This is a genomic window from Mucilaginibacter sp. P4_E8, assembly GCF_056401495.1.
Map to the genome: position 1 here is coordinate 1 of NZ_JBFUJG010000004.1, position 115,343 is coordinate 115,343.

General features: G+C 42.5%; 87 protein-coding genes and 1 pseudogene (1 of these 88 running past the window's edge). 33 read left to right on the forward strand and 55 right to left on the reverse strand.

Annotated elements, in window-relative coordinates:
- Positions 1-346: 346 nt before the first annotated feature.
- The 15 genes from AC1DRQ_RS02855 to AC1DRQ_RS02925 all read right to left on the reverse strand — a co-directional run bounded on the left by AC1DRQ_RS02855 (position 347) and on the right by AC1DRQ_RS02925 (position 24,806).
- Positions 347-1,060: a LytR/AlgR family response regulator transcription factor gene (locus tag AC1DRQ_RS02855; protein WP_477422106.1), complete on the reverse strand. Its 714-nt coding sequence runs from the start codon at positions 1,058-1,060 to the stop codon at positions 347-349.
- A complete protein-coding gene (locus AC1DRQ_RS02860) occupies positions 1,057-2,082 on the reverse strand; it encodes a sensor histidine kinase (RefSeq protein WP_477422107.1) in 1,026 nt (341 codons plus the stop codon). The genes AC1DRQ_RS02855 and AC1DRQ_RS02860 overlap by 4 nt, the downstream gene beginning before the upstream one ends.
- Before the next feature lie 15 nt (positions 2,083-2,097).
- Positions 2,098-2,817, reverse strand: a complete 720-nt coding sequence (locus tag AC1DRQ_RS02865; protein ID WP_477422108.1) for a DUF2306 domain-containing protein — start codon at positions 2,815-2,817, stop codon at positions 2,098-2,100.
- A gap of 139 nt (positions 2,818-2,956) precedes the next feature.
- A complete protein-coding gene (locus AC1DRQ_RS02870) occupies positions 2,957-3,430 on the reverse strand; it encodes a RidA family protein (protein WP_477422110.1) in 474 nt (157 codons plus the stop codon).
- A gap of 276 nt (positions 3,431-3,706) precedes the next feature.
- Entirely contained in the window at positions 3,707-5,593 is a 1,887-nt protein-coding gene (locus AC1DRQ_RS02875; RefSeq protein ID WP_477422111.1) for an outer membrane protein assembly factor BamB family protein, read from the reverse strand.
- Positions 5,594-5,596: 3 nt separating this feature from the next.
- On the reverse strand, positions 5,597-7,114 hold the full coding sequence (locus AC1DRQ_RS02880; RefSeq protein ID WP_477422112.1) for a glycoside hydrolase family 10-like protein: 1,518 nt from the start codon (positions 7,112-7,114) through the stop codon (positions 5,597-5,599).
- Positions 7,115-7,177: 63 nt separating this feature from the next.
- Positions 7,178-8,899, reverse strand: a complete 1,722-nt coding sequence (locus AC1DRQ_RS02885) for a RagB/SusD family nutrient uptake outer membrane protein (RefSeq protein ID WP_477422113.1) — start codon at positions 8,897-8,899, stop codon at positions 7,178-7,180.
- Positions 8,900-8,918: 19 nt separating this feature from the next.
- Positions 8,919-12,200: a SusC/RagA family TonB-linked outer membrane protein gene (locus tag AC1DRQ_RS02890; protein ID WP_477422114.1), complete on the reverse strand. Its 3,282-nt coding sequence runs from the start codon at positions 12,198-12,200 to the stop codon at positions 8,919-8,921.
- Positions 12,201-12,273: 73 nt separating this feature from the next.
- The gene (locus AC1DRQ_RS02895) at positions 12,274-13,503 is read right to left on the reverse strand and encodes an exo-beta-N-acetylmuramidase NamZ family protein (RefSeq protein ID WP_477422115.1); all 1,230 of its coding nucleotides are present in this window, start codon (positions 13,501-13,503) and stop codon (positions 12,274-12,276) included.
- A gap of 19 nt (positions 13,504-13,522) precedes the next feature.
- On the reverse strand, positions 13,523-14,371 hold the full coding sequence (locus AC1DRQ_RS02900; RefSeq protein WP_477422116.1) for a phosphodiester glycosidase family protein: 849 nt from the start codon (positions 14,369-14,371) through the stop codon (positions 13,523-13,525).
- Positions 14,372-14,639: 268 nt separating this feature from the next.
- Complete coding sequence (locus AC1DRQ_RS02905) at positions 14,640-15,383, reverse strand: DeoR/GlpR family DNA-binding transcription regulator (protein WP_477422117.1); 744 nt, start codon at positions 15,381-15,383, stop codon at positions 14,640-14,642.
- A 202-nt stretch (positions 15,384-15,585) separates the two neighbouring features.
- The gene (locus AC1DRQ_RS02910) at positions 15,586-18,444 is read right to left on the reverse strand and encodes a sugar-binding domain-containing protein (protein WP_477422118.1); all 2,859 of its coding nucleotides are present in this window, start codon (positions 18,442-18,444) and stop codon (positions 15,586-15,588) included.
- Between the two features lie 143 nt (positions 18,445-18,587).
- Positions 18,588-20,108 (reverse strand): RagB/SusD family nutrient uptake outer membrane protein, encoded by a 1,521-nt coding sequence (locus AC1DRQ_RS02915; RefSeq protein ID WP_477422119.1) that lies wholly within the window; start codon positions 20,106-20,108, stop codon positions 18,588-18,590.
- Positions 20,109-20,136: 28 nt separating this feature from the next.
- Positions 20,137-23,442: a TonB-dependent receptor gene (locus AC1DRQ_RS02920; protein ID WP_477422120.1), complete on the reverse strand. Its 3,306-nt coding sequence runs from the start codon at positions 23,440-23,442 to the stop codon at positions 20,137-20,139.
- Positions 23,443-23,657: 215 nt separating this feature from the next.
- A complete protein-coding gene (locus AC1DRQ_RS02925) occupies positions 23,658-24,806 on the reverse strand; it encodes a FecR family protein (RefSeq protein WP_477422121.1) in 1,149 nt (382 codons plus the stop codon).
- Between the two features lie 205 nt (positions 24,807-25,011).
- Between AC1DRQ_RS02925 and AC1DRQ_RS02930 the strand changes: the two genes are divergently transcribed.
- A complete protein-coding gene (locus AC1DRQ_RS02930) occupies positions 25,012-25,560 on the forward strand; it encodes an RNA polymerase sigma factor (protein WP_477422122.1) in 549 nt (182 codons plus the stop codon).
- A 139-nt stretch (positions 25,561-25,699) separates the two neighbouring features.
- On the opposite strand, the gene AC1DRQ_RS02935 is transcribed toward AC1DRQ_RS02930, so the two are convergent.
- From AC1DRQ_RS02935 to AC1DRQ_RS02980, 10 genes are all read right to left on the reverse strand, one after another.
- Positions 25,700-26,737, reverse strand: a complete 1,038-nt coding sequence (locus tag AC1DRQ_RS02935) for a DUF1735 domain-containing protein (protein ID WP_477422123.1) — start codon at positions 26,735-26,737, stop codon at positions 25,700-25,702.
- Positions 26,738-26,813: 76 nt separating this feature from the next.
- Positions 26,814-28,502, reverse strand: coding sequence for a RagB/SusD family nutrient uptake outer membrane protein (locus AC1DRQ_RS02940; protein WP_477422124.1), 1,689 nt, complete (start codon positions 28,500-28,502; stop codon positions 26,814-26,816).
- 27 nt (positions 28,503-28,529) lie between these two features.
- Positions 28,530-31,394: a SusC/RagA family TonB-linked outer membrane protein gene (locus tag AC1DRQ_RS02945; protein WP_477422125.1), complete on the reverse strand. Its 2,865-nt coding sequence runs from the start codon at positions 31,392-31,394 to the stop codon at positions 28,530-28,532.
- A gap of 33 nt (positions 31,395-31,427) precedes the next feature.
- Positions 31,428-33,287, reverse strand: coding sequence for a RagB/SusD family nutrient uptake outer membrane protein (locus AC1DRQ_RS02950; protein WP_477422126.1), 1,860 nt, complete (start codon positions 33,285-33,287; stop codon positions 31,428-31,430).
- A gap of 15 nt (positions 33,288-33,302) precedes the next feature.
- Complete coding sequence (locus tag AC1DRQ_RS02955) at positions 33,303-36,848, reverse strand: TonB-dependent receptor (RefSeq protein WP_477422127.1); 3,546 nt, start codon at positions 36,846-36,848, stop codon at positions 33,303-33,305.
- 217 nt (positions 36,849-37,065) lie between these two features.
- Positions 37,066-38,280: a FecR family protein gene (locus AC1DRQ_RS02960; RefSeq protein ID WP_477422128.1), complete on the reverse strand. Its 1,215-nt coding sequence runs from the start codon at positions 38,278-38,280 to the stop codon at positions 37,066-37,068.
- A gap of 141 nt (positions 38,281-38,421) precedes the next feature.
- Positions 38,422-38,883 (reverse strand): nuclear transport factor 2 family protein, encoded by a 462-nt coding sequence (locus AC1DRQ_RS02965; protein ID WP_429397819.1) that lies wholly within the window; start codon positions 38,881-38,883, stop codon positions 38,422-38,424.
- A gap of 184 nt (positions 38,884-39,067) precedes the next feature.
- Positions 39,068-39,646, reverse strand: coding sequence for an RNA polymerase sigma factor (locus AC1DRQ_RS02970; RefSeq protein ID WP_477422129.1), 579 nt, complete (start codon positions 39,644-39,646; stop codon positions 39,068-39,070).
- Between the two features lie 224 nt (positions 39,647-39,870).
- Positions 39,871-41,196 (reverse strand): SGNH/GDSL hydrolase family protein, encoded by a 1,326-nt coding sequence (locus AC1DRQ_RS02975; protein ID WP_477422130.1) that lies wholly within the window; start codon positions 41,194-41,196, stop codon positions 39,871-39,873.
- Between the two features lie 18 nt (positions 41,197-41,214).
- The gene (locus AC1DRQ_RS02980; protein WP_477422131.1) at positions 41,215-42,438 is read right to left on the reverse strand and encodes an OmpP1/FadL family transporter; all 1,224 of its coding nucleotides are present in this window, start codon (positions 42,436-42,438) and stop codon (positions 41,215-41,217) included.
- A gap of 237 nt (positions 42,439-42,675) precedes the next feature.
- On the opposite strand from AC1DRQ_RS02980, the gene AC1DRQ_RS02985 reads away from it, so the two are divergent.
- The 14 genes from AC1DRQ_RS02985 to AC1DRQ_RS03050 all read left to right on the forward strand — a co-directional run bounded on the left by AC1DRQ_RS02985 (position 42,676) and on the right by AC1DRQ_RS03050 (position 59,118).
- Positions 42,676-43,584: a helix-turn-helix domain-containing protein gene (locus AC1DRQ_RS02985; protein ID WP_477422132.1), complete on the forward strand. Its 909-nt coding sequence runs from the start codon at positions 42,676-42,678 to the stop codon at positions 43,582-43,584.
- A 514-nt stretch (positions 43,585-44,098) separates the two neighbouring features.
- The gene (locus AC1DRQ_RS02990) at positions 44,099-45,895 is read left to right on the forward strand and encodes an acyl-CoA dehydrogenase family protein (RefSeq protein WP_477422133.1); all 1,797 of its coding nucleotides are present in this window, start codon (positions 44,099-44,101) and stop codon (positions 45,893-45,895) included.
- A gap of 165 nt (positions 45,896-46,060) precedes the next feature.
- Entirely contained in the window at positions 46,061-46,804 is a 744-nt protein-coding gene (locus tag AC1DRQ_RS02995; RefSeq protein WP_477422134.1) for an electron transfer flavoprotein subunit beta/FixA family protein, read from the forward strand.
- 33 nt (positions 46,805-46,837) lie between these two features.
- Positions 46,838-47,815, forward strand: a complete 978-nt coding sequence (locus AC1DRQ_RS03000) for an electron transfer flavoprotein subunit alpha/FixB family protein (protein WP_477422136.1) — start codon at positions 46,838-46,840, stop codon at positions 47,813-47,815.
- 7 nt (positions 47,816-47,822) lie between these two features.
- Positions 47,823-48,272, forward strand: coding sequence for an acyl-CoA thioesterase (locus AC1DRQ_RS03005; protein ID WP_477422137.1), 450 nt, complete (start codon positions 47,823-47,825; stop codon positions 48,270-48,272).
- 14 nt (positions 48,273-48,286) lie between these two features.
- A complete protein-coding gene (locus AC1DRQ_RS03010) occupies positions 48,287-48,550 on the forward strand; it encodes an acyl-CoA-binding protein (protein WP_477422138.1) in 264 nt (87 codons plus the stop codon).
- A gap of 278 nt (positions 48,551-48,828) precedes the next feature.
- Positions 48,829-49,281: a DUF2147 domain-containing protein gene (locus tag AC1DRQ_RS03015; protein ID WP_477422139.1), complete on the forward strand. Its 453-nt coding sequence runs from the start codon at positions 48,829-48,831 to the stop codon at positions 49,279-49,281.
- Between the two features lie 97 nt (positions 49,282-49,378).
- Positions 49,379-51,760: a 3-hydroxyacyl-CoA dehydrogenase/enoyl-CoA hydratase family protein gene (locus AC1DRQ_RS03020; protein WP_477422140.1), complete on the forward strand. Its 2,382-nt coding sequence runs from the start codon at positions 49,379-49,381 to the stop codon at positions 51,758-51,760.
- Between the two features lie 113 nt (positions 51,761-51,873).
- Positions 51,874-53,049, forward strand: a complete 1,176-nt coding sequence (locus AC1DRQ_RS03025) for an acetyl-CoA C-acyltransferase (protein WP_477422141.1) — start codon at positions 51,874-51,876, stop codon at positions 53,047-53,049.
- Positions 53,050-53,076: 27 nt separating this feature from the next.
- Complete coding sequence (locus AC1DRQ_RS03030; RefSeq protein WP_477422142.1) at positions 53,077-54,891, forward strand: AMP-dependent synthetase/ligase; 1,815 nt, start codon at positions 53,077-53,079, stop codon at positions 54,889-54,891.
- Between the two features lie 107 nt (positions 54,892-54,998).
- Entirely contained in the window at positions 54,999-55,775 is a 777-nt protein-coding gene (locus tag AC1DRQ_RS03035; protein WP_477422143.1) for an enoyl-CoA hydratase/isomerase family protein, read from the forward strand.
- 11 nt (positions 55,776-55,786) lie between these two features.
- A complete protein-coding gene (locus tag AC1DRQ_RS03040; protein WP_477422144.1) occupies positions 55,787-56,671 on the forward strand; it encodes an SDR family oxidoreductase in 885 nt (294 codons plus the stop codon).
- Between the two features lie 169 nt (positions 56,672-56,840).
- Positions 56,841-57,443 carry a TetR/AcrR family transcriptional regulator gene (locus AC1DRQ_RS03045; RefSeq protein WP_429397851.1) on the forward strand — a complete coding sequence of 201 codons (603 nt, stop codon included), beginning with the start codon at positions 56,841-56,843 and terminating at the stop codon, positions 57,441-57,443.
- A gap of 124 nt (positions 57,444-57,567) precedes the next feature.
- A complete protein-coding gene (locus AC1DRQ_RS03050; RefSeq protein ID WP_429397853.1) occupies positions 57,568-59,118 on the forward strand; it encodes a DHA2 family efflux MFS transporter permease subunit in 1,551 nt (516 codons plus the stop codon).
- A gap of 37 nt (positions 59,119-59,155) precedes the next feature.
- On the opposite strand, the gene AC1DRQ_RS03055 is transcribed toward AC1DRQ_RS03050, so the two are convergent.
- The 3 genes from AC1DRQ_RS03055 to AC1DRQ_RS03065 all read right to left on the reverse strand — a co-directional run bounded on the left by AC1DRQ_RS03055 (position 59,156) and on the right by AC1DRQ_RS03065 (position 62,493).
- The gene (locus AC1DRQ_RS03055; protein ID WP_477422145.1) at positions 59,156-60,001 is read right to left on the reverse strand and encodes a glycoside hydrolase family 16 protein; all 846 of its coding nucleotides are present in this window, start codon (positions 59,999-60,001) and stop codon (positions 59,156-59,158) included.
- A 49-nt stretch (positions 60,002-60,050) separates the two neighbouring features.
- On the reverse strand, positions 60,051-61,373 hold the full coding sequence (locus AC1DRQ_RS03060) for a BNR repeat-containing protein (protein ID WP_477422146.1): 1,323 nt from the start codon (positions 61,371-61,373) through the stop codon (positions 60,051-60,053).
- 64 nt (positions 61,374-61,437) lie between these two features.
- On the reverse strand, positions 61,438-62,493 hold the full coding sequence (locus AC1DRQ_RS03065) for a HAMP domain-containing protein (protein WP_477422147.1): 1,056 nt from the start codon (positions 62,491-62,493) through the stop codon (positions 61,438-61,440).
- A gap of 430 nt (positions 62,494-62,923) precedes the next feature.
- Here AC1DRQ_RS03065 and AC1DRQ_RS03070 point away from each other — a divergent pair, with 430 nt between their 5' ends.
- Entirely contained in the window at positions 62,924-64,255 is a 1,332-nt protein-coding gene (locus AC1DRQ_RS03070; RefSeq protein WP_477422148.1) for a ligand-binding sensor domain-containing protein, read from the forward strand.
- A gap of 29 nt (positions 64,256-64,284) precedes the next feature.
- Here the strand turns inward: AC1DRQ_RS03070 and AC1DRQ_RS03075 are convergent, their stop codons facing one another.
- Positions 64,285-67,071, reverse strand: coding sequence for a substrate-binding domain-containing protein (locus AC1DRQ_RS03075; protein WP_477422149.1), 2,787 nt, complete (start codon positions 67,069-67,071; stop codon positions 64,285-64,287).
- Positions 67,072-67,419: 348 nt separating this feature from the next.
- Here AC1DRQ_RS03075 and AC1DRQ_RS03080 point away from each other — a divergent pair, with 348 nt between their 5' ends.
- From AC1DRQ_RS03080 to AC1DRQ_RS03100, 5 genes are all read left to right on the forward strand, one after another.
- Positions 67,420-68,745 carry a sugar porter family MFS transporter gene (locus AC1DRQ_RS03080; protein WP_477422150.1) on the forward strand — a complete coding sequence of 442 codons (1,326 nt, stop codon included), beginning with the start codon at positions 67,420-67,422 and terminating at the stop codon, positions 68,743-68,745.
- Between the two features lie 12 nt (positions 68,746-68,757).
- Positions 68,758-69,666, forward strand: a complete 909-nt coding sequence (locus AC1DRQ_RS03085; protein ID WP_477422151.1) for a PfkB family carbohydrate kinase — start codon at positions 68,758-68,760, stop codon at positions 69,664-69,666.
- Positions 69,667-69,695: 29 nt separating this feature from the next.
- Positions 69,696-72,836 (forward strand): SusC/RagA family TonB-linked outer membrane protein, encoded by a 3,141-nt coding sequence (locus AC1DRQ_RS03090; protein WP_477422152.1) that lies wholly within the window; start codon positions 69,696-69,698, stop codon positions 72,834-72,836.
- Between the two features lie 18 nt (positions 72,837-72,854).
- A complete protein-coding gene (locus AC1DRQ_RS03095; RefSeq protein ID WP_477422153.1) occupies positions 72,855-74,561 on the forward strand; it encodes a RagB/SusD family nutrient uptake outer membrane protein in 1,707 nt (568 codons plus the stop codon).
- 138 nt (positions 74,562-74,699) lie between these two features.
- A complete protein-coding gene (locus tag AC1DRQ_RS03100; RefSeq protein ID WP_477422154.1) occupies positions 74,700-76,229 on the forward strand; it encodes a glycoside hydrolase family 32 protein in 1,530 nt (509 codons plus the stop codon).
- A gap of 172 nt (positions 76,230-76,401) precedes the next feature.
- Here the strand turns inward: AC1DRQ_RS03100 and AC1DRQ_RS03105 are convergent, their stop codons facing one another.
- Positions 76,402-76,935: a PPC domain-containing DNA-binding protein gene (locus AC1DRQ_RS03105; RefSeq protein ID WP_477422155.1), complete on the reverse strand. Its 534-nt coding sequence runs from the start codon at positions 76,933-76,935 to the stop codon at positions 76,402-76,404.
- 9 nt (positions 76,936-76,944) lie between these two features.
- Positions 76,945-77,814, reverse strand: coding sequence for a 3-keto-disaccharide hydrolase (locus tag AC1DRQ_RS03110; protein WP_477422156.1), 870 nt, complete (start codon positions 77,812-77,814; stop codon positions 76,945-76,947).
- A 205-nt stretch (positions 77,815-78,019) separates the two neighbouring features.
- Between AC1DRQ_RS03110 and AC1DRQ_RS03115 the strand changes: the two genes are divergently transcribed.
- The 6 genes and pseudogenes from AC1DRQ_RS03115 to AC1DRQ_RS03140 all read left to right on the forward strand — a co-directional run bounded on the left by AC1DRQ_RS03115 (position 78,020) and on the right by AC1DRQ_RS03140 (position 83,861).
- Positions 78,020-79,807 (forward strand): MOSC domain-containing protein, encoded by a 1,788-nt coding sequence (locus tag AC1DRQ_RS03115; protein WP_477422157.1) that lies wholly within the window; start codon positions 78,020-78,022, stop codon positions 79,805-79,807.
- Between the two features lie 68 nt (positions 79,808-79,875).
- Positions 79,876-79,971, forward strand: a complete 96-nt coding sequence (locus tag AC1DRQ_RS03120; RefSeq protein ID WP_429397883.1) for a TMEM175 family protein — start codon at positions 79,876-79,878, stop codon at positions 79,969-79,971.
- A 13-nt stretch (positions 79,972-79,984) separates the two neighbouring features.
- Positions 79,985-80,086 (forward strand): annotated as a pseudogene (locus tag AC1DRQ_RS03125) (hypothetical protein); the annotation flags it as partial.
- Between the two features lie 1,283 nt (positions 80,087-81,369).
- Positions 81,370-81,939 carry a Crp/Fnr family transcriptional regulator gene (locus tag AC1DRQ_RS03130; RefSeq protein WP_477422158.1) on the forward strand — a complete coding sequence of 190 codons (570 nt, stop codon included), beginning with the start codon at positions 81,370-81,372 and terminating at the stop codon, positions 81,937-81,939.
- A gap of 23 nt (positions 81,940-81,962) precedes the next feature.
- Positions 81,963-82,880: an SDR family oxidoreductase gene (locus AC1DRQ_RS03135; RefSeq protein WP_477422159.1), complete on the forward strand. Its 918-nt coding sequence runs from the start codon at positions 81,963-81,965 to the stop codon at positions 82,878-82,880.
- Positions 82,881-83,276: 396 nt separating this feature from the next.
- Positions 83,277-83,861 (forward strand): NADPH-dependent F420 reductase, encoded by a 585-nt coding sequence (locus tag AC1DRQ_RS03140; protein ID WP_477422160.1) that lies wholly within the window; start codon positions 83,277-83,279, stop codon positions 83,859-83,861.
- 170 nt (positions 83,862-84,031) lie between these two features.
- On the opposite strand, the gene AC1DRQ_RS03145 is transcribed toward AC1DRQ_RS03140, so the two are convergent.
- From AC1DRQ_RS03145 to AC1DRQ_RS03220, 16 genes are all read right to left on the reverse strand, one after another.
- A complete protein-coding gene (locus AC1DRQ_RS03145; RefSeq protein WP_477422161.1) occupies positions 84,032-84,613 on the reverse strand; it encodes a Crp/Fnr family transcriptional regulator in 582 nt (193 codons plus the stop codon).
- Positions 84,614-84,726: 113 nt separating this feature from the next.
- Positions 84,727-85,632, reverse strand: a complete 906-nt coding sequence (locus tag AC1DRQ_RS03150; protein WP_477422162.1) for a zinc-binding dehydrogenase — start codon at positions 85,630-85,632, stop codon at positions 84,727-84,729.
- A gap of 100 nt (positions 85,633-85,732) precedes the next feature.
- Positions 85,733-86,038, reverse strand: a complete 306-nt coding sequence (locus tag AC1DRQ_RS03155; protein WP_477422163.1) for an ArsR/SmtB family transcription factor — start codon at positions 86,036-86,038, stop codon at positions 85,733-85,735.
- Between the two features lie 191 nt (positions 86,039-86,229).
- A complete protein-coding gene (locus AC1DRQ_RS03160) occupies positions 86,230-88,035 on the reverse strand; it encodes an amidohydrolase (RefSeq protein ID WP_477422164.1) in 1,806 nt (601 codons plus the stop codon).
- Positions 88,036-88,286: 251 nt separating this feature from the next.
- Positions 88,287-89,018: a hypothetical protein gene (locus AC1DRQ_RS03165; RefSeq protein WP_477422165.1), complete on the reverse strand. Its 732-nt coding sequence runs from the start codon at positions 89,016-89,018 to the stop codon at positions 88,287-88,289.
- 160 nt (positions 89,019-89,178) lie between these two features.
- A complete protein-coding gene (locus AC1DRQ_RS03170) occupies positions 89,179-89,916 on the reverse strand; it encodes a LytR/AlgR family response regulator transcription factor (protein WP_477422166.1) in 738 nt (245 codons plus the stop codon).
- Positions 89,913-90,983 carry a sensor histidine kinase gene (locus AC1DRQ_RS03175; protein ID WP_477422167.1) on the reverse strand — a complete coding sequence of 357 codons (1,071 nt, stop codon included), beginning with the start codon at positions 90,981-90,983 and terminating at the stop codon, positions 89,913-89,915. Before AC1DRQ_RS03175 ends, AC1DRQ_RS03170 begins: the two co-directional genes overlap by 4 nt.
- A 40-nt stretch (positions 90,984-91,023) precedes the next feature.
- Positions 91,024-91,431 (reverse strand): hypothetical protein, encoded by a 408-nt coding sequence (locus AC1DRQ_RS03180; protein WP_477422168.1) that lies wholly within the window; start codon positions 91,429-91,431, stop codon positions 91,024-91,026.
- 418 nt (positions 91,432-91,849) lie between these two features.
- The gene (locus AC1DRQ_RS03185; protein WP_477422169.1) at positions 91,850-92,803 is read right to left on the reverse strand and encodes a hypothetical protein; all 954 of its coding nucleotides are present in this window, start codon (positions 92,801-92,803) and stop codon (positions 91,850-91,852) included.
- A 48-nt stretch (positions 92,804-92,851) separates the two neighbouring features.
- Entirely contained in the window at positions 92,852-94,519 is a 1,668-nt protein-coding gene (locus AC1DRQ_RS03190) for an NAD(P)/FAD-dependent oxidoreductase (RefSeq protein ID WP_477422170.1), read from the reverse strand.
- A gap of 25 nt (positions 94,520-94,544) precedes the next feature.
- The gene (locus AC1DRQ_RS03195; RefSeq protein ID WP_477422171.1) at positions 94,545-95,945 is read right to left on the reverse strand and encodes an ATP-binding protein; all 1,401 of its coding nucleotides are present in this window, start codon (positions 95,943-95,945) and stop codon (positions 94,545-94,547) included.
- A gap of 38 nt (positions 95,946-95,983) precedes the next feature.
- Entirely contained in the window at positions 95,984-96,964 is a 981-nt protein-coding gene (locus AC1DRQ_RS03200; protein ID WP_477422172.1) for a zinc-dependent alcohol dehydrogenase family protein, read from the reverse strand.
- 184 nt (positions 96,965-97,148) lie between these two features.
- Positions 97,149-98,051: a pirin family protein gene (locus AC1DRQ_RS03205; protein WP_477422173.1), complete on the reverse strand. Its 903-nt coding sequence runs from the start codon at positions 98,049-98,051 to the stop codon at positions 97,149-97,151.
- A 50-nt stretch (positions 98,052-98,101) separates the two neighbouring features.
- Positions 98,102-99,133, reverse strand: a complete 1,032-nt coding sequence (locus AC1DRQ_RS03210; RefSeq protein WP_477422174.1) for an Atu2307/SP_0267 family LLM class monooxygenase — start codon at positions 99,131-99,133, stop codon at positions 98,102-98,104.
- 55 nt (positions 99,134-99,188) lie between these two features.
- The gene (locus AC1DRQ_RS03215) at positions 99,189-100,103 is read right to left on the reverse strand and encodes a pirin family protein (RefSeq protein ID WP_477422175.1); all 915 of its coding nucleotides are present in this window, start codon (positions 100,101-100,103) and stop codon (positions 99,189-99,191) included.
- Positions 100,104-100,186: 83 nt separating this feature from the next.
- Positions 100,187-100,840, reverse strand: a complete 654-nt coding sequence (locus tag AC1DRQ_RS03220; RefSeq protein ID WP_477422176.1) for a hydrolase — start codon at positions 100,838-100,840, stop codon at positions 100,187-100,189.
- A gap of 312 nt (positions 100,841-101,152) precedes the next feature.
- On the opposite strand from AC1DRQ_RS03220, the gene AC1DRQ_RS03225 reads away from it, so the two are divergent.
- From AC1DRQ_RS03225 to AC1DRQ_RS03250, 6 genes are all read left to right on the forward strand, one after another.
- On the forward strand, positions 101,153-101,737 hold the full coding sequence (locus tag AC1DRQ_RS03225; RefSeq protein ID WP_477422177.1) for a Crp/Fnr family transcriptional regulator: 585 nt from the start codon (positions 101,153-101,155) through the stop codon (positions 101,735-101,737).
- 97 nt (positions 101,738-101,834) lie between these two features.
- Positions 101,835-102,230 (forward strand): GNAT family N-acetyltransferase, encoded by a 396-nt coding sequence (locus AC1DRQ_RS03230; RefSeq protein WP_477422178.1) that lies wholly within the window; start codon positions 101,835-101,837, stop codon positions 102,228-102,230.
- Positions 102,227-102,670: an OsmC family protein gene (locus tag AC1DRQ_RS03235; RefSeq protein WP_477422179.1), complete on the forward strand. Its 444-nt coding sequence runs from the start codon at positions 102,227-102,229 to the stop codon at positions 102,668-102,670. Before AC1DRQ_RS03230 ends, AC1DRQ_RS03235 begins: the two co-directional genes overlap by 4 nt.
- 48 nt (positions 102,671-102,718) lie before the next feature.
- Positions 102,719-104,086 carry an alginate export family protein gene (locus AC1DRQ_RS03240; protein ID WP_477422180.1) on the forward strand — a complete coding sequence of 456 codons (1,368 nt, stop codon included), beginning with the start codon at positions 102,719-102,721 and terminating at the stop codon, positions 104,084-104,086.
- Positions 104,087-104,092: 6 nt separating this feature from the next.
- Positions 104,093-105,691 (forward strand): Na+/H+ antiporter, encoded by a 1,599-nt coding sequence (locus tag AC1DRQ_RS03245; RefSeq protein ID WP_477422181.1) that lies wholly within the window; start codon positions 104,093-104,095, stop codon positions 105,689-105,691.
- Between the two features lie 55 nt (positions 105,692-105,746).
- Entirely contained in the window at positions 105,747-106,010 is a 264-nt protein-coding gene (locus tag AC1DRQ_RS03250; protein WP_477422182.1) for a hypothetical protein, read from the forward strand.
- Positions 106,011-106,278: 268 nt separating this feature from the next.
- Here AC1DRQ_RS03250 and AC1DRQ_RS03255 read toward each other — a convergent pair whose 3' ends face one another.
- From AC1DRQ_RS03255 to AC1DRQ_RS03290, 8 genes are all read right to left on the reverse strand, one after another.
- Positions 106,279-106,866 (reverse strand): SRPBCC domain-containing protein, encoded by a 588-nt coding sequence (locus AC1DRQ_RS03255; RefSeq protein WP_477422183.1) that lies wholly within the window; start codon positions 106,864-106,866, stop codon positions 106,279-106,281.
- 27 nt (positions 106,867-106,893) lie between these two features.
- Positions 106,894-107,670 carry an SDR family NAD(P)-dependent oxidoreductase gene (locus AC1DRQ_RS03260; protein ID WP_429397908.1) on the reverse strand — a complete coding sequence of 259 codons (777 nt, stop codon included), beginning with the start codon at positions 107,668-107,670 and terminating at the stop codon, positions 106,894-106,896.
- 62 nt (positions 107,671-107,732) lie between these two features.
- Positions 107,733-108,629 (reverse strand): 3-hydroxyacyl-CoA dehydrogenase, encoded by an 897-nt coding sequence (locus tag AC1DRQ_RS03265; protein ID WP_477422184.1) that lies wholly within the window; start codon positions 108,627-108,629, stop codon positions 107,733-107,735.
- Between the two features lie 102 nt (positions 108,630-108,731).
- The gene (locus tag AC1DRQ_RS03270) at positions 108,732-111,785 is read right to left on the reverse strand and encodes an efflux RND transporter permease subunit (protein WP_477422185.1); all 3,054 of its coding nucleotides are present in this window, start codon (positions 111,783-111,785) and stop codon (positions 108,732-108,734) included.
- Positions 111,786-111,789: 4 nt separating this feature from the next.
- Positions 111,790-112,842: an efflux RND transporter periplasmic adaptor subunit gene (locus AC1DRQ_RS03275; RefSeq protein ID WP_477422186.1), complete on the reverse strand. Its 1,053-nt coding sequence runs from the start codon at positions 112,840-112,842 to the stop codon at positions 111,790-111,792.
- 9 nt (positions 112,843-112,851) lie between these two features.
- Positions 112,852-114,213: a TolC family protein gene (locus tag AC1DRQ_RS03280; protein ID WP_429397916.1), complete on the reverse strand. Its 1,362-nt coding sequence runs from the start codon at positions 114,211-114,213 to the stop codon at positions 112,852-112,854.
- Positions 114,214-114,264: 51 nt separating this feature from the next.
- Positions 114,265-114,873, reverse strand: coding sequence for a TetR/AcrR family transcriptional regulator (locus AC1DRQ_RS03285; RefSeq protein WP_429397918.1), 609 nt, complete (start codon positions 114,871-114,873; stop codon positions 114,265-114,267).
- A gap of 326 nt (positions 114,874-115,199) precedes the next feature.
- Positions 115,200-115,343 carry the end of a site-specific integrase gene (locus AC1DRQ_RS03290; protein WP_477422187.1) on the reverse strand. The gene runs 354 nt beyond the window's last position, so 144 of the gene's 498 nt are visible here — the last part of the coding sequence; its start codon lies beyond the right edge, outside the window; the stop codon is at positions 115,200-115,202.

The window sequence follows — 115,343 nt, forward strand, 5'->3', positions numbered from 1 at the left end:
CCTTTGTTATGGTAGCTAACGCAGGCTTTTTTGAAAACCCGCCAAAAATGTAACCGATTATAAATACCATACAGGTAACAAACAGTACCCGTATGATGATGATGAATCCAAATCCCATGATTATAAAATTTAATGGTTAAAAATTATTTGTATTTACTTAAAAGTTCCTGATCCTCTGTGATATCAGTAAAAACAGAAAAGCGGCTACACTTTATGAGGCTGTTTTTCATGGCCTGTTAGTTTTTTTAATACTATTTACAGGCAAAACTATAAGGCAGGATATTACCTTTTTTGGAGAGTAGACAAAGGCGGGAAGTGTAGCGACAAAAGGGGGAAGTATGGAAACTTAATGCTCGGGGCGATTCAGTATTTGAGCGATATTCTCCTTATATGATTCACTTACAGGGATTTCTTTTTCGCCTATGCAAACAAAATCGCGTTTTACGGTGGTAATTTTACGGGCGGCCACCAAAAAGGATTTATGGGTACGGATAAAGGCAGGCGCGGGAAGCTTCTCTTCGGCGGCTTTGATGGTCATGCGGGTAAGCACCGGCTTGGGCGATGATGACAGGTGGATCTTGATATAATCTTTTAGCCCCTCAATATAATCAATATCGGCTACTACAATTTTCACGAGGGTATACTCTACGTTCACGAAGAAATCTTCCTGCCCTTCGCTTATAGCCGACTTACTGTTTTGCTGCAGTTTAAATAGATCATTAGCACGGTTACAGGCCTTTAAAAAACGATCAAAGCCAAAGGGTTTCAATATGTAGTCAATCACGTTCAGGTTAAAACCTTCCAGCGCGTATTTTTCATAAGCGGTAACCAAAATTACCAGTGGTGGGTTATTTAGCGATTCCAGAAACTGCAGTCCGTTTAACCGGGGCATCTGTATATCCAGGAATATCAGGTCAACCTGTTCTGTTTGCAAAATCTCAATAGCTTCCAGTGGATTCTTACAGGCTTTCACCAAATGCAAAAAGGGTATCTGCCGGATGTTATCTTCCAGCAATTCCCTAACCAACTGTTCATCATCAACTATAATACAACGCATCATACAAGCTTCAAAGTTAAAGTAATGCTAAACAAATTGTTCTGATCATTTATGGTTAGCGTATAGCTGTCTTTATACAACAGGTTTAACCGCGACCGCACATTGCTCAACCCGATGCCAGAGCTTTCATCTTTGTTAACCAAAGGCTCATCCTCAAACTTATTCCGTACTTCAAATATCATCAGGCCTTGGTGTACTGATAATTCAATGTCAATCTGGGGTTGTTTATTATAACCTACCCCGTGTTTAAATGCATTTTCTACAAATGGGATCAACAGCATTGGTTCAATGGTATATTGATCATCCTCATTATCCAGCTCAATCCTGCTATTAACCTGCACATCGCTGCCAAAGCGGAGTTTCTGCAGTTCGATATAACTGCTCAGGTATTCAATTTCTTTTTGAAGGGCCACCTTTTTACCCTGGGCATCATAAAGCATATAGCGCATCAGATCTGACAGCATAATGAGGGATTGCTCCAGTTTATCTGACTTTTTGCGGGCCAGGGATACCAGGTTAGTCAACACATTAAACAAAAAATGCGGACTGATCTGTGAACGAAGGAATTTCAGTTCAGTTAATAGCTGCGCTGCCTGTTTTTCCTTTTGCTCCCGTTCGGAGCGAATGCTGTCGACTATTCTGCAATAAATGATACTGATGATAAAAACAGCAATGGACGGGGGGAAAACAAACTTATATACCGATGCATCCCTCATAATTTCTGGAAACCAGGCAGCCATGATATGATATTTTAACCAAAAAGACCCAAATACAAGCAGGGTACAACTTAAAATATAAAGGAACCAAAAACGCCTGTTATAAAATCTGGGGTACAGGTAAAAAACATTTATATAAAAAATGGCCATGTGGATAATGCCGGCCTCTGTAAAGAACAAACCGGGGATTGAACCTATTTTAAACCCACTTGCAGCAGTCGAAACAAAGTAGGGCAATAACAGTAGTACACCCCAAATAAGTACATGAAGTGTGATGCTGATATGCCGGGGCTTTATAATTACTTTCATTTAATGGTTTAAATACTATCGGTACATAAATTTAATAAAAGGATCTTTGGTTAGTGTGTTTACAGGTTTTTTAGTTTTTACCAGCCGGGTTTTACTGATCCAAAACTCCGCAAAGACAAGATGAATTACAAAGCCTATCCAAAAGCCAATACCAAAAAATTCATGAGGTGTTAAGCCTGTAAAACGACTGGTGGCGAAGAAAACACCATTGATGATCCTGATGGTTGCTACAGCCAGTCCTATGCTGTAAGCCCGGATTGCCCACTCGCGGTGTGTTGCAATTTTGCGTTGCAGTATTTGTTGAAAAGCCTTGAATAACGCGTATAGAAAGAACAAGGAAAAAAACACAGTTGCTGCGGCCTGGTTAAGCCCACCAATTGCCGGCATGGCAAAACTCATCACTAAACCGGTTATTCCTATCATGATGCCGCTTATCAAAAACAAACGGCCACCAATACGGTGCCACCAGGGATAACGGACACGAATATTTTGGGTAAACTGAAACGGCCCTGTAATAACAAAGATAGGGCCCGGAATAATGTGGATAAGCGTTAATACAGGATGATGCGCAAAAATATCATCCATCTGTGTAAACTTTGAAACTATAGCAGGTGCATGGTAGCCATTTATAAGCACCGGCACCAAAAGCAGCGTTCTGCGCACTACAATAACAAGCCCGATGAGTGATAAAAAGGCAACTGAGCCGTACAATGTTCTAATGTTTGATCTGGTCATTTCACACTAAATTAACTTGCATGCTTAAACATTCACGGTAAAACTACCTAAGCAAATGTTTATCACAGGGAAGAGTAGACCAAACAGGAAATTGTGTAGACCAAATGTGAGATCACGAAGATTTAATAATACTTAAGTCTTATTGTTTTTTCCGAATAACGGCCGTGGCTTCAATTTCAACTAAAATATCATTTCTGAAAAGTTTACTTACTTGTACAAGCGTACTGGCCGGCGGATGGCTGACATTTACAAATTTGTCCCTGATGTTGCGAATTACCTGCACCTGCGAAGCATCCAACATATAATAGTTGAGTTTTACCACATCATTCATAGAGCCACCTGCACTTTCAGCTATATTTTTGATGTTGGTGAACACTTGCTGAACTTGCTGGGCAAGGTCATTCTTACCTACCAGGTTTCCCTCTTTGTCAAACGCTACCTGGCCGGACATAATAACCATGATACTTTTGCCCAGATCAATAGTAACAGCCTGCGAATATCCTTTGGGTGTGCTTACTGAAGGTGGATTTATAAACGCTACATCCGGTGGGCTACTTTGTGCAAAACATGCTGAAGAAATGCATAAAAGGATCAAATAAAGGTGCTTTTTCATAATTGGTATGTTGTAATACAATTATAACAAATCATCCTTTCAGAATTGTATCGCCTTAGAAAAATCAATAAAACGGATTGATGCTTGTGTTTCAGTTACAACAATTAACAAATATGTCATTGCGAGCGTAGCGTGGCAACCGACCATAGGGAGCTCATTAATACAATAAAAACAAACACAAGATTAATAATCTCACCATACAGGTTGCACAAGCAAAGTTCGTTACTTGTCCTTTGAGATTGCTACGCTCGCAATGACATGCTTTATAAATCCAACCTATTTACCTTTTATGCTTTGCAGGCAGTTTACTTTGCCATCCATAGTGCTTGCGTAAACAGCATTATTAAAAGGCAATATACTGTTCATTAAACAGTTGGATACCTTGTATTTCCATAGAACACTGCCGCTTTTACGATCGACAGCATAGGCTGTACCCGAATGGATTGGTACGTAAATTACTCCCCGATCTTCTACTATAGCAGAAGGATCAAGCTCATAAGGTAACTGTAATGACGATTTCCAGGCAATTTGCAGGGTGTCGGCTTTTGTTGATATACCCAATAATTGACCATCCATCGTTTTGGCATATACCAATGCGCTATCTGTTGATAAACCCATTGATTCCCTTACCCTATTATGTGCTACCCGCGCACGCCACAGCACTTTGCCTGTTGATGCATCCAAAGAGGTCATATACTGATCTGGGGCTACAATAAATACCCGGCCATTGGTGGCAACGGGATAACATGCCGCAGGCGAAAACATCCGGTTGGATGAACCATTGCTCCATTTCCATACCAGTTTACCGGTGGCGAGGTCAAGCGCATAAAAATCATTGGCCCAGCAACCAAAATATATTTTATCCTGGTAGATCAAAGGTTTGGTTACCACAAAACCCTTTACCTGATCAAAATCCCACAATAATTTACCCGTAGCTAAATGCAGGGCACGAAAATGCCCGTCAGATGCACCTATGTAAACGATATCATTTTTTATTATTGGCGAAGCTATAACAGCTTTCTCAGCAGCCGCTTTCCAGATGAGTTTACCCGTAACTGCCGAAAGGCAATAGATATAATTGTCGGATGAACCGGCAACCACATAATTACCAGACACAAACGGGGTGGAATATATTTTACCACCAGTGGCATATGACCATACCTGCTTCCCATTGTTCCTGTTTAAAGCATATATCAAACCTTTTGTATCGGTCAAAACAAGTTTGTCCTTAGCTATGGCCATACCCGCTCCTATATCGCTTTGATCCTGATAGCTCCATAAGGCCTTTACCCCTGCCGGCTTTTTATTAACGGCATAGGAAGGGCGGTAATACTGTGCGGTATCTTTGTTAAAATGATGATCAAACAGCGCTGTTTCGGCCCATTTGCGGTTGGTTTGTATAACCGGTTTACGCTCTTCAAATGTGGCCTTACCATTTTCAAAAGTTACTATATTATATCCCCCAATGCTATCTTTGGCCCTTAAGTTGGAGCGCCCCATTACACCGGGGATGCCATCAAAAGCATAGGTATGGTTATTATGCCCATGGCCACATAAAATGAGCTGGATATTTTTCTGCTTCAGTTTATTAATTACGGTATACCAGTTATTTTGTGCGGAATCCTGCGGATAATGGTTCAAATACACAACCGGAGTTRCCGGTGGCGTATGATTTAATACCGAATCAAGCCAAACAATATTCTCTCGCGGAACCTGCCCCGGGCCCATCCGCATATTAGGGCCGGAGCTGGTGGCCGCGAAAAGATATCCGCCATAATTAAAAGCGAAGGTTTCTCCTCCAAAAACCTTTTTAAAGGTATTGCTCCCACTTTCAGACCAATTGGAATCATGGTTACCCGGAATAATGTACCACTTTTTATTCAGGCTATCCAGAATTTGCTTAGCCAGCTTTAGCTCATCATCTGCACCAAACTCTGTTATATCACCGGTAATTACAACAAATTTCAGTTCATTGTTAGCATTAATGTCTTTCACTGTTCTGCGCAGGTCCTCCGCCGCTGTTGCATTGCCTATATTGATATGGGTATCAGAAACAAACGCGAATTTGAACGACTGGGCTTTAGCAATGCCTATTGTTAATAATAGTGCTAATAAAAAGGAGGTTAATTTTTTATTATTAATGGAGATAGGCGATGTTGACATATATTATTTTTTTAGATCAATTAGGGCTGCTTTTGATGGCCAGCCTTCGTTTTTAAGCCTGTCAATAGCGGTAATTAAATATCTGTAGCGTGTTCCGCTTATTGCGGTAGTATCGGTGTAAGATCTCAGGGTTTTATCAAAACTTATCTTGATGATATGTTGAGGCCGATCAAGATCAACCTTTTCGCCTTTCTTAAACCTGTAAATAACATATCCATAAACACCCACCGGTCGTTTCCTTAAATATGACCACGTTAGCTGTACCTTGTTGTTCTGAGATAAAACATTTAAGCGTGCCGGAGCCTGTGGCACAGATTCGCCAAGCCATATCATTTGGGGCGGTAATGCCGGATACTGGTAAAATTCCATACGGAGAGAATCCTGAAACCCGGCTAAATTATCGGTAAGTGACTTCGAGCTGAAAAACACGCTGCCCTGTACCCGTGCATTTTTTCGTAGTTCGCGCATCTGGTTGGATAATTGTCTTTTATCGCGCCAACCCTCGCGGTTTTCCATAGCCCTGTACACTCCCTGACCAATGTATAAATGCTTGTTAAAAGTATTTTTACTCCACCAGTCTAACAGCTTTTCATATGGGGCCGCGGCATAATAAAAAGGAAAATAGATCTGCGGGTTTACATAATCTATCCAGCCGGAGCGTGTCCAGTTGCGGGCATCAGCAAACAATTTACTATATCCCGAAAACCCGGTTGACTGTGACCCGTTGGGATCGTCTTTAAGGTTACGCCATATACCAAACGGACTTATGCCAAATTTTACATATTTTTTTGCAGCATGGATACTATCAGACAGCACATGGATCAGGGTATCAACATTATGCCTGCGCCAGTTATCAATATCATCAAAGCCTTTGCCATATTGCGCATAGGTTGTAGTATCGGGCAGTTTATCCTTTCCGGGATACGGATAAAAATAATCATCAAAGTGTACGCCATCAATATCGTAATTGCGTACTACATCCATAATTACACTAATGATGTAACTGCGCACTTCGGGCAAGCCTGGATTAAAATACTTTTTACCGCCATAGGTAAAAAACCATTCAGGATGTGTGCGTGTAATGTGAGTTGCGCTGATGTTTGAATCGATCAGGTCGTTAGTTGCCCGGTACGGGTTAAACCAGGCGTGCAGCTCCATGGCGCGTTTGTGAGCCTCGTCAATTGCAAATTTAAGCGGATCATAAAAAAGCTGCGGTGCAAGCCCCTGTTTGCCGGCCAGGAACATGCTCCAGGGTTCGCGGCTTTTGGCATATAATGCATCGGCCGATGGTCTGATCTGTAACATAATGGCATTTACACCACTTTTTTGATGCTCATTTAAAATGTTTATGAGCTCTTGTTTTTGCACATCAGAACCTAAACCACGCTTTGAAGGCCAGTCGATATTTTGAACCGTAGCCACCCAAACTCCCCTAAACTCACGTTTAGGGTTAGTTTGTGCATTTACCAGCTGTGCAGCTATGCAAAAAAGACACAGAAAATAATAGTATAACCTCTTCATGCTCATGACCAATTTATAAAAGCCCCTTCCTGATAGAACAGGAAGGGGCTTTATGCTTCTTTGTTATTGCCAACCCGGATTTTGTTTCAGATCCACACCCTGATCCTTATACAATTTTATTTGATCTAAAGGTAAGGGACTTAAATAAACTTTAGGGTCATTAAATATCCTTTGTGTCTCGGCTTTTGTAGCGGGTACTACGTAACCCTGAGCCGCATTGTTTTGTGTGGCCACTGATAAAGTAGCGGGATAATCGGCCCTGTTGATCCATGCGCCTAAGTTAATATCAGGATTTCCCTGTGTATCCAGATACTGGTATTTTTTCCATTTTTTAAGGTCATCATTCCTGAAACCTTCCATCATCAGTTCGGTACGGCGCTCGCGGCGTATTTCCCATAATAAAGAGGAAACAGAAGGATCTCTTTTAGGATCATCATAAACTGCACCATTTACGGCCGGCAACCCACCCATTACCTGCAGATCGGGCAAGTTGATACCTGTACGCTTCCTTAGTTTGTTAATGGATACATCAAGGTCATTTTGTGTTAAAGTTCCCAGTTCGGCACTTGCTTCTGCGTAGTTTATCAGCACTTCGCCATAACGTATTACAGGGGCCTGGGTATCATTCAAATTACTGTTTCCATTGGTTAGGTCCTTAATATCCGCATTAAAGAATTTTAATACCGCATAACCTGATGATGAATAATTTGATACCACACCGTTAAGCCTTATTGCAGGTACAAAGGTAGCGCTAATGCGGGGGTCTCTGTCTGCCATAACATCGGCGATGGCCTTATCTCCTTTATAAAGCGGAGATATGCTAATAGGCAGCCCGTCTTTACATAAATAGGCTTCAAGGGCGTTTTTTGAAGCGCCGGTTTGCGGCTCTTTATTCACATAACTTTGCAGGCTATGCGTAAGTAACCCGGTTTGATATTTTCGGTATAAAATTATTTCGGGATTGGTTGAAAGGTCAAGTGAGTTGAATAGTTTTCTGTAATCAGGTGCAACCGAATAGCCTCCTTTGGTAATCACCTCATTAGCTGCCCATTTTGCTGCTGTAAGGTACTCCGTAGCTTTTGCAGCATTGTTAGCCTGGTATTTTTCCCAGTTGCCCTCAAACAAAAACACCCTCGACATAAATGCCAGCACAACATATCTGTTTACTAAAAGCCCCGGTGTTCCTGCTGTAGCATCAACAGGACGAACGTTGGCAGCCGCATAATTAAAATCAGCCAGTACGCTGTCCATTACTGTAGTACGCGGATCGCGCGTACGGTAAAGCTCTTTAGTGTCAGTTTCTGCAAGTACTTTGCCATACCATGGAAAATCGCCATATTTTTTCACTTTATTGGCAAATTCCAGTGCACGGAAAAAACGGCCAATACCTGTCCAATGTTTAATAGCTTCGTCAGGCATGGGTACTCTTTTAATACGGTCAATAAAAAGATTTTCCCGCCGAATATTTTTAAATGACCAGGCAGCATCTCCTGCATCAGTTGCGGGTACGTTTTTGGTAAAAGTTGTTGGGGTTGTAGGTGCAAAATCATCGTTTAAACTTTCGCCCGAAAAATATCCCCCCCAGCTTAGGTCAAAACCAGAAGCATAACCAGGAAAATAAGTAGGATAAAAGCCATAAGCAAAAGTTCTTACATTATTTTCGCTTGTCCAATACGTATCATCGGTTAGTTTATCGAGAGGTAATTTAGTTAGAAAATCATCGGTCTTTTTACATCCCCAAGAGATAAGGACTAAACCGAGCATTAAATATTTTAGCGTTTTCATAATTTCTTCTTTAATAAAATTAAAATGTCACCTGTAATCCTGCGGAATATGTTTTTCTGTACGGATAAACACGTCCGAAACCCGCACGGTCATTATCAATCTGTGTTTGCGAAAAATCAGTTTCCGGATCAATTGCAAGGTTTCCTAAATGGTCAAATGTTAATATATTTTCGCCGCTGAAGAAAACACGCAGTCTTTCAATCCCCAGTCGTCGGGTGACGCTCTTTGAGAATGAATAACCAAAGTTCAGATTCTTTAAGCGTAGGTAGGCCATATTCAGCAGGTACCTGGTTTGAGGCTGAAAGTCCCATTTGTCGGCAACTGCACCATAATCAGTTGGCCTTGGGTAATAGGCATTAGGATTAGCTTCTGTCCAGTAATCCATCTGATTGGAATACCAGCCTTCTGCTCCCCTGAACCCGGGGATAAAGACTGAGCCGCTTGCCCACAGATCGCGCTTGCCTACTCCTTGAAAATACACATTCAGATCAAAGCCCTTCCAATCGGCCCCCAATCTTAAACCGTATTGATAACGCGGAGTTGAGTTACCAATAATCTTTTTATCACCATGGTCATCAACAGTATTGCTGCCCTGATAAACTACACCATCGCCATTAAGATCTTTATATTTAACATCGCCCGGGCCAAAAAAGAATGAACCACTTTCCAGTTGACTTTGTGAAGCCACACCCTGCGCATATATATAATGCCCTGCAGCGTCCTTACCCGCAAAATCACTCGCTGTGAATAAACGATCTGTCTGATAACCCCATATTTCGCCCAATTTCATGCCTTCATAATACTTTGAATTCAGAGCAGCTATCGGGTCTGGAAGCTGCCTGTTTGTTTGAGCAAACTTGGTGATTGTTTCCTGCGCATCAGACATTGTTGCTGTTGCACTAAAATGAAACCCGCCAGAAAAAGTATGGTTATAATCAATGGCTAACTCCCATCCTTTACCCTGCAATTCGCCAAAATTACGTAATGGAGCGGCAGTACCAAATGAGCTTGGAAGTGTTACACCCTGACTGATCATATTGCTGGTGGTTCTGTTATAAACATCAAATGTTAATCCAAGCTCATCATTCAAAAAACGCGCATCTAAGCCGATATCCGCCGTTCTGATAGTTTCCCAGGTTAAAATAGGAGAAAGTGCACCTGGTGTACCTATAGTAACAGCATTACCTGATGGCAATAGCCAGTTTGAATTTTGCCCTAAATAATTTATTAAGAATAAACTTGTACCTGCCGGTGAATTACCTACTATAGACTGATTACCTACCGAGCCATAAGACCCTCTTATTTTCAAGAATGACAGAAACCCTTTACTCCAGTCCATATATGATTCTTTGGTAAGCACATAACCTGCCGAAGCTGATGGAAAGAAACCATACAAATCGTTAACCGGAAAGCGTGATGAACCATCAATACGTCCATTCAATTCTAACAGATACTTGTCTTTGTAGGCATAGTTAATACGGCCAAAATAACCCAGAGTTGAATAATGAGCATCGGATCCGGTTACAAATTGATCGCCGGTAGCCAACGGAATTTCGCCAAAATCAGGATCAAGTAAATTCCTCCTCTCCGACGACTGACTTGTGTTTTGATTAAGTTCTATATCACCACCCAAAATAAATTTAAGCGAATGATCGCCTATATTTTTATTATAGGTAGCAAATAATTTACCTGTGTTTACTGTCGACCAATAAGAGTAATACCGCGCCTTATTGTAAGAAGCACTTTGATAACCGGTATAATTTAACGCGGTTCCGTTAAATGACCAGAAATCATAAGCCATAGTGTTGCCACCGGTTTGGTGTAAATGCTCATTAGTGCCTGAGTAAGTATAATCAGCATCAAGGGTTAAGCCCGGAATTATTTTAATGGTACCCCCTACCGAAATTCTCGACAGGTTATTTTTATCCTGATCCATTTTTGCCTGCTGAACCTCGGTTACAGCACTGCGGAATGGCAATCCGTTGAAAGTACCATACGGATAGTTGGCCGGCCAGCGATACAAGTAATAATAAGGACCGTACTGTGTACCCGAGAAAATGAAAGGGGTAGACGTTAACGTATTGGAGAATATAACCTTAGCGCGTGCATCCAGCCATTTAGTTGGGCTTGCACCTACACCTAATGAAAAGTTATAACGATCAAATTTATCCGGATTTACTTTTAGTACACCGTCCTGGTTAAGGTAACCTAACCCTACGTTGTAATTTATTTTTTCGCTGCCACCACTTATACCAACATTGTGTGATTGCTGCGGGGTCCAGTCTTTCAAATACATTTTGCCGGCATCCCATGAACGGTAAAAGTATAATTTACCACCAAGGATGTCAAAATCACGGCCCTGTACCATTTCGGGACTTAGGTTTTGACCGCCGTATTGGGTTTCCCAGTCGCGCATTTTTTGTATGGATGCAGCATCAACAGAATAACCGATAATACTGAAACTGGATGTGTTGGGGTTAAATCGCTGCAGTGCCAGTAATGAAGCCTGTGAGTTATCTGCCGCGGGTGCCAATTTTATCTGGTTTGTTGGGGATGACCATGCAAAATTGTTAGAATAGGTTATTCTGTTGGTACCGTTACGTTTACCTGTTTTGGTGGTAACTAATATTACCCCAAAGGCCGCTCTTGTACCATATATAGAAGCCGAAGCCGCATCTTTCAACACCGATATAGATTCAATATCATCAGGGTTAAGCAATTGCAAACTGGGGATCTCTACGTTATCAACCAATATTAAAGGTGCCGCTCCGGCTGCACCTGTATTAATTGAACCAACTAATCCCCGCAACCTTATTTTAGGGTCAGTTCCCAGGTCGCCTGTAGCGGTGGTAATGGTTAAACCCGGAACAACGCCCTGCAATCCCCGCGCAACATCGGTAATGGGCCGCGACTGCAAAACTTTGGTGTCCACCGTGGCAACCGCACCGGTTAAGTTGGCCCGCTTTTGCGTTCCGTAACCAACCACCACTACTTCATTTAATGATTTGGTATCGGCACCAAGTTTAACGTTAATGGTGCTGGCGTTTACAGATACTTCTTGTGTAGCAAAACTTATAAAACTAAATACAAGTACCTGGCCATTAGCGGCGCTAATTGAATAAGAACCGTTCACATCGGTAACAGTACCATCAGAAGTTCCTTTTATTTTAATTGAAACCCCTGGTAATACACTTCCATCATCTGCAGAAGTCACTTTTCCGCTAATTGTTTTTTGCTGGGCCATTACCTGTACCGACAAAAACAAAAAAGCCAGAAACGTTTTAAGTAGCTTTTTTTCCATAATTGTTCATTTAAATGTTCAGTTAAACCTTATTAGTTTGATATTATATAGTATGTTGAGCGTGCTGGTATGATTAAGGATAAAGCAGATATTGTTGACGCATTTTTTTTAATTGAGATAGTTTGGGCTCCCAGCTTTTTCTTATCTCGCGTTCGGTTTTACCGGCTATAATTTGTTCTTTTAACTCGGTTGTGCCGGCCAGCTTATCAAAATTCCCTATCTGCTTGCTTTGCTTAAAGTCGAAAAAACGGTCTTCGTATGGGTAGGCCTTATACATTTCAATTAACCAACCGAGGTTTACGCGTTTGCTTTTGACCAATTTTTGGATATCGTAATTCCTCAGATCGAGGCCGTAACAAGCTTCATTTTGAAACAGAGGTGTTTCGCTCATGCCCTTAATGCCTATGGGCGTAAACGTGAAATCGTATTTTCCTTTCAGATCGGGATTGCCCAGTACACAGAACGGAAAATAAGTACCCCGGCCCTGGCTTATAATAGTGCCTTCAAACAGGCATAAGGAAGGATATAGTAAAATGGATTGCTGGGTGTTTAAATTAGGAGAGGGATGTACCGGGAGCGTGTAAAGCATACTGTGCTTATAATTGGCTACCGGGATAATTTTAAGCCGGCATTTTACGCCTCCGGCCAGCCAGCCTTCGCCATTGATCATTCGGGCGTATTCACCTACCGTCATGCCGTGAGCAATAGGCACCGGATGAAAACCGATGCCCGATTTTAGTTTCATATCAAGCACAGGCCCATCAACCATATACCCGTTGGGGTTAGGCCTGTCAAGAATTAATAATTCTTTATCATTTTCGGCACAGGCTTCCATAACCCGGTGCAGGGTAGCCAGGTAAGTGTAATACCTTGCTCCTACGTCCTGCAGATCGTAGATCATCAGATCAATATCGGCAAGGTCCTGGGGACTTGGTTTGCCGGTTTTTCCGTATAATGACACTACCTGTATTCCGGTTTTTGGATCAACACTATCGTCAACCTTTGCACCATTACTTGCGTCGCCTCTAAAGCCATGTTCAGGTCCAAATATCTTTACTATGTTAACCCCTAAAGCTTTAAGACTGTCAACACTTGCATTATTGCCAATTCGAGATGATGGATTAACCACCATACCTATCCGTTTTCCTTTTAAATAAGGAAGGTATTTTTCGGTTTGATCAGCCCCGGTAACGATCTCTTTTTTGTGAGATGCAGGTAAGTTCGAGGAATGACCGGGTTGATGCCGAACCCCTACCCATCCGGCCAGGATCAGCATAAGTAAGGAAAGCATTGCTATTTTCATTTTGATATAACTTTATGTCTTAGTTTCTTTTAACCAATACCACGTTCGCTACTTTTCGCTGCCCCTTGTGATCCCACTTTCCATTATCAGAGGGATAGTTCACCACACCCTGATCTTTTACCCATAATGTTGTTGAGCCCCCACCGTCCATATTTACACCATCACGGCAATGCAGCCAGTGCAGGATCTTACTGAGTTCAAACAGGCTCACTCCTTTTGAATTTGCATCCCTGCCATCTACCGTGATCAATAAAATCCTGTTATTATCAGTAATAGCTATAGCCGATCGCGGGTGGCGGGTGATACTAAAACTGTTTGAATCAACCTTAACCTGCAGGTCGTTATGCAACAGCAGCGGACCGGTTAACATTACATCCTGACCATCCAGTTTTTTCTCCCAATCCTGGCTGCCATCCCACTGATCAATGTGCAGCTCACCATCTTTTATAACTAAAGCTGCCTGCTGATGCCTTGCCCTGGTATTATTTTTTTCCAGATGATTTTCGTTTATAATTTGGCCTCCTGCACGGATAAAATCCACAGAACCGCCGTTTTTCACATCAAAAAAAGTCCCATTAATGGCAGCAAGTGCTTGATTTTGGCTACCAAAATCGCTGGTAACCCTTTTTATTTTGGCCTCATAAGCTATGCTTAGTTTATTGCTACGCCTGGTCTTAACTTCCAGGATGGATATAAACTGGTTGGATTTAAATAATGAATTGCCCCTGAACCACGCTTGCTTTAAATGGATGCCGGGAGCTATGCGCTTTGTTTCCCACTCGGCCCTTTTGAAATTTATAGAATCTGTTTGTGCAAACACTACACCTGCGTTAAGCATGAATACCAGCAATAGTGTGATTAAACGCATACGGTTATTTTGAAGGCTTAGAGTAATAAATTCAATCTGCTTAAAAACGCACAAACATGCAAACGCCTGAACGCCTGTGCTCAAATATATGCAATAACAAAATTAAAATATCAAACTTATGCGTTATTTAATTTAATACCGCATAAAACCGCATAAAATAACATAGCAAAATGCGGCCTTTCCCTTATGGTTTTCAAAGAAAAGAGCTATTGTAACATTCTTGTTAACACAAAAAACTTAGGGAAGCAGGTTGCTGATCAGGGCAATATCAAAGGACATTTAAAACATTAGCATAAGGAGATAACATTTGTTCGATGGGGTCAATGTCGGTAATTAAATAGTTGATGGCGTTTACATTGCAAACCTTCATTTTCTCATCAGAATTCAGCTTTTCGGCAATACTTACAATGGCCGTTTTATTAGCAGATTTGATCATGGCCTTTTTAACCTGTACAACCTCCCAAACAGAATCGGTAATACCGTTCTCCAGCGAAATAGCATTGGTGCCTAAAAAACAAAGATCAACTTTAATATCAGCCAATTGATTGATCACCATTGAACCGGTAACTATATAAGAGTCATGCAATAAACTCCCTCCAAGTAATATCACCTCGCAATCTGAGTATTCAATAAGTTCCATGGCTACCACCGGACTTACTGTAAAAAAAGTACAACGCCGATCTTTAGGCACCAGCCGGGCCATTTCAATTATAGTTGTACCACCACCTAAAAGCACAATCATCCCATCATTAATAAGCGTTAGCGCTTTTTTGGCTATTTGCTTTTTAGCTTCCTGGGCATAGGTTTCTTTTATACCCGTGGTATGCGAAAATGATTTTGACATAGCTCCCCCATATACCTTCTTTATCTTCGCACTACTTGCCAGATCATTCAGATCGCGCCTGATGGTATCTTCCGATACATTTAGTTTAACACATAGGTCTGAGGATAATACCTTATTATGCAGGTTTATCTGCTTCATGATAAAGTTTTGTCTTTCTTCTTTTAACATAGCCTATTAATTGGAGGAGTCAGTCGGGGTTAATTTATTGTAATTATATTAAAATGTAATGGATAACGAATATTTTGATGTAAAAGACATCCATGTATATAAAATAGTTGCATGAAGCATTCCAAAGAAAAGCTGCCATAACAAATCCGGGGCATAGCCCAATGACTATACCCCGGATAAATAGGTAATACCTGCGATTATACTATTGGTATAAAGCGCTTATTTTTTGAATATCGATCTTTTTATTTGGAGAGAATTTGTCGCCATCCATATAACTTTTAAGACTGTATAATAGCTGTCGTGCTTCGGGGCGCTTGTCCAGATCAGACTGCAGGTCGATACCCGATACGATCAGCTTACCGTTTCCGGCCTGGCATTCAAAAATTAAACCCAGAGGCCTTGCGGTAACCCAATCATCAATAACCCTTACAATTGGCTGCAAATCATTTGCCACCGAATCAAGCCGAATAGCGTTGGAATGCGACATGGCATCCCACCATTGCCAGTTACTATAGCTTTGTGTAGGAAACTCTTTTAAAGCCGGATGCTGAGGATTGCATAAAATACCTAATGTTACCGGTGGCTGGCTTTTAGTCCAGGCCGTGTTCCAGAATATACTTGAAAATCCGATAGCGATATCGCCTCCCTTATCTTTTTTAAGCTGCCCTTTTTCAAGCGTTAGCAGCACCTTTCCGCCTTTGTTTAACAATTCAATAGCTTTGTTATCAAGCGTATTAGTAACCATGATCTCCTGGCTAACCTGGGGCAAGGTAGCCGGATATACAAATATATCCCACGAGTTTTCATGACCGGCAACCGAAACTGTTAATGTGAGTTTAGAAGGCTTTGTTACCAAAGTTAAGGGTTGATTAATTACGCCCAGCTTTATTCCGTTACCAAAGGATATTTTAGTGCGCTCCAATTCGCCTTTAAATAAAACATCACCGGCGTCATTCTTTATATTCCAATTCGGTGTTACGTCTATTAACTCCCGCGGACCAAATTGTGCCATTTCAATTGGAGCTGTTAGTACTTCATTATTAAGATAAACCATTTTTGACAAACGGGCCAATGGAACAACCGCGTTGCAAAATTTGCTATATTCTTTTCCTGTGATATACCCTTTATCGCCCCAAAACGGATTAAGTACCCCTACTAAAGCTGTGCCTTGCCCCGGAAAATCATTTAAGCCCAATAATTGAAAACCACCAAAACCCGGTGTGCGTAAAGCGGCTTCTATATCGGCCTTATAACACAAAGCCTGCAGTTTTCCTGATGCAGACAAGAAGTCTTCGGCCAAATTGCCCATGCCATGCTTTACCAGTATATCCTTAAAAATCTCGAAATTCTTTGCTTTTAATACGCCATCATATTGGGCTATCTCTTTAAAATCAGGGTAAACACACCATTGGCCAATTTCGTGGCTTACGGTTGGGTGCTGCCACTTTTTAATAATATCGGCCCAATCATAACTTGCACTTGGCGCCTTGCTGTTTATGATACTTTTTAGTCCCTCTTCCCATTGCTGGATACGCGGGGCTGGGGTACTGTTATAATCACTTTCGCTAACAATGGGCCAGCCCGAGCCTGTTGTATACAACCGCCGGGGGTCTTTCTTTTTCCAATAGTTCACAAAATCTGTGAGGTATTTAACCTGATTTTTACCGGCAGGCTCATTGCCATAGTCCATCAGGCAAAAAGATGGGTGGTTCCCGTATGCTTTTACAATCCTGTTACTTTCGTCATAAATGTACTGATCCAGTGGTTTTCCATCGCCAATGGTGGCGCCCTGGTTGGCCCAAGAGGCACATTCAATCTGGAAATAAAAGCCTGAACGGTCGGCCGCTTCAAAAGCAGCATCAGGCGGGCACCAGGAATGAAAACGTAAGTGATTTAATCCGTATGATTTGCAAATATTTAAGATCCGCATCCATGATGCTACATCAGTTGGTGGAAAACCTGTTTTAGGATAAGCCGCACATTCCAGCGTTCCCCTAAGAAACGTAAGTTGACCATTAATGGTAAATTGTGTACCGCGGGTCGAAAAATCACGCATCCCAAACGTTACAGATCGCTCGTCCCGGCCACTTTTGTCAGTAGCCAGACTGATCTTCATTTTATAAATATCAGGCGTAAATTCGCTCCATAACAATGGGGTTTTTCCCATTGGATAGGTCATTTCGATAATTGTACTTTTTGCTATGGCAAGCTTTTTAGCTACGGTTTTTAGCCCCTGGGGAGATTTTGATGTGGCTAACAAATTCACCGTAACGTTGGCTGCCTTACCTGTGGTATTGTTGATCTGTATGCGGGCTACAACCTGTTTGTTCTTTATATCAGGGTACAGTTGCACATCGTCAATATATACAAGTGGTTTGGTCTCCAAAAACAGTTGCCCTATCATGCCATTCCAATTGCTTTGAGTGTGATCAGAAATGCTGTGCGAATTTTGCCCCACATTGAAATCCTTAACCCGGTTATCAACCCGGATAGTTATTTGGTGCTGCCCCGGTGATAATGTGTTGGAGAGGTCAAAAACCTGAGCGGTTGAAAGGCTGTTTTGCATTCCAATTTGTTTACCATCCACCCAAACGGTTGTTTCCCAATGGCTTCTTTCAATATATAGCTCAACGTGTTTTTTATACCATGATGCCGGCACATCAACTTTTTTTTGATACCAGGCCGCCCCTTTGTAATATTTAACCGGCTGGAGCCAGAACGGTACCTTGACGTTCCCTGGCTTGCGGTATTGTGCATACTCCGGACTACGAAACCAGGTGGAATCTTCGATGCTGCCCGTCCAGGGGGTATGCACGGTAATATCATTTCCCTTGCCATTGGTAGTCATCGAACCCGGAAGAGTAACTTTATCCTTTAAGGTGTTTGCATACCACTTTTGCGTTACTCCTTCATCCAGCGAGTCGGTTTGAAACGCCCAATCACCTGAAAGATCTATCTTTTTACCTGCGCTTACCGGTGTTTTTTTTGACTGCGCATTGGCAATGGTTATACATGTAAACTGCAAAAATGCAATTAACAAAAGCGAGCTTAATTTTTTCATATAAATAGCGAAATTAGCATAGATCAGTGATCTGTTTAAGTGCTTACAGATATTAGCCAACCGGTTAAATTAACAGGATGATCTGATTGCTGTTCGTAAAACAACAGCAATCAGATCATAAAAATGAAAAGCAATTCAGGCTTTTACCAATTGGAATTTTGTTTCATTTGTGGGTTACTGTTGATCTCATTTTGCGGGATCGGGAAATAATCATACTTGCCGGCCACAAAAAATTGCTTACCTATTTTATCACTATTGGCGATCTCCTGTGCCAGTTTACCCCAGCGTTTCAGATCATAAAAGCGTTGGTTTTCACGGGCAAATTCAATCATCCGCTGGTGCATAATCTCGGCCATCATCTGGTCAGGGCTATAGCCACCGGGCAGGTTGGCAAGTTTTGCCCTGTCCCTTATTTGTTTTACGTAAGGATATGCGTCCTGCACTTTTCCCTGCATGGTTAAAGACTCGGCCAGCAGTAATAGCACATCCGCATAGCGTAAGGCCCTTTCATTATTGCTTGAGGCATAATTAGATGCACCGCTTGATCCTGTGAGCTCGTTAACCTGGTCGTAATTCTGATATTTTTTGAACATGGAATGGTAACCAAACACCAGTGCAAAACTGCTAAACGGTTTCCTGTAAAAAGTAGCTCCGGGGTAATCCCAAATTAAGGTAGCATACATCCTTGGATCAAAATCATTGGCGGTTGTTTTTTCCTTCTTAAACTCGTTAAAAAGTTTATCTGTAGGGCTCACCTCAAACCATCCGCTTACTTCAGATGGTGCAAACTCTTGCGCTGTAGTAACTCCTAAAGCCTGATTCGCGTTTTCACCTGCCCACGGATTGGTTCCGCCAACATCTGCCAGCTGAATTTCAAAAACAGATTCCTGGTTGTTCTTTTTAGCGGCGACAAAATTATCACCATAATCAGGCATCAACTGGTATGACATGGTTGTTACCTGTTTCAGAGCAGTTTCAGCGTTGGCCCAGGCTTTGGTGTAAACGTAGGCTTTGCCAAGATATGCCAGTGCAGCGCCTTTGGTTGCCCTGCCTATCCATTGGGATGGGTAAGAAGCCGGCAGATCGGCGCCAGCCGCGGTAAAATCTATAATTACCTGCTTCCAGATATCGGCTTCGGGAGATTTGGCTGTAAAATATTGCTCGGTATTTGCCGGAACAGTTAGAATTAAGGGCGCATCGCCAAAGTTTATGGCCAGGATAAAATAGTTTAGGCCGCGTAAAAACTTTGCTTCGGCTATATAAGCCTTTTTAGCGTTTGCATCTAAAGTAGTAACCTTATCAATATTGGTCAATATTTGATTTGCCCTGAAAATAGCCCGGTACGATGTGTTCCACAAGTCATTGGCAGGCCCATTATCGGCTGTATTGGTAAATGTCGACAGTTTGTATAAGTCGGCAACATCATTCCTGATAAAAAAGTCATCACCACGACCATTACCCAGCTCAATACCTCTTACGCCATAAAAACCGCCGTTTACATCCCTCAGTAAGCCATAAGTAGCAGCAAAGGCGCTTTGCACATCGGTTTCGGTTTTCCAGAAAGTTGCTGTAGTTATCTGATTGGGATTTTGAAGTTCTAATGTGCTTTTTTTACAGCTGCAAACCATAGCAGCTATACAAAATATGATTATTAAATTTTTCATAATTTAAATTTTAATAGCGCTCTGTTAATTATAAGGTTAATTGAAGACCAAGAGAGATGGTTCGGGCCAGTGGGTAAGCCACATGCCCAAAATCAACGCCACGGTCAAGTATGTTCAATGGATTAGTCCCAGCCCTGCCCAAATCAGGGTTAAAGCCAGTATAGTTTGTTATAGTAAACAGATTATCGGCGCTTGCATAAACGCGCAGCGAGGTTATTTTTATCCTTTTTGCTAATGCATTGTTTAAAGTATATCCAATTTGCAATGTCTTCATCCTTAAATAAGAGCCACTTTCCAGAAAACGAGTTGATGTGCGGTTATTAAAGTTTGGATCATTGGTAACTACTCTTGGCACGTCGGAATGATTGGTTGGTGTCCAGGCATTGAGCATGGATTGGGCATAGTTAAAATCCAGGTTTGTACTTTCCAGATCCTGCCTTAAACCATTGTAGATCTTATTACCTTGTGATCCCTGAAAGAACATGTTGATATCAAAGTTATACATGGAGGCATTTATACCAAAACCATACTCAAAGTTAGGGAATGGGCTGCCCGAGTTAACTTTATCATTATCGTTTATCTGTCCGTCATTATTGGTGTCCTGGAATTTAACATCACCAGGCGCGGCATTTGGCTGTATCAGTTTGCCGTTTTTAGAATAGGCATCAATTTCGGCTTGCGAATTAAATATGCCAATATCCTTTATCAGGTAAAAAGAACCTATGGAACCACCAGCCTCGGTTAGGGTGCTTGAAGCACCATGGTGGGTAGGCTGCCCTCCAAAAATTTGCTGTGTGCCTGTACCAAGTGCTATTACTTTATTTTTCACAGCGCTTATTGTACCAAAAATGCCATAGTTTAATTTGCCTATACGATCATTAAAATTAACACCAACCTCAATGCCTTTATTACGCAGATCTCCGGCGTTTACCACAGGATATGATACTGATCCAACAGAGCCGGGTATAGGGACGTTTAACAAAAGATCGGTGGTTTTTTTAATAAAATAATCGGCTGTTATATTCAGTTTATCTTGTAAAAAACCTATATCTAAACCAACATTTGAAGTTTTGGTACTTTCCCATTTAATGTCAGGATTGGCTAAAGCTGTTTGAATTGCCCCGAACCATTTTTGCTGATCGGCACCAATAACATAATTTATATTTGATGCTATGGCAGCACTGTACTGATAATTATCTATTTCCTGGTTACCCAGCACACCATAACTTGCCCTTAATTTTAAAGTTGAAAGTGTATTTTTTAAAGACTCAAAAAAACGCTCATTTGAAATATTCCATCCCAATGCAATAGAAGGATAATCGCCATAACGGTGTGCGCTACCAAACCTTGACGAGCCATCATGCCTGAAAGTAGCAGTTAACAGATATCGGTTATCATATGAATAAATAGCCCTTCCAAATATCGATACCAAATTGTTTACCTTCTTGTTACCACCGCTGGTAGATATGCCGGCACCGGCATCTATCTGGTCAATGCCATCAGGCAGGTCTGTTCTGCCTGCTGCGGTATAATTATCAGTTGTGCTTTGATAAGCATAACCTGCCAATGCCTGTATACTATGTTTGCCAATATGCTTATCATAGTTCAGGGTATTTTCTAACAGCACCATTACATTTTGGCCCTTGCTCAAACTAATATCATTGGTTGGATGTGAGAACAGGGTACCTACTGCATATCTTTTAGCATAATCATAATTACTGGTAAAACCATTAGTATAACCAAGGTTCAATTTATAATTTAAACCGGGCAAAAGGTTCACCTGTGCGTATGCATTAGTTATAATACTGGTAAACTCTCGGTTGATGTTTTCCAGATTGAGCTGAGCTACCGGGTTGGCAACATTAACCACAGGGCCATAGGCCCCGGCAAAACCACCTACAGCTGTGGGATCATAAATTTGAAATACCGGGATCATTTTTGCAGCCGAGCCCACCGGGTTACCACCCTGACCACCCCAGCCACCCGGCATGGTGATAAATTTTTCTCTTGACAGTAATACTGTTTCGCCAAATTTCAGGCGTCCTTTAGTAGTTTCTGTTTTAACGCGTAAATTATAACGTTTATAACCGGTTACATCCACAATTCCCTGCTGATCATTATAACCACCTGAAACACTGTATTTGGTTGATTCGCTGCCACCACTTACGAGCATATTATACTGTTGAACAGGGGCTGTTCTGTATATGGCATCCTGCCAATCGGTACCGACGCCTAACGTTTGTGGATTTTTGGCAATATCAAGCCTTGGTAAGCCCGCATTATCATGAGCCGCATTACTAACATTTGCCCATTCCTGTGCATTTAAAACGTCAACCTCCTTAGCTATTTTTTGCTTACCGTAATTTGCAGTAAACTGTACTACAGGTGCACCATTTTTGCCGGCTTTAGTGGTAACCAATACCACACCGTTTGCCGCCCTTGAACCGTATATGGCCGCGGCAGAGGCGTCTTTTAATACATCAATAGATTCAATATCAACCTGGTTCAGGTTGTTGATACTGGCCGTTGGCACACCATCAACAATATATAACGGAGCTCCATTTCCTAATGTACCAACCCCCCGGATCATAATCCGGGTTCCGGCTCCCGGATCGCCACCGGCAGACTCTATAGTAACTCCCGGCATTTTACCCTGTAATGATCTTGTAATATCGCTTACACCCTGAGCCTTTATATCAGAGCCTTTAACCGAAGCGGTAGCACCTGTAAGGTCAGACCGCTTAACAGTTCCGTAGCCAATAACAACTACTTCATTTAAAGCAGTTTGAGCTTCCTTTAAAACAACGTTAATTTCGGCACGGCCATTAATGGCAACTTCCTGCTTGGTAAATCCTAAAAAAGTAAATTCCAGAACCCCGCTGGCATTATCAACGGTTAAGGTGTATTTGCCACCACCATCGGTAATTATACCATTATTTGTGCCCTTTACCTTTACGCTTACACCCGGCAGGGGCTGCCCCCTTTCATCAGTTACTTTACCAGTAACTTTCACTGCTTGTTTCGGGCTGTTATCTGCCAGGGTCTTTCGCCTTAAAACAACCGTGTTTTGCACAACGGTATAGGTTATGGGTTGACCGGCAAAGCATTTTTCAAGAACCTCTAAAAACGGTTCATTACTTACCGAAAGGTTAACCTGCTTAGTTTCATTAAGCATCTGCGTTTTATACAGAAAATGGTAGCCCGTTTGTTGTCTTAATTCTTCAATAACTTCTTTTAGCGAAGCGTTTTTTAAATTTAAGCTTACGGTTTGGGCATTCGAGGTGGCATTCACCTGCATAATAGTGGTAATTAATAAAATTAACACAAGTTTCATCACCCTAAGTATTTTAATTGACACACAGGAAATCCTCCTGCATGGAAATGCAATATTATCTTTATACATTTGAAAAAGGTTTAATTAAAATTGGTTGTAGAAGCAATTGATCGTTACCCTTTTAACTGCTTAACAAAGCAGATTGATTAACCGGGAGCGCTGCAATCGCTCCTGGTTTTTACGGTAACTTATTTTATAATTATATATAAGTAAGTTTATGGCATTACCGTGATCCTCCTTCCTTCCATTTTAAAGTGAACTGTACCTGTTAACTCCAATAATTTTAATACTTCTGTAACACTGCCAAAGCGCGATGCTGTACCGCCAAAGTCCCTTTCGTCAACTTTTCCCTCATAAACAACTTCCACATCATACCAGCGCGAAATTTTTTTCATGATACTTTGGATATTTTCATTGTTAAATACAAAGTATCCATTTTTCCATGCTACTGCATCCTCGGTATTAACCGGGCGAATATTAAACATTTGTTGCTGGCCCAGTGTAGCTTGTTGCCCCGGCTTTAAATATGCCTGCTGATTACCGGTCTTTAATTTTACCGACCCTTCTAAAAGAGTGGTTTTTATAGCATTTTCGTCATTATATGCATTTACATTGAAGTGGGTTCCCAATACCTCAATGTTCATATTATTAACAGCAACCTTAAAAGGTTTATCCTTATTTTTTGCCACTTCAAAATATGCTTCACCCGTGAGTTCTACATTTCTTTCGTTACCGGTAAAAATTGCGGGGAACTTTAATGAGGATGCGGCATTGAGCCATACTTTTGTCCCGTCAGATAATACTACCTGGTACTGACCTCCCCTTGGTGTAGTAATAGTATTATATAATACTACAGCTTTTTTTGTTTTAGCTCCATTTATATCATAAACCAATTTCCCATCCCCTAATTTGCCAACTGATACCCCACCTTGTTTGGAGAGTGTTCCATTTTTTGAGTCATTAAGATCAATGCTTGAGCCATCAGAAAGTGTTAAGATTGCTTTATTAAAGCCAGGTACCACCGGACCTTTACCTGTGGACAATGAGTTTTTAACCAGTTTATCTGGTGATAGCTGAACTTTCTGCTCCAGCATCAGTACCAAACCGATAGTGAAGATAGCAATTGCCGCAGCCGCCGCGATCCAATAATTTTTATAGGTTTTTTTTCCAGGAGGTGTAATGCCTGTATCTAATTTGTTTAATATTTCCTGTTTAACTTCTTGCTTATCACCCATCTCCGCACTCCATGGCAAATCCCTCAACTGAAAGCTATCCCGATATGCTTCCAGCTGCTTTATTTCATCTGGCGTACAATCACCGGATATATATTTCTCGTATAAATCGATAAAATCTTGTTGGGTCATGGAAAGAATATAATCTGGTTGTTTAGGTGTAGAGACTTTTTGTGACCCCAACACACATAAAATAAAAAAAATAATTTCCTGATGGTGCGCGGATAAAATATTAATTGTAACAATTACACTTCATTACAGATAAAATCCCTAATTTTATTTAACCAATTATATGCTCTTGAATAAATACTCTGATTCTGAATTGTGGGAGGCGATAATGCTTAACGATACAAAAGCTTTTGAAACGCTTTTTGAACGTTATTGGAGCATTATATATGGCACTGCTTTTTCGTATTTAAAGGATAAGGAAGCTTGTACCGAAATTGTACAGGATATATTTTTAAATATCTGGCAAAAAAGGAATGAGTTTAAAATTACCTGCTTTAAAAACTACCTCACATCGGCAGCAAGGTATCATGTTTATAAACAATTAAAAGCAAAAAGATCATCTGCTATTTTATATATAGAAGATTATGATCGTTTTTCAACCTATTACCAGGATATTAATCAGGGCGATGAAAACATCACTTACCTGGAATTAGAGCATTCCGTTGAAACATCATTGAATAATTTGCCCAAGCGTTGCCGTGAAATTTTTAAACTAAGCCGCATGGATAATTTAACCAATGACGAAATAGCCCAACAACTCGGAATATCAAAACGTACGGTAGAGAATCAAATTACACATGCGCTTAAATTCCTCAGATCTTTATTAAAGAATACTGCTATTATAATATTTGTGATAACACAACTCTTGTTTCCCTGAGTTGTGGCATACCAATGCTGCTTAAAGATTAAAAATATTGACACTAAAAAGCGCCCCGTATCTCACCCCGGGACGCTTCACAGTATTAATTATACTATTCAACTACATCTCAAACTAAAGATCTTTAGTTGGTATAACCTTAATTTACCCTCCTGAAATCAATATTAGTAAGTTTTATACCTCCATTGCCCAGGTTACTACCGCCCGACTTAATAACAAGCCATACAGTACCGGCGGCAGGAAATGTAACAACATTACCGCTTCCCGCACATTTCACGGCCGACAATAAGCCGTTAAAAGGTGTTTTTCCGCAACCGGTCCAGGTATTTAAGGCCATACGTATACCGCCATTACTATAATCACTACCCTGTGTTGGCGCCAAAGTACCTATGTAAACTTCAAACCAGGTATCTGTTGCCCCCTGTCCCTGCACATTAAAGTCTATTTTATATTGTTTATTAGCCCTTACCACCAATGGCTGATAAACGCCCTGATGTCCTCCGTTACCACCTGATGCAAGTATGCTTCCATCGTCATTAACTTTAAAGGTTACATTATCATTAGCGGCAATCTTCAAAACCTGCCACTTTGCTTTGTCGACCATGTTGGTTTTAGGAGTAACAGCATCCAGTAACTGATCAACATCAAAATAAATGATCTGCCTATTCATGTTTGTATTCACTTCCTGTTTTGATGAATTAGCAATTTTGATACCTAAAGCAGCTATTTTACCGCCATATTTACTCATGGCGTCGATCTTTATTTTAGGGATGATGTTACCCTTCATGATGTTATTATCAAGAGCAACCGAATCTTTTGCCGCAAGTGTATAGTCGGCCGGATCTAAAACTATGGTATTAACCGGTAAGGCTCCTGATGTTATTAAACCTGCAATAGCAGTATTATCTACACTTACATCTACGGTTAAAGGATCAAAACCAGATTCGCCACCCCGGTAAACCGGAACAGAAAAATTAGCCGTATGGGCTATACTATCTACCACCAGCTTATTATCGGCAAGGGCATCTACAAGCCCATTTGGGTTTTCGGACTGGGGTAAATAAACCTTTACTGCCGGGCTTGATTTAACTCCTTCCAGATATTCCTGCTTACAGGATACTATTGCCAGCAATAAACAAGCAGACAATTTCAATATTGATGATGCATGAATTTTCATAAAATATTTTCTATATTAATAATTTAAATCATGATGGATCATCACACCTTTTACGGGTGCGATGATCCATTTATTATTACCAACCCGGATTTTGCGCCCAATGAGTTTTTGCTATTTCACTTTGTGGAATTGGATACCAGTTCATCCTATCCTCAAACACCCTGTTTTCCAATTGCTTAACACCATAGGTATAAGACCCGCCTGTATTGGTGATGCTTATACGGTTTACAGGAGTTTTAAAATATACCCCGCCTTTTTTCCATCGGCGAACATCCCAAAAACGCTGATCTTCAAAACTCATTTCTACATTGCGCTCATGCTCAATAGTCTGCTGATTTAAGGCAGTTAGGGTCGGCATTTTAACACGCAGCCTTACTTTATTTATAGCTTGCAAAGCTGTCATTCCATATCCTTGCGGATCGGCATCAGCACCATACGCGTTAAACATGGCTTCGGCATAATCCAGCAGAATTTCGCCGTATCTGAAATAACTCCATGCATGGTTCGCCGTAGTATTATTTACAAGATCAATAGATTGGTTAACCCATTTTGACAGGTAATAGCCTGTTTTAGTCGCGTTTTGTTTTGGCAAGCCGCTGTTGCCGCCTGTAAATGTTTCAATAACTGTTGATTTAAAGGTTGCGCCGTTATATACTACTGTAGCTGCAAAACGCGGATCGCGGTTTTGGTAAGGGTTTGCCGAATGGGCAGGGTTGTTCCAATCAAACGGAACCGATCCTGTAATATTACCACCCCCATCTTTTTGAAGTACTTCAAAACTATTTACCAAATTCTCGGTTGGTGAATAACTATTACCAAAACTGCTTGGAAATACAATAGGAAAATTGTTAAACTCCAGGGTATTTACAGCGCCATAACGACGATAGAAAATAAACTCAGGCGATGTAGTATTATTAGCTCCAAATAAATTTGAATAATTAGCATCCAGAGAATATAAGTGCAAAGCAATTACATCATTTAAAGCAGCCGCGGCCTGGGCCCAGGTTACTGTAGAGCCATTATCCTTATAAAGCGGGCTTGCTCCGTACAATAGAGTTTTTGCCTTTAAAGCCCTTATGGCGCCTTGTGTAACCCTGCCCGCGTCATACCAGGTGTAAGGCGTAAGACTTGCAGGGATTATAGCAGCGGCTTTATCACACAACGAAACTATATACTTTAAACATTCATCTAATGTTTTTCTTTGTACAGTTTTCCAGGTGTTAGGGTCATTGTAGTCAAGCGGCTCTTCAAAAATGGGTACTCCACCATACCGTTTAACCAGTTCAAAGTAAAAGAATGCCTTTAAAAAGAGCGTTTCGCCCTGCATAAACTTCACATTGTCGCGGGCGTTAAAATAGGTTGTTGAGTCTGACGAGGTGATCTTATCCTTGATATATGAAATATCAACCCTATCCTTATTTTTCAGGTAAAGATTTGCCTGCCTTATCCCGGCAAAATTAGTGGCCCATGCACTATCAGGGTTATTATACTGATTCCATGTTCCGTTGTTAAAGGTTTGCGATTTGTCAAGCGCATAGGTAACTTCCGCATTATCCGTAGCAGCCTCCATATCAAGATAGTTGAATCCGTTTGGAAGATAGCTGTAGGTATTCCAAACCTGCTGCTGCACATAGGTATAGTTGCTGTAAAGCTTGTCAACAGTAACACCAGCTTGTAAAGTTTGCACGTCCAGGTAATCACGTTTACAGGAGTAAAGCAGCGTACCCAGAACTATCAATGTTGTTATATATCGATTTTTTTTCATTTCCTTGTAATTACAAATGGTTTATTACTACAATTTAACTTTCAATCCAAAACTTACAGCTTTCATTAATGGATATCCCATTGAAAGTCGTTCGGCCTCCAGGTCGTCAATTTTGTCCCAGGTAAACAGGTTGGTTCCATTTACAAAGATCCTGATGGCATCAAGCTTCTTTAAAAATCCTTTTTGAGGCAAAGTATAGCCCAGTTCAACACTGCGCAGCTTTAAGAAATCGCCATTACGCATCCAAAAGTCAGAAGCCTGGTCATTATTAGCGTTGCTTTGTGTAGAAAGACGCGGAGTAGTAGCCGTACCTGCCGTTTGTGGTGTCCAGCTGTTGGCCGAAAATGCAGTGATGTTATTGTTGTTTACAAATGGATGGGTATAATAATAAGCATCATCGAGCAGGCTCACGGTGCGGTGCAGTACACCTTCCAGATAGGCATCAAAATCAAACCCTTTAAATTTAAAACCTAAGTTAAACCCTAAAGTAATTTGGGGCAGTTTAGCATAGTTTAACGGTACTTTATCATAACCATTAATAATGCCATTGCCATCCTGATCGGCAAATTTTAAATCGCCGGGCTTAACATTGGTATATGATGATGATACTACTCCCGCTTTTAAATTACCATTGGCATCAAAATCTGATTGCTGATAAAACCCTTTGTAAACCAGTCCCCGCATTTGGCCAAGCTGGTAACCTTGTGTATACAAATAATTATAAGGTTCGGGGCTTTCTGATCTTTTTGTAATTTTATTACGGGCAAAAGCTGCTGAACCTCCAAAATAGTATTCAAAAGAATTGATCTTGTCTTTAAAATTAAGTGAGGCTTCAAATCCTTTATTACTTACTTCTCCGGTGTTTGCATATTGTAAAGAGAACCCTGTATAATCGGGCACATCAGCTGATGGGATCTCCAGGATACCGGTACGTTTTTCGCTAAATACATCTACAGTTGCCGAAAGCTTTTTCCATAGTTTGAGGTCAATGCCAACATTCAAAGTGGTTTTCTTTTCCCAGGCGGCATCCGGGTTGGTAATTCGCCCTTCGGTTCTGCCTGGTTGGGTTGTATTAGCAGTTCCTGTTATCCATCCGGGGGCGCTTATGGCAAATTGCTGATATAAAAAACGGTAAGCTTCGTTAATATTGCCGGTAGTACCATATGATGCTCTTACTTTCAGGAAGCTGATCACTGAATTATCTTTAAGGAAATCTTCCTGGGAAGCTATCCATCCTAATCCCGCTGCCGGGAAAAAACCATACCGATGTCCAGGCGAAAAATCAGCAGAGCCGTTATACGCGGCAGTCAGATCAATAATATATTTTTTATCATAATCATAGGTAACATCACCCGAAAGGCCTTGTGTACGAACTGCGTAAGTTATGCCGTTGTGGCTGTAACCTTGCCTGCGCGCCATTACCATACCGGTAAAAGTATGCTTGCCGAAGCTGCGATCATAATCAAACCCAACTTGTACCGCGGTCCTGTTCCAGAGCGCGCCACCACCATCAGGGTTCGACTGACTGATACTACCTATTGTTTTGTAAACAACATTCCCGCTTGCGTCACGCACGGGCATATCATTAGCGTCCTTCGATATCTCATAAGAAAGCACAGAGAAAAGCTTTTGATAAGTACCTACATACTGGTTACTAAATGATACTGCACCTCTTAAGTCTAATCCTTTTGTTAAGGCATCTAACTTTTGTGTAAAGCCAAAGTTTGTTTGCAGTGTTCTGGTATGCGAGCTATATACTCCATTTTGTTGTAAAAGCTGCACCGGATTATAACCATTAGGGCCGTAAATAGAACTATTGCCCCAGGTACCATTAGGGTTTTTTACAGGAAAGGCCGCGGCCGGAATTTCCAGCAGGGCATTAAATACATCAAATGCGGCAAAGCCCGAAGGGGTGTTTCTATCCTCCGTTATGCCGCTGATATTGGCCACCACTGCCAGGTTTTTATTCAATTGCAGTTCAATATTGGCCCTAAGGTTTAATTTGGTGTATTTGGCATTTGTACCAAAATCCTTATCAATTATATCAGCGTTTTTATATAAACCTTCAAAGTTAGTGTAGTTCATTAACACGAAATACTTAGCAGTCTTGTTTCCGCCGCGAAAGGAGAAGTTATAATCCTGAATAGTCGAAGTTTTTTTAAGCAGCTCATCATACCAGTTTACGTTGGGGTGAAACGGATCATTTGCTGCTTTATATAACTCGGGATTAGGGTACTTGATAGGCAGGCCATCATTTTGCAATGCCTGGTTATAAGCTGTTGTATAACCGTAAGCATCCATCAGCTTAGGCAAATCAATAGCGCTTAGTATCCCATATTTTCCGTTAACGGTTATTTGGGTTTTTGGCATAACCTCGCCCCGCTTTGTTCTGATGCTTAATACACCAGCACCGCCCTGTAAGCCATATACCGCCAAGGCAGCTGCATCTTTTAGCAGTGTTACTGATTCTATTTCATACGCCGAAAGACCGCTTATGGCTCCCAGATCAACCTGAAAACCATCCAGGTATATCAGTACCTGGTTCCCTGCTATGTTCCAACTGCTTTGCCCCCTCATGTAGAGTGTAGGGTTATCGTATCCGGGCTCGCCCGAACCGGTTACTACGGTTAAACCGGGAATGCGGCCCTGCAATGTATTTAATAAATTTCCCGACGTCATACGTGTTAAATCCTCACCCGAAAGTGTAAAGACAGCCCCCGTATTTCTCCAGGATTTTTCAGTTCGCAATCCACCATCAACCATACCATTAGTATTGATATTGCCTGTTTTAATGGAATCTGCTGAAGTAACATTCGTAGTTTGCGCATTAGCGACAGAGAAACTACAGAACGAAAAAATCCACGCAAAAAGGGTTATATATTCTTTTTTCATTTTTTCTCATTAATTATTAATGTGTAAAGCTGATTACCATCCTGGGTTTTGCCCATCCCAATTCTTAGTACCCAAATACCTCAAACTTATTTCGGTGCTCGGGAACGGAACGTAATAGTATTTTGCAGGGAATATCCTGGTAACAAATGGCACTACCTGCCAGGTCCGTTTTAATTGGCCGCCAACATTTCTGGCGGTGGTTTGAATACCGTGTAAAGTTGTATTTAACACAGTTTTGGCTTTTAACCAGCGGTTGAGGTCATTATACCTTTGCCCTTCATAGGCAAATTCAATGGTACGCTCGTTTTGTACGGCCTCCCTGAATGAATTAGCATCGGCAGGGTGCTTTTCGGGCATTCCGGCTCTTTTCCTGATCAGGTTAAGATAGTTGGTGGCATCACCACCCGGGCCCTGAAATTCATTGATCGCTTCGGCATAATCCAAATAAAACTCGGCAAGGCGAAATACGGGCCAGGCAAAATGATTATCGGTCATGTTATCAACCCGGGCAACAAACTTGTAAGTTTCTGCGGCATAGCCATCAACACCCGCGTCGCTGCTGGCCAAATTACCATCGGTACTGTAATCACCTTTTTTATAGTACGCCAAAGTACCCCGTTGGCTGCTGTAGTACATACCATCATAAGCAATGGTTTGATAAAACCGCGGATCGAGATTAAGCGCTTTAATATCTACCGGCAAGTCGCTTCCCGTAGCAGGCAAGGTCCATTTGGTACCGTCCTTTTTTTCATATTGCTGCATAAACTCAATGGGTACATTATTTTTTACCCCCCATTGCGCCAACCGCAGCTTTGATGATAGGTACTGCCCCCATGCCGAGCCATCTCCCCAACCGCCACCCGCTCCCGGTACCTGGTTTGATGTGTTAACCAATATCAATTCCGGGTTGGCAAATACATTCCATACCGACTCATAATCGCCCAGGGTTGCATAAGTTTCGCCTGTGGTTTCAGGTTTTCCGGTGTTGTAGAGTGATACTCCTGCTCCGCCTGCGTTATCTATTACATCTTTCGCGGCTTTGGCAGCTTTGTTCCAGCGTTCAGGATCATAGTTGGTATAAGCCAATACTGTATCGCGGCTATCGCCAAAGCGGGCTCCTGCAACGTCAGATTTCATATTACCCGGCGTATTATACAGCGGACTTGCAGCATATAATAATATCCTGGCTTTTAAAGCTAAGGCGGCTAATTTTGTAATTCGGCCATAATCTGAACTTGGGCGTGTGGCGGGCAACATAGTTGCAGCCAGATCGCACCATTTAACAACACTATCAACTACCGATTGTACAGAGCTACGTGGTATATTTATTTTACCGGTTCCATCCAAAGGCGCATTTACAATAGGAACACCTCCATAATACCTGAATAGTTCATAATGCTGCATGGCCCTGCAAAATAAAGCCTGCCCTTTTACATCGGTTTTCCAGCTATTATCGGCGTCAGCTACCTGATTTATATTTTTTAATACCAGGTTAGCCTGCCTGATACCTTTATAGTGCCAGTAAAATCCGGCTCCGTTATCGGCCCCAAAACCATAATCGCAATTTGCATCCGCGCTCATGTTACCGGTTATGTATGAGCCGGTACCGATGGTATTTGAAGCCCAGTCATAGGCCGGGTGTATAATATAAAGCTGGTCTGTAATTGCTTCGGGCCGGCAGCCATCATAAGTTTCAGGAAAATACCCCCTGATACATAGCATATACATTTGCGCCACAGCATATTGGGCCTGGTTCTTAGTATCAAAAATAGTATCAACGGTTACAGACCCTCCTTTAGGCTTTTCAAGAAAACTCTTTTTACAGCTTGTTGAAAGTATACCGCCCATGACACACATAAAAAGCAGTATGATTATATTTGTTCTTTTCATCATTTCGCTATTAATTGATTAAAAATTAACATTTACGCCCACGTTATAAGTGCGGGTAAGCGGATAACCGATATAACCCAAATTCTCAGGATCGCCCCAGATCTTATTAGGCGACCATGTATACAGGTTATATCCGTTCACATAAAAACGGGCAGATTTGATCCCTACTTTCTTTAAAAAGCTTGGTTTAAGCGTATAACCTATTTCAGCATTTTTTAACCGTACATAAGCTGTACTTTTAAGAAAGAAGGTATTATAAGCAGCAGCCTGGTTATATGCGGCGATCGGGAAATCTATCCTTTCTCCGTTATCATAGCGCTCCTGGGTAAAGCGGTTCTCATCTACATCAAAAAGCGACTGCTGTTTGTTAAAGTGGAGCTCCTGCATAGCGTACTTAGCAACCCCGCTAACGCCTTGTAGTAAAACAGAAAAGTCAAACCCTTTGAAGTTAAAGCCAAATGAAAAACCATAGCTAAGTTCTGGCAGATCAGTTTTTCCGGTTCTTACATAATCTTTCTCGTTGATGATACCGTCGCCATTAACGTCAACTAAACGTACTTCGCCTGGTTGTAGCGGTGCTCCCGAATAACCCAGATCTTTTTGATAAACAGGGGCTCCTGAAGCATTTACATATGGTTTTCCGCTTTTATCCAATGCTCTTACCGGGCTGGATAAAACAGGGTTTCCGTTAGCGTCCATAGCATACAACTGCGACCAGGAGGTGTAAAGCCCGTTAGCCTGCAAATACGCCCCCTGATTAATGGGGCGCCCGGTAGCTGCCTGATACTCTAAGCCGGGAGCAATGGCCTCATCTTTAAAAATAATTTTGTTTTTATTGGTTGATGCATTTCCTTTTACCCACCAGGTAAATTTGCCAGGCGTACTGTTGTAGCTAATTTCGATCTCATTACCCCAGTTTCTAACTTCGCCAAGATTGTAAGGAGGCAGGGTAGCCTGCACAATACCAGGGACACTTCCTTTGTACGAAAGAATATTTTTACGATGCTCGTTATAATGATCATAGGTAACAGATAGGTGCTCATTAAAAAAATGGGCCTCTAAACCTATGTTTGATTTGGTAGCGGTTTCCCAGGTTACATCAGGGTTTCCTAACACATTTTCATATGCTCCCTTTATGGTGTTACGGTCATTCAGCGTACCAAAGGTGTATCCCCCACCGTTATTGTAACCTTGTCCGTATTGCCAGGTATCAGGTAAATATAAATAACGGGCAAGCTTTGGAGGATTACTGCCCGGGATGTATATACCATCGTTTCCTACTTTACCTAAACTCCCTCTAACTTTAAAGTAGGTTACATAATCATTTTTAGGGAAGAACGACTCATTACTGGCTATCCAGCCTAATGAATAAGCCGGCAGAAAGCCAAACCTTTTACCTTCTGGAAAGTTTTCAGATCCGTTATAACCCATGTCATATTCGGCTAAATACCGGTTATCATAACCATAGGTTACCCTGCCTGCCGCGCCCTCATAAGCATGAGGAAGATCGGGTACATAGGTAGGATCATATCTTTTCTCGGCATTGGCCAGAATAAGGCCGGTAACAACATGTTTTTTGGCAAAGGTATGATTGTAATTTATAGAGAACTCACCATATACCTTACGCCATTTTTCGGTATAATAATCAGTTGACCGCGACGGCGCCACATCATTGGTTATCTGAACCAGGATAGGATTTAAAAGATCTCCGTTAGGGTTTGGCCTTACGCCATACAGTAACGGTGTATATTTTCCGTATGAGCGATCCTGGAAATAGCTGTCATAAGCTCCTCTGGCGTTTACCGATAAACCTTCGGTAATAAAATCAAGCTTATGTGTTAACCTGATGGAAGAGTTTAAAGTACTATTAGTATTAATATTATAATTATTACTATTGGCTATGGCATATAATGGATTCAGCTGATCATTCTGATTGCTAAAGGGTACCACGAATTTACCATTTATTATACCCGGAGAGCCCAACGGCGAAGACCATAGTATACGTTTTTCCCAGGTATAGCCATCGTTATCCATACCGGTTATGGTTACATACTGCGTAGCAATATCAACCGATACCCTGAAATTCTTGTTCACATCAAAATCAAGGTTTCCACGCAGGTTATAGCGTTTCTTTTTGAATTGCATGTCGTCGCCAAACGGCATGTAATCAGTATTAAATAAACCGCCCTGGCTTAAGTAACCTAAGGAAACAAAATATTTAACTGATTCTGTACCGCCGGTAATATTGGCGTTATATTGGGTTTGCGGGGCAAACTTATTAAAGATCTGTTTTTTCCAATCCTGGTCAGGGTGACCGTAAGGATCATAATAAGGATTAGCTTTACCATTAACTAAAGGCGTGCGCGCGTTTTGATAGTATTTCAGATCCTGGGGAGAGTAATAAATAGTAGCCTCCTTTACCCAGTTCGCGTCGCGTTTTTGAGCAAAATCAGCCCAGGTATTAATATCAGCATCTTTAGCATGTTGTATCCAATAGTTTTCATAACTCTGCTCATTTAATAACGAGGCATACTGATAGGAGTTAACAAAGTCGGGCATGCTCGAAAACTGTGATATTGCTGTTTGGGCTGTCGCGCTAACCTTTGGGGCTCCTTCTTTACCACGTTTAGTAGTGATCAGGATTACACCGTTGGCACCACGAACCCCATATACCRCTGTGGCTGATGCATCTTTCAGGATACTTATGGATGCAACTTCATTGGGGTCAATATCATTATAGCTGTCCCTGGCTACTCCATCAACCATAATTAAGGGAGCGGTTACGCCGGTATAAGTTCCAACACCCCTTACGTACAGGGTTGAATTATCATCGCCCGGCTTTCCTGAATTTTGGATAGCCGTTAAACCAGATAAACGACCTGCCAGGGCATTACTTAAATTGGCCACTGGAGATTGTACCAGTTCACTTGTACCAATGGTTGATATGGCCCCGGTAACCGTTTCTTTCTTCTGGGTACCATAACCAACTACAATAACCTCGTTGAGTCCTTGTGAACTATCTTCAAGAAATACATTTAATTCTGCCTTGCCATTGAGTTGAACCTCTTTGGTAACAAACCCAATAAAGGAAAAAACAAGTGTGGCATTATCATCAGCAACATTGATAACGTAATACCCGTTATTGTCGGTTATTACAGCGGCCTTTGTGCCTTTTTCTTTGATGGTTACTCCGGGCAAGGGCAAGCCTTTACTGTCTGTAACTTTCCCGATGATTTTTTTGGGGATGTTTAATTTATTGTCAGGGCTTATTGCCTTTTTACTAATGAGTATGGTTTTATCCTCAATTACATAGGTTAATAACTGATTTTTAAAACATATGTCCAATGCTTGTTTTAAGGTAACATTTTTAAGGTCGAGGTTTACCGGTCTGGCAATTTTCAGGTCATCTGAATTATACAAAAAATCATAACCTGTTTGATTTTGTATTTGCTCAAATACTTCCTTTAAATTACCTTTTTCGACTTTTAATGTAACCTTTTGTGCATAAGTTGCCGCCGTTACCTGTAAAAAGGTTGCCGTTAGCAAAATAAGGGTTAGTTTCATGATAAGCACTGGTTTATATAGGCGCCCACGTTGTTTGCCGCAAGTAAATGCAGTAAAATTTTTATACATTTGAATGTCAGTTTATTAATAAGTGGTTTTATTCGCTGCAATTAATTTCATTATCTGACATAGTCATACTATGGCTAATACCAGGGGCGGTCCGAAACGCTCCTGGTTTACTTCACAGATAATTGAATAGAGAAATGGGAGTGTAAAACTATTCCATAACTGTGATCCTCCTTCCTGTAATTTTAAAGTGAACTCTTCCTATCTTTTCAAGATGATGCAATAATTCGTTAATGCTTTTAGACCTGTAAAATGTGCCGCCAAAACGCTGGTTTTCAAAATTGCCCTGATATTCGATATCCGCATCATACCAGCGCGATACTTTTTTCATAATCGTAACAATACTCTCATCATTAAATACAAAATATCCATTTTTCCAGGCTATAGCCTGGCTAACGTTGGCTTCTGAAACTGCAATAACATCCGTACGGTTGCTTACCACAGCCTGCTGCCCTGGTTTTAATAAGCACTGCTTGTTGTTTTTGCTCATCTGGACAGCACCTTCTAATAAAGTGGTAGTAAGTTCGTCATCATCATTGTAGGCTGCTATATTAAAATGAGTACCCAAAACTTTAACCTGCGCCTTATTATTGATACTTACATAAAATGGTTTTTCCTTATTCTTAGCAACTTCAAAATAAGCTTCGCCGGCAAGCTTTATACGCCTTTCGTTACCAGTAAATTCTACAGGATAACTTATGGAAGATGATGAGTTTAACCAAACTCTGGTGCCATCCGGAAGTTTTAACTGATACTGACCACCCCTTGGTGTGGATAATGTATTATACACAACAGCGTTAGCTTCAGGACTTATACTATCAGCCAAAGTGTTGTAAACAAGTTCGCCTTTATGAGCTTTGTTTACCACGGTTCTGCCTGATTTTGTAAGCATTCCATCGGCCATGCTATCCAATAAAATAACTTTTCCGTTAGCCAGTGTCAACGTTGCTTTATTACTGCCGGATAAAATTTTTGAAGACCGAACCACGGCTTTGTTATTTTGGTTGGCTATATGATTATACCTATTAAGTAAAAAATAGAAGCCAATACCACTAAAAAAAATAATAAGAGCCGCAACCCTTATCCAATTGTTGTATAATTTAACTATTGATTTTTTGTGATTAATTTGCTCAATAGGCTTATTGACAAACCTTGGGTCGGCTTTAATATGCTCCAGCACTTTATTAGCCCGCAAACTGTTAAATTTTGGCCCTTTATCAAGCATCAGCATCTGCTCGTCAATAATATCGGCTATTTGCTCAGGATCATGATTACCCAGATAGTCAAGCAGCTCAATACAATCAGTATCGCTTATGGTATTGTTAAAATACTGATGTAATAAACGCTTAAGTTTATCTTTGTTCATGTCCTTTGGTTTATAATATCCCCCTGGAGGGGGTTGGTGTGTATAGAACACACAGATTAACCGATAGGACTAGTTGTAAATGAAAAAAAAATCAAATCCGGAAAACAAGGTTATTTTAAGGTCATGAGCCGGTAGTTCAAATTATTCCTTAAGCGCCGAATCCCAATGCTCTGCAACCTTTCCGTTTTCAATACGGAGCATTTCAAACGAGGTTGTTGTGTAGTTTTTTGCCGGGTCCTTTGGGTCGCGATGCACTGCTTTAAAACTAAGTACTACCCGGTCTCCCTCTGCAACGATAGCGATCAGAGGGCCTTGAATAGTATCAACAATAGGCCGGGCCTTTGCAAATTTTGAAAAGAAATCAATAAAGCCTTGTCTGCCTGTCGGCACGTTAGGATTGTGCTGGATATAAGTTTCCAGCATATATTGCGGGGCAAGTTCCAAATGGCCGCCCTCCAGCACCGAACGCCAAAAATCGTACACGATTCTTTTGTTTTTAGCCAGTTTGGGGTCCCTGCTGTACAGCATCGATTTCTGGCTTTGTGCAAAGACAGTTGTACCTAAAAAAAACATACAACCAAGCAATATTAATTTCTTTTTCATTGGGTTTATCTTCTTATGGTTCTGGTAATTGATAATTTAAAGGAAGAATTAACGCAGTAAATTTTATGATCGGATTACTCAAATCTATAAATAGTTATTATCTGGTTATTATCATAAAAAGTTAAAAAGTGTTAATAGTTTAAGTCTTCATTAAAAATGGGAAAACCGCCTTATCAAAAAAAGATCAGGTCCGGAAAAATAAGGCTAAAAAGAAGATAAGATCAGAATATTGCAGGTGAGATTTCAAAGTTTTGAGTGCTTCAACCATGTGATTTTTTACAGTATTAGGCGAAATTTGCAATTGATCTGCTATTTCTTTATGCGACAGGTGCTCAATACGGCTTAACCTAAAGATCAGTTGCTGCTGCTTTGGAAGCTGGTTAATGATCTTTTCTGTAAATTGTTCCAGATCATGCACCAATACATCTTCTTCCGTATTATTATGTACGGTTGCGATATAGTTAATTAACTTTCCTGTAAGTTCTCTTGATTGGCAAATTTGCCTTAATGTATTTAGGGATAACCTTTTGGCAATAACATACAGATACAACCATATATTCCCCTCCGGGTTCAGCTTTTGCCGGCTCATCCAAAGATTTATAAAACACTCCTGCACAATTTCTTCACTCTGTTCTCTATCTTTTAAAAACCTGAATGCCAGCCTGTAAACTTTATCACAATACGTTTCATAGATAATATCGAACGCAGACTCATTGCCTGCAATCAATTCTTGAATATGATTGCTGTTAATATTCTTATGCACTTTACTCTTCAGTTTATAATTAATTGGTTTCTAAATATAGAGAGTAAATTCCAATTTTACGTTCCATTGTTGATTTTAGCCCCCCTACATTAACACTACTAATAGTAAAATTTTACCCTTTTATATGCTTATGCTTAAAAACAGATCGCATTGGTAAAAACAACGGCCCGGTTAATTAACGGGCCGTTGTAAATTCGAAATATAAGATCAGTCATCAGAATTTTTTAAGGGAACTTAACTCCGTTATAGCTGGAAATATCAGCCAACGGAATCGATGAGCCATATCGGCCATTAATAGCCTTTATAAACTCATTAGCTACTATAGCATAACCGCGTGGTGTTAAATGCACCCCATCCAATGAAAATAGCCCCCCGCTGATGTAGTTGGAACTTACATTTACACCGTTAACGGCCAAGCCGTGAGCCTTAATATCATTTAAAAAAGTATAGGCATCAAAAACAGCCAGTCCCTTGGATGCCGCTGCTGCTTTAATAGTGGTGTTATACGATGTAACATAATCCTGGGCAAGTGCAACTTCGTTTTCATCAAGCACATATTTATTTTCAATAGGCGTATATGGTGTTAAACCATATGGCAAAGTTCCAACCGGTGTGGTTACCGGCGATCCTATTAACGCTGTGCTAAAGGTAAGTATCACCAGATCCTTAGCGGTTGCTACTCTTGGGGCATATGTACCAGCCGATACGAGTGCGTTTACATAAAGGGCTTTTACAGTTGGATTAGCTTTTTGTACTCCTGCCAAAATAGCATGAATAGTTATGGTGTTAAAATAAGGCACAGCCGTAACATCCGGGATAGTTGCCACAGCTCCTTTTTGACCGGCTGCAGTCAGCTTGCTTATAGATAGGTTGTACAATTGTGAAAATAAACCTTTATCTGTAAGTACATCACCTGCGCCGCCGCTTGTAGCATATAATAAGGCATCATTGTTACCCAGCCAGTCGGTAAAAAAGGTGAATGGCTTTGCCGTAACAAAATCAAGATAAGTAGTAGTATTTGCAGGGGCGCTGCCTGGGAGCAATCTTTCAAAAAAGCCGTTTAAATTACCATAAGGCGCATAGGTTATGTGCTGTAATTTAATGCCCGGTACACCATAATTGTTTAAATCGCCGCTATATTTTGTATATAGAATTACGTTGCCAAAACCAGGAACCGTTAATTGCCCGCGTATAGCCAAATTAGTTGTAACCTGTTCTGTTTTGGGTGTACCATCAGCGTTAAAACCGGCTAATTTTAAATACCCTGAGCCGTTAGCCTGATCGGTATTAAATAAAGGCTGTGTAAACGTGCCACCGCCCGCGCTTTGCATTTGTTTGGCAATAATGCTGGGGTAAGAGTTTAATTGTCCGTCGCGGTACAGGCCACCATCAGCATAACCCGCGGTAAGGGAATTACCCACAGCAATGTATCTTGAAAAATCTGCCGTTCCGCGCGATGGAGTTGGTGTATTGATACTGGTTTTACAGGCAGCAAAGCCCAATAAACCCGTAACTAAAAATATATGGAGATATGATCTGAAAGTTTTCATCTAATTAAGTGTTAAAGTTTACCAGTGATAAGCAAGCGATATGCCGGGGATGTAGACATTTGTTTTAAATGTACCTGATAATTGCGACTCAATATTGGTTTGGGTACGGGCCTTCAGGTATTCGTATTCAAACGACAGATCCAGATCAAGGTGCCTGGCCAGTGTATAACCTAAGCCGGCAGTAATATAATAGCGATTGGCATCAGGTGCCTCGGGTGTAACATAACCATCAGCAACTGCCGAGGTAGCATAACCACCGCCAAAGCGTAAGGCCAGCTTCCTGTTGGCTTTGTACTGTGCACCGCCCCTGTAACTCCACGCATCCTTGTAGTTTCGCGGCGAATAAGTATCTTGTAATGCCGATGTATTTGTAGCATAATCAAATGCCAGTACCTTATACACATCCCAATTGGTAAAATTCACATCGAGGGCCAGTGTCCATTTGTCTGAGGGATAAAATCCCAACCCGATGGAGGAGGTTGACGGCAACGGAAGTGTAGTGGTAAACGTGTTTGGCTGCGGAAAACTTGATTGTAATGATGCTGGTACATTAAAAATAGCGTCGCCATTTTTTACGGTAGTATTTACCCGTGATCGATGTGTTATACCTACGGTGATCCCCGCTTCTGTTTTTACATATATCCCTGCATTCCAACCGTAGCCATGGCCTTTCCCTTTAAGCTCGGCTTGCCCGACCTGCCCTGACGCGTTTACCAATGGGATAGCCCTGGTTAAATCCACATCGCCGTGATTATAAACAAACCCGCCGCCTACACTCAGGAAATCAGCTAACTTGATACTTAAAGTTGGCTGAAAGTAAATTGCTTTCAGGTTAAGATCTTCCAGCACATATTTTCCTGCCCAGGTGTTACCCCAATCGGTTAAACCACCAAACGGTGTATAAACGCCCAAGCCTAATTTCCACCAGGAATCCTTAGGGCCCCAGGCAGCATAAAAAGTGAACGGAGTGGCTATCTTGTTGCTGGTGCGAAACTGATCAGTAGTACCACTTGGATTAAAAGCAGACTTAAAAAGCAGTGGACTAATGCCTGCCTGTACATAATTTTCCGGCAGCATAGCTACAGCGCCAGGATTAAATAAAACAGAAGCGCCATCTTGCAATAAACCTGTGCCAGTATGTCCCATGCCTATCTGTTTCTGTCCGTGAAGGTTAACCTGGAAACCCTGGGCAAATACCATAGCAGGCATTATTGCGAATAGCAATAGTATAAGTTTTCTCATAATAGAATATAATTGGTTTATAATATGCGGCTTGTTTTGGGAGAACAAACCCCATTTTTAAAAAAATAAAATTAGGATGGTTTGAAATGAAAAAAAGGGCTGCAGTGCGGAGATATTAGTCAAAAAGTCGGATAAAACTTAATTATTATATAATTAAAGAAAAATAGTATTAAATATAGTTGCCGAATAATTAACACTTTTAATAAATTCAGCAATAAAATTATATCTTTCCGTTACATGAGTAAAAGTTCCAAATATGTAAGTAAAAAGGTTGGACAGCTAAGCTTATCCAAATTTGCCGATCTTTATGCAGACAAGTTGGTAAGCCCGGAATTTTTTATAGCCGACGAAAAACAACTATTAAGTTTAAGTGAATACCCCTACCGTTCTGATGGCTATATTATAGGCATCTGTACCCGCGGAACCGCCCAGGTTGAGGCAAACCTACAGGTTTATGAGGCCCGGCAGGATGCCATGCTGCTCGCTACACCCTTCCATATTTTAAGGATCTATAACAGCAGCGATGATTTTTTATGCAGGTTCATCGTTTTTTCAAAGGCCTTTTTAACCGAAAACAATGTTAACAGTCATTTCCTGGAATCATTCAGCTACTTTAAAAGCGCATCACTCCCGGTGATCTATCCTGATCATGAGGATGCCAAAATGCTGCTTGATATTTATTTATTGATGCAGCAAAAATTAGCCCGTGAAGATCATCCCTATCGTATGGAGATCTCCAGGAGCATGTTAACTACCATGCTTTACGAAGTAGAATCTATTTACGAAAAGCAACACGTAATAATAAAAGGAAAACAAACCCGAAAGCAGGAATTAAACGTACTGTTTCAGGAACTTGTTTTTCATCATTATAAAGAGCACCGCAACGTACAGTATTATGCCGATTTGCTTTATGTTTCACCAAAACACTTAACAGAAACCATTAAGGAAGTAACCGGCCGAACAGCTGGCGAATGGATAGACGATGCTGTGATACTGGAAGCTAAGGTACTGCTCAGAAATCACGACATCAGTATTGCCAGGGTAGCCGAAGAGATCAACTTTCCGGATCAGTCCTCATTTGGTAAGTACTTTAAAAAACATACCGGTATGTCACCTTCAGATTACAGAATGGTAACTACAAATTAAAAAAGCATCTTGCGCTCGTCTGCGATCCGAGATGTTGTGAAGAAATAAAAAGAAAAGCGGAGGTTGTGCGATTCCTTCCATGGGGAAGGAGGAGGCAGGGGTTTATAAGCTATAAAGGTTCAATCGCTCGTAGAAACCCCTCCCTGCCATTACACAATCCGCTGCACCCCTCCCGTGGGGAGGGAATGAACACGGAGATTATAATCTTTCGAACACTTATTGTCGCAGACGAGCGCAAGTTCCATTCCTCTTTCCGACTTTTTGACTAATATCTCCGCACTGCAGCCCTTTTTTTCGCTCCCCAAGCCCTCTAATTTTACTCCAGATTATAAAACCAAATAAATTGCTGTCCGTAAAGCTTGTTAAGCTGGTATCAGATAGCTAATGCCGAAAGTAATTATCACGCTATGTAAGGCAATGGATATAAAATATTCATTTGCAGAAGCTTAGCTCTTTGCATTGTGTACTTAATTAAAAAAAGAAGCAGAAGATCATAAAAGTTAAATATTTAATCATGAGTGCAACTGAATCTATAAAAGCTATAAAGGGTGGTGAGTTCCTGATCAGGGAAACACAGGCAGATAGTGTTTTTATTCCGGAAGAGTGGAACGAAGAGCAGCTAATGATCGCAGAAACATGTACCAATTTTCTTGCACAAAACGTAGTACCTAATTTAAACCGTATTGATGAGCAGGAAGAAGGTTTAATGCCCCATTTAATGGAAGAGGCCGGCGCGCTTGGATTGCTAAGCATTTCCATACCTGAACAATACGGTGGCTTTGGTAAAGATTTTAAAACCTCTATGCTGGTTACCGAAAAATTGGGTGCAGGCAATTCTTTCTCTGTTGCTTTTTCGGCCCATACCGGCATAGGTACCCTRCCTATTTTATACTATGGTAACGATGCGCAAAAGGAAAAATATATCCCAAAGCTGGCCAGTGGTGAGTGGAAAGGCGCTTATTGTCTTACCGAACCGGGTGCAGGTTCTGATGCCAACTCGGGCAAGGCAAGGGCAAAGCTTTCTGCCGATGGTAAATACTATTTACTTACCGGTCAAAAAATGTGGATCACCAATGCAGGGTTTGCTGATATTTTTACCGTTTTCGCGAAGATTGACGACGATGAAAACCTAAGCGCCTTTATTGTAGAGAAAGATTTTGAAGGACTTTCATTAAATACCGAAGAGCACAAAATGGGTATCAAAGGCAGCTCAACCAGGCAGGTATTTTTTAATGACTGTAAGATACCGGTTGAGAACCTGCTATCAGACAGGCAAAACGGTTTTAAGATTGCTGTAAACATATTAAACCTGGGCCGCATTAAATTAGGCGGAGCTACCGTTGGTGCCAGTAAGGAGGTCATTACTTCGTCCATTCGCTATGCCAATGAACGTGAGCAATTTGGTCGCCCCATTTCAAAATATGGTGCTATCCGTTATAAATTGGCCCAGCAGGCTATCCAGGTTTATGCTTCAGAATCTGCCATATACAGGGCCAGTTCAAATATGGAAGAAGCTACGGAAATGTACGAAGCATCCGGCCTTGATGAGATAAAAGCCAAGCTTAAAGGAACAGAGCAGTTTGCCATTGAAGCAGCTATTATTAAAGTACATGCCTCAGAAACGCTTGATTATGTGGTTGATGAAGGCGTTCAGATCTATGGCGGCATGGGTTACAGCGCCGAGGCACCTATGGACAGGGCCTACCGCGATTCGCGCATCAACCGGATCTTTGAAGGCACCAACGAAATTAACCGTATGCTCACGGTTGATATGATGCTGAAACGTGCCTTAAAAGGTGAGCTCGACCTGATGGGTCCAGCCCAAAAGGTTGCCGGCGAATTGGTAAGCGTACCTGACTTTGGTGGTGCAGGAGATGAAGGCCTGTTTACCAAAGAGAAAAAATACATAGCCAATTTCAAAAAGGCGGTACTCATGGTAGCTGGTGCTGCGGTACAAAAACTAATGGCACAATTAGGTAAAGAGCAGGAAGTACTCATGTGCCTTGCAGATATGCTTATTGAGCTTTACGTGAGCGAATCATTACAGTTGCGCGTTGAAAAACTGGTTGGCCTAAAAGGAGAAGATGCCTGTAAAGAACAATTAGACATGATGCGTGTTTATATCAATGACGCCGCCGAACATATAGCCAAATCGGGCAGGGAAGCGCTTAACTCATTTGCCGAGGGCGATGAACGCAGAATGATGCTGATGGGTCTAAAGCGCTTTACCAAAACCGAAGATATTAACACCACACAGGCTCGCAGAAATATTGCCGCTAAACTAATAAGCGCGAATAAATACTGCTATTAGGTCTGATAACCCAAACCCCTACCTCTCCAGAGGAAAGGGAGTGTTCCACACTCGACGCTTCCCGACAAGAGGATGATAGAGCCTCCGCTGCCCGATGGCAGGGAGGCTCAGAGGGGCTTTCAAGGTGATTTTCCATCTGCTAACAAACAACTCCAAACTTAAAGTATGAAGATATTAGTGTGCATAAGCCAGGTGCCTGATACAAGCACTAAAATTATATTAAAAGACAACAATACCGCTATAAACAATCAGGGAGTTACGTATGTAATAAACCCTTATGATGAATGGTATGCGCTGATCCGTGCGCTCGAATTAAAAGAAAGCGACATTGCAACGGATGTTCACCTGATCACTGTTGGCAAAGCGGATACCGAACCGGTGATTAGGAAAGCCCTGGCTTTAGGCGGCGACGAAGCCGTCAGGATTGATGCTGATAGCAATGATGCTTATGAAACTGCCAATTATATAGCTGAATATGCCAAAAGCGTAGGTTATGACCTGATCCTGTGCGGTAAAGAATCTATCGATTATAATAACGGCGCTGTAGGTGCCATGCTTGCCGAATTACTTGATACAGATTATATAGGCTTTGCAAGCAACATCCGGATAGAAGGAAACATCGCAACTGTAAAACGCGAAATTGAAGGCGGCGAAGAAACCAACACCTGTAACTTACCACTGGTTATTGCGTGCCAAAAAGGAGTTGCCGAAGCCCGTATCCCCAACATGCGGGGTATTATGGCTGCCCGTACCCGTCCGCTAAAAGTGATTACGCCTGCTGCTGTTAATGCGGTGACGGATATTTTGTCATACGAGTTACCACCCGCAAAGGCAGGGATCAAATTGATTAGTCCTGATGATATGGACGAACTGGTAGAACTGCTGCATACCGAAGCAAAGGTTATATAAGCGGTCTTTTTATTTAACTAAAACCTATAAAAAATGTCAGTAATAGTATTGGTTGAACACACCGATGGAATCATAAAAAAGAAGAGTTTTGAAGCTGTACAATATGCTTCCGGTATCGCCAAAAAAGCAGGAACAACAGTTACCGCAGTAGTTTTAGGCACGGTTGCCGATAATGAAATGGAAAGCCTGGGCCAATATGGAGCACAAAAAGTACTGCATGTTGCTGATGCCCGTTTGGATGAACTTCATGCAAGGGCTTATACCAGCGCCTTACTCGCAGCCGCTCAAAAAGAAAATAGCAAGATCATTATAGCGCTTCATGATATAAACGGTCGTGCTGTTGCACCACGGTTAGCCGTAAAGCTAAAAGCTGGTTTGGTTGCCGGCGCGCTCTCTCACCCTGATCTGGATAAGGGATTTGTAATCAAAAAAGCCGTTTTCTCAGGTAAAGCGTTTGCTTATGTAAACATCACCAGCGATATAAAAATAATTACACTGATGCCTAACACTTTCCCGCTGAATAAGGTTGAAGGCAAAGCATCCATTGAAAAACTGAACGTGAGCTTTGGTGATAAGGACTTTGGCATTAAAGTTAAAGAAGTCCATAAAATAACCGGCGAGATCCCGCTTGGCGATGCACAATTGGTAGTATCAGGCGGCCGGGGTATGAAAGGCCCTGAAAACTGGGGACTGATTGAAGACCTGGCAAAAGAACTTGGCGCTGCAACAGCATGCTCTCGCCCGGTAGCCGATGCCCACTGGCGCCCCCATCACGAACATGTTGGGCAAACCGGAGGTACTGTACGGCCCAATCTGTATATCGCCGTAGGTATCTCAGGGGCTATCCAGCACCTGGCCGGGGTTAATGGTTCAAAAACTATTGTGGTAATAAATAAAGATCCCGAAGCGCCGTTTTTTAAAGCCGCTAACTATGGCGTTGTTGGTGATGCCCTGGAGGTTTTACCAAAACTTAAGGAAGCTGTAAAGAAATTCAGGCAAAACCATAAATAACAAAGTTATGAACGTTTTTTATGAAGGACAGGTGTTATGGTCGCAGATTGATGCAAACCAGCATATGCGGCATTCTGCTTATGCTGATGTTGCAGCACAGGCCAGGTTAAACATGCTCGAAAGTCTGGGCTTAAAGCCAACAAAACTTTTCGCCTTTAAAATTGGCCCGGTATTGTTTAAGGAAGAATTGGTTTATCTGCGCGAAGTAACACTAAACGACAACATAAAAGTGACCTGCGAGGTAACCCAATCACGGCCTGATGGTTCCCGGTGGTCTATCCGGCATGAGTTGTACCGAAGCGATGGCGTTAAGGCTTCCGTAATTATGGTTCATGGCGCCTGGATAGATATGGAAAAGCGCAAACTCGCTGTATTACCCATTGAATTAAGCCAACTGTTTATGAAAGCCCCACGAAGCGCCGACTATATAGAAGGGGCTCATGCAACCAAATCCTGATAATTAAAATAACGATGACTGATCAAAAGATAGACTTCGAAAACGCGGTTGCCCAAAGTAAGCAGCTACCCTCCCGTCCTGACAATGAAAACCTGCTGCGTTTGTATAGCTTATATAAACAAGCAACCGAAGGCGATATCAACACAGAAAACCCACCGGGCATGTTTGATTTTGTAGCCAGGGCAAAGTATGATGCCTGGTTAAAACTCAAAGGCAGCCCTGCTGATAATGCTATGCAAGAGTATATTGATTTGGTGAAAGAGTTGGCAGAGAAATAACTATCTTTAATAAAACAATTTGTAACAAGGCAAATAGAATGTTCCGAAATTTTGACAAATGTTTCCGTCATTTAGACCTTTGTTAAACTTCGCTAAAAAGGATATTTGTTTATTATAAACCAATACTAAATTAATTTTTAACCTGTCTTGTAATTCTGTTTGTCTCTTAAAAAAGGGTGCAACTTATTACCGCTGTTTATTACAGCTCCGTAGCTAAGTCTGTATCTTATTTTTTAACCGGACCTATTTAATTATTTAAGTAATAACCAAGCAAAACTATGTCATCACCTAAACAGTATTTCGTCCGATTAGTATTAATCCTGCTAACTATCACCTCAGTAAACATTTCAGCCAAAGCTCAAACCGATAAAATTGAAGGTCTGTGGTACAACGATATCAAAAGTGCCAAAATACAGATCAGCAAGGGTGCCGATGGCAAGTTTAACGGCAAAATAGTATGGCTAAAGGAACCATTAAAAAATGGCAAACCTAAAACCGATGAGGAAAACAAGGACGAAAAACTGCGCAGCAGACCAATCATTGGTTTACACATATTGGAAGGTTTTGTGCCTGATGGCGACGACAAATACACCGATGGTAAAATTTACGACCCTAAAAACGGTAAAACTTACTCCTGCAACATTACTTACAAAGGCAAAACATTAGCCATCCGCGGATATGTTGGCATCTCACTTTTTGGGCGTACAACTACCTGGGAAAAGGCGGAATAATTAAATAGCGAGGAGTGAATGGTGAATGGAATATAAAGTTTTCAAAAACAACTGATTTCAACTCACTACTCACCACTCACCACTAACTAACTTATATATGGATGCTAAACGAATTATAAAAAAAGTAGCTATTCTGGGCTCTGGTGTAATGGGCAGTCGTATTGCCTGCCATTTTGCAAACATCGGTGTACAGGTATTGCTGCTTGATATTGTACCAAAAGATGCAACTCCCGGGGATAAAAAGGCCCGGAATAAAATAGTTAATGACGCGCTCGATTTCGCCTTAAAATCAAACCCCTCTCCCATTTATCTCAAATCATTCGCCAGGCGCATAACAACCGGGAACTTTGAAGATGATATGCCTAAAATTGCGGAGTGCGATTGGGTGATAGAAGTGGTGGTGGAACGTTTGGATATCAAACAACAGGTATTTGAAACAGTTGAAAAACACCGGAAACCAGGCACGCTCATCACTTCCAATACATCGGGCATCCCCATCCATTTAATGGCCGAAGGGCGCAGCGAAGATTTTAAACAGCACTTTTGCGGCAGCCACTTCTTCAATCCGCCGCGCTATTTAAAGCTATTAGAAATCATCCCCACAAAAGATACTTTACCTGCGGTGGTAAATTTTCTGATGGAATACGGTGAGAAGTTTTTGGGTAAAACCACTGTACTTGCTAAAGATACCCCCGCCTTTATAGGTAACCGCATAGGTGTTTTCAGCATCATGAGTGTACTGCATTATGTTGATAAAACAGGGATGACGGTTGAAGAGGTTGATAAATTGACCGGCCCGGTAATTGGTCACCCAAAATCGGCAACATTCCGTACCAATGATGTGGTTGGTTTGGATACCATGGTGCATGTGGCGAACGGATTAAGTAAAAACGCGCCGGATGATGAAGCGAAGGAATTATTTGCAATTCCTGAATTTGTGAACGGTATGCTTAAAAATAACTGGCTGGGTAGCAAAACGGGCCAGGGCTTTTATAAAAAGGAAAAGGTTGACGGCGTAAACCAGTTCTTCGCCCTTGATTTGAAAACGCTGGAATACAAACCATCGCAAAAGGTAAAGTTCCCTTCATTGGATACCACTAAAACAGTCGACGGTTTAAAAGATAGATTAAAAATCCTGTTTGCGGCAAAAGATAAAGCCGGCGATTTTTACAGAGCTACCTTTTACCAGCTTTTTGCCTACGCCAGTAACCGCATTCCCGAAATTGCTGATGAACTTTATAAAATAGATGCTGCTGTTAATGCAGGCTTTGGCTGGGAAATGGGCCCATTTGAAAAGTGGGATGCCTTGGGCGTGGCCGATACCGTGAAAGCGATGGAAGCCGCAGGCAATAAACCAGCCCAATGGGTATATGATATGCTTGCCTCGGGTGCGGAGAGTTTTTATAAAATAGCCGATGGCAATCGTCAGTATTATGATATCACATCAAAAACTTACAAGGTAATTCCGGGTACAGAAAACTTTATTCTGTTAAGCAATATCCGCGAAGCGAATACGGTATGGAAAAACAGCGGAACTACTATTACCGATATTGGCGATGGTATCCTTAACCTGGAGTTCCACACCAAAATGAACACTATTGGCGGCGATGTGATCGAGGGTATTAACAAAGCCATCACCCTTGCCGAAAATAGCTACAAAGGATTGGTGATCTCCAACGAAGGGCCCAATTTTAGCGCTGGTGCCAACGTGGGGATGATATTTATGATGGCTGTTGAACAGGAGTTTGATGAATTGAACATGGTCATAAAAGCTTTCCAAAATACCATGATGCGTATCCGGTATTCTTCCATCCCGGTGGTAGCCGCCCCGCACCAGATGGCTTTAGGTGGCGGTTGTGAACTGTGCCTCCATGCTGATAAGGTAGTAGCCCATGCGGAGTTATATATGGGATTGGTTGAATTTGGTGTCGGCCTGATCCCTGGTGGTGGCGGTTCTAAAGAGTTTGCCCTCCGCCTGTCAGACGAATTACAGGATGGCGACATTGAACTGAACAATTTCCGCGACCGCTTTTTAACTATAGGCCAGGCAAAAGTTTCCACTTCTGCTTATGAAGCCTTTGAGTTTGGCTATTTGAAAAAAGGCCGTGATGTAGTAGTGGTATCGCAAAACCGTTTACTGGCCGAARCTAAACAACATTGCCTGCAACTGGCTAATGATGGCTATGTGCAGCCTGTTCAGCGTACGGATATCAGGGTATTGGGCAAACAGGCATTGGGCCTGGGTTATGTGGGCGCCAATACCATGTACAGTGGCAATTACATCAGTGAGCACGATGTGAAGATCTCGCAAAAACTGGCCTATGTATTGGCTGGCGGCGATCTGTCACAACCATCATTGGTAAGCGAAGAATATTTACTGGGTTTGGAGCGGGAGGCATTTGTTTCCCTCTGTACAGAGCGCAAAACGCTGGAACGGATTCAATCTATTATAACAGGTGGCAAAGTATTAAGGAATTAAATTTTTAAGTATCAATAAGTTAGTATCAAGTATCATGATTTATATAAAGCATTCAAAAGTCTTGATACTTGATACTAAGTACTCGATACTAAATACGATTAAATAAAAAAGATATGAACGCATATATAGTAGCCGGCAGTCGCAGCGCAATTGGAAAAGCAACCAGGGGCGGCTTCAGGTTTACCCGGCCTGATACGCTTGCGGCCGATGTTATTAAACATTTAATGGCATCTGTGCCCAATGTGGATAAGGAACAGATAGAGGATGTTATTGTGGGTAATGCAACGCCGGAAGCAGAGCAGGGTTTAAACGTAGCCCGCTTGATTTCGCTGATGGCTTTGGATACAGATAAAGTACCCGGCATGACGGTGAACAGGTATTGTGCGTCGGGCCTGGAAACCATAGCCATAGCATCGGCCAAAATACATAGCGGCATTGCCGATTGCATTATTGCCGGTGGGGTTGAAAGCATGAGCCTGCTCCCTATGGGTGGCTGGCGCATTGTACCTAATGCTGACGTTGCCCTTGCTCATCCCGATTATTACTGGGGCATGGGCTTAACCGCCGAGGCTGTGGCTAAAGAATATAAAATTGGCCGTGAAGAGCAGGATCAGTTTTCTTATAACTCGCACCAAAAAGCTATAAACGCAATAAAAGAGGGCAAGTTTAAGGATGAAATAGTGCCCTTAAGTATTACGGAAACCTATATTGATGAAAGCGGCAAAAGAAAACAAAGGGAATTTAAAGTAGATACCGACGAAGGTCCGCGTGCCGATACTTCGATTGATGCGCTTGCCAAACTTAAACCCGTATTTGATGCCAAAGGCGTAGTTACTGCAGGCAATTCATCGCAAACAAGTGACGGCGCGGCTTTTGTAATGGTGGTAAGTGAGCGGTTTTTAAAAGCGAATAATTTAAAACCTATTGCAAGGCTGGTTAACTACGCTGTAGCAGGTGTACCGCCGCGTATTATGGGTATTGGGCCGCTGATAGCTATCCCTAAAGTGCTAAAAATGGCTGGTATGAAGCAACAGAATATTGACCTGATTGAATTGAACGAGGCTTTTGCATCACAATCATTAGCAGTTATTAAAGGTCTGGATCTTGATCTTGACCGCATTAATGTAAATGGTGGAGCTATAGCGCTTGGTCACCCGTTGGGCTGCACTGGGGCAAAATTATCTGTACAGCTATTTAATGAACTAAAACGCAGAGATAAAAAATATGGCATGGTTACTATGTGCGTAGGTACCGGACAGGGTGCCGCGGGCATTTTTGAATTATTATAACGATTACCTTTTTTAACTGTTAAGTATATGAAAAAAGCGGCCAGATTGTTTGATTGCATGGAGATCCAGGCAAAAGAGCCCAGGGTGAGTTTATTGAACGCCAAAGTAAATGGTGACTGGAAAGCATACAGCACACAGGAAGTTCATACCCTGGTTTACCAGTTAGCCATGTCGCTTTTGGATATGGGTGTTTCGCAGGGCGATAGTACAACAGAGGGCCGGGATAAAATAGGGCTCATTAGCAATGGGCGACCCGAATGGCTGATAACCGACCTTGCCGTACAACTCATAGGCGCTATATTGGTGCCCTTATATCCCAACAGTAACCCCAAAGAGCTGGAACAGATACTGAACGAAGCAGAGGTAAAATACTTGTTTGTTAGTACAAAAGAGCTGTGCGGTAAGGTAAATGAAGTCCGATTAAACATCCCGTCGTTAAAGGCTGTTTATACTTTTGATCAGATGGAAGATTGCCCCAACTGGGCCGAACTTTTTAAGCCATTACAGGAGGGTTATCGTGAAAGGTTATTGAAAATAAGCGATACCATAACAGAAAATGATGTAACCACCATTATTTATACATCAGGTACTACAGGCCGGCCCAAGGGTGTAATGCTTACCCATAAAAATATTTTAACCAATGTTATGGCCTCCGGTGATGTGCTTGCCCAGATACCGATAGAACAGAAAATAGCGCTGAGCTTTTTACCGCTGAACCACATTTTCGAAAAAATGTGCACTTATATCTATCTTTTCTTTGGGTTTTCTATCCATTATGCCGAAAGCATGGATACTATTGGCGCCAATATGAAAGAGGCCAGGCCTTATATTTTTACTGCGGTACCACGGCTACTGGAAAAAGTGTTCGAGAAAATTATGGTACAAGGGCAAAAACTAACAGGTATTAAAAGAAAGATCTTTTTATGGTCGATCACAGTTGCTGAACAGTTTGAGATCAATAATAACAACCTATGGTATAAAACTAAATTGGCCATTGCCGATAAGCTGGTTTACAGCAAATGGCGTAATGCCATTGGTGGCAATGTAAAAGCCATCGTTATAGGAAGCTCTGCCTGCCCTATAAAGCTGGAAAAAATATTTACAGCCGCCGGCATGGTTGTTTTGGAGGGTTATGGGCTTACTGAAACTTCGCCGGTAATTGCAGTTAATCATTACCAAAAAAGTGGCAGAAAATTTGGCACTGTAGGCCCTTTACTGAGCGGAGTACAGGTTAAGATTGCTGATGATGGCGAGATACTTTGCAAAGGTCCTAATGTTATGGTGGGATACTACAAAAACCCGGAAATGACGGCCGAAGTTATTAGGGACGGATGGTTTTGCACCGGCGATATCGGGGAACTGGATAAGGATGGGTTTCTTAAAATAACAGATCGTAAAAAAGAGATCTTTAAAACATCGGGTGGTAAATACGTGGCTCCCCTTCCTATTGAAAATAAAATGAAAGAGAATCATTTTATTGAACAAATGATGGTAGTTGGGGCCGAAAGAAAATTTACAGCAGCACTCATCGTACCCTCCTATACCAATTTAAAACCCTGGTGTAAGCAAAACGACATTGCGTTTTCATCCAACAATGAGATTATAAAAGATAGTAGGGTTGTAGCATTATATCAATCTATAATAAACGCCTTTAATCCCGAATTTAACCATGTGGAACAGGTTAAGAAAGTAACCTTAATGCCTGATGAATGGTCGATAGAAAGTGGAGAGCTCACCCCTACCGGCAAAATGAAACGCAAGGTGATCACAGAAAAATATAAAGCCGAAATTGATAAAATGTATACAGGCGAAGAACATGAAAATCCGTCCCTGGTACACTGATATTTTGGGGCAAGAGATAAGAGCCAGGAATCAAGGCAAAAAAACACACTTAATTCCTGGCTCTGACATCCCTGGTTCTTGATTCTTAACTCTTGATTCTAATCAATATGACCACATTCCAATTAACCATAAACGACCGGCTGGCTATTGTAATGCTTGACAGAGGGCGTTCCAATGCTATCAACCACCAAATGGTTAAAGAGCTGATAACCTGCATTCAATCACTGGAAAGGGATAATAATGTAGGCGGCCTGATTTTAACAGGTAAGCCCGGTTTCTTTTCATCGGGCATTGACCTGATTGAGGCTTACGAATATGATGAGGAACAAAGCCGTGCTTTATGGACAGACTTTTTGTTACTGCAACGCCTGCTGGCGGCTTTTAAAAAGCCAATGGTGGCTGCTATTAGCGGCCATAGTCCTGCCGGGGGATGTGTAATGGCCATTTGTTGTGATTATCGCGTGATGGCCGATGGCGCATTCATCATTGGTTTAAATGAGATTCCGGTAGGTATTATCGTACCCGATAGCGTTTTTAACTTGTACGCTTTTTGGCTTGGTCAGCATAAAGCTTACCAGTTTTTGATGGAAGGCAAGCTCCTAAAAGTTAATGAGGCGTTTGATGCTGGTTTGATAGATGAGATAAGTCCCGCCGAAAGCCTGATAACAACAGCCGAAAGAAAGATCAGGACGTATATGCTGCTAAACCCAATTACCTGGAGCCAAAGCAAGTTAAACCTGCGTAAGGAACTGATGGACAAACTAAATACCGACCAATCCGCAACTTTAAACAATATGCTGCAGCAGTGGTGGGCGCCCGAAACCAGGAAAGGCCTGCAAATGCTTATCCAGAATCTAAAATCAAAATCAGCAGCAGCCCAATAATTCATTTGATCATGAGCGACAACAGCACAACAACGGCTACAGGTATGTTAAGGGATGATGCCCTGAAAGGAAAAACCATTATTGTAACCGGTGGGGGTACCGGCCTGGGCAAGGCCATGGGCACCTATTTTTTAAAATTAGGAGCCAACCTGGTGATCACCAGCCGGAAGCTGGACGTATTAGAAAAAACCGCTGCCGAAATGGAAACAGAAACTGGCGGAAAGGTTTTAGCCATAGCCTGCGATGTGCGAAATTATGACCATGTTGAAAATATGCTGAAACAATCTATTGCTACTTTTGGCCGGGTTGATGCCTTATTGAACAATGCCGCGGGTAATTTTATTTCGCCTACTGAGCGGTTATCGGCAAACGCGTTTTCGGCTGTTATTGATATTGTGTTAAAGGGTTCGGCCAATTGCTCACTGGCCCTCGGTAAATACTGGATAGCCGAAAAAACACCTGGCACCATCCTCAACATCATTACCACCTATGCCTTTACAGGCTCGGCCTATGTTGTGCCGTCGGCCTGCGCAAAGGGCGGTGTGCTGGCCATGACCCGGTCGCTGGCCGTTGAATGGGGCAGACACGACATCCGCACCAACGCCATAGCGCCTGGCCCCTTCCCAACCAAAGGGGCATGGGAACGTTTACTGCCCGGCGATATGGCACAAAAGTTCGACTTTAAAAATCGGGTTCCGCTTAAACGTGTAGGCGAGCACCAGGAACTGGCCAATTTAGCTGCCTTCCTGGTATCCGACTTTTCGGGCTATATTAATGGCGAAGTGATCACTATCGATGGCGGCGAATGGCTGCAAGGCGCCGGTCAGTTCAGCGGGCTTGAAATGGTACCCGATGCCATGTGGGACAGCATTGAACAGGCAACACGCAAAGCATAATATTTTTCTTATCTCCTATCTCGCAATTTTAGCATAACCCAATCAATTTGCTTGACGCCTGAATTGGCGCACCCACTAAAGCGATCTTTAAAAACCCATACTTGACATAGAAAAGTAATATTAAAGATTTGCTTTTTGCAATTTAATACCAATCGGTATATTTGCTGTCATGATTAAGGCATCATCAAAATCAGAACGTACCAGGAACTTTATTATTGAAAGCACCGCCGAGGTCTTCAATAAGAAAGGCTACGCCGGCACAGCGCTGTCTGATATCACCAGCGCCACTGGTCTGTCTAAAGGCTCTATTTACAGTAACTTTAAAAATAAAGAAGAAGTTGCATTGGCCGTTTTTGATTTTAATTGTTCCAGGCTTTCAAAATCAACAAAAGAACAAACTGACTTAGCTCAAAGCTACCACGATAAATTAATGGTTTACGCCAAAGTTTACCGGAAAGTATCAGGAGGCAGGATTAACCGGGGAGGTTGCCCCATATTAAACACAGCTACAGAAGCAGACGATACCAATAATTTATTAAAAGACAGGGCAGCAAAGGCCATACTTCAATGGAAAAAGAATATAGTACAGCTCATTGAACAAGGAATTGATGCAGGCGAATTTAAAGCAGAAGTAGATCCGCGCCAAACGGCATTGTCTGTTATCGCCTTAATTGAAGGTGGTGTAATGATATCGCGGGTTACCGGCAATCCTGCCAATATGGATAACGTTTTGCAAACCGTAGAAATGTTGATCAGCCAAATGAAAAAGTAAAAAAATTTAATCTATAAAATACCGATTGGTATATTATAAAAATATCCATACGATTAAATATCATATACATCATACCCAATTTCAATTAAATATTACAATTAAAAATATACCAATCAGTATAAAAATGACTCCTTTAAAACGACAAATACTTTTGATCACCGTAATTGCGGCAGCAATTATGGAGCTAATAGATACATCTATTGTAAATGTGGCCCTTAACTATATGAGCGGTAACCTTGGTGCCACGTTAGAAGATATTTCCTGGGTGATAACCTCCTATGCTATAGCCAACGTGATCATTATTCCTATGACCAGTTTTTTAGTTAATAATCTTGGGCGAAGGAATTATTATATTGGTTCTATCATACTTTTTACTGTTTGTTCTTTTTTGTGTGGTAACGCTACGGGAATTTGGGAACTGGTGGCATTCAGGTTTCTGCAGGGCTTGGGTGGTGGCGCCCTGCTCTCGGTTTCAGCTACCGTTGTTTTTGAATTATTTCCAAAAGAAAAGCAGGCCACAGCCAGTGCCTTATTTGGTATAGGGGTTTTCATCGGTCCTACTATTGGGCCAACACTGGGAGGTTATATCACAGAAAATTATTCATGGCCCTGGATTTTTTATATTAATATTCCTATCGGGGTAGCTGCTGTGATTTCATGTTTGTTCCTTTTGTATGAACCGTTGATCAAACAAAAAATAGCTAAAGTTGACTGGACCGGCATCATGTTACTGATCATCGGAATCGGCTCGCTCCAGGTGGTGCTGGAAAGAGGGCAAACAGATGATTGGTTTGCAGCTGGTTATATTATTTTCCTAACCGTGGTTGCCGTTATTTCGCTCACTGCATTTATTATATGGGAGCTATATACCGAAAACCCGGTGGTGAACCTGCGTATATTACGATTCAGATCATTGAGCATAGCCGCTGTGCTCACCTTTATTACCGGGATAGGTATGTACACTTCCATTTACCTTACCCCAGTGGTTGCGCAACGTTTACTGGGCTTTACCCCCACCCAATCAGGACTGTTGCTTTTGCCCGGCTCTATTGTGGCCGTATTGGCATTGATAGTTACCGGAAAATTACTGCAAAAGGGAGTTTCGGCCGCTTTGATAGTCTTCTTTGGTTTTTTATGTTTTATTTATTTTAACTGGTCTATGTCAAGAATCAACCTGGAAACCCCGGCTATTGACATTACCTTAAATTTGATATTCAGGGCAATAGGTATGGCGTTGCTCACTGTTCCCTTAGGTACATTGGCCGTGTCATCGCTGGAAGCTAAGGATATGCCACAAGGTACCGCGTTAAACAATATGATGCGGCAATTAGGTGGTTCTTTCGGCATTTCCATTATCAATACCTATGTAGCACGCCGGATAGCCTCGCACCGTGTTGATCTCATTACCCATATTACTGCTGATAATCCGATCTCGGTTAGCAGGATCAACACATATACAGGAGCATTTCAGCAAAAGGGCTTTAGCCTGTTTGATGCTCAGCAAAAAGCAATGGAGCTGATAGAAAAAGTTGTCATAAAGCAATCTTCATTCTCCAGTTACCTTGATGGTTATTTTCTGATCGGCCTGTTTTTTGCCATAGTACTACCTTTACTGCTTTTTGTTGCTAAAAGAGATAAAAAAAGGCCTCTTGTGATCCCTTCGTCGGATCATTAAAAATGGGTTAGATATTCTGATGTACAGGTTATCACCCCTATTTTTGATATACCCTTACATAATCAATTTCAAAATGTTTTGGGAAGGGGGTTAAAGCCGGATCTCCGCCATTGTCGCCGCCTATAGCCAGGTTAAGCAATATGTAATGCGGTTGTTCAAAGGGGTTAACCTTGCTCCCATCCTGGTTAATTAGATCATGCAGCTCTACCCGGTTCATCAACTGCCCATCAACATACAAGCTAATGGCATTTTTGTCCCAATCCATTTGCCATATATGAAACTGTTTGGACCAGTCGGGGTTAAAAGTTTCCAGCGCTTTGGTTTGGCTATACCATTTAGCCTTATGGCGGGTTGCCGTTCCGCAGGCTATATTGGCCAGCAGTTTATTCCGGTAATATTCCATAATATCAATCTCGCCATTTGAGGGCCACTCGCCCGACAGCCCAAGGGTCCAAAAAGCCGGCCATAGCCCTGCATCCGTATCAATACGCGCCCGCATCACAAACCGCCCATACTGCCAGCTATGCAAGCCTGAGGTATTAAGGCTGGCTGATGTGTATTTAATTTCAGGTCTGCTGGTTTTCCAGTTATTACTTTGCGGAAGATAGCCGGGATTGGCTAAATCTTTTTCTTGCCGAGCCTCAATAACCAGCGTGCCGTTATGACAACCGGCATTTTGAGGCTGGTACCATTGCAATTCATTATTACGTACAAAACCGTGTTCAAATCCCCAGTTGTTAGCATCGGGCTGTCCTTCGTTATTAAATTCATCTGCCCAAACCAGTTTATAACCTTCGGTAGTATCCCTTGGGCTTTGCTGACATTTAGCGGTAAGCGGTATCCCAACTAATAATGCCAGAAAAAGTATGACATATTTATTCATCGTTAATATTTATCGTTTTAATGCCCCGGCACTTTTTTGTTTATAATAGTTACCTGGCGGTGGGTTTCCACTCCAATACCTGTACTGGTTGCTGCGGAATATTTGCCTGGCCTTCGCCATCAACCTGTACTACCTTTTGCACAAACAGATCAAGCACTTTTTTATCTCCCCATAAGCCGGTGTCGTAAGTTGGTTCCCAGGCCCCAACACTTGCTGCAGACAGGTCATTGACCTGCCATTTATTACTATTCAGATCACGGGTTATCGCTACAGAAACTTTGTCGCCACGCTCCGCGTCGCGGAAGATCAAGGCTGCCGCCATATGTTTACCCAAACTCCATGCAATGATCTGCGGGCGCGATATGGGGATACTTTTAGTTCCCCCACCGCTAAGGCTAAAGGCCGTTTTGCGAAAACCAAGGTTACTTACCTGCCATTTACCAGCGTTGTTATAAACTAAATGATACTGTGGTACGGTTTGCCCTTCTTCGCGCCAGTAAGTGGCGATAAAAGGATTACCTTCATCATCAGCAAACATGGATGTTTGGTTAATCAGTTCACTTTTTTGAGGTATTTTACAAGCATACTCGGCAGAGGCGGCTGTTATCGGTAAAACATATTTTTCGCCGGTCGATCTTTCCCAGGTAAGTCCCCCATCCTTTGAGCGGGCGTAGCACATATCATGATTACTGGCTACATCGGGGCTTTCGCGCCATACCCATGACAGGTGAATAGTGCCGTGTTTATCAATAGCCATTTGCCAATAAGCATTGCGGCTGCCTTCGCCATCAATTAAACCATCCTGCACCCTGCTCCATTTTTTAGTTGCAACAGTATAGCGGTTCAGCATCAGATTGCCGTTGCCCGAAGCGCCATCCCGGTAAAGAAATAATAGATCGCCATCGGGCAGTTTATAAAATTCTGGATACGATACTTTGTTTTCCTTATCACCTGTCATAGGCTTCATTGCAGATAGTTCGAGACTGCCGGTTGATATACTCATTGCGTAGTTTAAAGGTTGGTTATGATGCCCCCAGGTTACATGAAGATAACCGGCTCCGTCTGCAATGATACAAATGGCCTTATGCGCGTCGGTGGCGTCGCCTTTGTAGGGTGTGCGCATGGTTTGCCAATGATTAAAGCCGGTTTGCCGTTTGGCCAATACCACAAACTGATCATTATCATAATAAGCCGCGTATTGCGTGCCTTTATAAGTTACCAGCGAGTTTTTACGAAAGATAACCGTGTTGACCGAGTTATTTGCCCAGCCCATGCCAATTGTTGTAGTTTTAATGGGTATAAGCTGTGCATAGCCCGGTAACTTAATATAGAAAACTACAAAGAGAAACAAACACCATTTACATATAGTCATAAACCCGATCAACAAAATGTATTACACAGGTGTAAAATAGTAAGAATTAACAAAACAGTTTTGCCTACCCTGTTACTTTTTTTAAGATTCGGATCCTTCCGGCCGAATATCCTGCAATCTGCAGTGTTTCGTGGTCTGGTTTAAAATTTGGCACCACAATTTCAATGCTCTTTTGTTGAAAATATGATACTTTACCATCCTGGTTAACTTGTAAAGGGCTTGCAGGATCATTATTTTCAAGCATCATTTTCATCAAATGGTTACTTTTGCTCAACTCCAAAACAGATTGCCCAATAACCGACTTTTCGCTCAGGTTCAGGATTTTTTTCGCTTCCTGATTAATAAATAAAATTTCCTGTTTTTCATTGACCCCCAACACGGCATAAGGGGTCTCTTCTATCAGCATTTTTATCTGCAATTCTGCCGAAATTGTTTTGGAAAGGCCGGTATCTTCCTGTTCACTGAGCCTGGCAGCCATTGTATTATATGCTTCGCCCAATCGGGTAAACTCTTCGCTTGTACTAAAATTAAGCCGGGTATTATAATTTTTTCGACTAACCTGATCAAGACCATTTGTCAATTCGAGAAGCGGATTCAGTATAAATCCAGGGAAATTAACAATTAAAATAAAAAGGATTAAAAAGGTGATAAACACTATACTCCCAAGGTAAAAGGCAGCTTTACTCACCGTTGAATGGGTATAATTATTTTTAAGTACGATTGCCTGCATGTTTAAGCTTTCGATCTTTTTCAATTGCAGGTGCGCATTTCGTTTTGCTTGTTGTTTTTGATTTAAATCTGATGAGGGATTGATGAGCAATGTGAAGGCTTTGCGCAGATCTTCTGTTGTTGCTTTTTCACCTGGTTCTGTGATATTATTTTCCTGCTTCTTAAGGGCTGTCTCAAATGTTTCAGACTCCCGGGATGTTAATGGCAGATCATTTTCATCTAAAACCGAACGCATTTCCTGAGTAAATAGTAATGTTTCGTAGTTGTTTTTTAAGGTAACATTGGAAGTTCCAGATATCACTTTGATGTAGTAAACAGATACAACACCAAAAATCAGCACAGCTACAAACAAAAGGCCGAATCCTAATAGAAGCTTTTTTTTGATTTTCATGACTATACAATGAAGTTGGTTAAAACATTATTATAGTTCGGTCTGGTATAGATTACCAAGTAAAGATAATTAAAAATCTGTCCTGTTTATAAGTTCAATTTTTAATAACTCTGATTAGCAATTGCTACATGATTTAGTTAGCATAAATCGTTAATATCTTGCCGATACAGAAAACGAACAATAACAAATTAGTTACAAAAGCAAGCTTGATCCCATTGCGTAAGACTTTAACCAATTTTAACTATCATTCGCTTGCCGTTTTGAGTTTGCTTTCTTTACTTTATAAACTGTAATGTTAACATTGTTATATCCCAGCAAAATTTGTAAGCTATTGCTTATCGGTCTGTTTATTTTCTTTTTCCCCGCGGTACTCTCCGCGCAAAATCTTTTTTCCGAAAAAATAGAACTATGCAATGCTTCAAACTATTGTATGGACTGCGGAGATCCAAAAGCAACATGTGCTCAGTTTACGCTGGATTATATAACCGACAGAATCAATCGTAAATATCTGTTAAAAGATGTCAATTTATCAATAACCTTTCAGGTTTTGGTAGAACCCTCTGGTTTTAGCTGCGTGCTTAGCCATACTGATGTCACCAACAGCCCATTAACAGCTGAGTTGATCAGGTACCTGAATGGTAATATATGGAAACCAGCTATAGAAAACGGCAAGCCAGTGGCTGCATCTGTGAACGTAATTTTCCGTATTGTTAATGGCAATATATCGGCCCAGATGCAGAGAATGGACCTGGCTCAATTAAAGCCGCCCGGCGATCCTGTTATTTATAACGAAAAAGCTGTTTATAATAATCCATCATTAAAAAACTATGAATTTACAGTGTGGACCAAATATAATTCACCTCTTCCTGATAATATTGCCCAATCTTTTGCCATAGATAAAACTGATCTTTTGTGGTATGCTACTGCCCGGGGGCTGACCCGGTTTGATGGAAAAACTTTTAATCCGGTTAATGAATTTAACTCGCCATTTACCGCCGAAACAGCCGTGCGGGATATAACTGTGGACAAAGACAATAACAAATGGGTTTACATTAACAATACGATATACAAGTGTACCGATGCCGGGTGGCAGGTATACGATTTCAAAAAGTTTATAAAATCAGGCATTACGCACATTTTAAATAGCAGCAACGGTAAACTTATTTTTACTACTAAAGATGGCCTGGTAGTAGTAAGAAATGATAAGGTTGTGCTATTGAATAAAAAAACGATACCACTGCTACCCTCAAATAATGTTTTGTATGCTTATGTTGATAGCCGGAATCGTTTATGGATAGGTACTTCGAAAGGCAGTATCATGATTGATAGAGACTTCTTTGTAACTACATTTAATACATTTGATACACCATTGAAAAACGTGTGCATTTCAGGCGCTGTAGAAGATGAAAAGGGTAACCTTTACTTCTCGTTGATTGGCATCAATAAAGTTGAGGGAGATAATGATAAAGAGGGTGTAGCGGTGCTGAAAACTAACGGCAACTGGATTCATTATAACGATAAAAATTCAGGAATGCCCTCAAACCGTGTCAATAATATATTGTATGACAAGTTTGAACATGTTTTGTGGATAGGTACAGATCAGTCGGGCCTGGTAAGGTTTAATTTGAAAGATGGTTGGGAAAACTATCACAATAACAATTCTGCCGCACCCGGCTATACAATTTATCAATTAGTTCAGGACTCAAAAGGTGTTATTTATGCAACTACCGCTAACGGCCTGCTAAGGATCAGGAAGAAATAAAAAATTTCATTATAAATAAGTTATACCAGTTACAAATGCTGCTTGCGTTTATATTCGCTTGGGGTACAGCCATATTTTGCCTTAAAAACAGTGGAGAAATAATTAGGGGTAGAAAAACCAACCATATAAGTGATCTCAGATATCGGGTACCCTTCATTCATCAGTAAATATTTTGCTTTTTTTAACCGACGATTTAAAATATAATCAGAGATACTACAGCCAAGCAATGCTTTAACCTTGCGGTAAAGCTGGATCCTGGAAACACCTATTATTTTGCATATTTCATCTACACTAAAGTTTTCGTTGGCTAAGTTTTGCTCTACGATACCTGCAAAATCATTCAGGAACTTTTTATCCAGGTTTTTTGATACCGGCATATTGGTATTACTCACATCGCTTGTAAAGTGCTCTTTCAGAATCACCCTGTTTTTGATCAGGTTTTTAACCGTAGCCAGTAAATAATCAAAGTTAAAAGGTTTAATAATATAGGCATCAGCCATGCAGGTTATGCCATCTATTTGCTGTTCAACACTGCCCTGTGCGGTTAATAATATGATGGGAATGTGTGAGGTTCTGATATCGGTTTTTAGATTAACGGTAATATTTTTCCCAGACATACCAGGTAATACAACATCAGATATGATCAGATCCGGGACGCGTTCAAAAGTTTCATTTAGCCCGCTTGCTCCATTATCGGCAGTAAATATTTCATAAGTCTCGCCTAATTTTTCGCTCAGGTAATTCAGCAGATCTTTATTGTCTTCTATGATCAGTATTGACTGTTCTTTTGGAGCGCCAAATGTTTCCTCTTCCTGTTTTTTTATTGCAGGCACTTCCAGGTCGGTCACATAAATTTTTGCACGCTCTTCAATATCGGTTTGTTTTTTATTGATACTTTGTTGGGCAGGATGATCAAAGTGTTCATCACCTAACAGCATATTAATAATGAAGGTAGTTCCCTGCCATTTTTTACTGATCACCTGGATACTCCCATGGTGCAGGGTCACTATTTCTTTTGACAAGGCAAGCCCCAAGCCTGATCCTTTTGATGAGCCATTTTCGGCCTGGTAAAACTGTTCAAATACATGCGCTGTTTCTTCAGGCTCCATACCAATTCCATTGTCCTGTATGGCTATATCAATGGTATTATTATCGTTCTTTTTGAAGATTATCTGTATACGGCCATTATCGTTGGTAAATTTGAGTGCATTTGCTATGATATTAAAAAACACCTTATCCAACAGATTAACATCGTACCAAACCGTTATATTTTGTTCATCGCTTACCTGGCTCAAGCTAATATTGCGTTTTTGCGCATTGTCCTGAAAGCTATTTATGATATCCCTGGTAAATTCAATAATGTTATTGGGTGATACATTAATCTGCTGTTTATCATATTCTATTTTACGATAATCTATCAGTTGGTTAACCAGGCGCAATAAGCGATATACATTTTTATGGATCAGTTTTAAACTTTTACCGGCAACTATATTGAACTTCTCGTTGCTCATCATATCCTCAACAGGCGAAAGGATGAGCGTAAGTGGTGTGCGGAACTCATGCGAAATATTAGTGAAGAACTTTAATTTAGCTTCGGTTGCCACTTCGGCCCTGGCCGACATCTCGATCAACTGGTTGCGTTGTGCTAATATTTCATTGTTTTTAACCTCCAGCCTTTTATTGATCTTGCGGTTTTCCATCAGCGAGTAAAAGGCAAGCCCTCCTGATACTAAAGCCAGTACCAGCGATATTACAATGATGTTTAAAATAACCTGCTGGCTGTTATAAATATTTATTTGTTCTTCAAGTAAAGCCTGCTGCCGTTCAATATCTTTCTGCTGGCTATTGATCTTGTTCCATTGCAGCTTCATTAACTGTACATTGGTAGAATCAATCACGACCGACTGTAATAAATTTTCTCTTGCAAAAGATTCTTTGTTTAAGATCCTGAAGGCCGTCATAATAGCCTCTTTACCGCCTGTAGGATATATCATGCTGGCATCAATGGTTTTTGAAGCAACCATTTGCAGGCCTCCCCCATTACCAGGCAGTGCATCAACACCCAGTACTTTAACGCCGTGCCTTATTTTAAATTTATCAAGAACCTTTCTCGACCCGAGCGCCATTACATCGTTATGGGCAAATAATGCATTCGCATTTTTTATAACAGGCTCAATCCTTATCAATTGCCTTTCAGCACTATCCTTCAGCCAATCGCCATACACCCTGGCGGTTATATGTATGTCGGTATATTTCTTTAACCCGTCAGAAAAGCCGCGGTCCCTTTCAATAGCCGGCGAAGAGCCGGGAAGCCCCATTACTTCTACAATGTTCCCCTTGCCTTTTAAAAGGGTACCTGCATATTCACCAGCCATTTTACCAATCTGGTAATTATCTGCACCAACATAAGCTGTATATAAGGCTGATGAGGTTTTACGGTCGATCACAATTACAGGAATGCCTTTATTGTAAGTCTGCTCCACTATACCGGTAAGCGGTTGTGCCTCATTTGGAGAAATGATCAGGAGATCGACACCCTCGTCAAGCATTTTCTTTACCTGTTCAACCTGTTTGCTGCTGTTACCATCGGCATCAGCATAAATGAAGCGGGCGTCGGGGTGTAATGAAAGTTCCATCCTCATTTCATCAAGCATGGTACGGCGCCAGAGATCAGAACCAATACATTGCGAAAACCCTATTGTATACTGCGATGTTTTATCGGCCTTTTTACAACTCTCGGTAATAAGCATAGCTATAATGACCATCAGGGTACTGATCAGTCGGTTTTTACTATGCCATTTGTTGCGAAAGGCCATCGGCTCAAATTATTTGGAAGAAAAGGTGATTAACAGGATTAATTGTTGGTTTATTTTTCCTTTTAGGATTAAACAAAGTAAAGGTATCAATAAATGTTTTTACAAAACAAATTCAGGGCTTTGCCAAAACCCCGCAACAACCGCAACAATGTTACAGGATTGAAAGAAACAGGTAACATAAACGAAGATTTCAATTTACACTCTTTGATTTTAAATTTTATTTATCTGTAAATCAGATAGATATATAATGATTTGTTTTTATACTTTTTTGATACGGAATCGGTAACAGGCACCTCCTCAATTGGCCTACTTTGCAAGCATAAATCCAATAACACCTTAATAAATATTATGAGAAAACATTCCGTCCTGGCCTGGTCCATGGTCGTGGCCCTTGGTGGCTTTCTTTTCGGGTTTGATACCGCTGTAATATCAGGCGCCGAAAAATCTATCCAGCAATTCTGGCATTTATCAGTAGTAGAGCATGGCCTTACAATTTCTATCGCTTTAATAGGTACAGTAATAGGTTCATTGTTAGGTGCCCGGCCTTCAGATATCTTTGGGCGAAAAAACACCTTATACTTTGTAGCTGCGGCTTATTTATTATCATCAGTTGGTACCGCGCTTGCCGATAACTGGTATGTATTTTTAGTGTTCAGACTACTGGGCGGTTTGGGTGTAGGTATATCATCAGTAACCGCACCAATTTATATATCAGAGGTATCGCCTGCTGATCGCCGCGGCCAGTTGGTTGGGTTGTTCCAGTTTAATGTGGTATTGGGCATATTGGTTTCCTATCTTTCCAATTACCTCATTAGCCAGGGGGGCGATACTTCATGGCGCTGGATGCTGGGCGTACAGGCTTTTCCATCACTGCTTTTTCTGGTGCTCATTTATTTTATACCTGAAAGCCCCCGTTGGCTCATTCTCAAAAAAGGTGCAACAGCCAAAGCTCTTGAAATACTACGGATAATCAATCCGCTGGACTGTGAAAGTGAACTGACTGCTATCAGTAATTCTAATTTAAATGAAAGTGGTAAAAGTGAGAACCTGTTTTCGGGGCAGTACAAAACACCTGTGGTTTTAGCAGTTTTGTTCGCCTTTTTTAACCAGGTATCGGGCATCAACGCTATTATTTATTACGCCCCGCGCATATTTGAAATGGCAGGTCTTGGGGCGCATTCATCACTCTTGTCAACAGTTGGTCTTGGGGCAATCAATTTTATATTCACCCTGCTGGCTATTAATATTATAGACAAGGTTGGCCGCCGCGTACTAATGATCATCGGTTCAATCGGCTTAATCGTTTCTCTTTTCCTGGTGGCTTACACATTTTACTCCGGGCATCTCAGTGGTTTTGCTATTCCTGCCTATATGATGTTGTTCATCGCGTTTTTCGCTTTTTCGCAGGGGGCCGTTATATGGGTATTTATTTCGGAAATATTTCCTAACCAGGTACGAGCAAAAGGCCAAACACTGGGCAGCTCTACTCACTGGATCATGGCAGCGCTAATCGCTTTTTCCTTTCCATACTTCGCTGAAAAACTGGGCGGTACAATAACCTTTTCATTTTTCGGCACCATGATGATATGCCAGCTGATTTTTGTCTGGAAGTTCATGCCCGAAACAAAAGGAAGGTCATTAGAGCAGATTGAAACTAATATGGTAATGCATTAATATAATCAAATTATGAATTTACAAGCTGATACAGTTACCCCTGCCATTTGCTACGGCGAAATACTTTGGGACGTTTTACCCGACGGCCCTCAACCCGGGGGCGCTTTGCTGAATGTTTCGTACCATTTAAATAAGCTGGGTATGCCAACAAGTCTGGTGAGTAAGATAGGCAATGATGAAAATGGGCACAAGCTGGAAAACCTGCTGGATAACTGGGGTATAAAAAAGCATTTACTGCAAATAGATGTGGAACACCCAACCAGCGAGGTAATCGCAAGCATGAACAACGGAAACGAAGTGTCATACGAGATCGTTTTTCCTGTGGCCTGGGATTTTATTAATGATAGCCAGAGCATCAAAACGCAGATCAAACCATCTACCTATTTTGTTTACGGTAGTCTGGCTTCCAGAAACATCGTCTCGCGCAATACCTTATTTGAACTGCTGGAAAGCGATGCCATCAAAGTATTCGATATTAATTTAAGACCGCCTTTTATAAGCCGCGACTTGTTAGGTGACCTTCTGCATAAAGCCAATATTGTAAAGTTTAACCAAGCCGAATTGGAAATGGTGCAGGGCCTGTTCAGGGGCTCGTTCTGGAAAGAATCGGAACAGATCAAATTTATTCAGGATCATTTTAATATACCCGAGATCATAGTTACCAAAGGTGAGTTTGGCGCATCCTACTATAAGGAGAACAAAGCTTACCATGTTGCCGGGCGCGAGGTAAAAGTAAGAGATACCATAGGCAGCGGCGATTCTTTTTTAGCGGCATTTATAGTAAACCATTACCATGGTATATCACCCGAGATCATATTAAAAAATGCAATAGCGATGGGCGGCTTTATTGCAACAAAGAAAGGAGGCTGTCCGGATTATAAAATCAAAGAATATCAAGACTTTATAAACAAAATGTTTTAACCAAACCAATTACACTTAAATCAAAATCAATGAGAAAATTATTACTTATTTGTTCCTTTCTTATACTGCTAATAAGTGAAGGATACGCGCAATCCCGAATTATTACCGGGACCGTATTAGATAACTCATCCAAACCTATAGATGGAGTTACTATAGTGGTTGTTGAATCCCAAAAATCAACACTGTCAGATGCTAATGGAAAATTCAGGATCGCTGTGGAAAATGGCCAGTCTGTAAGATTTTCATATGTAGGTGCAAAACCAATACTGATGACTATCACTGCTGATACTAAAGTACTTAATGTAGTATTTAAAGATGCAGAAAACACACTTAACGAAGTAGTTGTAACCGGTTATACCTCTGAAAGAAAGAAAGACTTAACCGGCGCGGTTGCCGTTGTTGATTTAGCACCGGTAAAAAATAACAGTTCGGGAAACACCATGCAGGCGTTACAGGGCAGGGTTGCAGGTTTGTTTATTGAAAAAGATGGATCGGCTAATGGGTCAACCAGCCGAATTTTAATCAGGGGGGCCAATACTTTAGGCAATAATAACCCTTTATATATTATTGATGGCATACCAACCACCAGGCCAGAAGTATTTCAAAATCTGTCACCCTCAAATATAGCATCTGTTCAGGTACTAAAAGATGCCTCGTCCGAATCAATTTATGGATCACGCGCATCAAATGGTGTCATCATCGTTACAACTAAAAACGGTGGAAATACACAAGATAAAGTACAGTTCCAGTTTAATAATAGCACCTCATTTCAATCTGAAAAATCTTCAAGGTTTAAAATGTTAAATTCGGTAGACAGAGGCAGGGCGTTGTGGCAAGCTTCTGTAAATGATGGCCAGGACCCAGCCGCTGGTTATGGCGACATATATACTTTTAACTGGAATAATGATTATAATAATCCTGTTTTAAGTAGCGTGGTTCCTAAACCATTTGTAGGTGGTGATCCTAATACCCCTGCAGGTGATACCGATTGGCAAAGTGTATTGTATAAAACCGCGGTGGTTTATAATAATGATTTTACAGCCTCTATTGGTAATAAAAACTCTTCGCTTCAAATAAATTTTGGAAACATCAAAAATACCGGCCTTGTTAGATTTACAGATTATGGACGTACTACGGGTAGCATTAATGCTATAACGCACGCATTTAATAACAAAGCTGCTTTTGGCGTTAATTTAAAAATAACTAACTCAAATGAAACCCTTACAACCAGAGACTTAGGTGGAGCATCAACTACATTTTTGGCTGTTACATTAGCTCCAACTATTCCGGTTTATCAAAAAGATGGGGTTACCTATGCCGGCGAATCGGGAGCAGGTTATTCTGACAGGAACAATCCTTTACACATGCAGGATCTTGCGAAATGGAATAATACCAATCGTTTAAACACATTTGGGAACGTGTTTTTAGAAATCCAACCGATTAAGAACCTGTATTTTAAATCTAATTTTGGAGCAGATAACTCAACATACCTTAGTAAGGTAATAACGCCAACTTTTACTGAAGGGGCCTTAAACCGCACCACCAACAGCCTATTTTTTGACCAAAACCATTACCTGAGCACCACGCTTTCAAATACAATAAGGTATAACTATGATTTAAACGCCAATAACCACTTTAAAATATTAGTTGGTACAGAGTATATTAAAACCTTTACTGATTTCCAGACCACCCTTAAACAAGGCTTCGCCATACAAACAGAAGACTATTTTACATTAGATGCCGGAACAGGAAATACCATAGTTACCGGGCGGTCAATAGGTAATAGTTTGTTTTCACAGTTTGGGCGTTTGGATTATAATTATGCCAGCAAATATTTAGTCTCGCTTACAGTTCGTCGTGACGGTTCGTCAAGATTTGGTGTCAATAATCAGTATGGTATTTTTCCCGCCGCTTCAATCGGCTGGAAAATAGACCAGGAAGGCTTCATGAAAAACAACACCATTTTTTCTGAACTGAAATTAAGAGCTGGTATAGGAAGAGTAGGTAATCAGGAAATTGGCGACCTTTCGCGTTACGTGCTTTACTACACGCGGTATGGCACCACCCAAAACCAACTTACACCCGGCTTTTGGGAGCAGTATATGAATGTTGGCACTGCATATTCATTGTCTGGTGCTAATACAGGAACGTTGCCATCGGGCTTTGTTCAAACCCAGGCACAAAACCCTGCTCTTAAATGGGAAACTACCGACGAAATAAATGCAGGGTTAGACTTTGCCATATTAAACGATAGAATTTCGGGCTCATTTGACTATTTTACCAGAAAGACCACAGGTATTTTGATCACCCCTCCTATTGCATCGGCATTAGGCGAAGGGCAATCTAAAACAATTAATGGTGCATCAAAGACCAATAAAGGCTGGGAATTTTTAGTTACCTATCACGGCCAGCAAGCAGGAGATTTTAATTACAACGTAACTTTAAACTTTTCGCACTTTAGAGACAAGATCACAGATTTACCAGAGAATGTTAGACCTGCTTATCCGGGTAATATAGATAATACCATAATAGGGCATTCACAATTTGACATATTTGGTTATAAAACAAACGGCCTTTTCCAATCGCAGGCCGAAGTTGATGCAGCTCCAACACAAATTGGCGCAGGACCGGGCAGAATTCGTTATGTGGATGTAAACCAGGATGGCAAAATTGACGCCAACGATCAAACCTGGATAGGCACTACACTGCCATCTTTGGAGTACGGTGCACGAATTGATCTGACTTATAAAAAGTTCGACTTATCAATATTTGGATCGGGTGTTGCTGGCAGAAAAGGCTTTGATGTGTATACACTGTATAACAACCTGATGCACAGCAGAGAAAACGTAGGCCCGGGTGTATTTGATGGCTGGACACCGCAAAATACCAACACCAACGTACCGGCATTAACACTAAAAGATAATAACAACGAAGGCCGGACTTCTGACTATTTTATTGTAAATACATCCTATTTCAAATTAAGAAACATTCAAATTGGATATACCATTACGCCTAAAGCTGTATTTACCAGATTAAGGGTATTTGCAATGGCCGAAAACGTATTTACATTAAAAAATAAAAGCTACCTAAGCCCTGATCCTGAAAGAATTGATCTCGATCCTGTTCCAATTCCACGGGTCTTCAGTTTTGGCGTCAACGCATCATTTTAACGAAAAAATTATTTCAATATGAAAGCAAAAATATTAGTGACAACTATTTTATCGGGGCTAATAATTTTTAGTTCCTGTAAAAAAGCATTAGACTATACTCCAAAAGGAGTGCTGTCTCCTTCAGATTTAAAGTCGCCAGCCGCTATTGAAGGTTTGGTAACTGCAGCTTATGCAGCCATTGGTAATGGCGATATGATAGGACCAATATATAGCGACTGGGCCTATGGCAGCGTTCGTGCAGATGATGCTTATAAAGGCGGTGGTGGTACCGGTGATGTTGGTGAAGTTGATGCTCTGGAGCATTATAACCTGGTAACGCCATCTATGGATTCTTTTGTTTCACGAACCTGGAAAAATTTGTTTAAATCTATTTCAAGAGCAAATGTGGCGCTTAGGGCGGTTAATTCACTTTCAGATGCCGAACTCCCAAACAAAAAGATACGTTTGGCCGAATTGAGATTTTTAAGAGCGCATAGCTATTTTACTATGAAATTGTTATACAAAAACATACCCATTTTTGATGAAAATGCAACTACTGACGACATTCTGAAAGTTTCAAATACGTTATCAAATGAAGATTCATGGAATAAAATTGCTGCTGATTTTCAATATGCAATTGATAACTTGCCGGTCACCCAGCCCGAGTTAGCCAGGGCCAATAAATTAAATGCTCAGGCTTATTTAGCCAAATTGAGATTGTACCAGGCATACGAACAAGATGAAAAACACCACGTAATCAATATCAATAAAACAAGGTTACAGGAAGTTGTTACGCTTACACAGGCAGTTATTTCTTCTGGTAAATATTCGTTAAGTAGTGATATTGCTGATAATTTTTTACCTGAAACGGAAAATGGACCAGAATCTGTATTCGCGATACAATTTACAATTAATGATGGAACTACTTCCGGGCGTTTAAATTTTGAAGACGGGCTAAATTATCCACATGGAGCGCCTCAATATGGGTGTTGCGGATTCCATGCGGCAAGTCAGAATTTAGTAAACGCTTATACAACTGATGCGAGTGGTTTACCTAATTTTGATACATTCAATAGTAGTATTGCCGATTTATCAAAAGTTACTGTTGACCCAAGATTAGACCACACTGTTGGTATAGACGGACATCCGTATAAATATGATAATACAAAACCATTCAGTAACAGTTGGGTGCGTGACCCGGGTGTTTATGGGAATTTTCATACAATGCGTAACCAGCAATTGGCCACAAGTTCATCTTATTTTAAGCTTGGGCCGTTTATGGGGTCGGCAAAAAATTATGATATAATTAGATATGATGATGTTTTATTAATGCAAGCCGAAGCTTATATTGAGTTGGGGCAGCAGACAAATGCACTGCCATTAATTAATCAAATTAGAAACAGAGCCGCGGCAAGTACCGCACGACTTAAAAAACTGGATGGTACTTTTCCTTCAACCTATAACATAAAACCCTATAGCTTAGCAAACTGGACCCAAGACTATGCACGTAAAGCATTACAATGGGAAAGACGCCTGGAGTTTGCAACCGAAGGAGCACGTTTCTTTGATTTGGTTAGGTGGGGAATTGCAGAAAAAACTTTAAACGACTACATTAATATTGAAAAAGTTAGGAGAACATTTTTATCAACGGCTAAATTTACTGCCGGAAGAGATGAATACCTTCCAATTCCGCAATCAGAAATTACATTTACCAACGGTTTATATAAACAAAACCCTGGATATTAAAATTGTTAACAACAATGGGCAACCTGGTTTAATAAACTAATCTGGGTTGTCCCATTATTTTAAAGTTATTTTATAAATATTTATTTTAAGGTTTTTGAATACCCCTGCCAAATCTATAACCTATTAAAAGCTTAAATTATGAAAACAAAATGCGGCATATTAATGCTGATTACCTTTATCACAGTAACTTGTGTTTGTAAAGCTCAGGATTCTCCAAAAAAAACTTACCAGGAGCAATATCGCCCGCAGGTACATTTTTCGCCAAAAGCACATTGGGTAAACGATCCCAATGGTATGGTTTATTTTAACCATACCTATCATCTGTTTTTTCAGTACTATCCGAAGGATATTATTTGGGGACCGATGCACTGGGGACATGCTGTAAGTAAAGATCTTGTAAATTGGAAAGAGCTACCGATAGCTCAATACCCCGATAGTCTGGGTTATATATTTTCAGGTAGTGCTGTTGTTGATTCAAACAACACTTCGGGCTTTGGCAAAAATGGTAAAATACCAATGGTAGCCATCTTTACACATCATGATCCGAAAGGAGAAAAAGCCGGAACTGAGGTTTTTCAGAATCAAAGCATTGCATACAGCCTGGATAACGGGAACACCTGGACCAAATACAAAGGCAACCCGGTGTTGAAAAATCCGGGTATCAAGGATTTTCGTGATCCTAAAGTAATGTGGCATGCCCGGCAGAAAAAATGGGTAATGACACTGGCCACCCAGGATCATATATCATTTTATTCGGCCCCTGATTTGAAAAGCTGGAAAAAGGAAAGTGAGTTCGGTATTAAAGAGGGTGCCCATGGCGGCGTATGGGAATGCCCGGATCTGTTCTCTTTAAAACTGAATGGAAAAACTTACTGGGTATTGATTGTAAACATTAACCCCGGAGGGCCAAACGGTGGCTCGGCTACCCAATATTTTGTAGGCAACTTTGACGGTAATAAGTTCACCCCTATCGATACCAATACCCGCTGGCTTGATTACGGCCCTGATGAGTATGCCGGCATAACATGGAGCAATACAGGCAGCCGCAAAATATTTTTAGGTTGGATGAGTAACTGGCAATATGCCAATCAGGTGCCAACACAAACATGGCGCAATGCCATGACCATACCACGTGAGCTTAAACTACAACAAAGTAAGGGGGAAATTTTACTCGCATCTAAACCTGTAGAAGAGCTAAAAAATATCCATACAAAAACAGTTGTTTTAAAGCAGCTGCAGGTTAATAAAACTATTGACCTTTCCTCAAAGATCGGCGGTTTTAAAGGTCAGTATGTTTTAAAATTGAATTTGGCCCAACTAAAAGATTATAGCATTAAGCTGTCAAATAAAAATGGAGAAGAGCTGCTGATAGGTTATGAAGCCGGAAAGGATCAGTATTACATTGACCGTACAAAAGCCGGGAAAACTGATTTTCAAAAGAATTTTGCCGGCCGTTTTACAGCACCCCGGTTAACTGCTGCTAAAAACTCAGATATTACCCTGGTAGTTGATAAAGCATCTGTAGAAATATTTACTGATGGAGGTTTAACTACCATGACGGCGGTTTATTTCCCTAATAGCGATTTTAATAACCTTACTGTTATTACAGATGGTAAGTTAAATATAAACAACCTGAGGATTACCGGATTGAAATCTATCTGGAAATAAAAGAAATCGGCGTTTTACGTTTGATATTTAGTTGACCAAAAGGCGCTTCAGATGAGATGGAAGCGCCTTTTATAAACCCAAAGCTATTTGTAATTCGCTCCGCATGATCTCTGGGTATAAACATAGAAAATCAACTAAACGCGTGCTGGTGCCGGGTGCTTAAACAGCTCGTTTAATCGCGTAATGTTGTCATGGTACGAAGTTCCGGAAATTTTGTATTCCACTCTCTTGTAATTGGTTTAGATGTGGGGGTTATAAAGATTTCCAGGATCAGGGAAACTTCTGCTTCTTTAACATGCCCGCCGTGTACAGTATAGCTTGAATCCGCTAAAGCGACATGGGCGTGGACAATAGGTTTATTTTGAAAATATCCCATATTTCCATTCAATGAAAGCACCTCCATTGATGGTTTAAATGTGTGGTACTTATACTTTTGAGCCTGAATATCGTAATACGCAACTTCCACGTTTTTAACCGCGCCAATCCCGGAGAGGCTTGCACCTGACAATCTTTCCTTTTCCATAAAAGCCGTAAGACTGGCAATAAGCGGTTGACCAGCCTTCAAAACGAGCAGGTAATTATTACCGTCTTTACGATAATCCAGATCAGCCGCGCTAACTGGTTTATCGGCGCCTGTTACCTGGGCCGACAGACGACAACATATGCCTAAAACAATAATGAGTGCAAACAAAAATTTCAAGTTCATGGATTGTGCTTATTTAAAATACCCGGCATACTCTTTTGGCATCCCGTCAATCTTCTTCATCATCATATCTTTATAATAAACCTCCGCGGCTTCACTCTGGATCTGAATTTTACCACTAATCAATGGTTTTGCTTCACCATTAACCATATACCGGCTGTTTGACAGTGCCATTACAACCTTTCCGTTAACTATGCGGACGCTTTTATCGCCGTAGGTTATTAACTCCAATTCGTTCCAGTCTCCTTTTATTTCGGCATCTGTTCCGGCGTGGCAAAAGTTACCATTACCCGTACCACCGCCAAATGCCATTAATGTGCCGCTGTTATCAAAAAAATAATCTTTACCATCTTTCCGTGCCTTAACATCTGATCGTGAGCTGGCCTGCGACCAGTAATCGCCCATTCCTTTTTCTGTTACCTGAAACTCCTGGCTCAGCATCCAGGTACGCCAATACTCTACACCGCATTTGCCTTGTGAATGGTATAAAACGCCGGAATCTTTGTCTTCATTTAAACGTGGTGAATATTTTTTATCGCCCCATTTTACCTTTAGCTTAAGGTGATAATTTTCAAAATCCTGTTTGGTGAAAATACAGCCGTAGATATCGCCATCTATCTTCAGCACGGGCACACCATTTTCCATAATAATTGAAAATACTTTATCCTGGTTAATGTTATAACCCATAGGTTTTACATTAGTTCCATCCGCATTTTTTGGAGCGGCACCTTTATACCCGTTCGGGAACCGGAAGCTTTGGTAGATATCCCATTTTGACAAATTTTTATCAAGCAATAATGTCCAATCATCTTTTGGCTGAAATGAGGTGAAGCATAGCAAAATGGCGATACAGCAAAGGGATAAGAAAGGGTTTTTCATCATTTACAATTGTTATCAAAGTAAACTTAATACAATAATTTTAGGAAGTGGGCCTGATGGCCACTAACAATTTGATTAGCCTCTGCCTTTTATAGTTTCCGCCAGGCTATATAAATTGCAAGCTCAATCTATGTTTGAAATTCATTGCAGTAATGTATTTTTGTAATTACAATTTCGCCGGATTCAAATTGTCTTCGAATTAAGGTAATTGCAAATCGAAATCCGGTCACACTTAAGGTATGGGAGGCGTATGAAAGTAATTTCAGTAAACGTTGGACAGCCGCGCGAGATAGAATGGAATGGCCAAATGATAAGGACCTCCATTTTTAAGACACCGGTAAAAGGGCCCGTCAGGGTCAGGCAATTCAACATTGACGGTGATGCGCAATCAGACCTTGTAGGCCATGGAGGCGAACACCGGGCCGTTATGGTTTATCAGGCAGACTCCTATCAATTCTGGCGTAAACAGTTTCAACGCGATGACTGGGCGTATGGAAGGTTTGGAGAGAACCTGACCGTTGAGGGGTTAGCAGATAAAGATGTATGCATTGGGGATCGTTTCCAGATTGGCACAGCCATTTTTGAAGTTACCCAGCCGCGGGTTACCTGTTATAAAATCGGCATAAGCACCGGGGTCCCCGAAATGCCGGCATTACTTGTTGCACACAAACGACCGGGTTTCTACTTCAGGGTGATAAAGGAAGGAATAATTGGTGCAGGCGATTTGATCCTACAGATCGCGAAGGGACCGGAAAGCATGAGTGTAGTTGATGTTGACCAGCTCCTATATTCAAAAGATCATTCTGAAGAGGGGTTGAAGAAAGCTTTAAAGATTCCTGCTTTGAGTGAAGGGTGGCGAACGTCCTTCCAGGAATTACTCCATGCTGTGTTGGAAGGAATTAATAGCGGAAACGCTGGTTTAACCGGCATTCAATCGCGGCCGGCCGCCTGGTTCGGGTTTCGCCCCTTTGTTATCCGGAGTTCAAGAATGGAAAGCAACGGTGTTCGCTCTTTTGAACTTGAACCTGCCAATAAAGGCCCGCTTCCTGAATTTATACCGGGACAACACATCGCGATACGAATTCCGGCTGCCCCTAACGTCATTCCGCTCCTCCGCATGTACTCGCTTTGTGGCCCTCCCGGAACCACAACTTATCGTATCGCCGTCAAGCGCGAAATCGATGGACGTGGAAGTATATATCTGCATGAACAAATTAATAACGGCGATATTCTGGAGGTAAGCGCCCCGCGGGGAACCTTTACGCTGTCGTCAGGAAAAACTCCGCTCGTCCTTTTGAGCGCAGGAGTTGGTATCACCCCATTACTCGGCATACTTTACGCTGTAGGTCTGAATTCCGTTTCGAGGGAAGTATGGTGGATTCATTCCACACAGAACGGGGCGCACTATTCTTTTGCAAATGAAGTAAAAAAAATAGGCACAGACTTAGCCAACTTTCATATGGTAAGGATTTATAGCCGCCCAAGCGAAAATGAACAACAGGGAATGGATTATGATATTCAGGGGCGCCTCAATCTTGAATTGCTGAAAAAACTGAAGATACCCCTCCAAAGTGAATGGTACCTTTGCGGCCCGGAAGGATACCTATCAGACACCCGGGCCGCACTCCGAAGTCTTGGGATTCCCGAAGGAAATATCCGATACGAGGATTTCGGTAACCATAGTGTGAATGCCCCGAACTCAACAACTGCCCCACACCTTCCATTCGATAATGCCGGAACGGGCCCTCTGGTTACCTTCGCAAAAAGTAAAATTTCGTTTCCCTGGAATTCACACTTCAGAAATTTATTGGAGGCCGCCGAAGCTTGCGATGTCCCGGTTCTGTGGTCCTGCCGCACCGGTGTTTGCCACCGGTGTGAAAGCGGCATAATTGATGGAAAGGTTGCCTATTCGCCTGACCCTCTTGATCCTCCGGCAGAGGGAAATGTACTTATTTGTTGTGCAGCTCCGGTAGCGCCCCTTGAACTGGATCTTTAACTTAAAAGATAATTAACAAAGCACCGTATTCCAGAATTCTTAACGCCATGATAAAGGAGAATAAAAAAATGAAGATCACAAATCAAACGGCACCGGACCGCGTTGGTGCATTTTCGGACGGTGTGTTTGCTATTGTGATCACCATTATGATCCTGGAATTATAAGAAGCCTGAAAGTGCCACCTTTCACGCGTTGGGCCAGTTGTGGCCTACATGGATCAGTTATGGAGTAAGCTACCTGTTTATCGCTATAGTATGGCTTGAACAAGAACATCATTAACCATCAACCCGTAAGTAGTTTTAATATGGAAGGTAAACACCCCGGAAACAGCAACCGGGGCAAGAGCGTTGCAAGTCATTCCTAACACTCCAAATTTTCATAATAAATATACTTAATATTAAAAATACCAAAAAATAAAGACCTCCTAACATTGCTGTCGGGAGGTCTTAACTCTAACAATACGATTATGACAAGGTTGTATACGTAGGTTTTATTATTAAGTTACGAATAAGAAAAAGCCCCGATCTATCAAAAGCCGGGACTTGCATACTACACTGAGTATTAATATGTTTTAAATTTAAAACAACTGTTTATATAAAATCCCTTCCTGTCTTATTTAACCTCATACCATAAATAATATGATTTGAAAGGGATTTAGTTAAAACAAAAAACCCGCTCTATGGCGGGTCTTGCAACGGCATCGTACGTTTCGGCTTAATCTATAGGATATACTGTTAACGAAACAGTTATAGATTTGTTGTGACATAAATTGATAGCAGACCTGTAATCGGGTAAAAGTTATTTAAATTCCAATTTAAAATCCTGAACATCAGGTCGAGCTCTACTCCAGCAGTTAGGTTGGTTTATATAACGATAGAGCATAATAAGTTGAAAAGCGAAAAAATTAACGAACCGCCTACTCCGGCAAGAACACCTGTAAACAACAGAGATGGGTTATATTCGGTGTAGTCTTCATCAGTTTTCATCATAGAGCAGGTGAACTATAATAAATCAACAGGACATTTTAACAAACAGTAGGTGTACGAATGCAAACCTATTTAGATGATGGTATAAAAGCGCCACAGCAAAAAACGAGCAATTAAAAACTAAAAAGCAAAGTCAGAACGGGGTAAAAGTATTGAATGACATCTATTTTCTCCTTTGATTAAAATCAGGAACAAATGGGGTACAGTAGATTAAATCATAAGACGATTCGTATTTTATATTTTATCAAATAATTGTAAACAATAAGTCATGAAATCAAACTCCGGCGTAGCGGTAAAACTAAAGATCATTAGCTTATATTGTCTTAATGACCGAATTTAAGAATATTACAGGAACCCTTTCGCATGCACTTCGATTGTGATTTGCTGGTTTAAGGATGTGAACCTGACTAAGGCTACTGTCTTCAATTATCATTGGGCAAACTTTAGGCTCTGATACCCCAGTAGCTGCCTCCTAAAACAGAAAGTTTGTGTTTTATCGATACTTTTATGTTTACACAACATCATTTTTTACCAAATGGTAAATGAACTGCCCACAATATATTCGAAATTTAACTTATGGAAGTGTTCATCAATTACATACTGCAATTCGGGAATCTGAACAAACAGCAAACAGACTTCATCATAAGCAAGGCAAAAACGCTGGAACTTGATAAAGAGGAATATTTTTCTGAAGCCGGGAAGATACCCAGGTACGTTGGATTTATTCTGGAAGGCGTCGTTCGTTTCTGTTACTATAACAATAAAGGCGAAGAGATCACGCATTCATTCATAGATGAGCATAATTTTGTTTCTGACCAGCAACGGTTCGAGGCACAAGTGGTGGCGTCCGAATATATACAGGCCGTTACCCATTGTAAATTCCTGGTGTTTTCCAAGAAGGACTGGGACGAGATCGGCAATACGATCGTTGGCTGGAAAGATATTGAGCATCTGATCTTAAAAAATTGTTTGCTAAAAACGATCGAAAGAAGAAGCCCGCTTGTATCGGAAGATGCCACCACCCGTTATTTATCGTTCATAGAGCATTTTCCCGGCCTTGTTAATCGTGTGCCGCTTTCCCATATCGCTTCTTACCTGGGGATCACGCAGCAGTCCTTAAGCAGGATAAGAAAAAATATCCGTTAAGATCACTTTTTACCAAATGGTAAATGTATCACTGTTCCAATTGCCAAAATTTGCGCTATCATTTAAACAATAAAAAGATGAGCAAAAAAGTAGTTTTAATAACAGGAACAAACAGTGGATTCGGCTGGCTTACCGCCCATAGTGTCGCAGCTATAGGCCATAAGGTTTACGCCACCATGAGAGATACCAACGGAAAGAACGCTGATAAGGCAAATGCCTTATCAGCGTTAGAGAATGTAACCGTGCTGGATGTGACGCTGACCGATGACGAAAGCGTTAAGCAGGCCGTTGACACCATTATAGCTAAAGAAGGCACCATCGACGTACTTGTTAACAATGCCGGCTTTTCGATGAATGGAGTGGCAGAGAGTTTTACCACGGCTGATGTACAGGCCATATTTGATGTGAACGTTTTCGCGCCCTGGAGATTCATTAAACAAGTACTACCTGCTATGCGCAAGCAGAATGATGGCCTGATCATTAACGTGACCAGCGGCTTTGGCAGGGTTTCCTTTCCGTTCGCAACAATATATGCCGGGTCTAAGTTCGGGCTTGAAGGAATAAGCGAAGGCCTGCATTACGAACTCAAACGTTTAGGTATAGATGTAGCTATCTTGGAGCCGGGCGCTTTTCCTACTGAGATGTCTCAAAAGACCCAATACGCTTCAGACCAGTCGGTATTTGAAGGCTATGGTGCGATCGCCGATATCCCCAACAAAATGGTGGCTGCGATCGGCGGGCTGATCCAAACCAAAAACCCAAATCCTCAGGATGTTGCCGATGCTGTTGTCAAACTGGTCGGCACAGAAAAAGGGAAAAGACCCTTGAGGACCGTCGTTGACCCGATCACAGGGGAATATATAGAGGAGGCTAACCAGGCTGTCGCTGAACAGTTCGGAAAAGGCTTAACGTTGTTCGGCATGGGCGAACTTTTAGCTTAAACTTCAGGCGGCAAAGCATAGCATTCAGATCAGTATCATTGACGGCAGTAGCATGGCGGACATTCACTTGTATTAAGCAATGAACGAAACTGTGTTACTGCCGTTTTTGCTTCTCTAAGTTAATATCTCTGATACTCAATTTGGCAATGCAATACTCCAAAATGGCAGTTTGAAATAACGCTATGAAAACGTAGCTTTTGATTTTGGCCAATAACTCCAGGATCAGCTATCAGACTGAACGCAGCGCTATTCGTCATCTACAATCCTAATGATGACAGCTACTTTAATACGCGTATACACTTGACAATTGTCGACATTATTTTTTATCATATCTCATCGTCTTCCGACCGCTTCAGACTGCATTTTTACATTGTAAATAACTAAAAACATAAACTTATGAAAATTGGATTTATTGGCGCAGGCCATATCGGAAAAGCACTCGCGAAAAAATTTGTAAATGCAGGATATCCCGTCATCATTTCAAATTCAAGAGGAGTTGAATCATTGCAACCCCTGGTCAAAGAGCTCGGAGAATTGGCATCGGCCGGCACAACCGAAGATGCGGCTAATGCAGACCTGGTTGTTCTTGCCGTAATGTGGGATCAAACATCAGGTGCATTGGAAAAAGTAAAAAAACAACTTGCCGGGAAAATAGTTATTGATGCCACCAATAACATGAATGGCGGCGCTGCTGACAAACCGACGAGTATAGTAATTTCTGAACTGATACCTGAAGCTATGGTCGTTAAAGCCTTTAACACCCTGATAGCGGCAACGCTTGATGCAGACCCTGCCGTAAATGGCGGTAATCGTGTTATCTTCTATTCAGGTGATCACCCCGCTGCTAAAGAGTCCGTTGGAAGGATCATCACAGATTTAGGGTTTGCAGCAGTTGACCTCGGCGATCTTAAGCAGGCGTCACCAATAACCGAATTTTTAAAAGCACTCTCTACTTTGAACCTGGTCAGCTATCCTAACTGAGCGTGTGCACCTCCATTTAAAGATGGACCACAGTAATTTGATTTAAATGCAATGGATAGTATGTTATATGACTAATTAAAGAGATCAAGTTATAACTAAGGGCTGATGTTGATCAGCCTTTAGTATTTGGTATTGATCATACCTGTCCTATGCCTGCATATCACAGAAAATCATCGTATGGATTGTTTTTTTACTCTGCTTAGTGTTTCTTTAGTTATTCCCAGATAGGACGCAATGTGGTGCTGAGGGAACCGCTGCACAAAATGCGGATGTTTGCTGGTGAATTCCATGTAGCGCACCTCCGCTGTACCACATATCATTGAATTTATTCTCTTGTGCAAAGCTATAGCGTGCCTGTCATCCATTACCCGTATCATTTGCCCTAACGCAGGAATCTTTTCTGCCAGTTCGAAGATGTCTTTTGGTGTGATGATCAGCATTTCTGTGTCTTCCCATGCCTGAATGTTGTACTTCGAGGGTTCGAGTGAAATCAAACTTTCGCGGTCATCCGCCCAGTAATTTTCAATGAATAGCTGTACGATCTTCTCGTTTCCTTTATCATCAATGCAATACTGGCGCATAGCGCCTTTCAGTATAAAGGCCGTATGTTTAGAAACCTCGCCCGCTCGTAACAAATATTGCTTTTTACGCAGCTTTTTTGGCTGAAAAGTACTGCTTATCAGCTCTATTTCAGTAAAATTTATTGGTAAACCTGAATAATTCTCAATGTAATTAATTAATTTCTGATACATTTATTATAACCCCTATGTCATTCTAATATACAAATAAAAAATATACGTTAAAAAAGTTAGCCTGTAAAACGAAAGTCAGACACTGTCGTTATTGAGGAAAATCGAACACATTTTTACAGTGACAATACTATTTTTCCAAGTAGAGGTCTCTCTCGTTTTGCATCCTCTATTCTTTGGTGAGCATTTTTCACCTCTTCTAATGGATAGATACTGTCGATGACCGGCTTTACATGCCCGGTTTCAATCAATCTGGTAATATGATGGAGCTCATCCCTGCTTTGTCGGGTAAAAACGAAATGATAAGTGGCATTTTTTTCCCAGGCATGGATTAGGTTTTGGGGCTGAGCAATATCAACCAGTGTTACAATTCTACCATAGTTAGCCAGGGCAAGGGGACTGTCTGAAAGTGTGCTGCCCCCGACGGTATCAATAATTACGTCCACACCTTTGCCCTTGGTATGAGCCTGTATCTCTTCAATAACGTTTTTTCTATGGTGGTCAATAACTACATCGGCTCCAAGATGTTGAAGTTGCTCATATAAAAGGCTTTGTCCTGTTGTGTACACAAAAGCTCCCAATGATTTAGCGATCTGTATTGCCAATGTTCCAACGCCACCCGCACCTCCGAGGATGAGAATAGTATCTCCCTTTTTTAGATTAGCCCGTACCACAAGCATCTCCCATACCGTCCCTCCAATAAGGGGGATAGCAGCAGCTTCCTCGAAGCTAAGATTAGCGGGCATCCTGGATATTGAGCTTTCGTCTGTAAGGTGGTACTCGGCGTAACTGCCCGGGCCGCCAAAACGCGGAGAATAATAGACTTTATCACCCGGTCGCCAGTTTTTCACTGTTTCACCCACTGCAATAATTTCGCCCGAAATGTCGTGCCCGGTTATAATTGGCAGATCAAACAATGAGGCGTAATCTCCTCGTCTTACCTGGATGTCGAGTGGATTCACTGAGGTAGCCCTTACCTTCACGAGTACCTGGGACGGATCTGTTATGTAAGGAGTATTCACTTCCGTTAACTGGAGGGCATCAGGACCTCCATAATTGTTGATAAAAATTGCTTTCATGATTAGATATTTCGCTTAATTCCGAATTTATTAATTAAAAAAATTAGAATGCTTCCTTGATCAATTTGTTTAAGGTCTCGATCGCCCCTTCATTGCGCTTATAGTATGTCCACTGGCCAACGCGGGTAGCTTCTATCAGCCCGCATTTTTGTAAAAGGCTCAGGTAGTCTGATGTGGTGGATGCAGATAGACCGGTCTTTGCCTTAATGTCGCTTACACAAACACCAAGATTAGGATCATAGTCCTGCAATTCATCAGCTGGAAAGTGCAGATGAGGTTCCTTGAGCCAAACAAGTATGTTTATCCTGGTCTCATTACTGAGCGCCTTGAAAACCATAATTAATTCCATGGTGCAAATATATCGATATTTACCGAAATTCCGAAATTAATTATAGATAGCGACGAAAGGCAAACTTATGATCATTATGTTTTTTGACCTTTCAGTTCAAAGCTTTCGCCGCTGGGAAAAGTAGTTGATCATGGAATGTGTAACACATAACTACTTATGATGAGTAGTCCAGAACCAGGCACAGGTTATATTTATTTTTTTCCAAAATAATAACCACCAAAATATTTTATTGGCGACCAGGATGGCAGCACCTCCCCGAGCTTAGGAGAGAGGTCACCATATTTGTCCGAACCATATACCACTCTTCCGCCAACCACGGTCAGTACAGATGTCAGGTTTTTAATCTCATCGTCCGGGATAGTAAAATAATCATCACTTAATAAAACGAAATCAGCAAGATTACCGGGCGCGATCCGGCCTTTTTCATTTTCCTCATTTTCGAACCAGGCCGCCCCTGTGGTATAAAATTGTAGGGCTTCTTCCCGCGTGAGGCGGTTATCCTCGGCTAAGATCACTTTACCAGAAACGGATTTGCCGGTCACTGCCCAACTGATGCCTGTCCATGGGTTGGCCGGAGAAACGCGGAATGCATCTGTGGTCAATGATAAAGGAATGCCGCTTTTCTTCAACGCACCAAACCTTGGTGTGTACATGGCTTTTTCTATGCCATAGGTCTTTATAAAACCTTCTCCGTGCAGTGCCATTTTATTGTCAAGTGCGATACCGCCCCCTAACTTTTTGATCCTTGCGATATTTTCATCGCTGATGGTCTCTGCATGTTCAACAGCCCAGCGCATGCCGTCCAGCGGCGTTGTCTTCACCACTTCCTCAAATGCATCCAGGAAAGGTGTAAGATTTTCATTGTAGGACATATGCACCCGGAACGGGATCCTCTTTTCTATTAATTTGCGAACATACTCTTCAGCATACTTCTTCATCTTCTCTTTAGGAATAATGATAGCTGGTTTATCAAAGTTCTCATGGTCATGAACCTCGGGACTAAGTACCTCACCTGTTCCTTCATATTCATGGCCGTGCTCCATATTCGGGTTAAGATTTTGTCCCGGGCTTATCGGTGAAATTTTGGTGACCCTTTCTATCTCGGTGTCCACCCAACTTTTGTTAGGATCGTAAGTAAACCCAAGGTCGACGAACGGAAAACGGATGTTCATCCTGTTCTCTTTGATCAGGGTTTCGATTGGCGCGTGACCTTCAGGGTATCCGATTACGCTGGAATTTTCAATGACTGTAGTGAGCCCGAAATGGTTAAGGTCCCTGATCAGGTATTCAAGTGAGCTGACCTGCTCTTCTGGTGTCGGTGTCGGCATCATGGCGTCTAATGCCACAAATACGAAGGTATTGGCGTCGATCACACCTGTATAGTTCCCTTTGCTGTCTTTGTGAAGGACAGTGCCTGGTTCAGCCTTAAATTTCGGCGTCCCGATGCCGAAGAACTTCATAGCCGGCTTATTTAGCCATATCCTGTTGTATGCATACTGTACCCAAAGAAGCTTGTTCGGCACCGCTTTATTCAGTTCTTCGATGGTAGGTTCGCGGTATTCTTTAAATTGGTAAGGAGACCACGCGCCTGTTACCTTTACCCACTGTCCCTCCGGTGTTCTTGCCGCTTGTTCGGTCAGCATTTCCAGCGCACGTTTGAGTGTCGGTATGCCATCCCATTTTACCTTTTGTGTAAAATTCCTTTCATTCAACGGATGCATGTGCGAATCTTCGAGTCCGGGAATAAGCCGTCTGCCGTCCGCATCGATCAGCCGGGTGTTAGCATTTTTAAGGGCAAGGATCTCGTCGTCGTTGCCTACCGCGTAGATCCTGCCAGCTTTTACGGCCAGTGCTGACGCCTGTGGCTGTGCGGCAGTCTGCGTGGTGATCTTAGCGTGATAAACGATCAGGTCCGCTCCGGCGGACGAAGTTCCCGTTTGCGCGTATAATTCTAAAGTGATCAATGTTGCTGTGAGCAATGCAATAGTTTTTTTCATAATAATTTTGAGTGATTATCAGCTTACCCTCGCTAAAGATGTGCTGTTTGTATTACTGCTTTGGGGTCAGTTTTTACCTCAGCAAAACCGTAGTGAGTTAACGATGTAAAAATGCCTCAGAGAGGTGTCCGCAGACGATGAGAATTGATAAAAAAATACATCGACAATTGTCATGCTTACATCCGCATATCGGGCTGATTAAGTAGAAGCCTGCTTAGTGTCATTACGAAGCATTCAGATCACTGTAACATTTATCGCCCTTTATTATACCCGGAATAAATAGTTTCGATATGGGTACTTATGGTCTTTCCTAAAAATGCTGCTTCCATATGCAGGTCATCTTTTAATGGAAGATAACGCCTGGCTAACTTATCAAAATCATACTTCGTTACAATTTCAAATTTACTGGCAGTAAGCGGACCAATCTTAACCGGTTTTTCATTGACCAACTGCAGTTGCGTCAATTGCTTGCTTTTCAGATCAACAGTCAGGACCGCCCGGCAATCTTTCAGAAATGTGGCATCTCTCGGGATCGATGCGGCATCCAGCTTATAGCTGATGACCAATTGATCCGCGGTTTCGCTGTCTATCCGGTAAGTCGTTTCGTCCGGCTTGTCGACCGGCGGTGTTTCCCTGGTGTTACGAAACATGTTGGTCTCATACAGTGACGGCTTTTTTCCATCCACAGAAACCACTGTCCAGTGTTCACGGCCAGCCCCTGATGGCTCGAATTTGGCTTCCAACATCTTTGTCTTACCGGCGTTGGTTGTTGATTCCCGCAGATCAAATGCGCGATCCACGGGCACTCTCAGGTTTGACGGATCCAGCAATGACTGATCTATATTATGCTTTGAAAGAGTGTTTATGATCAGTGACTTTTGCGCTGAAGCCTCGGTCATACCCGCTGATAATAAAAGAAAAGTAAACATTGCCTTAAGGCGGCTATTTGCGGAAGTAAGATATACGCGTGTTTTGTTTTTCATTTCTATTTGTTTTAACTGGTATAAGCCGACCAGGTTCCAACCGGATCACTAGCCAATGCCGGACATAGCACGGCCATGGTGCGTTTATAGCAACCGGGAACTGATCGGCTTTAAAAATTATTTAACTGTTATTGATAAGCCATGGGTTGGCTCTTAGCTGTTAATTGACCGTGCTGTCCGGGGGCAGGGATAACATTTTGCTATTGATAAATTCAAAAAAGTCTTTCCGGTAAGCTTCACCAATGGATATCGGTTGATCTTGATTAAGTATCCTGACCATGTTTCCCTCTACCGCCGTCAGATGGCTAAGTGAAATGATGAATGACTTATGGATCCGGACGAACCCCCTGGCAGACAAACTCTCCGAAAGCTCTTTCAGTTTGAGGTAGGTGATGATCTTTTTCTGGTCGTCCATGTGAATAATGGCATAGTTACTCAGGCCTTCAATGTAGGTGATCCTCCTTGAGTCTATCTTCAGTAGTTTACCCTTTTGTTCCGTTTTCACGAACACGTAATGATCTTGTTCCGTAGCAGGCCGAAGATTGCTGTTTATCGTCCATAGCCGGTTAACCGCTTTCAAAAAGCGAAGGAATTGGACCGGCTTCAGCAGATAGTCCACGACGGCATGCTCAAACCCTTCCAGAGCGTACTCCTTGTAGGCTGTGGTCATGATGATATGGCTGTCCTTGCTGATCAGCTTCAGCATCTCTATCCCGGTAAGATGCGGCATCTGTACGTCCAGAAATACCAGTCCGGGCTTCAAATCAGTGATCATTGCCAGTCCATTTATTGGATTGGTGGCTGTACCGGCTATCCGCAGGAAATGCACCTGGCTGATGTGCTGAACAAGCAGGTCTATCGCATGCTGCTCATCATCTACTATTACGCAATCTATCATACGGCAAATGTTATATGTAAAGTTACACTGAAAATACCTTCGGAATCCTTTATCACAAAGGCAGAACGGCTGCCATAGGTCAGCATAAGTTGCTGCCGGATGTTTTGAAGGCCGACACCATTGGAAAGTTCTTTTAAACCTCTCCCTTTTTTATTCTCAATGTAAAAAGTAAGTTCGTTAACCCCGGTGCTGATCCTGATCAATAAGGGATGGCCCGGATCATGCAGGTCGCCGTGCTTGAACGCGTTCTCCACCAGGGTAATCAGTACCAGCGGCAGAATACTGATGGACTGGTCGTCTATCTGCTCCTCATACCGGATATTTAAACCATGGTTATGACGGCGCTGGTTGATCTCTATCACATTTTTCAAGTGTTCCAATTCATCCATGATGTTTACCTTGCCATCAGTACTTTCACTCGTCCCCAATGCGTACCGCATTATATTGACCAGCATCAGTACGGAATCAGCTGTCTCTCTATCCGATTTGATCACCTTCCCGTAAATGAAGCTTAACGAGTTGAACAGAAAATGCGGATTGATTTGATGCTTCAAGGCGATCAGTTCGGCTTCGGTCTTTTGCTTTTGCAGCATGATACGCTCTTTGCTTTTGTTTACCCATTCAACCAGTAAGGCTACAGATAGACTGCTGACCAGCGTGAACACATAAGATATAAGCAGGATCCACCTCAGCGAGTTTTCAGATAACCTGGCAGCAGCAGTGTTACCACTGCTGCTTTCATACAAATAGGTGCCATAGTTGACGGAAAACTTCACTATAAACAGGATAGCGGTAATGACCAGAGCACTCCGGCGGCGGCGCTGTCCGTGCATGGCGGGTAATATGACCACGAAGATCAGCACATAATGGGTGATAACGGATTCCACCACAAAGCTCAATATACCAAAGGCCAGGCCATCCTGTCCCGCAAAATTTTTGATCGTTTTCTCAGGCGTGACCAGATACGACAGCATAAAGAACGTTCCGTAAATGAACAGCGAGAACACCGTCAGTAATAACAAGCGCCTGCTATTAATTTTAAAAAACGTCCATACTGATCTAAACATGCTATTTCGTATTTGGTAAACTACTGACCAGGCCGGTTCCTTATTCGTATTTAATGAAGGTAGCGGTTATTTTTTTCGTTTTAATATCCGTCGTGTTTGAGCTGTTCGTACTCGTAACATTTTTCTTGTTCGTTTTGTTAACGAATCCTGAACCGGTCTGCTGGGTACTCACTACTTCTTCAGTAAGGGTCATGATCACACCGTCCGCGCCTTTGGCTTTTCCTAATTCGATGACTTTTTGCTGGGCAGCCTCTATTGAACCGAAGCCTTTACCGACGCTGGAAGTACCTATAGTGGTGTGATTTTTCTTAACGTCTGCTTTATCCAGATAAACATCCACATTTTGGGTCGGTGCATAGGTTTTCCCAAAGTACTTAGGTGAAGAGCATGCCGCTAATAACCCCATTACCAGGAACGTTATCAGATAAATTGTTGTTGCCTTTTTCATTGTAATTTTCTTTATGTTAAAAAATAGATGTTATTCCGTTTTCGAGTGGTACCTGAGATCTGAGTTGATTTATCAGATCCCGGATTACTTGTTCCGAAAACGATGAACGAAAGTAGCTTACCTGGCACAGGTAGCTAATTCTATTATGTGAACAGGCGTTTTGTATATGCCAACCCTCTCAAACAATAGAAAATACCGACGACTAACGACAAATAAATCACTCATGGTTGATAAAAAGCTGTGTTTTCACCTTGTCCAAATTCTTGGATAATTAGCGATGTACTCTTATGCCTGCGACAGTAGGCTTTGACCCCTCAAAGTAAAAAGCAAAGCCACCGGGCATTCGTTCCGGTGGCTTTTAGCGCTTGGCAGATGTGGGTATGGCACACGCCGTTGGCTATTGACCCGGTCCCGGTCATCAATACTCCAAAATGTAGATCCTTTTATTAGCATAATCCCAAACCGTTTTATATTGTAAAAAGAGCCGGTAACCGATGTCCAGCAGGTTCGGCTCGGTAATACCCAATTCTCTCCTGACGACCTGGGTAGCTTTCAGATCAGCCAATTCCACTCCTTTTAAAGCAGTTTTAAATTTCCCGTCGATCGTTATATTTTTAATGTTCAGCAAGGTATCGCCGCCGCTGTCTGTACCTGACGTAAGTACGTTACCCTGGCTTCTGAGCATCTTAGCGGATGGGCCATCTAATTGCAATAACCCATTTTGGCCTGTATCAAATGACCCTAAAACGTCGATGCCGTCTATTTTTATTTTAACAAGCGGATGATTGGGTAACTTTCTGAGCTCAAAATCTATAACAGCCAAAACCTTTTCATTCGCTAAAAAGTCCTTAGAAATATTACGCCCGGCAGAAGTTTTATAAAACGTGACCTTTCTGTGCAGATAATCCAGTTTAAAAAGATAGCCTTTAAAAAAATCATGACCGATATACCCGAGAAAGTCAGGGGTTATGTACTGCTGTAGGAAATCATAGTTCGCACTATTGATATTTTCCAGGTTTCGGTAAGTAATACCGTTGGTAAATTTGATCTCTCTGATGGTATCATTTACATTGGTCGTGAAAGACTGGCCGCTGGCAACAACGCCATTGCCTTTCATTTTTTTATCAGGCAGACTGATAAAATGATCATTGAGATAAATGGATGATCCGAACCCGGTATCGAACATGAATTTGCCGGCAACGCCGTTAACTGTTCCCGGAATAAAAGGGTATGCATTGATGAGGGTGATCGGCAAAACGACGATGTCACCATGCAGTTCCGATGTTTGTTCATAAAACTGTGCCTTTACCCGGGTTGCAGAATAACATAGCATTAAACTGATCAGCCAAAAAGAGGACTTAATTCGTAACATATGGATGACTTAAATGAATTTTGAAATTGATGCTGTTTGCTTTTTCGGTTATTTTACTTCCGCCAGGTACTTGTGCACAAAACTGATCGCCATAGAACCTTCGCCGACGGCCGAAGCAACCCGGTTCATGGCACCGGCCCTTACATCACCTGCAGCGAAAATACCCGGGCAACTGGTCTCCAGTAAGTATGGGTCGCGCTTTTCTTTCCAGATCTTTGGGTAATCGACATGGGACTTCAGGTCGCGACCTGTTTCCAAAAATCCTTTGTCATCTTTGACAATGTCCAGGGTGATCCAATCAGTGAACGGTTTGGCTCCAATAAAAATGTAAAGCGCATCGGCGGCGTATTTGCTTATCTCCTCGGTATCGAAGGAGCGGATATCCAGGCTTTCCAACTTATCTGAACCGTAAGCAGCCGCAATTTCTACCTTTGGCATTACATGGATGTTATTTTCTGCCGCGATTTGATCGATCAGGTAAGCCGACATGGTCGAGGTCAGGTCTTCCTTACGGATCAATATATAAACGTTCCTGGCAAATTTAGAAAGGTACATGGCGGCCTGCCCGGCAGAGTTTCCCCCTCCAACGATATAAACATCTTTGTCTTTGCAGGCGGTAGCTTCGGTCATCGCTGCACCGTAATAAATCCCTGCGCCGGTAAATTCAGCAATGCCTTGCTTGTCCAGTTTGCGGTAATCAACGCCTGTGGTAATCACTACGCTTCGTGTAACGATGTCTTCATTATCATCCAGGATGATCCTTTTGTATCCATCCTTTTGTTCAATAGACCGCACTAACCGGGGCGAAAGGAATTCGGTCCCTAAACGGGTAGCCTGGGTCATGGCCCGGTGGGTCAGTTCGGCACCGCTTAAACCGGTTGGAAAGCCCAGATAATTCTCTATGCGCGAACTGGTGCCGGCCTGTCCACCCGGTGCCCGGCGCTCGATCAGCAAGGTCTTTAATCCTTCCGAAGCACCGTAAACACCGGCGGCAAGCCCCGCTGGGCCAGCGCCAATAATGACTACGTCATAAACATCCTGACGTTCCCGCTGGGGATTTAAACCTATGCGACCGGCAAGTTCTGCCAGGCCCGGTTTGGTAAGGTAACTGCCATCCTCTAAAAACACTATCGGAAGATCGGCCTCATTACGACCATTGTTAGCCATTAATTTTTGTCCATCTTTATCCGCTTTAATATCCAGCCATTGATAAGGAACCAGGTTACCGGCCAAAAAATCCTTTAGCTCATGAGAGCTTTGAGAAAACTGATATCCGATCACTTTAATGCCCTTGAAAACCGGATGATAGTCGCATTGCCAGTCGTGCAGCAGGTCATCTATTACCGGGAATAGTTTTTCTTCAGGAGGATCCCAGGGCTTAACGAGGTAATAATCCAATTTTACTTCATTAATGGCCTTAATTGCGGAATCTTTATCAGAGTAGGCGGTCAGCAATGCCCGTTTTGCCTCAGGAAAATACTTGATCGCTTTCCTCAGGAAATCAACGCCCTGCATTTCGGGCATGCGCTGGTCTGCCAGGAACAACGCCACGGCATCGCCTCTGTTGTTCAGTTCCCGCAAGTTCTCCAGGGCTTCCTGCACTATTGTGGTACTCAGTATCCGGTAACGGTTTCTGTACCGGCCTTTCAGGTCGCGCGTTATCGCCCTTAATACCTGGACGTCGTCATCTATACAGAATATAATCGGTTGATTCATATGAATGATTAGTTAAAAATATTTGTTATCCATTGATAGGAAATTCCACAATGAAGTCTGTCTGGCCCGGTTTAGAGTGTACTTTAACGGCACCTTTATGTTGTTTAACGATCCGCGTCACCACATCCAAGCCCAGGCCGGTACCTTTACCGATCTGTTTCGTGGTGAAAAACGGGTCAAATATCCGGCTCCTGACATCGTCCGGGATGCCGGGTCCGTTGTCTGAAATGGTGACACGCACGCAATCTTTGGACCGGCCCGTAGTGATCGTCAGCTGACTTTTGTCATTTGGTTCCATGGCGTCCAGCGCATTATCTAAAAGGTTGGTCCAAACCTGGTTCAGTTCGCCTATCAGTGCGTTCACCTCGGGCAAACTACTATCAAAATTTTCGACGATCTGCACATTGCCATTTCTGATCTTGTGATTCAACATCTTCAGCGTGCTTCGGATACCGGTATGGATATCCGCGTATTGTTTCCCCTGACCCTGATCCATATGCGTGAACGACTTGACAGCGCTTACCAGATCCGCTATCCGGCCGGAAGCCTCCTTTATATCGACCACTATTTTTTCGGTCACCAGGTTGTTATTGATCCAGCCAAACACTGCAGAGACCGCATCGACCGGGACATGGGCTTTTATCTCATCCAGATCGTCAACACTAAAGCCGAAATCGACCAGGTTCTCGGCAGTCTCGGCGGGGGAATTAACGCCGTGCTGATCCAGCCAGTCAAGGAGGTCATCCTCCAGGGAAGAACGCTTCATCATGCTTAACACCGGCTTTTCCGGTTTTGACAAGGCTTCAAACAATTTATCTGTTACATAACTTACGTCTGCGCCATCCAAACGGAGCGACATGACCTGCCTGAACGCATCCGGCACCAGTTTGAAGTGTTTCAATAAAGAGTTGGACCCCCTGACGACGGCCGCGGCCGGGTTGTTCAGCTCGTGGGCAAGGCCGGCTGACAGCTTTCCTAGAGCCATCATCTTTTCATTCTGCTGCTCAAACGCGGTTGACTCCCGGATGCGATTGGCCATCACATGTACCAGGGCCTGCGTGAGGCCGAAGTGACACCGGGTCATTTCGTCCAACAGGTCAATCGGAAACTGCAGATAGGTCAGGTCCTCGACCGCCTCGGTGACAATATTGGCGATTTTTCCCCGGGAGAAAGGCAAATATCCGGCGATCGTCCCGGGCTCAAATACACCCGCCTCCTGCAATTCCTGTCCGCGTGGTACACACAGCATCAGCTTTCCCGACAGGATCACAAAAGGTCCCGGCATGGGGTCGCCCGGCCTGAACAAGATCGCACCTGCCTGCAGCTCCAGGATCTTTCCCCGGTCAATGAACCACTGCAGTTGTTCACCGGGTACATCTTTTAAACTCTCAATGGCTTGCAGCCATTCAACGGTTACATTTTTCATAGGCGAACTGGTCAATTAAAGCAGACCTGACTTAATACTCAAACAAGCATAATTTTGCCGGTACGCCCTGACTCTTTCGATCTCCTGATAGCAGAGACAAAGTCGTCAAGGGGATATTCCCCGTCTGCTTTCAGATCCAGCAAGCCTTTACGTATCAAATCGAATATCTCGTATACGACCGCAGCTTTATACTCATAGGTATTTTCATTAAGCCAGTGCRGGCTGGTATAACCTGTGATGCTGAGTTTTTTATTGATGAACTCCATTGGTTCCACAAAAACGGATTCCCCGGACATGTTGGAGAACAACAGCATTTTTCCGCCGAAGCCAAGCGTTTTCGCGGCCAGGGAACCCACTCGTCCGCCTACAGGATCAATGACCCCGCATACGCCAAGTCCTTTCGTCAGGCGTCCTGCCACGGTGACCAGGTCATCGGTGCTGGTGTTGATGATATGATCTGCCCCCAATGATCTGATGTGCTCTTCAGCCGTCCGGTTCCGGACCACATTGATCAGTTTGAACTTCATGATCCCGGCGAATTGGATCAGTAACTGACCGATATAGGTGGATGCAGCGGTATTCAAGACCCATTGCCCTTCACGGACGTTCAGTTTTTCCCGGAGAATGACCAGGCATGTAAGCGGGTTAAGGACCAGCGCAGCCTGCGTGTCGCCGACGCCATCCGGTACGGTGATGAACTGTTCCGGTCGCCCGGTAACATATTCCTGCCAGGTACCCGGCAAATCGACAGGTGTCGGGATCACCCGCTGTCCCTTCTTGAAAGGTAGTACACTGCTGCCCGTCGCTTCAACGATCCCAATGCCTTCAAAACCGGGAACTTGCATAGGAACCGACCCTTCATCGCTTTTACCGTTGATAAGCGCCAGCTCATAAGGGTTGATCGGCCTGCGGACCATGCGGACCAGCACTTCGCCCTCTGCCGGCACTGGAATGGGTGCCTCAGCTATTCTCAGAACCTGAAGCGGATCACCATGTCTTTCAAACACCAGTCTTTTCATTTCGTATCCTTGATCATGTTTTTTTGTCAGAAACTTGTACTACAATATTGGGAAGGCTTGTTGGCTGAACTATTTATCCCAGATCCTGATATCGTCTTCGGTATAATACAACTGTTGTTTTTCCCCGAATCGGATCAGGTACTGACTTGTTCACCGTCACCTGTCTTAAATTTATGTTCCTTATTCACACTGTTTTATCTTTATCAGTTAGTCCTGAGCGCTGTTTTTCATAGTCGATCTTTCCGTAATCACCGTTATAAAAATCCCGGTAGGCGATGGCTGTATCCACTTTGGAATTCATGACAAAAGGTCCTTCCGCGAAGATCGGCTCCTGATATGGGGCTCCGCCGAACAATATATAATCGCTGGCTTTATGGTTCTCGTTTCTCAGCTCGATACTTCCTTTCCTCCTGTCGAATTCAATAAAATCTCCGGCATTGAACTTTTCATCATTGATAGCGCCTGGCATTTCGGGCAGGTAGGCGGCTACTTCCAGTTCATCGGCAAAGTCGATCACAAAAGTGGCACCCGCCTCCAAATGAATGTGATGAAGGAATTGTTCCGAATAATTGGGTATCGCTGAACTCAATTCTTCAAAAGCCCCCACGACAACTTTGATCCAACCCTTTCCGTCAGGCAGGTCTTTGTGCGGCACTTCGTTGCTTTCAATGGCTAAATAGGCTGGTTTCTCAGCTTTGATCTCCGAGGGCAGATTGATCCAAAACTGGAAAGCATGTACAAGTTTGGAATCACCCTGCGAATCATAATTCAACGTTTCATCATGAATGATCCCGTTACCGGCATTCATCCATTGCACCCCTCCGGAATGTACCCTGGCATAGTTCCCGGCACTGTCAAAGTGCTCGTCTTCGCCATCCAGGATGTAGGTTAATGTGGCAATGCCCCGGTGCGGATGTGCTTCAGTACCTTCTTTGTTAATCCTGGTCTGTACCCTTGGAGCGATATGATCAAGGAATACGAACGGGCCGACCGCGTCAGCATACCTGTTAGGCAGCATCCGGTAAATTTCCAGGTCGCCAATGTCTGCCCTTTGCCCCTGGGTTGAAAAACTGCTTTTCTTTTTCATTATCAATATTGATCGTGAACGATATTAAAGTTTCGGTTACAGTGTGTCGGTTAGTTATCCCCGATTTTTCCGTTGACCAGTGGGATGACCTTGCTGCCGGTCAGCTTAATGGCCTGTAAGAGCTGTCCGTGCGTAAGGCCGGCCATGTCCATCTGAAAAGTGAACACGTCTATACCCCCGAGCGCTTCGCTATGCCTTTTTAGTTTTTCGGCCACTGTTTCCGGTCCGCCAACTACCAGCACGCCTTTCGGCGACACTCCGGCATCGAACTGCGCTTTGGTAACTGGCGGCCAGCCGCGTTCCCGGCCAATTTTTGTCCATGACTCGATATACCCGGGATAGTAATCCGCAATGGCCGACTCATCGGTATCGCCCACATAGCCCGGGGAATGCAATCCGACCTTCAGCTCTTCCGGCTTGAATCCGGCTTCTTCGCCTGACTTCCTGTAAAGATCCACCAGCGGCCTGAAACTCTCGGTTTCACCGCCAATAACGGCCACCATCAGGGGAAGGCCCAGCATACCCGCGCGGACGAACGATTGAGGCGTTCCGCCTGCACCAACCCATACCGGTAACTTTTTTTGTACGGGGCGCGGATAGACCGGCTGGTTTTCCATTGCCGGCCGGAACTTGCCCGACCAGGTAACAAATTCCTCGTCCCTGATCTGTAACAACAACTTTAATTTCTCTTTGAACAGTGCATCATAATCATTCAGGTCGTATCCGAACAGGGGGAACGCTTCGATCGCAGATCCCCGGCCAGCGATGATCTCTGAACGTCCTTTGGAAATGATATCCAGTGTGGCAAATTGCTGGAATACACGGACCGGGTCCGATGTACTCAGTACGGTCACTGCGCTCATCAGCCGGATCCTTTTTGTTCGGGCCGCAGCCGCGGCAAGGATCACGGCAGGAACGGAATCCAGAAATTCTTTCTTGTGATGTTCGCCGATGCCGAAAACATCAAGCCCGGCTTCATCTGCCGCGACAATTCTGTCCAACAGTTGCTCCATGGCATCAACACTATTCAATTCATTGCTTCCGTACATCGCCGAAGCGAAACTATCTACGCCTATTTCCATATATCTTCTTCTGTTTTAATTTGGTCATGATTATAATCCCCTCCCCGGGCCACTATCAGGATAAGGTATTGGGTGGTGGCCCGCCGGCAGGCCTTGAGTTACTTACTGGCAGCGGGATGAATTCGGCATTATCTGCAGGTGGTAACAGAATCCGGCCCTGCTTCCAGTCTTCTTTAGCTTGTTCGATCCTTTCTTTGCGGCTCGCTACAAAGTTCCACCAGATGTAACGTTCCCCCAGATGCTCTCCGCCCAGCATCATCAATGTAGAACGCTCAGCAGCGACGATCACCGGATCGACACCATTGCTGAATACCAAAAGTTGTCCGGCATGATAGCGCGTGCCGCTTACGGTGACACTTCCGTTCACAACGTAAACACCTCTTTCACTATGCCCTGCAGGAATTCCGAACCTGGCACCTTCTTCAAGTATGACATGTAAATAAAATAGCGGTGATGTAGTTTTTACACCGCTTTTCAGACCGAAAGCTTCTCCCGCGATCAGACGCATCCAAACTCCTGTCTCTGTAAATACCGGCAACTGATCAGGCTTATAATTATGAAACGTAGGTTCCGCTTCTTCATCGCTTTCGGGTAATGCTACCCAGGTCTGGATCATTTCCAGTTTACCGCCGGCCCTGATGGCCGGATCTTCAAAACGTTCGCTGTGTGCGATCCCTTTGCCAGCCGTCATCCAGTTCACTTCGCCTGGTTTAATGGCTTGTTCAACGCCGAGCGAATCTCTGTGCGTGATCTCTCCGCTGAACAGATAACTGACAGTGGACAGACCGATATGCGGATGCGGAAGCACATCCAGGTTGCTATGGATGGCGGTCGGTATGCTGACCGGCCCGCCATGGTCCATGAAAATAAAGGGCCCTACCATACGCCGGAGCTGGAAAGGTAAAAGGCGCTTAACAACGAAGCCCGGAATGATCTCTGCCTGGCGTGATGATATGACGATATCGAGCATAAACTATTTTTTAATGTATAGATGTTGTCGTCCTGATAACATTGAACGATCGTATGTGCTGTTCGCAATCCCGTTGATGCTGATTATTGAGCGGGTACAGGTGTATTTAACAATTGCTGTTCCCATGCAAAAGCCACGCCTGTTGCTCCGCAATGCTCGATCATCAAACCCGCTAGCTGGGCAGCTGTATCAACACGCGCCCAATCGCGCTGCCATTCAGATATAACCGCAAACCAGTTCATAGGTGTAATACCATGCTGTACCATACGGCGTACAGCCATATCGTGCGCTTCCAGCGAAGACGACCCGCAGGCATCGGTTACAACAAATACATCATAGCCTTCAGCTGCTGCCTGGATGGCAGGCATGGCCACGCATATATCCGTCCATAAACCGGCAATGATCAGCTGCTTGCGACCGCTTTTTGCCACAACATCGGTCACGGCAGGGTCCTCCCAGGTATTAATCCAGGTGCGGTTGATGGGTTTTTGCTCCGGGAATACATCCTGGATCTGCTTAATGATCAAACCGCCACGTTCCTCCAGCACAGTGGTCAGAATGGTTGGCACATTAAAAACCTTTGCAGCTTTTGATAGTCCTGCAACATTGTTGATGATCATTGTAGGATCATGGCTGTTCAGGTTAGTGAACTGGAATGGCTGGTGATCGATGAGCACCACGATACTGTCTTCCGGACGCAGCAGGGCCTCAAGGCCTTTTTTTTGAATGTTTGACATGTTTGATAGTTGTATGGTTAATAAATAATCAATTTTTTAAAACACACGTAAGCAGGGCATCAGCCCCTGGGGCAAATTTTAATATTACTGTCAAATTCAAAAGATGATATATGTTTAATAAACTCGTAGATATTTGTCTATTAAAATTTTGCAGGTGCCTGTATTTTATTGGGTATATAAATTACAAATACCACATTATCAGTTATTTGAAAAATAAAACACAAGGTAGAATTGATTAAAAAGTACATTTTGATTTATATTTACACGACGATCTATAATATTAAATTCTTTAAATGATACCGGGGCCTGCTTATGTACAATGCATATTTTGACTATCTAAAAAAATTCAGCACTATACCACTTTCAGGCGAGGAAAAGGCAATGATCAGGCGAAACTTTACGCCGTTAAGATTAAAAAGAAAAGAATACCTGCTGCAGGCTGGCGATATATGTATGAATTACGCATTTATTGTAAAAGGTTCCATGCGTATGTACTCGGTAGATGAAAAAGGACTGGAGCATGTTATCAGACTTGGTCTTGAGGAATGGTGGATGGGCGACCGTGAAAGTTTTTTCAATCGTATCCCGAGCCGGTACCATATTGATGCCCTGGAGCCTTGTGAACTGCTTTGTATCACGAGAGAAGGGGATGCTGAGCTGCTCCATAACATTCCGGCATATTGTGAAATGAAAATGAAGCTCGATCAGCGGATGGAAATAGCCCACAATCAGCGCCTCACTTCAGCCTTAACTGATAGTGCCGGTAAGCGTTATGCCGACCTTATCGAACGTTATCCCGCCTTCGCTGAGCGTTTTCCGCAGCATATTATTGCGTCCTATCTTGGTATTAATAAGGATACGCTAAGTCGTGTCAAACTTAAGCTCAAGCTAAAATAATGCCGCTTCATTACTCGCCTTGTACATAATAATAGACCTTTATCTATTACTTTTCTTTACAAATGTCATCTTTCTGATCGATCCCCGTTGCGGAGATTTGTCTGGACTTATACAACGGCCTTTATGCACGGGCGGCCTTGCCGCGCGTGTGTTTTGCTTGATAAGTCCGCAAAATCGTGTTAACGGAATTATGGAAAATACAAAAGTTGTTTTTACGGATCATGTCCATAGGGAGGTACAGCTCTTTTCGGATGAGTTACAAGTAGGTAAAATGAGCCTTGCCATGACGGGCGGAAGGCTGGCGGTATTCCATACCGAGGTTGACCCGGAATATGAAGGCCGTGGCTTTGCAAAACTACTGCTGGCCGAACTGGTCCGCTACGCAAGGGAAAAGGCACTAAAAATCATTCCGCTTTGCCCGTTTGTGAACGCACAGTTCCAGCGGCATCCGGCGGAATATGAAGATGTGTGGAGCAAAGACTGGCATCAATGAAATACATCCTGGAAAACCCGGTCAGAGGGATCATCGGAACCGAAAAATTCCTGACCGCAATACACTGGCGTAACGGCGTAATGGTCACCGACGAACCTCAAAAATTGGGTGGCGAAGATCGTGGTCCGGATCCTTTCACGCTGCTGTTATCCGCGCTGGTCTCCTGTACGCTGGCCACCTTAAGGATGTACATCGACCTTAAGGGCCTGGACATTCCGGAGATCCGTGTAGAGGCGAACATGTTCCAGAAGATCGGGAACGAGGGAATAGTCACGCAGATTGAACGCCGCATAGCCATTCCGGATGTTTTAGCACCGGAACTACAGGACCGGCTGATCCGCGTAGCGGAGAACTGCCCGGTATCTAAGATCCTGAAAGGAAGTATCAAAATCATTTCGGAATTCGGGACGGCCGGAGCGGTGATGACCGAAACGGAATAAACGCAACAAAACCGGATCAGATGATCTACTACAAAAAACGCATTCCTGATGAAAATAAAAACCATAATACTTCTTAGTCTTTTGATGCTTGCAAAATATTCCAATGCCCAAAATTTCAAGCTATTGCGTTTTGATGAAGATCATACAGCCTTGAAGGATAGTGCCCGGACCTTTTACAACCGGCTGAAATATCTGCCGCTTTCGGAAAGCGGTAAGACCTATGTATCCTTCGGCGGCGAGCTAAGGGCTGAACTGGACCGGGCAGATCACGAAGACTGGGGCGCAAGGAAAGTCGGCAGAAACATTTTTCTGCTACAGCGCTACCAACTGCATGCGGATCTGCATTTGAGCGACAGGATCAGGATCTTCGGGCAGGTACGCAGCGGCCTGGAGAACGGGCGAAAGAACGGACCGCGGCCCATCGATGAAGACCAACTGAACGTTCAGAACCTTTTCATAGACCTGATCCCTTACAAAGAAATGGATGATAAGATGACCATCAGGTTGGGACGCCAGGAATTGCAGTACGGTAGCGGCCGGTTGCTTGATGTGCGCGAGGGCCCCAACCTTCGCCTGTATTTCGACGGAGCCAAGGTGGCCTATGCTACACCAAAATGGAACGTGGATGCTTTCGTCATGGCGGCCGGTCGGGTAAAGACCGGTGTATTTGATAATCCCATTAGCCGCAAATCGAACCTATGGGGTATTTACAGCACACATGCCGTGGCTAAAATGCTCAATATTGACCTTTATTATTTAGGTATCGACCGGGCTGAGGCCGGGTTCGATGAAGGTGTTGCCGCTGAATCCCGGCATACCCTCGGTACCCGGTTTTGGGCGAATGGAAATGAGTTGATCTACAATTTTGAGATCGGTTATCAGTTGGGCAAATTCGGCGCGGCAGATATACGTGCCTGGGGCGGTTCCATGGATATCGGTTATCGCTTCGCAAACCTGAAAGGCGCACCGACAGTCAAGCTCCGAAGCGATTTTATTTCTGGCGACGATGTTAAAGGTGACGGTAAACTGGGCACATTTAGCGCCTTATATCCGAACGGCGGTTATTTTGGTATGAACCCGCAGGCTGGTCCGGGGAACCTGCTTTCTATTCATCCCAACCTGACCTGGAGCCTGGCGAGGAAAGTGCTGCTTTCCGTAGAGACGGTCTTCTACTGGCGGCAATCCCTGCAGGACGGCATTTACCGCCCGGATGGTAGTCTCAGCCTGGGGTCCTCCAATTCAGACGGCCGTTATATTGGCACGTCTTACATTTCTACAGTTTCCTGGCAGATCGGCAAGTTTCTGAACTACAATGCCGGCGTGCAATATTTTAAGACCGGGGATTTTATCAATGACGTGATACCGCAGCACAAAGATGGTTTTTTTATCAGTTCGCTCCTGGCGTTTAAATTTTGATCAGCAATGCACGAAAATCTGCTTTTTATTCTGGGTCTTTTATTTGTAGTGATGCTGCTGGTCATGCTCGCAGGAAAGATTGGTATTGCTTACCCGATATTCCTCGTGCTTACAGGACTGGGCATCGGCTTTCTTCCGGGCATCCCGGCGCTTAAGTTAGATCCCGAACTGATCTTCCTCATTTTTCTGCCGCCATTGTTGTATGAAGCCGCCTGGTACACCTCCTGGAAAGAATTCAAAAAGTGGAGCGGTGGTATCGCCATGCTGGCCTTTGGTCTGGTTTTTTTTACCTCGTTCGTGGTGGCGTATGCGGCCCATTCCTTTATCCCGGGTTTTACGCTGGCTCTGGGTTTCTTGCTGGGCGGAATCATTTCTCCCCCGGATGCGGTAGCGGCGACAACCGTTTTGAAAGGGCTTAAAGTGCCGCATCGTACCATTACCATACTGGAAGGCGAAAGCCTGGTGAACGATGCGTCGTCGCTCATCGTATACCGTTTTGCTTTGGCAGTGATCCTTACCGGGGCTTTTTCCGTGCAGCAGGCAACCGGGCAGTTCTTTTGGGTGGCGGGTATGGGGATCGTTGTGGGCCTTGCAGGTGCATATGTCATGTATATTATCCATCGATTTATGCCCACTTCGTCCGCCATAGATGCCACATTAACGGTGATGACGCCTTACATCCTTTTTCTATTGGCGGAGCATTTTCATTTTTCCGGCGTGATGGCCGTAGTAAGCGGTGGGTTGTTCATGTCATTCCGTGCGCATGAGATGTTCAAAACAGGACACACAAGAATGAATATGACGGGCGTCTGGCACACACTCATTTTTGTGATGAACGCATTGGTATTTATCCTCATCGGGCTGGATCTGCCGGAGATCGTGCGGGGCCTGGGCGATGTATCCATTACAGCGGCTATTAAGTACGGCGTTTTTATCAGCTTCATCGCAATTGTGATCAGGCTTTTGTACGTTTTCGCTACCTTGTACATACCCCGCTGGTTCAGCAAAAAGGGAAAGCTTAAGCCATCGCCGGGCTGGAAACATCCGCTCATTATCGGCTGGGCAGGAATGCGCGGTGTGGTATCGCTGGCAACGGCCTTATCCATACCGTTATACATGAATGACGGAAAGGTGTTCCCTCATCGCGAACTGATCGTCTTCATCACTTTCGTGGTGATATTCATTACCCTGGTCATTCAAGGATTGACCCTTCCAGCCATTATCAGGCTGACCGACATCGGTGAGCTTGACCCTATACTGCCTGATCATGAACAACATGCGGGAATCAGGCTCAGGCTGGATACAGTTGCACTGCAGCGGCTGAACGCACGGCATGTTAATGCGAGCGGCAACAGCCTTTTGAGGGCATATGCCGAGAAACTTAAACGGGAGATCGATGGAAACCAGCTGTACCTGGATTCGGTCGAAATGTGTATCAACAGAAATGCGGAACGTCAGGAGTTTCAGCAGGTGATGGCCGATATCCATGATCATCAGCGCAGGGAGCTGTTCAAAATGAAGAATGAGCGGACTTACACCGATGAAGCGATCCGAAAAGCGGAACATTTGCTGGATATCAATGATCTGCGCGTATCCGAGACATAGGAGGCAGCTCACCTTACCGAAGAACCTTGACGACACTAAAAGTCTGATCGGCCATTTGCTAAAGAATCAATTCATTTATTTCCAGTTAGACGAGGAAATGCAACAATTGATCCTTTGGGAAATCTCTACGATAGTAACCTCATTCGCAGTTGCCGCGCTGCTGGTTGGCGGCATTTATTACACGATATTGCACACCCGTAATAATGGGGGGATCTTCTCCGACATCGACCTGTCGAAGCCAAATGGCCGTCAGGATATTCTTGATGCTATTGATCAAATTTTGAATATACTGTTCAAAAATCTAAACCAAGGAGAATAAAACTGGCATTTTAATGCATCTTGACGAATTAGCAATTGGGTTCATAATATTGGGTTCAAGCCCCACCTGGGCTACACTCATATCTCTATTTCATGCTGAATTTCAATCACTTACGAGGTTTACAAAAGGCCTGGTAGCCGCTTTGGGGTATCACCTCTCTAACACTCAAAAATAGGCAAAAAACAGCAATTTTCTAAGCAAAATTAGAGTGGGTCCGTGGTTCGAGCCGTATCTGGCCTATGACCCAAGGAGAGATAGTTCCTTTGTTTTAATTGTTTGATTGTTTTTCTGACAGTTCTTTCAGCCTGATTAACCAATCCAAAAGATCTTTACGAACCATATTAGGGGCAAAGATTTTCTCCATTTTTGTTTTAGGCCCATTTTGGGATTCGTCGGAAACAACCTTGCAACCTTCTTTGGTTGGGATAATCATCCATGCATTGTAAACGGTCATATTTTTGTTATGGGTTTCGCCTCGCCAGGCTATGTTATAAGGAGGATTGAATTCCTTTATAGTTGAAGTGAATTTACCTGCCGGGTGCCAAATAAAAACACTGGATGAATTAAGCTTCCCGTTAGGTGAATTTAGCAGCTCAATCCCTTCAGCTTTTTTGTGCCATTCCGGCCATTTATCAGCCTGGATGAGAATATCCCAAACCACTTGGGGTGAAGCTTTGATGTCTATTGTGTTGTGTATGAAAAAATCAGATTCAGATGGTTTATAGCCTTCTGGCCAGTTGATTTTATCGGAATAAGGTAAACTTGACTGAACTACTTTTTTGTGTGAATAACATGAAGAAAGTAGCAATGATATACTGGCTAAGCTAACCAGTATAAATAATTTTGTTGTTTTCATTGTGTCGGATATTTGATTTTTACTTCATTAAGATTTAACACTTGCGAGATTCTTTTTGATCTTCATCATAATAGGATCAGGGACAAAACTTGACAGTTTGGAGTTAAACCAGTTTTGAAAGCCAACTACTTTTTTCCCTTTTCCCGATAAAAGATGTTTCACACCTTGCGCTGCCACTTCTTTGGGATGCATTGGCTTGGTTTTATGAAGATTTGTAGATTGCATCTTCTCGGTGGTAAAGCCCGTATCTACCGTGCCGGGGTAAAGAGAATTAACAATAACGCCGGTGCCGTCTAATTCGGCAGCAAGCGTTTCACTAAACGCCAGCACAAAAGCTTTGGTAGCAGAATAAACAGCAAAATATGGAAATGGCAAAAATGAAAGCAATGATCCTATATTCATAATTCTACCGGATTTGCGGCTGACCATATCTTTTGCAAAGAGCTTGGTAAGTACTACCAAACTGGAAATATTTAATTGAATCATGCCCAGTTCTTCTTCCAATGAGGTTTCAGTAAAATTGCCATAGTTGCCTACACCTGCATTATTGACCAGGTGGGTTACTAATAAATTTTCCTGTTGCACCTTTTTGTAAAGGTTTTTAGCAGCATTTACATCAGAGAGATCTGCAACGAAATACTGAACCAGAATGCCATACCTGTTGGTTAGTTCCGCCTGCATTTGCTGTAATTTGGTTTCAGTACGGGCAACCAATATCAGGTTCAGTTTTTTTGCAGCTAATTGATTGGCCATTTCATAGCCAATACCGGACGATGCGCCGGTGAGCAATATGTATTCTTTCATGTGGATTAAAATTTATGTTAGTGATTTTTGAATTTTGTTTATTGGTACATTTAAGGTTATCTCTATTTCAGGAAATCAGCATTTTGATATGCCGGGTTTGGGTACGTATAGAAACCTTCCCCTGTAGATATACCGAGCTTGTTTTTATCAATGAAGTTCTCTTTCAGGAAATCCCGTCTTTTTTCCCATACCTCCTCGCCGGTTAATTCTGCATAGGACTTAGTAACATTATAAGCGGTGGTCATTCCTACGAGATCTGCCATAGCCATAGGCCCCAAATCGGCCCCGACGGTTTTCATCCAGGTCTTATCAATAGATGCTGCATCGGCAACACCATTTCGGTATAGATCCAGGCCTGCAATTAACCAGGGCACTAAAAGTGAATTCATGACATAACCAGGCTGTTCCTTGTAGATTGGTATGGTTAGCATACCGATCGTTTTAGCAAATTGAACTACCTGATCAAAAATTTCATGATCTGTGCCGTCGTGCCCCATAATTTCAGCCACGTTATTCTTCCATAAATAATTAGCAAAGTGTAGTGCTAAAAATCGCTCCGGTCGGCCTGTTTCAGCAGCGAACTGGCTTGGCAACAGCGTAGATGAGTTGGTGCAAAAAATTGTTTTTGCAGGAGCCAGTGGGCTTAGCTTTTTATAAAAATCCTTCTTGATCTGAATACTTTCAGGAATCGCTTCGATAGTGAGATCTGCATCTTTTACCGATACGGCGAGATCTGTGGTAAAGCTTACTTTTGATACAGCAGCATCAAGATCGGCAGGAGCGGCATTTATATCGTGTTGATAAAGTGGTTTAAACTGTTCAAATTTCAGCTTTGCCTGATCCAGCAGTTCTTCTTTGATATCGAACAAGGTAACACGATAACCGTGGTAGGCAGTTTGAAAAGCGATCTGTGCACCCAGTACACCAGACCCGAATACGGTAACGTTTTTAATTTTCATTATAAAATATTTAAAATGTGTTATTTAATCAGGTTCTTAAGGGTGATTTTAAGTGTTTTAAAATCAGCGCGTTAATTTCATTTATGAGCTCTAATTCATTTATTACAAGTCATTTTCGAGGCTCGGCGGTATCAGTTTATACATTACCGGCGTTACGATCCTCGAAAGGATAGTAGAACTGATCAGTCCGCCGATCAATACAATGGCTAAAGGCGCGATAAGCGGGTTGGGGTTAAGCGCAATGGGAAGCAAACCGCAGATGGCTGTTATGGATGTAAGCACTACCGGCAGAAAACGGGTTTCGCCTGCCATGTTGATAGCCTCATCAATACTATGGCCTTCGAGCCGTAATTGGTTAGTAAAATCTACCAGCAACAGCGAATTTTTAACCTGTATACCTGATAAGCCGATGAATCCGATAATAGAGACAAGTGACATCGGGTTGCCTGTCATCAGTAGTAATACCACCCCGCCAAGGATACCTAAAGGAATGATCGACAATACAATAATGATCCCTTTAAAGGTCTTAAACTGCAGCAGCAGGACCCCGATAAAAAGAAAGGTGCTCAATATAATTACGGAAAGGAAGTTGCCTCCCAGTGTATCACCTTCTGACTCGGCCTCGCCGGAAAGCTTGTAATAATAGCCCTGCGGCATCTTTAATTTATTCAATTGCGGAACAACGTCTTTCAAAATGTCATTGGCCAGTACATGCTCTTTCGTAAGCGACGTAACCTTGGCGAAGCGTGATTTATTAAAATGGTTGATCGCCGTGGGCGATGTTTCAAAGGAGATCGTCGCGATCTGGTCTACCAGCACCGGGGTGCCCTGCACATTATTGACATAAAGTTTTTTTAAAGCATCGAGGTTAGAGAACTTATCCCTTGGAAGCGTGATCACTACGTTGCGTGAATCGCCCCGGTCATCAATATAATCCCCTACGGTTAACCCGGCGACTGCCAGGCGGACCACTTTGTCCACATCACTGGTCAGGACACCCAAAGTACGGGCCTTTTCTTTATCGATCTTTATTTTAACATCCGACTTATAGGTATTGAGTTCGTTATTGACGAAGAAAGTACCCGGATGTTTCCTCAGGATCTCTTCCACTTTAAATGAAAGGGACCGTAAGGTATCCTGGTTCTCCCCAAATACTCTTACTACAATATTCGCTTCTATAGGTGTTCCCTGTTCAAAATCTTTGATTTCGATCTTGGCATAAGGGAAGTTGCTGAACTTATTTCGCAGTCGTTTGATCAGTTCCGTTTTTTCACCGGGACTTGCCTCTTCGCCCAATTGAACGAATACCTGGGCAAAGTCGGGCTTTACATCCTGCTGGTGCACGTTGTAATAAATCTGGGGGTTACCTTTACCCACATTCGATGTATAAAAAACAATCTCTTTATGTTTTTTCAATTCTCCCTCTACAAGTTTAGTCGCCCGGTCACTTTCCGGTATATCCGCCTGTAAGGGCATTTTGATATTGATCAGGAACATCGGTTTTTCAGAAGTGGGGAAAAGCTTAAATCCGGTTAACGTAAACAGGAAAAAAGCAAGCCCGCTTAAGGCTAATGATATCCCGATGGTGGCTTTAGGCCATTTTAAGGCAAGCGGCATAACGCGGCTGTAAGATCTGGTCAGGAATCTTTGCAGGTGCTTTAAAAAGAAGTTACCCTCGCCATGTGTATGGGTTTTTAACATCCTGCTGCCCAGGAAAGGAACAAGCGTCAAAGCTACGATCATGGATGCCAGTACGCTGGTCATGACGGCCATTGGCAGGCTACGGATAAATTCACCGGCTATATCGGGTAAGAATGCCAGCGGCAAAAACGCGATAACCAGCGTTGCGGTACAACCAACAACAGCGGCACCGATCTGTTTCGTTCCCTTAAAAATGGCATCCGTACGGGAATGCCCTTCCCTGAGCCAGCGTTCAATATTTTCGACGACGACGATACTGTCGTCCACCAGTAATCCTAACGCCACCACCAGGCCAACAATACTCAACTGGTTTAAAGAATAGCCTAACATGTTTAAGGCAATGAGTCCCAGGGCTAAGGAAAGCGGAATGGAGATCATCACGATCAGCGATGCCCTGAAGCCTAAAGGAAGAAGGGTTACTACCACCAGCACAATAGCCAGCCCAAAGTCAAAGCCAAGATGGCCTAAACGTTCGGATACCATATTGGCCTGGTCGAAATTTTTGACCATGTGGATGTTCTCCGGCAGGGTTTTGCCAAATTCCTCCAATACAGGTAAGTATTCTTTCTGAACGCTGGTTATATTCACCTTATCTTTCATAGCTGCCGTAACCAGGATACAACGGTGCCCGTTCACCCGGGTAATATGGTCGACGATGCCATCCTTGTAGCTCACGTCTGCCACATCTTTCAGATAGATGATCTTGCCATTGGCATTGTAGATCACCGTATTGGCCACATCTTCAACGTTTTTAAATTTGCCGCTGGTTTTTACGTTAAACACCTTGCTGTCCAGATTAATGCTACCTCCGGGAATATCCGCGGCTTCGCTTTGCAAACTGCCGATGACCAAATTAAGCGGTATTTTCAATTGAGCCAGCTTATCCAGTTGCATATCGATGCGGATCTCCTGCTCGGGCATACCGAAGTATTTCACCTCTTTCAGATTGGTGATCTTTTCTAATTGCGTTTTAAGGATGTCTGCTTTATCCCGCAGCAACTTACCGGAAGCGTTATCTGACACGAGAGCAACCTGTAAAACTTTTACGTCTGATGAGGATACCTTTTCTGTTTTGATCAGGTAGATATCTTTAGGAAGTTCACTGTTTTTTAGCGCATTGATCTCCGTGGATATTTCCTGATATTTATTGTCCACGTCAACACCATATTTAAATTTGGGCTGGATAACCGCCACACCGTCCTCTACGGTTGTCAGGATCTTTTCAATGTTCTCCAGTCCATAAATCTTGTTTTCGATGGGTTTTACTACCTGTTCTTCCATATCCTTGGGACTGGTACCCGGGTAAATAACCGTAATGATATATTGCGGTGCATGTGTGGTCGGGTCTTCCGAACGGGGCATGGTAAACAGCGTCAGCACGCCGACAACTGCTACCAAAAGGAATATGATCAGCGTGAACTGATAGTTCTTGACTGCAAAATTTGTGATCTTCATGGCCTTACTTGATAATTTTAATGAAAGACTGTTCGTTGAGGTAGGCGCTGTTGGAGATCACGATCTGGTCTATACCTTCCAGTTTATCCTTGAGGTACACGTTTTCGTTATCAAACTTCAGGATGGTAACCGGTACTCTTTTTACCCTGGTTGTGCCGATAGTAGTAAACACGAAACCTTTATTGCCGTCAGCTTCCACGAGAGAGGCGTATGGGATGATCATCGCGCTTTTATCCTGATGAGTGGCTATCTCTGCTTTACCAAACATGCCAACCGCGGGTTTTACGCCGTTTAATTGCAGTTTCAGTTCTATCTGGAACGAGCCCAATTCACGATCAGCCGCCTGCGACTTGCGGAACACGGTGGCATCAAAGGCCTGACCGGCATATCCGTCGAGCGTTACTTTGGCGGTTTGCCCAGGCTTGATAATGGCCCATTCGCGGTCGGTCACACCGACTTTAAGAGAATAACTGTTATGTTGTTCGGTTGAATTAATGAGGAGTACCGGCATTCCTTCGGCAATTACCTCTCCTTCGTTCGCTATTTTCTTGCTTACAAAACCGTCGGAAGCGGCATATATTTTAGAATAGCGTTCGTTAAAAGCGGTTGCTTCTCTTGCCTTTTTAGCTACATCCAAACCCGTTTTGGTATTCTGCAATTGTTCTAAGGTGTAAACACTGTCCTTGTAAAGATTTAGCGCCCGGTTATAGTCACGTTGCGCTTTTTCTACACTTAAGCTGGACTGTGCTAAACCTGCCGAAATTTCGGTGGAATTTAGGGTCGCTAACAATTGGCCCTGTTTAAAGAACTGGCCTTCCTGTACCAGGATAYGGCTGATCACACCGCCTATCTTAAAGGCATATTTGGCTTCATCCTCTGTACTGACCAGGCCTGTGGCGGTGATCTGATCGGGCACGCCTAAAACAGAGACCTTGGAAACCTTAACGGAAATAATATCCGGTTCTCCTATTGGATTTTTTTCTTTGGATTTTTCTTTGCAGGACGCAACAACGATTAAAGTGGCTGCAACAAGGCTGAGTAATTTTATTTTTTTCATGATGGGTTTTTATTGAATGGTGAAACTGGCATTGGCACGTTCGATCGCGGCATCTGCAATCCAGGTGTCGTAAAGGGCAATATTGGCGTGAAGCTGGGCATCGATCCATTGGTTCTGGGCATCCAGCAGTTCTATGTAAATGGCCATTCCCTGTTTGTATAACTTCAGCATATCACCGTAATAGGTTTGACTGGTTTTTAATTGGGATTGTGCGGCCTCGTATTGCGCAATGGCGCTTTGCATACTGGCCTGGCGAACTTTAAGTTCGGTAAGCAATTGCTGCTGTACGTAATCGGTCTGTGATGCCAGGGCATTCTGGTCGGCGATCGCCTGCTTCACCCGGTAATTGTTTTTGCCGGAAGAAAAGAGGTTCCATTGGAGAGAGACCCCAAACAGGTAGTAACGGCTGTTATTGTTGAACTTCCAGTCAAAAGCCTGCGAACCCAGATCGATAAAGGTTCCTAACTTGGGGACGATATAGGATCTGGCCAGCCCGGTCAGATTGCCGTTAATATCTTTTGCTATTCTTAGCTTGGACAATTCTTCCCTTCCGCTAACGCTGTTTCCCAGTAATTGTTCCCGGGCAGGGAGCGCCGTAATATTATCTGAACCAATACTGTCTGTAAGCGGGCGGTTAAGCAGGAAGTTAAAATAGTAACGTGCTGATTCGGCTGTTTTTTTGGCACTGATGAGCGAGGCGTTGATCCGCGACACTTCGTTTTGGCTTCGGAGCACCACTGTCCGGTTTACTTTGCTGTTTTCATACAACTTCGTATTGATCCTTTGCCCTTCATCAACCAAACGAAGGGAAGATTCGTAAATACCGGTCGCATACACGGCTTTCTGGTAATTGTAATAAGCCGTTTTGATTTCTTTGACCAGTTCACGCTTATAAAGCAACACCTCGGCCTTTTGCAGGTCTACCTGCTGCTTTTTGATCCGCTTGTTATAGATCAGTTCTGCATTCAGGATGGGAAGTGTCGTGCGGAATTTAGCATCGTAGAAATTGTCCGGGTTGAGCAGGATCTTTTGGTTTTGCAACTGCGGAAAGGCATTGCTGTTTGTCAACCGGTTTAGTGTGGCGTAAACTCCGTTAAACAGATCGCCGGTCGGGAAATCTATCGTACGCCCGCCGTCAGCTTTCGTGTAGGTGGTGGAAAAGGTAACCTCGGGCAAAAACATGCTCTTAGCTTCCTTCAGCGCGTAGATGTTTTTTTCGAGTACAAAGTTTTGTTGCTTTATACTTTCATTAGAGGCAAGGCCTTGCTGGATATACTCATCCAACCTGCCCTGAGCTTTTGCAAAGGGTGCAGCCAGTAAGGCCGATGATAAAAGCAAAAGTTGATAGAATGTTTGATTTTTAAATTTCATTTTAATCATTGTTATAATTTTAAACAGTGTTCAATATAGTTAAAAAAAAGGCTAGCTTTTTTCGAGCAGCGCCACAAAAGACTCATATCCGTTTTGCATCAGCTCTTCATTCGTCTTGCCGACAAAGCTTGAATTGCGGTGTTTGCAAAAAAGCGCGCAGATGCCATGAACCACCGAGATGATCAGGAAAGTAAAGTATTCCGTGTCCATATCCTTGAACTTCCCTTTTTGCTGGCATTCCTTTACCATTTCCTGCATATAACTGATCGCTTCTTCTGCGATCTGAAATCCCTCGGACAAAGAGTCTTTAACCGGTTCGTCAACAATAAACATCAGGTTATAGTAGTCCTTGTTCTCGTGGGCGAATTGAATAAAAACGCGCCCGGAAGCCTTTAAACGCTCAAATGGATCAGCTACCTTGTCTAGTACTTTTAACTGGTTCAGCAGCAGGCGGAAACCTTCTTTATGCAATTCGTGGAAAATTTCGCTTTTATCCTTAAAATAGAAATATAGCGAGCCCGGACTATAACGGATCTCCTGAGCAATACTGCGCATACTGGCCTGTTCATAACCCTTTTCTAAAAATATCTTTCGTGCACCATTAAGGATGCGTTTGTGCATTTCCTGCTTCTCTTCCAGTTTTCGTTCTGCTATGCCCATTTAGATTATATATGATACGAATATAAGATCGCTAATGACTTGATTTAATTTAAAACCGGTACAAATTTATTGAACAGTGTTTAATAAACCAAAATAATTCAACCACCTTTTTTGAAATCTGACATTAAAAACAGAAACTGGACCGGTTTACACAAGTCTACTTGTACCTTAAAAACACGTCATTTTAAGGTGATCAAAATCCTTTCTTTAATAAGAATTAGGTTCGAGCCCCACCTGGGCTCGAACTATGCGCCCAAAAATCCGTTCAACAAATAAATTTTTAACGAGTTAAATGAAAGGCCGGAATAACCGGCCTCTTGTTGATATTAAATCGAATTAGTCATATTAAGCTTGTCTATATTAACTTTAATTCTATTTATGGTTTGACCTTTCTTACTATCCACAACTTTAGCGTAAACTTGGGTAGTTTTAATATGCTTATGGCCAAGCATCTTAGAAACAGTATAAAG

Excerpts from the sequence above, each read along its gene's own strand:
- AC1DRQ_RS02855 (WP_477422106.1), bottom strand. The coding sequence starts at position 1,060 with ATGATGCGTTGTATTATAGTTGATGATGAACAGTTGGTTAGGGAATTG.
- AC1DRQ_RS02860 (WP_477422107.1), bottom strand. The coding sequence starts at position 2,082 with ATGAAAGTAATTATAAAGCCCCGGCATATCAGCATCACACTTCATGTA.
- AC1DRQ_RS02865 (WP_477422108.1), bottom strand. The coding sequence starts at position 2,817 with ATGACCAGATCAAACATTAGAACATTGTACGGCTCAGTTGCCTTTTTA.
- AC1DRQ_RS02870 (WP_477422110.1), bottom strand. The coding sequence starts at position 3,430 with ATGAAAAAGCACCTTTATTTGATCCTTTTATGCATTTCTTCAGCATGT.
- AC1DRQ_RS02880 (WP_477422112.1), bottom strand. The coding sequence starts at position 7,114 with ATGAAGAGGTTATACTATTATTTTCTGTGTCTTTTTTGCATAGCTGCA.
- AC1DRQ_RS02885 (WP_477422113.1), bottom strand. The coding sequence starts at position 8,899 with ATGAAAACGCTAAAATATTTAATGCTCGGTTTAGTCCTTATCTCTTGG.
- AC1DRQ_RS02890 (WP_477422114.1), bottom strand. The coding sequence starts at position 12,200 with ATGGAAAAAAAGCTACTTAAAACGTTTCTGGCTTTTTTGTTTTTGTCG.
- AC1DRQ_RS02895 (WP_477422115.1), bottom strand. The coding sequence starts at position 13,503 with ATGAAAATAGCAATGCTTTCCTTACTTATGCTGATCCTGGCCGGATGG.
- AC1DRQ_RS02900 (WP_477422116.1), bottom strand. The coding sequence starts at position 14,371 with ATGCGTTTAATCACACTATTGCTGGTATTCATGCTTAACGCAGGTGTA.
- AC1DRQ_RS02905 (WP_477422117.1), bottom strand. The coding sequence starts at position 15,383 with ATGTTAAAAGAAGAAAGACAAAACTTTATCATGAAGCAGATAAACCTG.
- AC1DRQ_RS02910 (WP_477422118.1), bottom strand. The coding sequence starts at position 18,444 with ATGAAAAAATTAAGCTCGCTTTTGTTAATTGCATTTTTGCAGTTTACA.
- AC1DRQ_RS02915 (WP_477422119.1), bottom strand. The coding sequence starts at position 20,108 with ATGAAAAATTTAATAATCATATTTTGTATAGCTGCTATGGTTTGCAGC.
- AC1DRQ_RS02920 (WP_477422120.1), bottom strand. The coding sequence starts at position 23,442 with ATGAAACTTGTGTTAATTTTATTAATTACCACTATTATGCAGGTGAAT.
- AC1DRQ_RS02925 (WP_477422121.1), bottom strand. The coding sequence starts at position 24,806 with ATGACCCAACAAGATTTTATCGATTTATACGAGAAATATATATCCGGT.
- AC1DRQ_RS02930 (WP_477422122.1), top strand. The coding sequence starts at position 25,012 with ATGCTTAACGATACAAAAGCTTTTGAAACGCTTTTTGAACGTTATTGG.
- AC1DRQ_RS02935 (WP_477422123.1), bottom strand. The coding sequence starts at position 26,737 with ATGAAAATTCATGCATCATCAATATTGAAATTGTCTGCTTGTTTATTG.
- AC1DRQ_RS02940 (WP_477422124.1), bottom strand. The coding sequence starts at position 28,502 with ATGAAAAAAAATCGATATATAACAACATTGATAGTTCTGGGTACGCTG.
- AC1DRQ_RS02945 (WP_477422125.1), bottom strand. The coding sequence starts at position 31,394 with ATGAAAAAAGAATATATAACCCTTTTTGCGTGGATTTTTTCGTTCTGT.
- AC1DRQ_RS02950 (WP_477422126.1), bottom strand. The coding sequence starts at position 33,287 with ATGATGAAAAGAACAAATATAATCATACTGCTTTTTATGTGTGTCATG.
- AC1DRQ_RS02960 (WP_477422128.1), bottom strand. The coding sequence starts at position 38,280 with ATGAACAAAGATAAACTTAAGCGTTTATTACATCAGTATTTTAACAAT.
- AC1DRQ_RS02965 (WP_429397819.1), bottom strand. The coding sequence starts at position 38,883 with ATGAAAAAGAAATTAATATTGCTTGGTTGTATGTTTTTTTTAGGTACA.
- AC1DRQ_RS02975 (WP_477422130.1), bottom strand. The coding sequence starts at position 41,196 with ATGAAAACTTTCAGATCATATCTCCATATATTTTTAGTTACGGGTTTA.
- AC1DRQ_RS02980 (WP_477422131.1), bottom strand. The coding sequence starts at position 42,438 with ATGAGAAAACTTATACTATTGCTATTCGCAATAATGCCTGCTATGGTA.
- AC1DRQ_RS02985 (WP_477422132.1), top strand. The coding sequence starts at position 42,676 with ATGAGTAAAAGTTCCAAATATGTAAGTAAAAAGGTTGGACAGCTAAGC.
- AC1DRQ_RS02995 (WP_477422134.1), top strand. The coding sequence starts at position 46,061 with ATGAAGATATTAGTGTGCATAAGCCAGGTGCCTGATACAAGCACTAAA.
- AC1DRQ_RS03000 (WP_477422136.1), top strand. The coding sequence starts at position 46,838 with ATGTCAGTAATAGTATTGGTTGAACACACCGATGGAATCATAAAAAAG.
- AC1DRQ_RS03005 (WP_477422137.1), top strand. The coding sequence starts at position 47,823 with ATGAACGTTTTTTATGAAGGACAGGTGTTATGGTCGCAGATTGATGCA.
- AC1DRQ_RS03010 (WP_477422138.1), top strand. The coding sequence starts at position 48,287 with ATGACTGATCAAAAGATAGACTTCGAAAACGCGGTTGCCCAAAGTAAG.
- AC1DRQ_RS03015 (WP_477422139.1), top strand. The coding sequence starts at position 48,829 with ATGTCATCACCTAAACAGTATTTCGTCCGATTAGTATTAATCCTGCTA.
- AC1DRQ_RS03025 (WP_477422141.1), top strand. The coding sequence starts at position 51,874 with ATGAACGCATATATAGTAGCCGGCAGTCGCAGCGCAATTGGAAAAGCA.
- AC1DRQ_RS03030 (WP_477422142.1), top strand. The coding sequence starts at position 53,077 with ATGAAAAAAGCGGCCAGATTGTTTGATTGCATGGAGATCCAGGCAAAA.
- AC1DRQ_RS03035 (WP_477422143.1), top strand. The coding sequence starts at position 54,999 with ATGACCACATTCCAATTAACCATAAACGACCGGCTGGCTATTGTAATG.
- AC1DRQ_RS03040 (WP_477422144.1), top strand. The coding sequence starts at position 55,787 with ATGAGCGACAACAGCACAACAACGGCTACAGGTATGTTAAGGGATGAT.
- AC1DRQ_RS03045 (WP_429397851.1), top strand. The coding sequence starts at position 56,841 with ATGATTAAGGCATCATCAAAATCAGAACGTACCAGGAACTTTATTATT.
- AC1DRQ_RS03050 (WP_429397853.1), top strand. The coding sequence starts at position 57,568 with ATGACTCCTTTAAAACGACAAATACTTTTGATCACCGTAATTGCGGCA.
- AC1DRQ_RS03055 (WP_477422145.1), bottom strand. The coding sequence starts at position 60,001 with ATGAATAAATATGTCATACTTTTTCTGGCATTATTAGTTGGGATACCG.
- AC1DRQ_RS03060 (WP_477422146.1), bottom strand. The coding sequence starts at position 61,373 with ATGACTATATGTAAATGGTGTTTGTTTCTCTTTGTAGTTTTCTATATT.
- AC1DRQ_RS03065 (WP_477422147.1), bottom strand. The coding sequence starts at position 62,493 with ATGAAAATCAAAAAAAAGCTTCTATTAGGATTCGGCCTTTTGTTTGTA.
- AC1DRQ_RS03070 (WP_477422148.1), top strand. The coding sequence starts at position 62,924 with ATGGACTGCGGAGATCCAAAAGCAACATGTGCTCAGTTTACGCTGGAT.
- AC1DRQ_RS03075 (WP_477422149.1), bottom strand. The coding sequence starts at position 67,071 with ATGGCCTTTCGCAACAAATGGCATAGTAAAAACCGACTGATCAGTACC.
- AC1DRQ_RS03080 (WP_477422150.1), top strand. The coding sequence starts at position 67,420 with ATGAGAAAACATTCCGTCCTGGCCTGGTCCATGGTCGTGGCCCTTGGT.
- AC1DRQ_RS03085 (WP_477422151.1), top strand. The coding sequence starts at position 68,758 with ATGAATTTACAAGCTGATACAGTTACCCCTGCCATTTGCTACGGCGAA.
- AC1DRQ_RS03090 (WP_477422152.1), top strand. The coding sequence starts at position 69,696 with ATGAGAAAATTATTACTTATTTGTTCCTTTCTTATACTGCTAATAAGT.
- AC1DRQ_RS03095 (WP_477422153.1), top strand. The coding sequence starts at position 72,855 with ATGAAAGCAAAAATATTAGTGACAACTATTTTATCGGGGCTAATAATT.
- AC1DRQ_RS03100 (WP_477422154.1), top strand. The coding sequence starts at position 74,700 with ATGAAAACAAAATGCGGCATATTAATGCTGATTACCTTTATCACAGTA.
- AC1DRQ_RS03105 (WP_477422155.1), bottom strand. The coding sequence starts at position 76,935 with ATGAACTTGAAATTTTTGTTTGCACTCATTATTGTTTTAGGCATATGT.
- AC1DRQ_RS03110 (WP_477422156.1), bottom strand. The coding sequence starts at position 77,814 with ATGATGAAAAACCCTTTCTTATCCCTTTGCTGTATCGCCATTTTGCTA.
- AC1DRQ_RS03120 (WP_429397883.1), top strand. The coding sequence starts at position 79,876 with ATGAAGATCACAAATCAAACGGCACCGGACCGCGTTGGTGCATTTTCG.
- AC1DRQ_RS03130 (WP_477422158.1), top strand. The coding sequence starts at position 81,370 with ATGGAAGTGTTCATCAATTACATACTGCAATTCGGGAATCTGAACAAA.
- AC1DRQ_RS03135 (WP_477422159.1), top strand. The coding sequence starts at position 81,963 with ATGTATCACTGTTCCAATTGCCAAAATTTGCGCTATCATTTAAACAAT.
- AC1DRQ_RS03140 (WP_477422160.1), top strand. The coding sequence starts at position 83,277 with ATGAAAATTGGATTTATTGGCGCAGGCCATATCGGAAAAGCACTCGCG.
- AC1DRQ_RS03145 (WP_477422161.1), bottom strand. The coding sequence starts at position 84,613 with ATGTATCAGAAATTAATTAATTACATTGAGAATTATTCAGGTTTACCA.
- AC1DRQ_RS03155 (WP_477422163.1), bottom strand. The coding sequence starts at position 86,038 with ATGGAATTAATTATGGTTTTCAAGGCGCTCAGTAATGAGACCAGGATA.
- AC1DRQ_RS03160 (WP_477422164.1), bottom strand. The coding sequence starts at position 88,035 with ATGAAAAAAACTATTGCATTGCTCACAGCAACATTGATCACTTTAGAA.
- AC1DRQ_RS03165 (WP_477422165.1), bottom strand. The coding sequence starts at position 89,018 with ATGAAAAACAAAACACGCGTATATCTTACTTCCGCAAATAGCCGCCTT.
- AC1DRQ_RS03170 (WP_477422166.1), bottom strand. The coding sequence starts at position 89,916 with ATGATAGATTGCGTAATAGTAGATGATGAGCAGCATGCGATAGACCTG.
- AC1DRQ_RS03175 (WP_477422167.1), bottom strand. The coding sequence starts at position 90,983 with ATGTTTAGATCAGTATGGACGTTTTTTAAAATTAATAGCAGGCGCTTG.
- AC1DRQ_RS03180 (WP_477422168.1), bottom strand. The coding sequence starts at position 91,431 with ATGAAAAAGGCAACAACAATTTATCTGATAACGTTCCTGGTAATGGGG.
- AC1DRQ_RS03185 (WP_477422169.1), bottom strand. The coding sequence starts at position 92,803 with ATGTTACGAATTAAGTCCTCTTTTTGGCTGATCAGTTTAATGCTATGT.
- AC1DRQ_RS03190 (WP_477422170.1), bottom strand. The coding sequence starts at position 94,519 with ATGAATCAACCGATTATATTCTGTATAGATGACGACGTCCAGGTATTA.
- AC1DRQ_RS03195 (WP_477422171.1), bottom strand. The coding sequence starts at position 95,945 with ATGAAAAATGTAACCGTTGAATGGCTGCAAGCCATTGAGAGTTTAAAA.
- AC1DRQ_RS03205 (WP_477422173.1), bottom strand. The coding sequence starts at position 98,051 with ATGAAAAAGAAAAGCAGTTTTTCAACCCAGGGGCAAAGGGCAGACATT.
- AC1DRQ_RS03210 (WP_477422174.1), bottom strand. The coding sequence starts at position 99,133 with ATGGAAATAGGCGTAGATAGTTTCGCTTCGGCGATGTACGGAAGCAAT.
- AC1DRQ_RS03215 (WP_477422175.1), bottom strand. The coding sequence starts at position 100,103 with ATGCTCGATATCGTCATATCATCACGCCAGGCAGAGATCATTCCGGGC.
- AC1DRQ_RS03220 (WP_477422176.1), bottom strand. The coding sequence starts at position 100,840 with ATGTCAAACATTCAAAAAAAAGGCCTTGAGGCCCTGCTGCGTCCGGAA.
- AC1DRQ_RS03225 (WP_477422177.1), top strand. The coding sequence starts at position 101,153 with ATGTACAATGCATATTTTGACTATCTAAAAAAATTCAGCACTATACCA.
- AC1DRQ_RS03235 (WP_477422179.1), top strand. The coding sequence starts at position 102,227 with ATGAAATACATCCTGGAAAACCCGGTCAGAGGGATCATCGGAACCGAA.
- AC1DRQ_RS03240 (WP_477422180.1), top strand. The coding sequence starts at position 102,719 with ATGAAAATAAAAACCATAATACTTCTTAGTCTTTTGATGCTTGCAAAA.
- AC1DRQ_RS03245 (WP_477422181.1), top strand. The coding sequence starts at position 104,093 with ATGCACGAAAATCTGCTTTTTATTCTGGGTCTTTTATTTGTAGTGATG.
- AC1DRQ_RS03255 (WP_477422183.1), bottom strand. The coding sequence starts at position 106,866 with ATGAAAACAACAAAATTATTTATACTGGTTAGCTTAGCCAGTATATCA.
- AC1DRQ_RS03260 (WP_429397908.1), bottom strand. The coding sequence starts at position 107,670 with ATGAAAGAATACATATTGCTCACCGGCGCATCGTCCGGTATTGGCTAT.
- AC1DRQ_RS03265 (WP_477422184.1), bottom strand. The coding sequence starts at position 108,629 with ATGAAAATTAAAAACGTTACCGTATTCGGGTCTGGTGTACTGGGTGCA.
- AC1DRQ_RS03270 (WP_477422185.1), bottom strand. The coding sequence starts at position 111,785 with ATGAAGATCACAAATTTTGCAGTCAAGAACTATCAGTTCACGCTGATC.
- AC1DRQ_RS03280 (WP_429397916.1), bottom strand. The coding sequence starts at position 114,213 with ATGAAATTTAAAAATCAAACATTCTATCAACTTTTGCTTTTATCATCG.
- AC1DRQ_RS03285 (WP_429397918.1), bottom strand. The coding sequence starts at position 114,873 with ATGGGCATAGCAGAACGAAAACTGGAAGAGAAGCAGGAAATGCACAAA.